The 115,343-nt window shown below is 54.8% G+C and carries 107 protein-coding genes, 3 tRNA genes and 2 rRNA genes (1 of these 112 running past the window's edge); 56 read left to right on the top strand and 56 right to left on the bottom strand.

Annotation, left to right across the window (positions count from 1 at the left end; translation table 11 throughout):
- From rrf (LLF79_RS11145) to rrf (LLF79_RS11155), 3 genes are all read left to right on the top strand, one after another.
- Positions 1–116, top strand: a 5S ribosomal RNA gene (rrf, locus tag LLF79_RS11145).
- A 14-nt stretch (positions 117–130) separates the two neighbouring features.
- Positions 131–206 (top strand) — tRNA-Thr (locus LLF79_RS11150).
- A 43-nt stretch (positions 207–249) separates the two neighbouring features.
- Positions 250–365, top strand: a 5S ribosomal RNA gene (gene rrf / locus LLF79_RS11155).
- Positions 366–471: 106 nt separating this feature from the next.
- Here rrf (LLF79_RS11155) and LLF79_RS11160 read toward each other — a convergent pair.
- From LLF79_RS11160 to LLF79_RS11190, 7 genes are all read right to left on the bottom strand, one after another.
- Entirely contained in the window at positions 472–1,230 is a 759-nt protein-coding gene (locus LLF79_RS11160) for an amino acid ABC transporter ATP-binding protein (protein WP_014171880.1), read from the bottom strand.
- Positions 1,231–1,237: 7 nt separating this feature from the next.
- Positions 1,238–2,341, bottom strand: a complete 1,104-nt coding sequence (locus LLF79_RS11165; RefSeq protein ID WP_023326203.1) for an amino acid ABC transporter permease — start codon at positions 2,339–2,341, stop codon at positions 1,238–1,240.
- A gap of 9 nt (positions 2,342–2,350) precedes the next feature.
- Positions 2,351–3,532: an amino acid ABC transporter permease gene (locus LLF79_RS11170; RefSeq protein WP_008502869.1), complete on the bottom strand. Its 1,182-nt coding sequence runs from the start codon at positions 3,530–3,532 to the stop codon at positions 2,351–2,353.
- 67 nt (positions 3,533–3,599) lie between these two features.
- Positions 3,600–4,625, bottom strand: coding sequence for an amino acid ABC transporter substrate-binding protein (locus LLF79_RS11175; RefSeq protein WP_008502868.1), 1,026 nt, complete (start codon positions 4,623–4,625; stop codon positions 3,600–3,602).
- 474 nt (positions 4,626–5,099) lie between these two features.
- On the bottom strand, positions 5,100–5,321 hold the full coding sequence (locus LLF79_RS11180; protein WP_008502867.1) for a lipoprotein: 222 nt from the start codon (positions 5,319–5,321) through the stop codon (positions 5,100–5,102).
- A 304-nt stretch (positions 5,322–5,625) separates the two neighbouring features.
- Complete coding sequence (locus LLF79_RS11185) at positions 5,626–8,739, bottom strand: efflux RND transporter permease subunit (RefSeq protein WP_021242294.1); 3,114 nt, start codon at positions 8,737–8,739, stop codon at positions 5,626–5,628.
- Between the two features lie 11 nt (positions 8,740–8,750).
- A complete protein-coding gene (locus LLF79_RS11190; RefSeq protein WP_227879544.1) occupies positions 8,751–9,893 on the bottom strand; it encodes an efflux RND transporter periplasmic adaptor subunit in 1,143 nt (380 codons plus the stop codon).
- Between the two features lie 388 nt (positions 9,894–10,281).
- Here LLF79_RS11190 and envR point away from each other — a divergent pair, with 388 nt between their 5' ends.
- Positions 10,282–11,001: an acrEF/envCD operon transcriptional regulator gene (gene envR / locus LLF79_RS11195; RefSeq protein WP_008502864.1), complete on the top strand. Its 720-nt coding sequence runs from the start codon at positions 10,282–10,284 to the stop codon at positions 10,999–11,001.
- Here envR and LLF79_RS11200 read toward each other — a convergent pair.
- The 14 genes from LLF79_RS11200 to LLF79_RS11265 all read right to left on the bottom strand — a co-directional run bounded on the left by LLF79_RS11200 (position 10,917) and on the right by LLF79_RS11265 (position 23,834).
- Positions 10,917–12,998 (bottom strand): bifunctional diguanylate cyclase/phosphodiesterase, encoded by a 2,082-nt coding sequence (locus LLF79_RS11200; protein WP_139963963.1) that lies wholly within the window; start codon positions 12,996–12,998, stop codon positions 10,917–10,919. The genes envR and LLF79_RS11200 overlap by 85 nt on opposite strands.
- Positions 12,999–13,136: 138 nt before the next feature.
- Entirely contained in the window at positions 13,137–13,301 is a 165-nt protein-coding gene (locus LLF79_RS11205; RefSeq protein WP_008502862.1) for a DUF2556 family protein, read from the bottom strand.
- Positions 13,302–13,478: 177 nt separating this feature from the next.
- Complete coding sequence (gene fis / locus LLF79_RS11210) at positions 13,479–13,775, bottom strand: DNA-binding transcriptional regulator Fis (RefSeq protein WP_000462905.1); 297 nt, start codon at positions 13,773–13,775, stop codon at positions 13,479–13,481.
- A gap of 23 nt (positions 13,776–13,798) precedes the next feature.
- The gene (gene dusB / locus LLF79_RS11215; protein WP_008502861.1) at positions 13,799–14,764 is read right to left on the bottom strand and encodes a tRNA dihydrouridine synthase DusB; all 966 of its coding nucleotides are present in this window, start codon (positions 14,762–14,764) and stop codon (positions 13,799–13,801) included.
- A gap of 330 nt (positions 14,765–15,094) precedes the next feature.
- Positions 15,095–15,835 carry a carbonic anhydrase gene (locus LLF79_RS11220; protein WP_227879597.1) on the bottom strand — a complete coding sequence of 247 codons (741 nt, stop codon included), beginning with the start codon at positions 15,833–15,835 and terminating at the stop codon, positions 15,095–15,097.
- Between the two features lie 127 nt (positions 15,836–15,962).
- Entirely contained in the window at positions 15,963–16,844 is an 882-nt protein-coding gene (prmA, locus tag LLF79_RS11225) for a 50S ribosomal protein L11 methyltransferase (RefSeq protein ID WP_227879545.1), read from the bottom strand.
- 11 nt (positions 16,845–16,855) lie between these two features.
- A complete protein-coding gene (gene panF / locus LLF79_RS11230) occupies positions 16,856–18,307 on the bottom strand; it encodes a sodium/pantothenate symporter (RefSeq protein WP_008502858.1) in 1,452 nt (483 codons plus the stop codon).
- The gene (locus LLF79_RS11235; protein WP_021242290.1) at positions 18,297–18,539 is read right to left on the bottom strand and encodes a YhdT family protein; all 243 of its coding nucleotides are present in this window, start codon (positions 18,537–18,539) and stop codon (positions 18,297–18,299) included. Before LLF79_RS11235 ends, panF begins: the two co-directional genes overlap by 11 nt.
- Before the next feature lie 108 nt (positions 18,540–18,647).
- Positions 18,648–19,997, bottom strand: coding sequence for an acetyl-CoA carboxylase biotin carboxylase subunit (accC, locus tag LLF79_RS11240; RefSeq protein WP_003860388.1), 1,350 nt, complete (start codon positions 19,995–19,997; stop codon positions 18,648–18,650).
- Positions 19,998–20,007: 10 nt separating this feature from the next.
- Complete coding sequence (gene accB, locus LLF79_RS11245; RefSeq protein WP_008502856.1) at positions 20,008–20,472, bottom strand: acetyl-CoA carboxylase biotin carboxyl carrier protein; 465 nt, start codon at positions 20,470–20,472, stop codon at positions 20,008–20,010.
- Positions 20,473–20,493: 21 nt separating this feature from the next.
- Positions 20,494–20,946, bottom strand: a complete 453-nt coding sequence (gene aroQ, locus LLF79_RS11250; protein WP_008502855.1) for a type II 3-dehydroquinate dehydratase — start codon at positions 20,944–20,946, stop codon at positions 20,494–20,496.
- 234 nt (positions 20,947–21,180) lie between these two features.
- Positions 21,181–21,780 (bottom strand): protein-methionine-sulfoxide reductase heme-binding subunit MsrQ, encoded by a 600-nt coding sequence (gene msrQ, locus LLF79_RS11255; protein ID WP_032675561.1) that lies wholly within the window; start codon positions 21,778–21,780, stop codon positions 21,181–21,183.
- Positions 21,781–22,782, bottom strand: a complete 1,002-nt coding sequence (gene msrP, locus LLF79_RS11260) for a protein-methionine-sulfoxide reductase catalytic subunit MsrP (protein WP_008502853.1) — start codon at positions 22,780–22,782, stop codon at positions 21,781–21,783.
- Between the two features lie 77 nt (positions 22,783–22,859).
- Positions 22,860–23,834 (bottom strand): MDR family oxidoreductase, encoded by a 975-nt coding sequence (locus LLF79_RS11265; protein WP_045354593.1) that lies wholly within the window; start codon positions 23,832–23,834, stop codon positions 22,860–22,862.
- A 182-nt stretch (positions 23,835–24,016) separates the two neighbouring features.
- Between LLF79_RS11265 and csrD the strand changes: the two genes are divergently transcribed.
- Positions 24,017–25,957 carry an RNase E specificity factor CsrD gene (gene csrD / locus LLF79_RS11270; protein WP_023326184.1) on the top strand — a complete coding sequence of 647 codons (1,941 nt, stop codon included), beginning with the start codon at positions 24,017–24,019 and terminating at the stop codon, positions 25,955–25,957.
- Between the two features lie 80 nt (positions 25,958–26,037).
- Here the strand turns inward: csrD and LLF79_RS11275 are convergent, their stop codons facing one another.
- Entirely contained in the window at positions 26,038–26,271 is a 234-nt protein-coding gene (locus tag LLF79_RS11275; protein ID WP_162230876.1) for a hypothetical protein, read from the bottom strand.
- Between LLF79_RS11275 and mreB the strand changes: the two genes are divergently transcribed.
- From mreB to tldD, 7 genes are all read left to right on the top strand, one after another.
- On the top strand, positions 26,240–27,283 hold the full coding sequence (mreB, locus tag LLF79_RS11280; protein ID WP_000913396.1) for a rod shape-determining protein MreB: 1,044 nt from the start codon (positions 26,240–26,242) through the stop codon (positions 27,281–27,283). The two genes, LLF79_RS11275 and mreB, sit on opposite strands and share 32 nt — an antisense overlap.
- A 62-nt stretch (positions 27,284–27,345) precedes the next feature.
- Positions 27,346–28,362, top strand: coding sequence for a rod shape-determining protein MreC (mreC, locus tag LLF79_RS11285; protein WP_008502850.1), 1,017 nt, complete (start codon positions 27,346–27,348; stop codon positions 28,360–28,362).
- Positions 28,362–28,850: a rod shape-determining protein MreD gene (mreD, locus tag LLF79_RS11290; protein ID WP_008502849.1), complete on the top strand. Its 489-nt coding sequence runs from the start codon at positions 28,362–28,364 to the stop codon at positions 28,848–28,850. Before mreC ends, mreD begins: the two co-directional genes overlap by 1 nt.
- Before the next feature lie 9 nt (positions 28,851–28,859).
- Positions 28,860–29,453 (top strand): nucleoside triphosphate pyrophosphatase, encoded by a 594-nt coding sequence (locus LLF79_RS11295; protein ID WP_021242285.1) that lies wholly within the window; start codon positions 28,860–28,862, stop codon positions 29,451–29,453.
- Positions 29,443–30,912, top strand: coding sequence for a ribonuclease G (rng, locus tag LLF79_RS11300; RefSeq protein WP_008502847.1), 1,470 nt, complete (start codon positions 29,443–29,445; stop codon positions 30,910–30,912). Before LLF79_RS11295 ends, rng begins: the two co-directional genes overlap by 11 nt.
- A gap of 41 nt (positions 30,913–30,953) precedes the next feature.
- Entirely contained in the window at positions 30,954–34,751 is a 3,798-nt protein-coding gene (yhdP, locus tag LLF79_RS11305; RefSeq protein ID WP_227879546.1) for an AsmA2 domain-containing protein YhdP, read from the top strand.
- A gap of 84 nt (positions 34,752–34,835) precedes the next feature.
- Positions 34,836–36,281 (top strand): metalloprotease TldD, encoded by a 1,446-nt coding sequence (tldD, locus tag LLF79_RS11310; protein WP_021242283.1) that lies wholly within the window; start codon positions 34,836–34,838, stop codon positions 36,279–36,281.
- Positions 36,282–36,327: 46 nt separating this feature from the next.
- Here tldD and LLF79_RS11315 read toward each other — a convergent pair whose 3' ends face one another.
- Both LLF79_RS11315 and aaeR read right to left on the bottom strand, forming a co-directional pair.
- The gene (locus LLF79_RS11315; protein WP_008502844.1) at positions 36,328–36,942 is read right to left on the bottom strand and encodes a YagU family protein; all 615 of its coding nucleotides are present in this window, start codon (positions 36,940–36,942) and stop codon (positions 36,328–36,330) included.
- Between the two features lie 219 nt (positions 36,943–37,161).
- Positions 37,162–38,088: an HTH-type transcriptional activator AaeR gene (aaeR, locus tag LLF79_RS11320; RefSeq protein ID WP_008502843.1), complete on the bottom strand. Its 927-nt coding sequence runs from the start codon at positions 38,086–38,088 to the stop codon at positions 37,162–37,164.
- Between the two features lie 179 nt (positions 38,089–38,267).
- Between aaeR and aaeX the strand changes: the two genes are divergently transcribed.
- The 5 genes from aaeX to LLF79_RS11345 all read left to right on the top strand — a co-directional run bounded on the left by aaeX (position 38,268) and on the right by LLF79_RS11345 (position 43,247).
- Entirely contained in the window at positions 38,268–38,471 is a 204-nt protein-coding gene (gene aaeX, locus LLF79_RS11325; protein WP_003860416.1) for a p-hydroxybenzoic acid efflux pump operon protein AaeX, read from the top strand.
- 7 nt (positions 38,472–38,478) lie between these two features.
- Positions 38,479–39,411: a p-hydroxybenzoic acid efflux pump subunit AaeA gene (gene aaeA, locus LLF79_RS11330; protein WP_021242282.1), complete on the top strand. Its 933-nt coding sequence runs from the start codon at positions 38,479–38,481 to the stop codon at positions 39,409–39,411.
- 5 nt (positions 39,412–39,416) lie between these two features.
- Positions 39,417–41,384 (top strand): p-hydroxybenzoic acid efflux pump subunit AaeB, encoded by a 1,968-nt coding sequence (gene aaeB / locus LLF79_RS11335; RefSeq protein WP_139963960.1) that lies wholly within the window; start codon positions 39,417–39,419, stop codon positions 41,382–41,384.
- Positions 41,385–41,474: 90 nt separating this feature from the next.
- Positions 41,475–42,929 (top strand): NAD-dependent succinate-semialdehyde dehydrogenase, encoded by a 1,455-nt coding sequence (locus LLF79_RS11340; RefSeq protein WP_008502840.1) that lies wholly within the window; start codon positions 41,475–41,477, stop codon positions 42,927–42,929.
- 45 nt (positions 42,930–42,974) lie between these two features.
- A complete protein-coding gene (locus tag LLF79_RS11345; protein ID WP_008502839.1) occupies positions 42,975–43,247 on the top strand; it encodes a barstar family protein in 273 nt (90 codons plus the stop codon).
- A gap of 61 nt (positions 43,248–43,308) precedes the next feature.
- Here the strand turns inward: LLF79_RS11345 and yhcN (LLF79_RS11350) are convergent, their stop codons facing one another.
- From yhcN (LLF79_RS11350) to argR, 3 genes are all read right to left on the bottom strand, one after another.
- On the bottom strand, positions 43,309–43,575 hold the full coding sequence (gene yhcN, locus LLF79_RS11350) for a peroxide/acid stress response protein YhcN (RefSeq protein WP_008502838.1): 267 nt from the start codon (positions 43,573–43,575) through the stop codon (positions 43,309–43,311).
- Positions 43,576–43,685: 110 nt separating this feature from the next.
- Positions 43,686–43,949 carry a peroxide/acid stress response protein YhcN gene (yhcN, locus tag LLF79_RS11355; RefSeq protein ID WP_008502837.1) on the bottom strand — a complete coding sequence of 88 codons (264 nt, stop codon included), beginning with the start codon at positions 43,947–43,949 and terminating at the stop codon, positions 43,686–43,688.
- Between the two features lie 375 nt (positions 43,950–44,324).
- Positions 44,325–44,795: a transcriptional regulator ArgR gene (argR, locus tag LLF79_RS11360; RefSeq protein ID WP_008502836.1), complete on the bottom strand. Its 471-nt coding sequence runs from the start codon at positions 44,793–44,795 to the stop codon at positions 44,325–44,327.
- A gap of 397 nt (positions 44,796–45,192) precedes the next feature.
- Between argR and mdh the strand changes: the two genes are divergently transcribed.
- Positions 45,193–46,131: a malate dehydrogenase gene (mdh, locus tag LLF79_RS11365; RefSeq protein WP_008502835.1), complete on the top strand. Its 939-nt coding sequence runs from the start codon at positions 45,193–45,195 to the stop codon at positions 46,129–46,131.
- Positions 46,132–46,188: 57 nt separating this feature from the next.
- Here the strand turns inward: mdh and degS are convergent, their stop codons facing one another.
- The 3 genes from degS to zapG form a co-directional block, all read right to left on the bottom strand.
- Complete coding sequence (gene degS, locus LLF79_RS11370) at positions 46,189–47,256, bottom strand: outer membrane-stress sensor serine endopeptidase DegS (protein WP_008502834.1); 1,068 nt, start codon at positions 47,254–47,256, stop codon at positions 46,189–46,191.
- Between the two features lie 91 nt (positions 47,257–47,347).
- Positions 47,348–48,715 (bottom strand): serine endoprotease DegQ, encoded by a 1,368-nt coding sequence (degQ, locus tag LLF79_RS11375; RefSeq protein WP_021242281.1) that lies wholly within the window; start codon positions 48,713–48,715, stop codon positions 47,348–47,350.
- 171 nt (positions 48,716–48,886) lie between these two features.
- The gene (zapG, locus tag LLF79_RS11380; RefSeq protein WP_008502832.1) at positions 48,887–49,285 is read right to left on the bottom strand and encodes a Z-ring associated protein ZapG; all 399 of its coding nucleotides are present in this window, start codon (positions 49,283–49,285) and stop codon (positions 48,887–48,889) included.
- A gap of 189 nt (positions 49,286–49,474) precedes the next feature.
- Here zapG and zapE point away from each other — a divergent pair, with 189 nt between their 5' ends.
- The 9 genes from zapE (at position 49,475) to LLF79_RS11425 (ending at position 58,125) form a co-directional block, all read left to right on the top strand.
- The gene (gene zapE / locus LLF79_RS11385) at positions 49,475–50,599 is read left to right on the top strand and encodes a cell division protein ZapE (protein ID WP_227879547.1); all 1,125 of its coding nucleotides are present in this window, start codon (positions 49,475–49,477) and stop codon (positions 50,597–50,599) included.
- Between the two features lie 299 nt (positions 50,600–50,898).
- Positions 50,899–51,327: a 50S ribosomal protein L13 gene (gene rplM / locus LLF79_RS11390; RefSeq protein ID WP_003860434.1), complete on the top strand. Its 429-nt coding sequence runs from the start codon at positions 50,899–50,901 to the stop codon at positions 51,325–51,327.
- A 15-nt stretch (positions 51,328–51,342) separates the two neighbouring features.
- Positions 51,343–51,735, top strand: a complete 393-nt coding sequence (gene rpsI, locus LLF79_RS11395) for a 30S ribosomal protein S9 (protein WP_003860436.1) — start codon at positions 51,343–51,345, stop codon at positions 51,733–51,735.
- A gap of 308 nt (positions 51,736–52,043) precedes the next feature.
- Complete coding sequence (gene sspA, locus LLF79_RS11400; protein ID WP_008502830.1) at positions 52,044–52,682, top strand: stringent starvation protein SspA; 639 nt, start codon at positions 52,044–52,046, stop codon at positions 52,680–52,682.
- A gap of 5 nt (positions 52,683–52,687) precedes the next feature.
- Complete coding sequence (gene sspB, locus LLF79_RS11405) at positions 52,688–53,185, top strand: ClpXP protease specificity-enhancing factor (RefSeq protein WP_025912562.1); 498 nt, start codon at positions 52,688–52,690, stop codon at positions 53,183–53,185.
- 450 nt (positions 53,186–53,635) lie between these two features.
- On the top strand, positions 53,636–54,313 hold the full coding sequence (locus LLF79_RS11410) for a DUF1120 domain-containing protein (RefSeq protein WP_227879548.1): 678 nt from the start codon (positions 53,636–53,638) through the stop codon (positions 54,311–54,313).
- Between the two features lie 120 nt (positions 54,314–54,433).
- Positions 54,434–55,138, top strand: coding sequence for a fimbria/pilus chaperone family protein (locus tag LLF79_RS11415; RefSeq protein ID WP_008502827.1), 705 nt, complete (start codon positions 54,434–54,436; stop codon positions 55,136–55,138).
- Positions 55,139–55,153: 15 nt separating this feature from the next.
- On the top strand, positions 55,154–57,568 hold the full coding sequence (locus LLF79_RS11420) for a fimbrial biogenesis usher protein (RefSeq protein ID WP_227879549.1): 2,415 nt from the start codon (positions 55,154–55,156) through the stop codon (positions 57,566–57,568).
- Entirely contained in the window at positions 57,565–58,125 is a 561-nt protein-coding gene (locus tag LLF79_RS11425; protein WP_023294675.1) for an outer membrane protein, read from the top strand. Before LLF79_RS11420 ends, LLF79_RS11425 begins: the two co-directional genes overlap by 4 nt.
- Positions 58,126–58,306: 181 nt before the next feature.
- Here LLF79_RS11425 and gltD read toward each other — a convergent pair whose 3' ends face one another.
- Together gltD and gltB are read right to left on the bottom strand one after the other, a co-directional pair.
- Entirely contained in the window at positions 58,307–59,725 is a 1,419-nt protein-coding gene (gene gltD, locus LLF79_RS11430; RefSeq protein WP_047746908.1) for a glutamate synthase subunit GltD, read from the bottom strand.
- Positions 59,726–59,734: 9 nt separating this feature from the next.
- Positions 59,735–64,195, bottom strand: coding sequence for a glutamate synthase large subunit (gene gltB / locus LLF79_RS11435; protein ID WP_021242273.1), 4,461 nt, complete (start codon positions 64,193–64,195; stop codon positions 59,735–59,737).
- Between the two features lie 687 nt (positions 64,196–64,882).
- Between gltB and LLF79_RS11440 the strand changes: the two genes are divergently transcribed.
- Positions 64,883–65,824, top strand: coding sequence for a TIGR01212 family radical SAM protein (locus LLF79_RS11440; RefSeq protein ID WP_139963887.1), 942 nt, complete (start codon positions 64,883–64,885; stop codon positions 65,822–65,824).
- Here the strand turns inward: LLF79_RS11440 and LLF79_RS11445 are convergent.
- Positions 65,804–67,306: a helicase HerA-like C-terminal domain-containing protein gene (locus LLF79_RS11445; RefSeq protein ID WP_008502820.1), complete on the bottom strand. Its 1,503-nt coding sequence runs from the start codon at positions 67,304–67,306 to the stop codon at positions 65,804–65,806. The two genes, LLF79_RS11440 and LLF79_RS11445, sit on opposite strands and share 21 nt — an antisense overlap.
- A 137-nt stretch (positions 67,307–67,443) precedes the next feature.
- On the opposite strand from LLF79_RS11445, the gene LLF79_RS11450 reads away from it, so the two are divergent.
- Positions 67,444–69,084, top strand: a complete 1,641-nt coding sequence (locus LLF79_RS11450; protein WP_206804925.1) for a dihydroxyacetone kinase subunit DhaK — start codon at positions 67,444–67,446, stop codon at positions 69,082–69,084.
- 43 nt (positions 69,085–69,127) lie between these two features.
- On the opposite strand, the gene LLF79_RS11455 is transcribed toward LLF79_RS11450, so the two are convergent.
- The 5 genes from LLF79_RS11455 to pepA form a co-directional block, all read right to left on the bottom strand.
- Positions 69,128–70,147, bottom strand: a complete 1,020-nt coding sequence (locus LLF79_RS11455; RefSeq protein ID WP_227879550.1) for an NAD(P)-dependent alcohol dehydrogenase — start codon at positions 70,145–70,147, stop codon at positions 69,128–69,130.
- An 83-nt stretch (positions 70,148–70,230) separates the two neighbouring features.
- The gene (locus tag LLF79_RS11460; protein ID WP_206804923.1) at positions 70,231–70,734 is read right to left on the bottom strand and encodes a GNAT family N-acetyltransferase; all 504 of its coding nucleotides are present in this window, start codon (positions 70,732–70,734) and stop codon (positions 70,231–70,233) included.
- Positions 70,735–70,857: 123 nt separating this feature from the next.
- The gene (locus LLF79_RS11465; protein ID WP_023294670.1) at positions 70,858–73,713 is read right to left on the bottom strand and encodes a valine--tRNA ligase; all 2,856 of its coding nucleotides are present in this window, start codon (positions 73,711–73,713) and stop codon (positions 70,858–70,860) included.
- Complete coding sequence (holC, locus tag LLF79_RS11470) at positions 73,713–74,156, bottom strand: DNA polymerase III subunit chi (protein WP_008502815.1); 444 nt, start codon at positions 74,154–74,156, stop codon at positions 73,713–73,715. The genes LLF79_RS11465 and holC overlap by 1 nt, the downstream gene beginning before the upstream one ends.
- 119 nt (positions 74,157–74,275) lie before the next feature.
- A complete protein-coding gene (pepA, locus tag LLF79_RS11475) occupies positions 74,276–75,787 on the bottom strand; it encodes a leucyl aminopeptidase (protein ID WP_008501434.1) in 1,512 nt (503 codons plus the stop codon).
- A gap of 266 nt (positions 75,788–76,053) precedes the next feature.
- Between pepA and lptF the strand changes: the two genes are divergently transcribed.
- The 5 genes from lptF (at position 76,054) to mtgA (ending at position 82,313) form a co-directional block, all read left to right on the top strand.
- Positions 76,054–77,154: an LPS export ABC transporter permease LptF gene (gene lptF, locus LLF79_RS11480; RefSeq protein WP_021242268.1), complete on the top strand. Its 1,101-nt coding sequence runs from the start codon at positions 76,054–76,056 to the stop codon at positions 77,152–77,154.
- Complete coding sequence (lptG, locus tag LLF79_RS11485) at positions 77,154–78,236, top strand: LPS export ABC transporter permease LptG (protein WP_008501437.1); 1,083 nt, start codon at positions 77,154–77,156, stop codon at positions 78,234–78,236. The genes lptF and lptG overlap by 1 nt, the downstream gene beginning before the upstream one ends.
- A gap of 135 nt (positions 78,237–78,371) precedes the next feature.
- Entirely contained in the window at positions 78,372–80,705 is a 2,334-nt protein-coding gene (gene arcB / locus LLF79_RS11490; protein WP_227879551.1) for an aerobic respiration two-component sensor histidine kinase ArcB, read from the top strand.
- A gap of 232 nt (positions 80,706–80,937) precedes the next feature.
- Entirely contained in the window at positions 80,938–81,591 is a 654-nt protein-coding gene (gene elbB / locus LLF79_RS11495) for an isoprenoid biosynthesis glyoxalase ElbB (RefSeq protein ID WP_032653621.1), read from the top strand.
- Positions 81,588–82,313 carry a monofunctional biosynthetic peptidoglycan transglycosylase gene (gene mtgA, locus LLF79_RS11500; RefSeq protein WP_206804919.1) on the top strand — a complete coding sequence of 242 codons (726 nt, stop codon included), beginning with the start codon at positions 81,588–81,590 and terminating at the stop codon, positions 82,311–82,313. The genes elbB and mtgA overlap by 4 nt, the downstream gene beginning before the upstream one ends.
- A 41-nt stretch (positions 82,314–82,354) precedes the next feature.
- On the opposite strand, the gene npr is transcribed toward mtgA, so the two are convergent.
- The 11 genes from npr to LLF79_RS11555 all read right to left on the bottom strand — a co-directional run bounded on the left by npr (position 82,355) and on the right by LLF79_RS11555 (position 90,274).
- Entirely contained in the window at positions 82,355–82,627 is a 273-nt protein-coding gene (npr, locus tag LLF79_RS11505; RefSeq protein WP_003861872.1) for a PTS phosphocarrier protein NPr, read from the bottom strand.
- On the bottom strand, positions 82,624–83,478 hold the full coding sequence (rapZ, locus tag LLF79_RS11510) for an RNase adapter RapZ (RefSeq protein WP_008501442.1): 855 nt from the start codon (positions 83,476–83,478) through the stop codon (positions 82,624–82,626). Before rapZ ends, npr begins: the two co-directional genes overlap by 4 nt.
- A gap of 45 nt (positions 83,479–83,523) precedes the next feature.
- Complete coding sequence (ptsN, locus tag LLF79_RS11515; RefSeq protein ID WP_008501443.1) at positions 83,524–84,015, bottom strand: PTS IIA-like nitrogen regulatory protein PtsN; 492 nt, start codon at positions 84,013–84,015, stop codon at positions 83,524–83,526.
- An 82-nt stretch (positions 84,016–84,097) separates the two neighbouring features.
- Positions 84,098–84,385: a ribosome hibernation promoting factor gene (gene hpf, locus LLF79_RS11520; RefSeq protein WP_008501444.1), complete on the bottom strand. Its 288-nt coding sequence runs from the start codon at positions 84,383–84,385 to the stop codon at positions 84,098–84,100.
- A 22-nt stretch (positions 84,386–84,407) separates the two neighbouring features.
- Positions 84,408–85,841, bottom strand: coding sequence for an RNA polymerase factor sigma-54 (gene rpoN / locus LLF79_RS11525; protein WP_008501445.1), 1,434 nt, complete (start codon positions 85,839–85,841; stop codon positions 84,408–84,410).
- A 47-nt stretch (positions 85,842–85,888) separates the two neighbouring features.
- Positions 85,889–86,614 (bottom strand): LPS export ABC transporter ATP-binding protein, encoded by a 726-nt coding sequence (lptB, locus tag LLF79_RS11530; protein ID WP_008501446.1) that lies wholly within the window; start codon positions 86,612–86,614, stop codon positions 85,889–85,891.
- 6 nt (positions 86,615–86,620) lie between these two features.
- Entirely contained in the window at positions 86,621–87,175 is a 555-nt protein-coding gene (gene lptA / locus LLF79_RS11535) for a lipopolysaccharide ABC transporter substrate-binding protein LptA (protein WP_008501447.1), read from the bottom strand.
- Entirely contained in the window at positions 87,144–87,719 is a 576-nt protein-coding gene (gene lptC, locus LLF79_RS11540) for an LPS export ABC transporter periplasmic protein LptC (RefSeq protein WP_021242266.1), read from the bottom strand. The genes lptA and lptC overlap by 32 nt, the downstream gene beginning before the upstream one ends.
- A complete protein-coding gene (kdsC, locus tag LLF79_RS11545; RefSeq protein ID WP_008501449.1) occupies positions 87,716–88,282 on the bottom strand; it encodes a 3-deoxy-manno-octulosonate-8-phosphatase KdsC in 567 nt (188 codons plus the stop codon). The genes lptC and kdsC overlap by 4 nt, the downstream gene beginning before the upstream one ends.
- Before the next feature lie 14 nt (positions 88,283–88,296).
- Positions 88,297–89,283, bottom strand: coding sequence for an arabinose-5-phosphate isomerase KdsD (gene kdsD, locus LLF79_RS11550; protein ID WP_008501450.1), 987 nt, complete (start codon positions 89,281–89,283; stop codon positions 88,297–88,299).
- Positions 89,284–89,296: 13 nt separating this feature from the next.
- Positions 89,297–90,274 (bottom strand): calcium/sodium antiporter, encoded by a 978-nt coding sequence (locus LLF79_RS11555; RefSeq protein ID WP_008501451.1) that lies wholly within the window; start codon positions 90,272–90,274, stop codon positions 89,297–89,299.
- A 227-nt stretch (positions 90,275–90,501) separates the two neighbouring features.
- Between LLF79_RS11555 and mlaF the strand changes: the two genes are divergently transcribed.
- From mlaF to murA, 7 genes are all read left to right on the top strand, one after another.
- Positions 90,502–91,314: a phospholipid ABC transporter ATP-binding protein MlaF gene (gene mlaF, locus LLF79_RS11560; RefSeq protein WP_008501452.1), complete on the top strand. Its 813-nt coding sequence runs from the start codon at positions 90,502–90,504 to the stop codon at positions 91,312–91,314.
- Between the two features lie 7 nt (positions 91,315–91,321).
- Positions 91,322–92,104: a lipid asymmetry maintenance ABC transporter permease subunit MlaE gene (gene mlaE, locus LLF79_RS11565; protein ID WP_008501454.1), complete on the top strand. Its 783-nt coding sequence runs from the start codon at positions 91,322–91,324 to the stop codon at positions 92,102–92,104.
- Positions 92,105–92,108: 4 nt separating this feature from the next.
- Entirely contained in the window at positions 92,109–92,657 is a 549-nt protein-coding gene (mlaD, locus tag LLF79_RS11570) for an outer membrane lipid asymmetry maintenance protein MlaD (protein ID WP_008501455.1), read from the top strand.
- 18 nt (positions 92,658–92,675) lie between these two features.
- The gene (gene mlaC, locus LLF79_RS11575) at positions 92,676–93,311 is read left to right on the top strand and encodes a phospholipid-binding protein MlaC (protein ID WP_008501456.1); all 636 of its coding nucleotides are present in this window, start codon (positions 92,676–92,678) and stop codon (positions 93,309–93,311) included.
- A complete protein-coding gene (gene mlaB, locus LLF79_RS11580) occupies positions 93,311–93,604 on the top strand; it encodes a lipid asymmetry maintenance protein MlaB (RefSeq protein WP_008501457.1) in 294 nt (97 codons plus the stop codon). Before mlaC ends, mlaB begins: the two co-directional genes overlap by 1 nt.
- Before the next feature lie 126 nt (positions 93,605–93,730).
- Entirely contained in the window at positions 93,731–93,985 is a 255-nt protein-coding gene (gene ibaG, locus LLF79_RS11585; RefSeq protein ID WP_008501458.1) for a BolA family iron metabolism protein IbaG, read from the top strand.
- A gap of 50 nt (positions 93,986–94,035) precedes the next feature.
- Positions 94,036–95,295, top strand: a complete 1,260-nt coding sequence (gene murA / locus LLF79_RS11590; RefSeq protein WP_008501459.1) for a UDP-N-acetylglucosamine 1-carboxyvinyltransferase — start codon at positions 94,036–94,038, stop codon at positions 95,293–95,295.
- A 60-nt stretch (positions 95,296–95,355) separates the two neighbouring features.
- Here the strand turns inward: murA and sfsB are convergent, their stop codons facing one another.
- Positions 95,356–95,643, bottom strand: a complete 288-nt coding sequence (gene sfsB, locus LLF79_RS11595; RefSeq protein WP_008501460.1) for a DNA-binding transcriptional regulator SfsB — start codon at positions 95,641–95,643, stop codon at positions 95,356–95,358.
- 229 nt (positions 95,644–95,872) lie between these two features.
- A complete protein-coding gene (gene ispB, locus LLF79_RS11600; RefSeq protein WP_008501461.1) occupies positions 95,873–96,844 on the bottom strand; it encodes an octaprenyl diphosphate synthase in 972 nt (323 codons plus the stop codon).
- A 257-nt stretch (positions 96,845–97,101) separates the two neighbouring features.
- Between ispB and rplU the strand changes: the two genes are divergently transcribed.
- From rplU to cgtA, 4 genes are all read left to right on the top strand, one after another.
- Complete coding sequence (gene rplU, locus LLF79_RS11605) at positions 97,102–97,413, top strand: 50S ribosomal protein L21 (RefSeq protein WP_003025032.1); 312 nt, start codon at positions 97,102–97,104, stop codon at positions 97,411–97,413.
- 19 nt (positions 97,414–97,432) lie between these two features.
- Positions 97,433–97,690 carry a 50S ribosomal protein L27 gene (rpmA, locus tag LLF79_RS11610; RefSeq protein WP_004385076.1) on the top strand — a complete coding sequence of 86 codons (258 nt, stop codon included), beginning with the start codon at positions 97,433–97,435 and terminating at the stop codon, positions 97,688–97,690.
- Between the two features lie 96 nt (positions 97,691–97,786).
- Positions 97,787–98,752, top strand: a complete 966-nt coding sequence (locus LLF79_RS11615; RefSeq protein ID WP_008501462.1) for a DMT family transporter — start codon at positions 97,787–97,789, stop codon at positions 98,750–98,752.
- Positions 98,753–98,767: 15 nt separating this feature from the next.
- Positions 98,768–99,943: an Obg family GTPase CgtA gene (cgtA, locus tag LLF79_RS11620; protein ID WP_021242261.1), complete on the top strand. Its 1,176-nt coding sequence runs from the start codon at positions 98,768–98,770 to the stop codon at positions 99,941–99,943.
- A 34-nt stretch (positions 99,944–99,977) separates the two neighbouring features.
- Here the strand turns inward: cgtA and pmrB are convergent, their stop codons facing one another.
- Genes pmrB through dacB form a run of 3 tightly spaced genes read right to left on the bottom strand, consistent with a single transcriptional unit; the run spans position 99,978 to position 103,116 of the window.
- Positions 99,978–101,021 carry a two-component system sensor histidine kinase PmrB gene (gene pmrB / locus LLF79_RS11625; protein ID WP_045407062.1) on the bottom strand — a complete coding sequence of 348 codons (1,044 nt, stop codon included), beginning with the start codon at positions 101,019–101,021 and terminating at the stop codon, positions 99,978–99,980.
- Positions 101,018–101,680, bottom strand: coding sequence for a two-component system response regulator PmrA (pmrA, locus tag LLF79_RS11630; protein WP_008501465.1), 663 nt, complete (start codon positions 101,678–101,680; stop codon positions 101,018–101,020). The genes pmrB and pmrA overlap by 4 nt, the downstream gene beginning before the upstream one ends.
- Positions 101,681–101,682: 2 nt before the next feature.
- Positions 101,683–103,116: a serine-type D-Ala-D-Ala carboxypeptidase gene (gene dacB, locus LLF79_RS11635; RefSeq protein WP_021242259.1), complete on the bottom strand. Its 1,434-nt coding sequence runs from the start codon at positions 103,114–103,116 to the stop codon at positions 101,683–101,685.
- A gap of 228 nt (positions 103,117–103,344) precedes the next feature.
- Here dacB and greA point away from each other — a divergent pair, with 228 nt between their 5' ends.
- On the top strand, positions 103,345–103,821 hold the full coding sequence (gene greA, locus LLF79_RS11640; RefSeq protein ID WP_003861815.1) for a transcription elongation factor GreA: 477 nt from the start codon (positions 103,345–103,347) through the stop codon (positions 103,819–103,821).
- Between the two features lie 151 nt (positions 103,822–103,972).
- On the opposite strand, the gene yhbY is transcribed toward greA, so the two are convergent.
- Positions 103,973–104,266: a ribosome assembly RNA-binding protein YhbY gene (yhbY, locus tag LLF79_RS11645; RefSeq protein ID WP_003861814.1), complete on the bottom strand. Its 294-nt coding sequence runs from the start codon at positions 104,264–104,266 to the stop codon at positions 103,973–103,975.
- A gap of 127 nt (positions 104,267–104,393) precedes the next feature.
- Between yhbY and rlmE the strand changes: the two genes are divergently transcribed.
- The 6 genes from rlmE (at position 104,394) to LLF79_RS11675 (ending at position 109,986) form a co-directional block, all read left to right on the top strand.
- Complete coding sequence (gene rlmE, locus LLF79_RS11650; RefSeq protein ID WP_003861812.1) at positions 104,394–105,020, top strand: 23S rRNA (uridine(2552)-2'-O)-methyltransferase RlmE; 627 nt, start codon at positions 104,394–104,396, stop codon at positions 105,018–105,020.
- Positions 105,021–105,122: 102 nt separating this feature from the next.
- On the top strand, positions 105,123–107,057 hold the full coding sequence (ftsH, locus tag LLF79_RS11655; protein ID WP_013098921.1) for an ATP-dependent zinc metalloprotease FtsH: 1,935 nt from the start codon (positions 105,123–105,125) through the stop codon (positions 107,055–107,057).
- A gap of 98 nt (positions 107,058–107,155) precedes the next feature.
- Positions 107,156–108,004 carry a dihydropteroate synthase gene (folP, locus tag LLF79_RS11660; protein WP_008501468.1) on the top strand — a complete coding sequence of 283 codons (849 nt, stop codon included), beginning with the start codon at positions 107,156–107,158 and terminating at the stop codon, positions 108,002–108,004.
- Positions 107,997–109,334 carry a phosphoglucosamine mutase gene (gene glmM / locus LLF79_RS11665; protein ID WP_021242257.1) on the top strand — a complete coding sequence of 446 codons (1,338 nt, stop codon included), beginning with the start codon at positions 107,997–107,999 and terminating at the stop codon, positions 109,332–109,334. Before folP ends, glmM begins: the two co-directional genes overlap by 8 nt.
- Positions 109,335–109,557: 223 nt before the next feature.
- Positions 109,558–109,890, top strand: coding sequence for a preprotein translocase subunit SecG (secG, locus tag LLF79_RS11670; protein WP_021242256.1), 333 nt, complete (start codon positions 109,558–109,560; stop codon positions 109,888–109,890).
- Positions 109,891–109,899: 9 nt separating this feature from the next.
- Positions 109,900–109,986, top strand: a tRNA-Leu gene (locus LLF79_RS11675).
- 179 nt (positions 109,987–110,165) lie between these two features.
- Here LLF79_RS11675 and argG read toward each other — a convergent pair.
- Positions 110,166–111,512, bottom strand: coding sequence for an argininosuccinate synthase (gene argG / locus LLF79_RS11680; protein ID WP_150147932.1), 1,347 nt, complete (start codon positions 111,510–111,512; stop codon positions 110,166–110,168).
- Between the two features lie 287 nt (positions 111,513–111,799).
- On the opposite strand from argG, the gene LLF79_RS11685 reads away from it, so the two are divergent.
- The 4 genes from LLF79_RS11685 to infB all read left to right on the top strand — a co-directional run.
- A tRNA-Met gene (locus LLF79_RS11685) sits at positions 111,800–111,876 on the top strand.
- A 207-nt stretch (positions 111,877–112,083) separates the two neighbouring features.
- Positions 112,084–112,536 carry a ribosome maturation factor RimP gene (gene rimP, locus LLF79_RS11690; protein WP_014833432.1) on the top strand — a complete coding sequence of 151 codons (453 nt, stop codon included), beginning with the start codon at positions 112,084–112,086 and terminating at the stop codon, positions 112,534–112,536.
- Between the two features lie 28 nt (positions 112,537–112,564).
- Positions 112,565–114,067: a transcription termination factor NusA gene (nusA, locus tag LLF79_RS11695; RefSeq protein ID WP_003861798.1), complete on the top strand. Its 1,503-nt coding sequence runs from the start codon at positions 112,565–112,567 to the stop codon at positions 114,065–114,067.
- Positions 114,068–114,091: 24 nt separating this feature from the next.
- A protein-coding gene (gene infB / locus LLF79_RS11700; RefSeq protein ID WP_063435747.1) for a translation initiation factor IF-2 crosses the window boundary here: on the top strand, positions 114,092–115,343 show its start. Its footprint extends 1,436 nt past the window's final position; 1,252 of the gene's 2,688 nt are visible here — the first part of the coding sequence; the start codon lies at positions 114,092–114,094; the stop codon falls past the right edge of the window.

Genomic DNA, 115,343 nt, shown 5'->3' on the forward strand with positions numbered 1-115,343 from the left:
CCTGGCGGCTTTAGCGCGGTGGTCCCACCTGACCCCATGCCGAACTCAGAAGTGAAACGCCGTAGCGCCGATGGTAGTGTGGGGTCTCCCCATGTGAGAGTAGGGAACTGCCAGGCATCAAATTTAGCGTGCTGATATGGCTCAGTTGGTAGAGCGCACCCTTGGTAAGGGTGAGGTCCCCAGTTCGACTCTGGGTATCAGCACCACTTTATACTTAGGTTAAAGTTCGGCAAGAAGTAAAAGAATTTGTCTGGCGGCTTTAGCGCGGTGGTCCCACCTGACCCCATGCCGAACTCAGAAGTGAAACGCCGTAGCGCCGATGGTAGTGTGGGGTCTCCCCATGTGAGAGTAGGGAACTGCCAGACATCAAATAAGTGAGAAGGCCATCCGAAAGGATGGCCTTTTTGCGTTATGATTCTCGTGAAAACGGTAGGCCCGGTAAGCGCAGCGCCACCGGGCAAAAAGATCTGATTAATGAATCACCTGCGACAGGAATGCTCGCGTACGTTCTGACTTCGGATGCGCAAAGAACTCATCTGGCGGCGCCTGCTCAACAATCTCCCCACGATCCATAAAGATCACCCGGTCAGCCACGGTTCGCGCGAACCCCATCTCATGCGTGACACACAGCATGGTCATGCCGGATTGTGCCAGTCCAATCATGGTATCCAGAACCTCCTTCACCATTTCCGGATCGAGGGCTGATGTCGGTTCATCAAACAGCATAATTTTCGGTTTCATACACAGTGAACGGGCGATAGCCACACGCTGCTGCTGTCCACCCGATATCTGACCGGGAAACTTATTGGCATGCTCTGCGATACGTACACGCTCCAGATAGTGCATTGCCAACGCCTCGGCTTCCTTTTTCGGCATCTTTCGTACCCAAATCGGCGCAAGCGTACAGTTCTGCAGAACGGTCAGGTGCGGAAACAGATTAAAGTGCTGAAATACCATTCCCACTTCCTGACGCACGCGTTCGATATTGCGGATATCTTCATTCAGCTCGATACCATCAACCACGATGCGTCCTTGCTGATGCTCTTCAAGGTGGTTAATACAGCGAATGGTTGTGGATTTCCCGGAGCCGGACGGGCCGCACAGGACAATGCGTTCGCCCTGTTTGACCTTAAGATTAATGTCCTTCAGGACATGAAACTGTCCGTACCATTTGTTCACGTTTTCCAGCGTAATCATCGCGTCGGCGGGTGTCATAGTTATTTGGCTCATATTTTCCTCAGTGCGGTGTACGCCCGGTGTTAAAGCGCTTTTCCAGATGCTGGCTGTAGCGCGACATGCTAAAACAAAAGATCCAGTAGATTAGGGCAGCAAAGACATATCCTTCGGTGGACATGCCCAGCCAGACAGGGTCAACGGTAGCCTGTTGCACGCTGCTAAAGAGATCGAACAATCCGATGATGATCACCAGGCTGGTATCCTTGAAGAGGGCAATGATCGTGTTGACCAGGCCCGGAATGACCAGCTTGAGTGCCTGGGGAAGAATGACCAGCCCCTGGGTTTTCCAGTAGCCGAGCGCCAGTGATTCCGCCGCTTCGTACTGGCCTTTAGGCAACGCCTGCAGACCACCGCGCACAACTTCAGCGACATAGGCGGACTGGAAGAGAATTACCCCGACCAGGGCACGAATCAGTTTGTCGATCGTTGTCCCTTCTGCCATAAACAGCGGCAGCATGACTGACGACATAAAGAGAACGGTAATAAGCGGCACGCCGCGCCAGAACTCAATGAAGATAACGGAGAGCACGCGAACGATCGGCATTTTTGAACGCCGTCCGAGGGCAAGTAAAATCCCCCACGGCAGGGCACCGGCTATCCCCACTGACGCGATAATCAGTGTCAGCGTCAGTCCGCCCCACTGGCGTGTTTCAACGCGTTCCAGCCCCAGAAAACCGCCATAGAGCAGCACCCAGACAATAATCGGATAAACCACCGCCCAGACGGCAATATAGCGTCCACGGTGAGGCAGCTTTTTCCAGAACATGACTGCGACAGAGAGCAGACCGATAACCAGCGCGAGGTTAATCCGCCAGCGCTGTTCATGCGGATACAATCCATACATGAACTGACCGAAACGTTCATGAATAAACACCCAGCAGGCACCGGCTTTTGTACAGTCAGCTCGGGTTGAACCGACCCAGTTGGCCTGTAAAAACGCCCAGTTCAGCAGGGGAGGAATCAATTCCCACATGAGCCACAGGCAGACAATCGTCAGCAGGCTGTTACTCCAGCTGGAGAACAGATTCTTTCGCGCCCAGAGAATGAAACGTCCACCTGTCGAGTTGGCAGGGCGCGAGGCGTGCGACAGTATCGCTTTTGTCATCATAGATCCTTAGCGCTCGACCAGTGCTATACGACGGTTATAGAGGTTCATCAGCAGTGAAATTACCAGGCTGATGATGAGATAGACAGACATGGTGATGGCGATGGTTTCAATGGCTTGTCCGGTCTGGTTAAGCACGGTTCCGGCGAAGAGTGACACCATATCCGGGTAACCAATAGCGGCGGCCAGCGACGAGTTTTTGACGATGTTAAGATACTGGCTGGTCAGAGGCGGAATGATGACCCGCAACGCCTGCGGAATAATGACCTGGCGAAGCGTCACCGTATGCGGTAATCCTAATGAGCGTGCCGCTTCGTGTTGCCCGTGCGGGACGGCCTGGATCCCGGCACGAATAATCTCAGCGATAAAGGCTGAGGTATAAATCGATAGCGCCAATGTCAGGGCCGCCAGTTCAGGAATTAACACCATTCCACCCTGGAAGTTAAAGCCTCGCAGATGGGGAACATCCCAGTGCAACGCGGCGCCAAACAGCCAGTGCGCCACTAGCGGCAGGCTAACGATCAGGATGACTGCGGTGGGCCAGGTTCTACGAAGCTGACCGGTTTTGATCTGATGCTTGCGGTTAAAACGGAATACCCCAGCGGAGAGGGCAAGCGCTATCACAATCGCGCCGATGAAAGCGTACAGTCCTTCGCCCGGCTGAGGAGAAGGAATGGACAACCCACGGTTACTCAGGAAAAACAGCTCAAACGCGTCGACGGCCTGACGGGGACCTGGAAGGTTACGCAGTACGGCGAAATACCAGAAGAAGATCTGCAGCAGCGGGGGGATATTGCGGAACGTCTCGATATAAACAGTCGACAGTTTCCGCAGGAGCCAGTTTTCTGAAAGACGTGCCAGGCCAATAAAGAAGCCCAGTATCGACGCGAAGACGATACAAAGCGCCGATACCAACAGCGTATTCAGTAAACCGACCACGAATACGCGTCCGTACGTGTCACCTTCCTGGTAATCAATAAGATGCTGAACAATGCCAAAGCCCGCGCTGCGATCCAAAAACGCAAAACCGGAGGTAATGCCGCGATTGTTCAGGTTGGTGATGGTGTTATGGATGAGATACACGGCGATGAGAACAACCGCAACAATAGCAATAATCTGGAATAGCCAGGCGCGGACCGCGGGATGAGAAAAGGATAGCGATCCTTTTACGGCTGAGCGGCGATGGGACATAAAGAAACCTCAGTGACCATGACTCTGGAGTGGGCACTGCATGAGCAGTGCCCGTTACAGCTATGACTTAACGTACTGGTGGCGCGTACTGAATACCGCCGTTGTTCCAGAGATTGTTCTGACCGCGTTTGATCTTCAGCGGGCTTTCCGATCCCACGTTGCGTTCAAAGATCTCCGAGTAGTTGCCCACCTGTTTGATGATGTTGTAAGCCCATTTATTATCCAGCTTCAGATCTTTGCCGAAATCACCTTCTTTACCGAGCAAGTGCGCCATATCCGGGTTAGATGGATTAGCCGCTTTCTCATCCACGTTTTTCGAGTTGATGCCCATCTCTTCTGCGTTCAGCATGGCAAACAGCGTCCAGCGAACAATGGAGAACCAGTCTTCATCGCCACGACGAACGACGGGTCCGAGAGGTTCTTTGGAGATCACTTCAGGCAGGACAATCCACTCTGCCGGATTGCTCAGCTTAATGCGTAAGGCGTACAGCTGTGACTGGTCAGAGGCCAGCGTGTCGCAACGGCCGGATTCCAGCGCTTTAGCCGACTCATCCGAGCGGTCGAATGTCACTGGCGTGTATTTCATGTTATTTGCTTTGAAATAATCGGCGACGTTCAGCTCGGTATCGGTACCCGCCTGAATACAAACGGTCGCACCATCCAGCTCTTTGGCGCTTTTCAGGCCTGCTTTATTGTGGGTCAGGAAGCCGATCCCGTCATAATAGGTCACGCCCGTAAATGACATCCCCATACCCGCGTCGCGGGAGGAGGTCCAGGTGGTATTACGGGAGAGCATGTCAACCTCGCCGGACTGCAGTGCCGTAAAGCGTTCTTTTGCCGTCAGCGGGGTATATTTTACCTTGCTGTCATCGCCAAAAACGGCGGCGGCAACACCACGGCAGACATCTACATCAATACCGGTAAATTTGCCGTTCGCATCGGCATAAGAGAAGCCAGGCAAACCGTCACTGATACCACATTGAACAAAACCTTTCTTTTTAACGGCATCCAGTGTCGTTCCCGCATGGGCTTGACCGGCTACGGCAAACATCAAGCCTGCAGCGGCCAGGCTGGCTATCATCGTCTTTTTCATAATGCTTTCTGTGTGGCGAAATTTATCGTTATAGAGGCGTTTTTTAAACGCTTTACCTGTCTGTGGCTTTGGCCAACGTTTATAAAGCAAACGTAATGCCAGTTTTGCGTTCGGCAAAATAAGAGATGAGTGAACGCTTAATGCTGAGTGTAGACAGGCTTAAATAAAACGAGCGCCCTGAAACGGTGCGAAATTACAACCTGTGCCACAAATTGGAGCAAAAGTTTTGAGGCGTGCCAGAAAAAAGAAGAGATAGTTTCCAGAGTGAATATTGGCAGGATATTCAATAATATTAATGTGTGAAAATCATCACAATAGAACAGGTAATTTAAAAAAGTGTACGAAAAAGATGTGACTGGCTTCAGGCTGAAGTGAAAGGTACGAATAAATACGGGGCTATTTTTTTACTTCTTTGAAAATAGTGCACTGATTAAAAGCAAAAGCGCGGCCAGAGCCGCGCTTTCTTAACTGATGTTACTTCGTCAGGGCAACAATACCCAGCGTCAAGCCCGCCACTGCGGCAGCGCCGCCAGCGATCGCACCTGCTGTTTCCCAGTTGTCCTGGGTGGTGCCTTTCATACAGGTATTGGTATGAACCAGTCGGCCCTGGTCGTCGTAAACCGGTACACATGGAGAGTCGTGCGCGCAACCAGCAAGCAGCGCAGCGAGTAGTGCAACGGAAATGAATCTTTTCATGATGTTACCTCAGTATTATTTCTCGTCCGCTATAAAGCCAGGAGGGCAATTAACGAACTGGAGGTTATTTTACCACCGGGGTAAGTCCGCGTTACACGAGGAATAATCTCAAATTATGTAGTTTGTAAAAATCGTGGAGAAAAATCGATTTCCGGATGAATTAATGGAGACATTATGAAGGGGTAAGAGAGTGTTTTTACTTAATGCAAATCACTGTATTTTTAACATGGCTTTTGCTTAATGCCTAATTCATTGTTTATGTTAAAAATAAAAAAGGCACCAGAGGTGCCTTTTTAGGGAAATGTTAATCTTTATGGCGGGTAAAGCGTCGACGAACAACCACAAAGAAGACGGGCACGAAGAAAATCGCCAGAAGCGTTGCGGAAAGCATTCCCCCCATCACACCCGTACCGACGGCGTTTTGCGCACCGCTCCCGGCTCCGGTACTGATCACCAGCGGCATGACGCCAAGGATAAAGGCCAGGGAGGTCATCAGGATCGGTCGAAGGCGCATCCTTGACGCTTCAAGCGTAGCTTCAATGATGCCTTTACCTTCTTTCTCCATCAGGTCTTTAGCAAATTCGACGATCAGGATGGCGTTTTTCGCCGACAGACCAATTGTGGTCAGCAGGCCGACCTGGAAATAGACGTCATTGTTTAACCCGCGCAGCGAGGCTGCGAGAAGGGCCCCGATGACCCCCAACGGCACAACCAGCATAACGGAGAACGGAATGGACCAGCTTTCATACAGCGCTGCCAGACACAGGAACACCACGATCAGTGAAATGGCGTACAGTGCAGGCGCCTGGTTACCCGAAAGTCGCTCCTGGTAAGACATTCCCGTCCAGTCATAACCAATGCCGGAAGGCAATTTTGCCGCGAGGCTTTCCATCATAGCCATGGCCTCACCGGTACTTTTACCCGGGGCTGATTCGCCGAGGATCTCCATCGAAGGCATTCCGTTGTAGCGCTCCAGACGAGGTGAACCATAAACCCAGTGAGCGTTGCTAAAGGCTGAGAACGGCACCATTTCCCCGTTCGCGCTGCGCACATAAAGGTTGTTAATATCCCCTGGCAACATACGGAATTTCGCGTCGGCCTGTACATAGACTTTTTTCACGCGGCCATGATCGATAAAGTCATTCACATAGGTGCCCCCTAAGGCCGTCGAAATCGTCTGGTTGACGTCAGAAAGACTGACGCCCAGCGCCTGTGCTTTCTCCTGATCGACATCCAGTTTGAACTGAGGCGTATCTTCAAGACCGTTTGGACGTACGCGCACCAGCAGGTCAGGATGCTCTTTCACCATGCCGAGCAGCTGGTTACGCGCCTGCGTCAGCTGGGTATGCCCCAGGTTTGCCTGATCGATAAGTTCAAAGTCGAAGCCCGTTGCGGTTCCTAACTCAATAATAGCGGGCAGGTTAAACGGGAATACAAGGCCGTCTTTAATCTGACTGAAAGCTTTTGTCGCGCGACCCACAATGGCTTCAACGCCATTTTCCGCCCCAGGACGCTCTTCCCAGGGCTTCAGGCTGATGAAGGCAATACCGGAGTTCTGACCCTGGCCGCTAAAGCTAAAGCCGTTTACGGTAAAGACGGATTCAACATTTGCTTTCTCTTTGTTCAGGTAGTAGTCCTGAACCTGGTCGAGAACCTGCTGAGTACGCGTCTGGGTTGCCCCCGCCGGGAGTTGAACCATTGTCATAAACACCCCCTGATCCTCTTCGGGGAGGAAGGAGGTCGGTAAGCGCAGGAAGAGCACCGCCATTCCACCGACAATAATGACGTACACCAACAGATAGCGTCCGGTCTTGCGCAAGATACCGCTCACGCTGTTACTGTAGTGCTCAACGCTCTTATCAAAGAGCGCATTAAACCAGCCGAAGAAGCCACCTTTTTTCTCATGATGATCGGCTGAAACAGGCTTAAGCAACGTTGCACAGAGCGCTGGCGTCAGGATTAGCGCAACCAGTACTGACAATGCCATAGCGGAAACGATAGTTAGCGAGAACTGGCGATAGATCGCCCCCGTCGAGCCGCCAAAAAAGGCCATCGGGATAAAGACCGCCGAGAGCACCATGGCGATCCCCACCAGTGCCCCCTGGATCTGTCCCATCGATTTCTGCGTAGCCTCTTTCGGCGGCAGCTTGTCCTCGACCATGACGCGTTCAACGTTCTCAACGACCACGATGGCGTCATCAACCAGCAGACCTATCGCCAGCACCATGCCGAACATTGTCAGGGTATTGATGGAGAAACCGAACGCCGCCAGAACCGCGAAGGTACCCAGCAGAACGACCGGAACCGCGATAGTCGGGATGAGCGTTGCCCGCAGGTTTTGCAGGAACAGGTACATAACCAGGAAGACGAGAATAATCGCTTCAAACAGGGTCTTCACCACTTCGTGGATGGAGATTTTCACAAACGGTGTGGTGTCATAGGGGTAGACGACTTTTAGCCCCTGCGGGAAGAACGGCTGCAGTTGTGCCAGCTTGCTCTTGATGGCTGCCGCTGTATCCAGCGCATTTGCCCCTGTTGCCAGCTTAATCCCCAGGCCGGTTGCCGCCTGCCCGTTGATTTTTGTCACCATGTTGTAGTTTTCGCCACCTAGCTCAATGCGAGCCACATCCTTCAGATGCACCATCGAGCCGTCCTGGTTCACCTTGAGCGTCACGCGGCCAAACTCTTCCGGTGATTTCAGGCGGGTTTGCGCGATGATCGAGGCATTCAGCTGCTGTCCTGGAATGGATGGCGTCCCGCCCAACTGGCCTGCCGCTATCTGGTCGTTCTGCGTTTTCAGCTGGTTGATAATATCCAGCGGCGTCAGCTGGTATTTGTTCATCGCATTGCTGTCGAGCCAGATACGCATCGCATACTGGGCGCCGAACAGCTGCACGTCACCGACACCAGACGTTCGGCTGATGGCATCTTTGACGTTCGAGGCAACATAGTCGGAGATGTCATCCTGCGTGAGGTTTTTGTTGTCTGAAACAAAACCGGCGACCAGCAGGAAGCTACTGCTGGACTTCTCAACGCCAATCCCTTGCTGCTGCACCTCTTGCGGCAGCAGTGGCATGGCGAGCTGCAGCTTGTTCTGCACCTGCACCTGGGCGATGTCCGGATCGGTTCCGGACTCGAAGGTCAGGGTGATGGTGACGTTACCCGCTGAATCGCTGGTGGAGGACATATACATCAGGTTATCGATACCGTTCATGTTCTGCTCGATAACCTGGGTCACGGTATCCTGCACCGTTTGAGCATCTGCTCCCGGGTAGGTAGCGGATATCGCCACGGCGGGAGGCGCAATGGTCGGATACTGTGCGACGGGAAGTTTGAGAATGGCCAGCCCACCAGCAATCATCAAAATGATGGCAAGTACCCAGGCGAAAACCGGTCTCTGAATAAAGAAATTAGCCATGTCGTCGTCCCTTAACTGGCTGGAGCGGTGGTGGTATCAGGCGTAGCGACGACGGTTACGCCCGGTCTGACCTTTTGTAGCCCGCTGACAATCACGCGGTCACCGTTTTTCAGCCCTTCCGTCACCAGCCAGCGGTCGCCAATCGCCTGAGGCGCAACGACGGTGCGAGACTCAACCTGGTTTTTATCGTTCACCACCATCACGGTGGCATCGCCTCGCGGCGTACGAGTCACGCCTTGTTGGGGAACTAGAATCGCATCCGGCTGCGTACCTTCATCAATCCGGGCGCGAACGAACATACCCGGTAACAGCAGATGTTGAGGATTCGGGAAAATGGCGCGCAGGGTAATCGAGCCGGTACTTTGATCCACCGTGACGTCTGAGAACTGCAATGTGCCTTTCAGCGGATAGGGCTGCCCGTTCTCCATCAGTAGCTCAACGCTGCTGGTGGTATCGCCTTTTTGCAGGCTCGTCTGCTTCAGGCGCAAAAAATCATTACTGGACTGGGTGACATCGACATACATCGGATCAAGCTGCTGAACCGTTGCCAGCGCCGCTGCCTGCCCGTTGGTGACCAGCGCCCCTTCCGTTACGCTGGATTTGCCGATGCGACCATCAACGGGCGATGTCACTTTGGTATAGGCAAGGTTGATGCGCGCGCTTTCAACGCCCGCTTTGGCGGCGACGACGCTGGCGTCTGCCTGCTGGGCCGTGGCCACGGCCTGGTCATACTCCTGCTTGCTGACATACTGTGTACCGACCAGCGGGAGATAACGTTTCACCGTCAGGTGAGCAATATTGGCCGCCGCCTGGGCCTTCGCCAGCTCGCCTTTGGCGTTGTCGTAAGCCGCCTGATAGGTTGCAGGATCAATCTGGTAAAGCGAATCTCCAGCTTTTACATCGCTGCCCTCCGTGAAGTTGCGACGCAGGATAATACCGCTAACCTGCGGACGAACCTCTGCAACGCGGAACGCATCTGTTCTGCCCGGGAGTTCAGTGGTGACAGCCAGCGGTGCGCTTTTCACAATATGCACAGTGACCTGGGGAGCCTGCGGATGTTGTTGTTGTTGGTTTTCCTGGCCATCGCATCCTGAGAGCAGCACAGCGCAGACAATGAAACCGGCTAAGGGTAAGCGTCTGAAATGATTCGTCATTACTGTTCCTTTAAATACCCGGTAACCGATATTTAGCGTGAATCGGTAGCAGGGGCAGCGGGATAAAAAAATAAAATGTAGCTGCGTATAATAATGAGGGTATTTAATGTTTTTTAATTTATAAGTGCGAATGGCAAGGTCTGAGCAGAAAAATCAGAATCAGACTCGGTTTATTTCTCTGTCTTCTTCCGGCAAGCTAATCAGTTAAATAGCGCTTAATGTGCCTCATTTATTCATGGCATGAATTTAAACTTAAATATGTATTTAGCTAAACTATAAATTAAGAGGATTGACTTTTTTTGTGCAAAACTAAAACGGGAATTGGTGAATACTTTCTTTCTCCTGACCTGTGTTACGAATAAACTTTGTGAGTAGCGAGTCGTTGTCTATGGCGCGGAAAAAGAAAGAAGAAGCTCAACAAACCCGGCAGCAGTTGATTGAGGCGGCTATCGGGCAGTTTGCGACGCGTGGCGTAGCCAACACCACGCTGACGGACATCGCGGATGCTGCAAATGTGACGCGCGGTGCAATCTATTGGCACTTCACCAGTAAAGCTGAAATATTTAATGCCATCTGGGAGCAGCAATTACCGCTTCGCGACATTATTCGCGACAGGCTTTCCCTTTCCGAAGGTGATGATCCATTGTTAATACTTCGTGAGCAATTTATTACTGCGTTGCAGTATATTGCGCGTGAGCCTCGACAATGCGCACTTTTACAAATTTTGTATCATAAATGTGAATTTAGCAGTGACATGATTTCAGAGAGAGACATCAGAAAACGGATTGGATTCAATTATGACACGCTGCGTGCCTCGCTGGAGGCCTGTATTTCACGTAACATCATTTCGCCAAAGGTAAATGTTGATCTGACCTTGATCGTATTCCACGGCTTTTTTAGCGGAATAATTAAAAACTGGTTAATGAATAACGAAAGTTTCAATCTTTATCAGCAGGCGCCCGCCCTGGTCGATAGCATTCTGGCGACACTCCCTGTCATTCGCGTATCGCCTCATGATGATGCTTACAGCCCTGCGCCAGGTAGCATCTCCCCTCGTGCACAAAGCGCCTCTATGGTTTGCGCGCTGACGGGTTTACCTAACAGATAACCCTGAAGGGTGTTGCAGCCCAACTCGGTCAAAAAGGCCTGCTGTGCTTCGGTTTCTACGCCTTCAGCCACGACTTTCAGATTGAGTGTTTTGGCGAGGGCCACAATCGCGGAGACAATGGTGGCATCCTCGCTTTCTCCGCTGAGCTCTTTCACGAACGCCCTGTCGATTTTCAATTCACAGGCGGGTAAGCGTTTGAGGTACAGCAGGCTTGAATAGCCGGTGCCAAAATCATCAATGGAGGCCTTTACGCCCGCTTTCGTCAGCTCTGTCAGCACCCGTACACTTTCATCCGGGTTGCTCATGGCCGTGGTTTCCGTCACCTCCAGGATCAACATTTCTGGTGGCACATGATGAAGTGCCAGGCAGTTGAGAACCGTGTTGACCAGCGAAGGCTGTTCAAACTGCAGCGTCGACAGGTTTACCGCCATTGACCAGCTTTGATGTCCCTGAAGATGCCATTCACGCAGCTGGCGACAGGCTTCATTAATTACCCAGTTGCCGATAGGGATAATCAGCCCCGTTTTCTCCGCCAGCGGCAGGAAAAGGTCCGGGGTCAGTAACCCCTGCTTAGGATGCTGCCAGCGCAATAACGCCTCAAATCCAAGGAGAGGGCCGGCGGGGGCGTGAAATTTTGGCTGATACAGCAGGCGGAGCTCATTGCGATCGATCGCCATCCACAGATCGTTCATTAACTGAAGGTGGGTCTGCGCCAGCGTATTCATCGAGGGCTGGAAAAAGTGGTAACCGTTCCGGCCCATATGCTTGGTATGGTACATCGCCGCATCGGCGTTAAACATGAGCTCACGTTCGGTTTTGCCGTCGTGAGGATACAGCGCGATCCCAATGCTGAGGGTGACCATCAGTTCATAGTGCTCGAGGTTGAACGGGCTATCGATCGCGCGCACCAGCGAATTCGCCAGCGATGCCGCATCGTCCGGGCCTTCCCCCTCAGCCAGCAGAACAAACTCATCACCGCCGATACGTGCCAGGGTGAACTGGCCCTTCAGGAGATGCAGCAGGCGCTCCGTTACGGCAATCAGCAGCTTGTCACCGACATCATGGCCGTAAGCGTCATTGATGGCTTTAAAGCCGTCGAGATCCATGAACATCAGGGCAAAATGGGTCCCCTCGCGATCGGCTTTGCTGATGGCCTGATCGAGTCGGTCTTCCAGCAGGATACGGTTGGGCAGCCGCGTCAGGGTATCGTGCAGGGCCAGCTGTGCGAGTTCCCGGTTAGCTTCCGCAAGGGACGAGGCCAGAAGGGCGGTACGCGCCTGAAGGCGGGCGTCCAGCATTGATACCAACAGGGTAATCCCAAGAATAGAGAGCGCGACAACGCTCACCAGCACCGCCAGCCAGCTCCCGTTAATACCCTCATGGTGAACCATTGTGGACATCGGAAACTGTGCGGCTTTCATCCCGGCGTAGTGCATCCCGGCAATGGCTATGCCCATGGTGATGGCGGCACCCGTGCGCATCAGCACGACCTGCGCGGCGTCGTGACGCAGGCGGAAGGTCAGCCATAATGCCGTGAGTGAAGCGGCAAGCGCAATGGCGACCGAAATGGCCACCCAGACCTTGTCCCAGATTATCCCGGGCATCACTTCCAGCGCGGCCATGCCGGTGTAATGCATGGCAACAATACCGCTTCCCATCACCAGCGCACCGGGCAGCAGACGGCGCAAGCGTAATTGATCGCAGCTCACGAGCCAGAGCGCGAACAGTGACGACCCGACGGCGATGACCATGGATAACACCGTCAGGCTGGCGTTGTAGCTCATGCTCATGGAGAGATCCATCGCCAGCATGCCGATAAAATGCATGGCCCACACGCCGATGCCCATTGCAATACCGCCGCCAGCCAGCCAGACGCGGGCAGCGACACCCTCACTCCCGGCGACACGTGCCGCCATATTCAGTGCGGTATACGCGGCAAGGATGGCAACAACAAAGGAGAGGACAACAAGGATATGGTTGTATTGGCTGACCAGCATGGACGGTTCTACTCGAGTGTGGGGTTACGCTAGAGCGGTTGAGAAGGGCGAGACATTATCACCGTCGGGTAATGGCTCAAAGGGATTTAAATCCCCGTTTTTAGTGGGTACTCACGGGGAGTTTGCGCAATCAGGCGGCTAGTCGAGCTCTGAACAGTTTACGAGTTTCAGGGGATTCACGGAGTTCATATTGCGACACTTATCGGTTTCGGTGCTCATCAGTTCAATCCACTGCATCAGAAGTGCATCGAAAATCAAAACGGAGATTGCAAAGACAACCAGCCACCAGTATTTACGAATCATTGTGTCATTCCGCGAGAAGAGCGCCAGTAAAGTGGGGGAAATATACACCAAAAGCGGCGGTTTTAAAGCGGGATAAGCGAAGGTTTACAAAGCGTTGACGGAGTGAAGCAGGGAATAAAAAAGGCGCTTCCCCATGCCGAAGAGCGCCTTTTTAAACAAGCATTTAACTGACTAGTATCAGTTCATGCCGTATTTTTTCAGTTTCTTACGCAGAGTACCACGGTTGATACCCATCATCAGCGCAGCGCGGGTTTGGTTACCGCGGGTGTATTGCATCACCATGTCCAACAGTGGCTGTTCAACTTCAGCCAGTACCAGCTCATACAGGTCATTAACATCCTGACCGTTCAGTTGAGCAAAATAGTTCTTCAGTGCCTGTTTAACCGAGTCACGCAGGGGCTTTTGAGTTACCTGATCCTGAGAGTTAACGGTAGAAACGGTCAGTACGTCAGAATTTACGCGTTGTTCGAACATAGTTCTGTCAGCTCTTTATTTCATTACGCAAGATTTTCGAAGTATGCCTCCAACGCCTCCAGCTGTTCGCTGGCATCCTCAATGGCGTTGAATGTGCGCCGAAACTGGTCATCTGGAGCGTGCTCCTGGAGATACCAGGAAACGTGTTTACGCGCAATTCGGTACCCTTTCGCCTGACCGTAGTGGTCATGCAGTTCCCGAACATGCGAACAAAGCAAGCGCTTAACCTCTGCCAGAGGCAGGGGAGCAAGCAGCTCTCCAGTGTCCAGATAATGCTGGATTTCCCGAAAGATCCAGGGTCTTCCCTGAGCGGCACGTCCTATCATCAGAGCATCAGCTCCCGTATAGTCGAGCACCGCTCTGGCTTTAAGCGGGTCAGTTATGTCGCCATTCGCGATAATCGGAATGGAAACTTTCTGCTTAACTGCCCGAATGCTGTCGTATTCAGCTTCACCGTTGAACAAACAGGCGCGCGTGCGTCCATGAATGGTCAGGGCCTGAATGCCACAGTCTTCGGCCAGTTGGGCAATCTCTACACAGTTACGGTGTTCCGGCGACCAACCCGTGCGAATCTTTAACGTAACAGGAACGTCCACTGCGCTGACAACCGCCGTCAGGATAGCTTTCACCTGGTCGGGGTATTGCAGAAGGGCTGAACCTGCAAGCTTGCGATTCACTTTTTTGGCCGGGCACCCCATATTGATATCAATAATCTGGGCACCACTTTCCACGTTGATACGCGCGGCATCTGCCATCTCTTCAGGCACGCTTCCGGCAATTTGCACGGTGCGAATACCGGGTTCATCAATGTGCACCATCCGAAGGCGGGATTTATCGCTTTCCCAAACCTGCGGGTTAGACGACATCATCTCGGATACGGTTAAACCGGCTCCCATCTCATAGCACAGCGTCCTGAACGGCCGGTCGGTAATACCTGCCATAGGGGCTGCGATCAGGCGATTTCTAAGCTGGTGGTGTCCGATGCGCATGAGTTAAGAAATGACCATACTGTGACTGCAAGGCGGCGTATATTACGCATTTTTTGCACGAGATGAAAGGCCAAACTTTGAACAATCCACTGTTGTAGATCAAGGAATCGCCGCTCAATCTTTCCGTTAAGAATTATTCACTATTTAAATCATTGTGTTAGACAGGAATGGCTATTTTATGAGCGCTTACAATTTCCCGTAACTTCTCATCATTTCTGAATAAATGGCCTACCTGAACGGGATAATCTGCTGTTTTTAGCAGCAGATTTTCCCTCTTCTTTGCGATCTGCGTCGCATTTTAGAACATGATATTAAGCCTCAGAATGGGCGTTATTCGACCACAACGCGCCCATGCAGAGACTGTACCGGGCGGTTATTATCGTGATGCATGGTATGGGTAAATTTCTCAAGCTGTTCTGCTGAGACGGTTAACGGCTGTTTGAGCACGATCCAGGTGACCCCTTCAGAACACGGTGGCGTGGTCAGAGATCCGCTAAAGCGCCAGTAGGTTTTCACCTTCGGCAGCAGCTTGTTCAGGTTGAGATCCTTCTCAATGGAGACGTTCTGTTCAGCCTGCTGCGGCATCACGCTCCACAGCTTATCCAGCTCCGGATTCGCAGCCCCTTTATCAAACATGACGGCTACCACGGTCAGCTCACCCGCGCTGTTTTTATGTACCAGATGCATCTCCATCGCGTACTTCTTGCCGTGCACGGTGTTTTCGCTTGGTGCATGGAAGTGGAACTGCTGGAGCGTCCAGGTTTGCTTGTCCAGAGTAATGGTGTCACGGGTGTCAGCCTGTTCGCTAGCCTGAATGGTATGGCCATTATTGGTCAGCGTTACAGGACCATCAATGTAGTGTGTTTGCAGCGGGGAGAGATGGGCGTTAGCGGTCGAATCAATATTTATCGGAGACTGGTTCATCCCTCTCTGGCAGGTCTTGTAGGCCTCGTCCAGTTCACCCCAGTGTTCCGGTGAACCTTCCCCTTCATAGCCCCAGTGTGATGCGAATGCTGAAGCCGAAACCATGCTCAGCGCAAACAGCGCTGCCTTGCCTGTAATGTGTTTCATCATATTCTTCCGGTGAATTTTTTAATACAAATCAACATGATTTGTGCGGTTATTTTACCGAAGAATGGCAGAGGGAGAGAGGATTATCAGTGGGAGAGAGGCGTGGTCAGAGGACCACGCCAAATGCTTATTTTTTACGACCGGTAATACGGCACCACTCTTCTTTCTCCACCACCGGGTCGAGAGCGAAAAGATCGGCGTAGGCTTCACACACGCTGTCTGCCTGGCTTGCCAGGATACCCGAAAGTCCCAGCAGACCGCCCTCAACGGGCAGCACGCTGATTAACGGAGCCAGCTCGCGCAGTGGGCCCGCCAGAATGTTTGCAACCACCACATCGGCTTTCATGGCTTTTGGCTGTGCATCCGGCAGATACAGCTCCAGTCGATCGGAAACGCCGTTGCGCTCGGCGTTGTCGCGACTGGCCTGAATGGCCTGCGGATCGATATCGATCCCGATAGCTTTTGCCGCGCCCAGTTTCAGGGCGGCAATCGCAAGGATCCCGGATCCACAGCCGAAGTCGATCACCGTCTTACCATCCAGATCGAGACCATCCAGCCACTGCAGGCACAGGGAGGTCGTTGGATGGGTGCCGGTACCAAACGCCAGACCCGGATCGAGCATGACGTTAACCGCGTTTTCATCAGGAACCTCGCGCCAGCTTGGGCAGATCCACAGACGCTTGCCGAACTGCATCGGATGGAAGTTATCCATCCATTCGCGTTCCCAGTCTTTGTCTTCCAGCTGTTCGATTTTGTGCGCAAAGCCCGCGCCCAGCAGAGGGTGGTTTTCCAGAATCGCGACGACCTCTTTCATGTCGGTTTCAGCATCGAACAGGCCAATCACGTCGGTATCGCCCCACAGGCGGGTTTCGCCCGGCAGCGGTTCAAAGACCGGCGTGTCATGCGTGTCCTGGAAGGTGATAGAGACCGAGCCGGCCTCCATCAGCGCATCGCTCAGCTCTTCGGCGTTCGCGCCGGTTGTATTCAGTTTTAGTTGGATCCACGGCATGGCAAAACTCTTTATTTATCAGTAGAAATCATAGCGGGCTGTGGGACGGGCTGACCGAAACGGTTCCCCACCACAAACGCCAGTAAACTTAGCAGTAACGAAGGCACAATCGGATGGAAGCCCAGGTACTGAATCTTAAACGTTGCGAGAACGGCGTACAGCACGCCGCCAACAATCATCGCGCTCAGCGCACCGGCAGCATTTGCGCGTTCCCAGTAGAGCCCTAACACCAGCGGCCACAGGAATACCGCCTCAAGCCCACCAAATGCCAGCAGGTTCAGCCAGATGATCATCTCCGGCGGGCGCCATGCGGCTAACAGCAGCAACGCGCCTAGCACCAGCGTAATCACCGCTGACATATGCTTCAGGCGACGTTCATTTTCAACCTGTTCAGGGCGCAGGTTCAGATAGAGATCTTTAATGATCGTAGCGGAACTTTGCAGTAACTGAGCGTTGATGGTCGACATAATGGCGGCCATTGGCGCAGCGAGGAAAATCCCGGCGGCAAAGGGGGGCAGTACTTTGACCATCAGCGTCGGGATCACCAGATCCGGCACGGTAAGATCGGGGATTACCGCGCGCCCTAATGCCCCCGCCAGATGCATACCAAACATCAGGACAGCGACCACAATCGTCCCGATGATGATGCCCTTGTGAACGGCTTTGCTGTCTTTATAGGAGATACAGCGCACGGCGGTATGCGGCAGACCAATTACTCCGAAGCAGACTAACACCCAGAATGAGGTCATAAAGGTCGGAGAGAGGATATCATCTGCGCCCTGCGGCGAGACCAGTTTCGGGTCAATCGCTTCCAGGGTTTCCACCGCGTGAGTGAGTCCACCCGCCGCATGGACAATCCCCACCAGCAGAACGATCGTACCGATGAGCATCACCATTCCCTGCAGCGTATCGTTCAGCACGCTGGCGCGGAATCCGCCAAACGCAGTATAGAGCGCGATGCTTACCCCGAAGATGATGAGGCCTGTCTCGTAAGGGATGCCGGCCGCCGTTTCCAGCAGACGCGCACCGCCGATAAACTGTACGGTCATCGCACCGATAAACGCCACCAGCAGGCTCAAGCTCGCCAGCCACACCAGCAAGCGGCTCTGGTAACGGGCAAAGAGCATATCGTTGAGCGTCACGGCATTGTAACGGCGCGCCAGAATGGCAAATTTTTTACCCAGTATGCCCAGCGAGAGCCAGACGGCAGGCAGTTGGATCATCGCCAGCAAAACCCAGCCTAACCCGTATTTGTAGGCCGCACCGGGGCCGCCAATAAACGAGCTGGCGCTGATATAGGTCGCGGTCAGCGTCATTGCCAGCACAACGCCGCCCATCGAACGGCTGCCGAGAAAATACTCGTTCAGAAAGGCACCGGTCGTTCTTTTGCGCATGGCGTAAATGGACAATCCAAATACGACCAGCAGGTAAGCGACAAGCGGCAGAATGACTTCAAGCTGCATCATCGTCCTCCAGCGGAATATCCCGGTAGATAAATTTCACCATTGCCCAGCACAGCAGGATAAACACCAGCGGAACCAGCAGGCAGGCCAATTCGAACCAGTGCGGCAGGCCGGTGATGCCAATAGCAGAGTCTGGTAAGTAAGCGGTTACTAACCATGCGGCAAGATAGAGAAGGGTCAGCCACAGCGCCCAGCGCGCTTCTTTATGGGCCTGAACAAAACGTTTGTCCATTTTTTGTCCCTTGTGGATGAAGAAAGCGGGGATTGTACATGATGAGGCTTTCCAGGCCCCAGAAATAAAAAAGGCCGGATAATCCGGCCTTTTCACAACACAGGTCTCTTACTTCTCGTTCAGACCGAGTTTTTTCTCCAGATAGTGGATGTTGGTTCCACCATTCTGGAAGTGCTCGTCGCTCATGATGCGCATCTGCAGATCAACGTTGGTTTTGATTCCGTCGATGATCAGTTCCTGCAGGGCGTTCTTCATGCGGGCAATCGCCACGTCACGGTTTTCGCCGTAGCAGATGAGCTTGCCGATCATTGAGTCATAGTACGGCGGTACGGTGTAACCGGCGTAGATATGAGACTCCCAGCGCACGCCAAAGCCACCCGGCGCGTGGAAACGCGTGATTTTACCCGGGCTTGGCAGGAAGGTGTTCGGGTCTTCGGCGTTGATACGGCATTCTACCGCATGGCCTTTCACCACCACTTCTTCCTGCTTGATGGACAGCGGCTGACCGGCTGCGATACGCAGCTGCTCTTTAATCAGGTCAACGCCGGTGATCATTTCGGTAACCGGGTGTTCAACCTGAATACGGGTGTTCATCTCAATGAAGTAGAACTCGCCGTTTTCGAACAGGAACTCAAAGGTACCCGCTCCACGATAGCCGATATCGACACACGCTTTAGCGCAACGTTCGCCGATGTAGCGACGCAGTTCCGGAGTAATGCCCGGCGCTGGTGCTTCTTCGACCACCTTCTGGTGACGACGCTGCATGGAGCAGTCACGTTCTGCCAGATAGATTGCGTTACCCTGACCGTCAGCCAGCACCTGAATTTCGATGTGGCGTGGGTTTTCCAGGTATTTTTCCATGTACACCATGTCATTGCTGAAAGCGGCTTTCGCTTCTGCTTTGGTCATGGAGATGGACTGTGCCAGTTCAGCATCGCTGCGCACAACGCGCATACCGCGACCGCCGCCGCCGCCGGACGCCTTGATGATAACCGGGTAGCCAATGCGTTTAGCATGAGCACGGTTAGCATCCATGTCGTCGGTCAGAGGGCCGTCAGAGCCTGGTACGGTTGGTACACCGGCTTTTTTCATCGCGGTGATCGCAGACACTTTGTCGCCCATCAGGCGGATGGTGTCGGCTTTCGGGCCGATGAAGATAAAGCCAGAGCGTTCAACCTGCTCAGCAAAGTTGGCGTTCTCAGAGAGGAAGCCGTAACCCGGATGAATTGCCACCGCGCCGGTGATTTCAGCGGCGCTGATGATAGCCGGGATGTTCAGATAGCTTTTTACGGACGGAGCCGGGCCAATACAGACCGTCTCATCCGCCAGCAATACGTGTTTTAAATCGCGATCCGCGCTTGAGTGCACAGCGACAGTCTTGATGCCCAGTTCTTTACAGGCACGAAGAATACGCAGTGCGATCTCGCCGCGGTTGGCGATAACAATTTTATCCAGCATGTACGCCTCGTTACTCGATGACGACCAGCGGCTCGTCAAATTCAACCGGCTGACCACTTTCGACCAGAATCGCTTTCACAGTACCTGATTTGTCTGCTTCGATCTGGTTCATCATTTTCATCGCTTCAACGATGCACAGGGTATCGCCTACGTTGACTTTCTGACCCACTTCGATGAACGCCTTCGCGTCCGGGCTCGGGGTGCGGTAGAAAGTACCAACCATTGGGGAACGTACGATGTGACCACTGATTTCTGCTGCAGCGGCAGGTGCGGCTTCAGCTGCTGCTGGTGCAACGGCTGCGGAGAGCGCAGGCTGCTGCACTGGCGCAGCGTAAGCTTGCTGCATTACCGGGAAGCTAGCGGCTGGGGCTGCACGGCTGATGCGTACAGACTCTTCGCCTTCAGAAATTTCCAGTTCGGAGATGCCTGATTCTTCAACCAGCTCGATCAGTTTTTTAATCTTACGAATATCCATGAGTGGGTTCCGTACTCTTGTTTAGTGTGATTGTGACAAGCGTTTTACCGCTGTCTGTAAAGCGTATGAATAGCCGTCTGCGCCCAGTCCACAGATAACGCCAGCAGCGATATCCGACAGATACGAATGGTGGCGGAACGGCTCTCGGGCGTGCACGTTACTCAGGTGGATCTCGATAAACGGGATACTCACCGCAAGCAGTGCGTCGCGGATAGCAACACTGGTGTGCGTAAACGCGGCCGGATTGATCAGGATATAGTCCACATTGTCTTTAGCCTGATGAATACGGTCGATGATTGCGTACTCCGCGTTTGACTGAAAATGATCCAAATCCACATTCAGCGACGCTGCTTCCGTGCTCAAACGGTTAACAATTTCGCTTAATGTCAGCGTGCCGTACTTCTCCGGCTCACGGGTGCCGAGCATGTTCAGGTTCGGTCCGTTCAAAACTAAGATCTGGAACTTATCAGTCATTATGCCGCTATCTCCTGCGATTTTCGGGTAAAAAACAAAATATACCGTCGAAGCGCAAATGTCACCTTTTCAGAGGCCAAAAACCACTGCCAGGCGAACCAAGGTCGCACATTATAACGATTTCGTAGCATTTGGCAGCTAAATACTGGTCTTATCAGGGAAGATTATCAACCGCAATCCAAAAAAGATTTGCGGTTGAGAGGCAATCTGCGGGAAAACGCACAGTTTCGCGAACTATCGCAACCACTGGCGGAACTTCTTGTAACGCCATGCTAAAAGCGCCACGGCCGCCAGCGCGTAAAGGATCGGCTGCGGAGAGAGGATCTTCACCGACCACAGATAATGAATGGGTGCGAGGATCGCGACAAGATAGACGAAGTTATGCAGCAACTGCCAGCGACGGCCCAGCTTTCGCTGCGCATATTGCGTGGATGTCAGCGCTAACGCCAGTAAAATCACCCAGCTCACAATACCCAGCGTCAGATAAGGGCGCGTCACCAGTTCGCGGCCAAGCAGTGTCAGATTGTTAATTCCCAGTTCCAGCAGGGCATAGCTGGTCAGATGCAGCGTGGCCCAGGCAAAACACCATAGCCCCAAAAGCCGACGGGTGCGTATCAATAGTGGCTGTTTAGCGTAGCGCGCCAGCGGCGAGACGAGCAAGGTGGCCAGTAAAAATTTCAGAGCCATCCGACCGGTAAAATGCTGGATATCCTTGGCCGGATCGGCGCTAAAAAGCCCCTGGCTGGCGGCCCAGAACAGCCAGAGAAAGGGGAGTATCCCGGCTAAATGCAGCAGCACTTTCAGCCAGGTAATCTGTTTTGCCGTTAAACGCACTCAGAAGTTCTCCCGTAAATTGAGGCCACGGTACAGCGAGGCCACTTCATCCGCATAACCGTTAAACAGCAGCGTTGGCTGGCGCTTCACGTCCAGCGCGCCGCCGGAACCGATAAAACGCTCGGTCGCCTGCGACCAGCGCGGATGATCCACGTGCGGATTCACGTTGGCGAAGAAACCGTATTCGTCCGGAGCCGCCAGATTCCAGGTGGTTGGCGGACGCTCGCGGGTGAGCTTAATGCTGACGATAGACTTAATTCCTTTGAAACCGTATTTCCACGGCACGGTCAAACGGATGGGCGCGCCGTTCTGCGGCGGAAGCGCCTTGCCGTAAACGCCGACGGTCAGCAGCGTAAGAGGGTGCATGGCTTCGTCAAGGCGTAACCCTTCAACGTAGGGATACTCCAGCCCGCCGCCAATGAACCGGTCTTTCTGGCCCGGCATCTCGTCCGGCGCATACCGCGTCTGGAAAGCGACATATTTTGCGTTGCTGGTGGGCTCCACCATCGCCAGCAATTTATGCAGCGGGAAGCCGATCCAGGGCACCACCATCGACCAGGCTTCCACGCAGCGCATGCGGTAGATACGCTCTTCGAGCGGGAAACGGGTGGTCAGATCGTGGTGGTCCAGCGTCAGGGGTTTTGCCACTTCGCCGTCGATTTTCAGCGTCCACGGATCGGTTTTGAGACTACCGGCGTTGGCCGCAGGATCGGCCTTGTCGAGGCCAAATTCGTAGAAGTTGTTATAGCCCGTCACTTTATCTTCTGGCGTAAGCGTCAGTTTGTTCTGCCATTGGGCGGGTTTCGTAAAGGTGAGCGGGGCGCCGGAAGGGGCCTTCGGCCGATCGTTGCCTTTAAACCAGTCGAGCAGGTCAGCGTGAGCCGAAGGCGAGAGCGAGAGCGCGGTGGCGCTGATGCCAAGCATTTTCAGGATCTGGCGGCGCTGTAACATAAAGACAGACTCGGACGTTACGTCGGCTTCCGTCAGTTTTCGGTTTTTCATGGCATCCTCCGTCATGCGTTTTCCTAAGCATGACGGAGGAGAGTGATTCGCGCGAATATGTCACGAAAATTTGAAGATTAGGCGATTTTCACCAGCGCGCGACCGTGGAACTGGTTATCCATGATCTTACTGGCATAGTCCGGTGCCTGGCTGAGCGTAATCTCCGTGGCGCTTTGGGTGTAGAAAGATTCCGGCAAATCGCGCACCAGACGTTCCCATGCCTCAGTACGACGAGCCGCAGGTGTCATCACGGAATCCACGCCCTGCAGGCGGACGTTACGCAGAATGAATGGCATCACGGTGGTTGGCAGGGCAAATCCGCCCGCCAGTCCGCAGGCGGCCACGCAGCCGCCGTAGTTCATCTGCGCCAGGACTTTTGCCAGCACTTTATCACCGACGGTATCCACAGCGCCCGCCCAGACCTGTTTTTCCAGTGGACGGGTTTCGGCGAATTCGTCACGGCCGAGAATGCGGTTTGCACCGAGCTGGCGCAGGTAATCGTGGGTACTTTCCCGACCGGAAACCGCCGCAACCTGATAGCCCAGCTTGTGCAGTAGCGTCACTGCCGTGCTGCCCACGCCCCCGCTGGCACCGGTGACGACAACTTCCCCCGATTCAGGGCGGATGCCTGCGTCTTCCAGCGCCATCACGCACAGCATCGCGGTAAAGCCTGCCGTGCCGACGATCATCGCCTTGCGGCCATCCATGCCTTTCGGCATCGGCACCAGCCAGTCGCCCTTCACGCGCGCCTGCGTGGCCAGCCCGCCCCAGTGATTTTCACCTACGCCCCAGCCGGTGAGCAGGACCTGCTGGCCCGGATGGAAGCGCGGATCCTCGCTGGTATGTACCCGGCCAGCGAAATCAATACCCGGCACCATAGGGAAATTTCGGATGATTTTACCCTTCCCGGTAATCGCCAGCGCATCTTTATAATTTAAACTGGACCAGTCGATGTCGACGGTTACTTCGCCTTCCGGCAGGCGACTCTCTTCTACCGCCTGCACTGAGGCAAGCGTTTTGCCGTCCTGCTGTTCTAAGATCAAAGCCTGCATACGGGGTCCTCTCGACTCATTTGATTGGAAAATAATTTCTGAAGACTATACTCGCTCAGGGAAACGCAGTGCCGATTTAACGCAATAAATTGCCAGATACACCCGATTTGGTAGTATGCCGCATTTGACATGCAAGTTAGCGCTTACTCGCTACCCCATCAACCCACGGAGTAATCTCAAGGATGCGATTAACGACGAAGTTCTCAGCTTTTATCACCTTGCTGACGGGGCTTACCATTTTTGTCACCCTTCTGGGCTGCTCTCTGAGCTTTTACAACGCCATTCAGGACAAGCTGGTTAACCGGGTACAGTCTGTCGCGTCGGTAATTGATACGCGTCTGCTGACGACGCCGCTACCGGCACTCTCCAGGGAGCTCGATGAGTTGATGGTACCTGTTGATATTGTTCAGATCGACATTCAGCAGGGAAAGCATCGTGTGTTAAGCCACGAACGCCCGGGAAGCTATCGGCCTGCGGGCGTGGTGAGCCAGTATCGGGAAGTGACCGTACATTCCCTTAAAAATCCGGGGATGACCATACACATGGTCTATCTCGATCCGATGGCCAGCTATTTCCGTTCCATGATGACCACCGCGCCTCTCACCGTCGCGGTGGCGTTTATCGTCCTGCTGATCTTTCTCGCGGTCCGCTGGCTGCGCCGCCAGCTCTCCGGCCAGGAGCTGCTGGAGATGCGCTCCGTGCGGATCCTTAATGGTGAACGCGGCCCGCAGGTGCGAGGTTCAGTCCACGAGTGGCCTTCACGCGCCAGCAGCGCCCTGGATACGCTGCTTTCGGAAATCCAGTTTGCCAGCGACCAGCGCAGCCGTATGGATACGCTGATCCGCTCCTATGCCGCGCAGGATAATAAAACCGGCCTCAACAACCGCCTTTTCTTTGATAATCAGCTCGCCACGCTGCTCGACGATTCGGAAAAAGTGGGGACGCACGGGGTGGTGATGATGATTCGCCTGCCTGATTTCGATCTCCTGCGCGACACCTGGGGACAGCGGGCCGCGGAAGAAAATCTCTTTACGCTGATCAACCTGCTCTCCACCTTTATTATGCGCTACCCGGGCGCGCTGCTGGCCCGCTACCACCGCAGCGACTTTGCCGTGTTGCTGCCGCATCGGACGCTGAAGGAGTCGGAAAGCATCGCCAGCCAGCTGCTGAAGGCGGTTGATGCGCTGCCGCAGAGCAAAATGCTCGACAGGGACGATATGGTCCACATGGGGATCTGCGCCTGGCGTGGCGGACAATCGACAGAACAGGTGATGGAGCATGCGGAAGCGGCCACCCGCAACGCCGTGCTGCAGGGCGCGAACGGATGGGCGGTCTATGATGATTCGCTGCCGGAAAAAGGGCGCGGTAACGTGCGCTGGCGTACGTTGATTGAGCAAATGCTAAGTCGCGGCGGACCGCGTATTTATCAAAAACCCGCGGTCATGAAAAACGGCAACGTTCATCACCGTGAACTGATGTGTCGTATTTTTGACGGTACGGAAGAGGTTATTTCTGCGGAATATCTGCCAATGGTGCTGCAATTTGGGCTGTCCGAAGAGTATGACCGTCAGCAAATTAGCCGCTTGATTCCGTTTTTATCATTCTGGCCTGAAGAGAGCCTGGCGTTACAGGTCACCGTGGAGTCATTAATACGCCCGCGTTTTCAGCGCTGGCTGCGTGATACATTAATGCAATGCGAAAAATCGCAACGCAAACGCATTATTTTTGAACTTGCTGAGGCGGATGTAGGTCAACACATCAGCCGGTTACGTCCGGTGGTTCGTTTGATCAACGCGCTCGGCGCGCGCGTCGCGGTGACGCAGGCAGGTTTGACGCTGGTCAGCACCAACTGGATCAAGGAGCTGGATGTGGAGCTATTAAAGCTACATCCGGGGCTGGTAAGGAATATTGAAAAGCGCACGGAAAACCAGCTGCTGGTACAGAGCCTGGTTGAGGCGTGCAAAGGAACGCGAACACAGGTATTTGCCGCGGGCGTGCGCGCCAGAGGCGAATGGCAAATGTTAACAGAGCGCGGTGTAATGGGTGGTCAGGGGGATTTTTTTGCTGCCTCTCAGCCGCTTGACACCAATGTGAAAAAATATTTGCAAAGATACTCGGTTTGACCTGCCGTTTACGCTGTTTTCACGTAGAATATCGCGCCTGTAGCTTTGAGTATGTCGAGCAAAAAGCCAGTGAACGACCTTTAACGGGTTACAAAGGTCAGTAAGGAATGCTGCTGTTTACTCAGCCCTGAGGGAGTCAGGGGATGATTTTGTAACATCAGGAAACGTACTGCACAAATTTTCACCGTTGCAGATGATTTTTGCGCCTTGTCGCTGCTGCGTGTGGTTGGTAAAGTAAGCGGATTTTGTTTTCCGCCCCAGCTTTCAGGATTATCCCTTAGTATGTTGAAAAAATTTCGTGGCATGTTTTCCAATGACCTGTCCATTGACCTGGGTACTGCGAATACCCTTATTTATGTAAAAGGACAAGGCATCGTATTGAATGAGCCTTCCGTTGTGGCCATTCGTCAGGATCGTGCAGGCTCGCCGAAAAGCGTAGCCGCTGTGGGTCATGACGCGAAGCAGATGCTGGGTCGTACCCCTGGCAACATCGCCGCTATTCGCCCAATGAAAGACGGCGTTATCGCTGACTTCTTCGTGACTGAAAAAATGCTTCAGCACTTCATCAAGCAGGTTCACAGCAACAGCTTCATGCGTCCAAGCCCGCGTGTTCTGGTGTGTGTGCCGGTTGGCGCAACCCAGGTCGAGCGTCGCGCAATCCGTGAATCTGCTCAGGGCGCAGGTGCGCGTGAAGTGTTCCTGATTGAAGAGCCAATGGCGGCGGCAATCGGTGCAGGTCTGCCTGTGTCTGAAGCGACCGGTTCCATGGTGGTGGATATCGGTGGTGGTACCACTGAAGTGGCCGTTATCTCTCTGAACGGCGTGGTGTACTCCTCTTCCGTACGTATCGGTGGTGACCGCTTCGACGAAGCCATCATTAATTATGTGCGCCGTAACTACGGCTCTCTGATCGGTGAAGCCACCGCAGAGCGTATCAAACACGAAATCGGCTCTGCATATCCGGGCGATGAAGTGCGCGAGATCGAAGTACGTGGCCGCAACCTGGCTGAAGGTGTTCCACGCGGTTTCACCCTGAACTCCAACGAAATTCTGGAAGCACTGCAGGAGCCACTGACGGGTATCGTGAGTGCGGTAATGGTCGCGCTGGAACAGTGCCCACCAGAGCTGGCGTCCGATATCTCCGAGCGCGGTATGGTTCTGACCGGTGGTGGTGCGCTGCTGCGTAACCTCGACCGCCTGTTAATGGAAGAGACAGGTATTCCTGTCGTAGTTGCAGAAGATCCACTGACTTGCGTCGCCCGTGGTGGTGGCAAGGCGCTGGAAATGATCGACATGCACGGCGGCGATTTGTTCAGCGAAGAGTAGTCGAGTTTGAGAGGGTAGCAATTTGCTACCCTTTCTCTCTGACGCGAGAATACGCATAGCCTATGAAGCCAATTTTTAGCCGTGGCCCATCGCTACAGTTTCGCCTCATTCTGGCGGTTCTGGTTGCGCTTGGGGTCATTATTGCCGATAGCCGCCTCGGTACGTTCAGCCAGATCCGAACGTACATGGATACCGCCGTCAGTCCTTTCTACTTTATATCAAATGGTCCCCGTGAACTGCTCGACTCCGTTTCTCAAACGCTGTCTTCACGAGACCAGCTCGAACTTGAAAACCGGGCATTACGCCAGGAACTGCTGCTGAAAAACAGCGAACTTCTGATGCTGGGGCAATACAAGCAGGAAAACGCGCGTCTGCGTGAGCTGCTCGGCTCGCCGCTGCGTCAGGATGAGCAGAAGATGGTTACCCAGGTGATCTCCACCGTGAACGACCCTTACAGCGATCAGGTTGTGATCGACAAAGGGAGCGTCAACGGGGTGTATGAAGGCCAGCCCGTCATCAGTGATAAAGGCGTAGTAGGCCAGGTTGTTGCCGTCGCCAAACTGACCAGCCGCGTGCTGCTGATTTGCGACGCCACGCATGCGCTGCCGATCCAGGTGCTGCGCAACGACATCCGCGTGATTGCGGCCGGGAACGGCTGTACGGACGATCTGCAGCTGGAACACCTGCCGGCCAACACGGATATCCGCGTGGGCGACGTGCTGGTGACCTCCGGTCTGGGTGGCCGCTTCCCTGAAGGCTATCCGGTTGCGGTGGTCTCTTCGGTGAAGCTGGATACGCAGCGTGCCTATACCGTGATTCAGGCGCGTCCAACCGCCGGTTTACAGCGTCTGCGCTACCTGCTGCTGCTGTGGGGCGCCGATCGTAACGGTACTAACCCGATGACGCCTGAAGAGGTCCATCGTGTGGCAAATGAACGCCTGATGCAGATGATGCCGCAGGTTCTGCCGCCAGCGGACTCTATGGGGCCGCCTGCGCCAGTCCCGGCACCGGCAACGGGGTTAACGCAGCCGCTGCCGGATGCGCCGCCACCGCCTAAACTCTCTTCGGGAGGGCAGTAGTGGCAAGCTATCGTAGCCAGGGACGCTGGGTCATCTGGCTCTCGTTCCTCATTGCACTGTTGCTGCAGATTATGCCCTGGCCGGATAACATTCTCGTTTTCCGGCCAAACTGGGTCTTGCTCATTTTGCTCTACTGGATCCTTGCCCTGCCGCATCGCGTAAATGTCGGCACGGGTTTTGTGATGGGTGCCATACTGGATCTCATTAGTGGCTCTACGCTGGGCGTACGCGCCTTGTCCATGAGCATTATTGCGTACCTCGTCGCACTGAAATTCCAGCTCTTCCGTAACCTCGCGCTCTGGCAACAGGCCCTGGTCGTGATGCTGTTGTCGCTTGCTGCGGATATCGTTGTTTTCTGGGCAGAGTTTTTAGTGATCAACGTCTCTTTCCGACCGGAAGTGTTCTGGAGTAGTGTAGTAAACGGTGTGCTCTGGCCGTGGCTATTCCTGCTGATGCGTAAGGTTCGCCAGCAGTTTGCTGTGCAATAAAAGGTTTCTATGACGTCTTTGTATCTCGCTTCCGGCTCCCCGCGCCGTCAGGAACTCCTGACGCAGCTTGGGGTCTCTTTTGAACGCATCGTGACCGGCATTGAAGAAAAACGTGCTGAGGGCGAAAGTGCTCAACAGTACGTGTCACGTCTGGCGCGCGAGAAAGCGCAGGCGGGCGTGGCCTGCGTGCCGCGCGATCTGCCCGTGCTGGGAGCTGATACCATCGTTATCCTTAACGGTGAAGTGCTGGAGAAACCGCATGACGCCGAACACGCGGCGCGCATGCTGCGCAAAATGTCCGGGCAAACGCATCAGGTGATGACGGCCGTCGCGCTGGCGGACCGCCAGCACGTGCTGGATTGCCTGGTGGTGACGGATGTCACGTTCAGAGTACTTACCGACGACGAGATCGCCGCTTATATTGCCAGCGGTGAACCGATGGATAAAGCAGGTGCATACGGTATTCAGGGGCTGGGTGGCTGTTTTGTCAGGAAGATTCATGGCAGCTATCACGCCGTAGTCGGCTTACCGCTGGTGGAAACGTATGAGTTGCTGAGCAATTTTAACTCACTGCGTGAGGGAAGGGATAATTATGACGGCTGAATTGCTGGTAAACGTAACGCCATCGGAAACCCGTGTGGCCTATATTGACGGTGGCATTCTTCAGGAAATTCATATTGAGCGTGAAGCGCGGCGCGGAATAGTAGGCAATATCTACAAAGGTCGTGTCAGTCGTGTACTGCCGGGTATGCAGGCGGCTTTTGTAGATATTGGACTGGATAAGGCGGCATTTTTACATGCCTCCGACATCATGCCGCACACCGAGTGCGTCGCGGGCGAAGAGCAAAAACAGTTTGCCGTGCGCGACATTTCTGAACTGGTGCGTCAGGGGCAGGACTTAATGGTGCAGGTGGTGAAAGATCCTCTTGGTACCAAAGGCGCCCGTCTGACCACCGATATCACCTTACCTTCCCGCTATCTGGTCTTTATGCCCGGCGCGTCGCACGTGGGCGTTTCGCAGCGTATTGAGAGCGAAAGCGAGCGCGAGCGCCTGAAGAAAGTCGTCAGCGCCTACTGCGATGAACAGGGCGGATTTATCATCCGCACCGCCGCGGAAGGGATCAGCGAGGAAGACCTGGCGTCAGATGCGGCTTACCTGAAGCGCGTCTGGACAAAAGTGATGGAGCGTAAAAAACGCAACCAGACCCGCTATCAGCTCTATGGTGAGCTGGCGCTGGCACAGCGGGTGCTGCGTGACTTTGCCGACGCGCAGCTCGACCGCATTCGCGTGGATTCCCGCCTGACGTATGAAGCGCTGCTGGAGTTTACCGCTGAATATATCCCGGAGATGCCAGGCCTGCTGGAGCACTACACCGGGCGTCAGCCGATCTTCGATCTCTATGATGTCGAAAACGAGATCCAGCGTGCCCTGGAGCGTAAGGTTGAACTGAAGTCCGGCGGCTATCTGATCATCGATCAGACCGAAGCGATGACCACCGTCGATATCAACACCGGCGCGTTCGTCGGCCATCGCAACCTGGATGACACCATCTTCAACACCAACATCGAGGCCACGCAGGCCATTGCGCGCCAGCTTCGTCTGCGCAATCTGGGCGGCATTATCATCATCGACTTCATCGATATGAGTAATGAAGACCATCGCCGCCGCGTGCTGCACTCGCTTGAGCAGGCCCTGAGTAAAGATCGCGTGAAAACCAGCATCAACGGCTTCTCACAGCTGGGGCTGGTGGAAATGACGCGTAAGCGTACCCGCGAGAGCGTGGAGCATGTGCTGTGTAATGAATGCCCGACCTGCCATGGACGCGGAACGGTAAAGACGGTTGAGACCGTCTGCTACGAGATCATGCGTGAAATTGTGCGTGTGCATCATGCCTACGACTCCGATCGTTTTCTGGTCTATGCTTCCCCTGCGGTGGCTGAAGCGCTGAAAGGCGAAGAGTCACACGCGCTGGCGGAAGTGGAAATCTTTGTCGGCAAACAGGTAAAAGTACAAATTGAACCGCTCTATAACCAGGAGCAGTTTGACGTCGTGATGATGTAAGCGCAGTACGCTGCGTGACGAATGCTGACAAGGAGAGATGCGTGAGGCGATTGCCGGGGATTTTATTGCTTACAGGGGCAACGCTGGTCGTGATTGTCGCGTTGCTCGTGAGCGGGCTACGCCTCGTTTTACCGCATCTGGACAGCTGGCGTCCGCAGCTGCTGGCAAAAATCGAATCCACCACCGGCGTTCCGGTGAACGTCAGCCAGGTAAGCGCCAACTGGCAGAATTTTGGCCCGACGCTCGATGTGCGGGATATCAACGCCAGCCTGAAAGATGGCGGCCACCTCAAAATCAAACGCGTGACCCTGGCGCTGGACGTCTGGCAAAGCCTGCTGCATCTGCGCTGGCAGTTTCGCGATCTCACCTTTTATCAGCTTCAGTTTCTGACCAATACGCCCATCTCCGGCGGCGACAGCAGCCAGGGGCTTGAGGCCAACCGTTTCAGCGATCTTTTCCTGCGCCAGTTCGATCATTTCGATCTGCGCGACAGCGAAGTGAGCTTTATTACCCTTTCCGGCCAGCGTGCGGAACTGGCGATCCCCCAGCTGACCTGGCTCAACGGCAGGAACCGGCACCGCGCTGAGGGGCAGGTGAGTCTCTCCAGCCTGAACGGTCAGCACGGCGTGATGCAGGTGCGCATGGATCTGCGTGACGATGACGGCCTGCTAAATAACGGCAAAGTCTGGCTGCAGGCCGACGATGTGGACGTCAAACCGTGGCTGGGCGACTGGCTCCAGCAGAATATGCAGCTGGAAACGGCCCGATTCAGCCTTGAAGGCTGGTTGACCCTGACGAAAGGCGAATTTGCCAGCGGCGATATCTGGCTCAAGCAGGGGGGCGCGAGCTGGAAAGGCGAAAAACAACAGCATCAGCTTTCCGTCGATAACCTCACCGCCCACGTGACGCAGGAGAAAGAAGGCTGGCAGTTTGCCATTCCCGATACGCGGATCGCGATGGACGGCAAGCCGTGGCCGCGCGGTGCGCTGACGCTGGCCTGGATGCCGGAGCAGGACGTTGGCGGCACGGCCAGTAAACGCAGCGACGAGCTGCGCATCCGCGCCAGCAACCTGGATTTGGCCGCCATTGAAGGGCTGCGCTCAATGGCGGCAAAGCTCTCTCCAGACCTGGGCGAGATCTGGCTGGCTACGCAGCCGAGCGGAAAGATCGATTCTCTGGCGCTGGATATCCCGCTTCAGGCGACGGAAAAAACCCGTTTCCAGGCAACATGGAAAGATCTTGCCTGGAAGCAGTGGAAGCTGCTGCCGGGTGCGGAGCACTTTAGCGGCAAGCTGGAAGGCAGCGTGGAGAACGGCAGGCTGACGGTTGATATGCACGACGCCAGAATGCCGTACGAGACGGTCTTCCGCGCGCCGCTGGAAATCGAACAGGGCAACGCAGTGCTTAACTGGCTCCGTAACGATAAGGGCTTCCAGCTCGATGGTCGCCATATCGATGTCAAAGCTAAAGCGGTACACGCGCGGGGTGACTTCCGCTATCTGCAACCGCAGGGGGACGAGCCGTGGCTGGGTATTCTGGCCGGAATCAGTACCGATGATGGCTCGCAGGCCTGGCGCTATTTCCCGGAAAACCTGATGGGTAAAGCGCTGGTCGACTATCTGAGCGGCGCGATTCAGGGGGGTCAGGCGGAAAACGCCACGCTGGTCTACGGCGGTAACCCCCATCTGTTCCCGTACAAACATAATGAAGGTCAGTTCCAGGTGCTGGTGCCGCTGCATGACGCCACCTTCGCGTTCCAGCCGGGCTGGCCCGCGCTGAAAAACCTGGATATCGAACTTAACTTCCTCAATGACGGCCTGTGGATGAAGTCCGACAGCGTGGCGCTGGGCGGCGTGACGGCCAGCAACCTGACGGCCAACATTCCGGACTACTCAAAAGAGAAGCTGCTGATTGATGCCGACATCAACGGTCCCGGCAAGGCGGTGGGACCGTACTTTGAGGAGACCCCCCTGAAAGAGTCGCTGGCGGCGACGCTTCAGCAGCTGCAGCTTGATGGCGATGTGAATGCTCGCTTACATCTTGATATCCCGCTGGACGGTGAGATGACCACCGCGAAAGGCGACGTCCGTCTGAAGAACAACAGTCTGTACATTAAACCCCTTGAGAGCACCCTGAAAAATCTCAGCGGGCAGTTCAGCTTTGAGAACGGTAACCTGAAGAGCGAGCCGCTGACCGCCAGCTGGTTTAATCAGCCCGTGAATATCGACTTCACGACCACAGAGGGTGAAAAGGCGTATCAGGTGGCCGTCAATCTGGACGGTAACTGGCAGCCAGCGCGAATGGATGTCCTGCCGAAGCCGATTGAGGCGTCGGTGGAGGGGGCGGTCGCCTGGCAGGGTAAAGTGGCAATCGACCTGCCTTATCACGCGGGTGCCCAGTACAAGGTCGACATCTCGGGGGATCTGAAGAATCTTCGAAGCCAGCTGCCTGCGCCGCTGGATAAACAGGCCGGACAGCCGCTGCCGGTGAAGCTGAACGTCGAGGGCAACCTGAACAGCTTCGCGCTGACTGGAAACGCGGGCGGGACGAACCACTTCAACAGCCGCTGGCTGCTTAACCGCAAGCTCACCCTCGACAGGGCCATCTGGACGACGGATAGCCGCTCCACGCCGCCGCTGCCAGAGCAGACGGGCGTTGAGCTGAATCTGCCGCCGATGGACGGTGCAGAGTGGCTGGCGTTGTTCCAGAAAGGCGTTGGGCAAAACGTTGATGAAACCGCGCAGTTCCCGCAAACCATTACCGTACGCACGCCGTCGCTGATGCTGGGTGGGCAGCAGTGGAACAACCTGAGTATTGTCTCGCAGCCCGCTGCTAACGGTACGAAAGTGGAGGCCCAGGGCCGGGAGATCAACGGCACGCTGACCATGCGCAATCACGCGCCGTGGCAGGCGGCGATCCGCTATCTCTACTACAACCCGGCCGCCGCGAGTAAAGATAAACCGGCGGATACCTCGCCGCTGAGTCAAACCTCCCGCGTCGACTTTAGCGGCTGGCCCGATCTCCAGCTGCGCTGCGCGGAGTGCTGGCTGTGGGGACAGAAATATGGCCGTATCGACGGTGATTTTGCCATTCAGGGAAATACGCTTACGCTCACCGGTGGATTGATCGACACCGGCTTTGGCCGCATGACGGCAGGCGGGGAATGGGTGAATAATCCGGGCGAGCAGCGAACGTCCCTCAAGGGAGACATTAAAGGCAACAAACTGGATGCGGCAGCCAATTTCTTTGGCATCAGCACGCCGCTGCGCGGTTCGTCATTTGACGTCGATTACGATCTTCACTGGCGCGACGCCCCGTGGAAGCCGGATGAGGCCTCGCTGAACGGCATTCTGAAAACCCGCTTCGGCAAAGGTGAAATCGCCGACGTGAGCACGGGGCGCGCCGGGCAGATCCTGCGCCTGCTGAGTTTTGATGCGCTGCTGCGCAAGCTGCGCTTCGATTTCAGCGATACCTTCAGCGAAGGGTTCTACTACGATTCCATCCGCAGTACGGCGTGGATCAAGGACGGCGTTCTGCATACGGACGATACGCTGGTGGATGGCCTGGAAGCGGATATCGCCATGAAAGGCTCGGTCAACCTCGTGCGCCGCGAGCTGGATATGGAAGCCGTGGTGGCGCCGGAAATTTCCGCGAGCGTGGGCGTTGCGGCGGCCTTCGTGGTGAACCCGATTGTCGGTGCGGCGGTGTTTGCCGCCAGCAAAGTGCTGGGGCCGCTGTGGAGCAAGGTCTCCATTCTGCGCTACCGCATTACCGGTCCGGTCGATAAACCGCAGATTAACGAGGTGCTGCGCCAGCCGCGCAAAGATGCACAGCAATGATTTGACGTGGGCAGGTAATTGCCTCACTCTCAATAAATACGATCTTTATACCGCCACGGGCGGCAACGAACGAGTAGCAATACGATGAGTCTGAACCTGGTAAGTGAACATTTGCTCGCAGCGAACGGCCTGAACCATCAGGACCTGTTCTCCATTCTTGGTCAACTGACCGAACGCCGTCTCGACTACGGCGACCTTTATTTCCAGTCGAGCTATCACGAATCCTGGGTTTTAGAAGACAGCATCATTAAAGATGGCTCTTATAACATCGACCAGGGCGTTGGCGTCCGCGCCGTCAGCGGGGAGAAAACCGGTTTTGCGTATGCCGATCAGATTAGCCTCGCCGCACTTGAGCAGAGCGCGCAGGCCGCGCGCACCATTGTGCGTGATACCGGCGATGGTCGCGTGAAAACCCTGGGAGAAGTGCAGCACTCTGCGCTCTATACCAGCATCGATCCGCTGCAGAGCATGAGCCGTGAAGAGAAGCTGGATATCCTGCGCCGCGTGGACAAAGTGGCGCGCGCGGCAGATAAACGCGTGCAGGAAGTTTCAGCCAGCCTGAGCGGTGTGTATGAACTGATTCTGGTGGCGGCAACGGACGGTACCCTGGCGGCAGATGTCCGTCCGCTGGTGCGTCTCTCTATCAGCGTGCAGGTTGATGAGGACGGCAAACGCGAGCGCGGTTCAAGCGGCGGCGGCGGTCGTTTTGGCTATGACTGGTTCCTGGGCGACGTTGACGGTGAAGCGCGCGCTGACGCGTGGGCAAAAGAAGCCGTGCGCATGGCGCTGGTGAATCTGAATGCCGTCGCGGCGCCGGCGGGTTCATTCCCGGTGGTGCTGGGTGCTGGCTGGCCGGGCGTGCTGCTGCATGAGGCGGTGGGCCATGGTCTGGAAGGCGACTTTAACCGTCGCGGAACGTCGGTATTCAGCGGTCAGATTGGTCAACTTGTCTCCTCTGAACTGTGTACCGTGGTGGATGATGGCACCATGCGCGATCGTCGCGGCTCGGTGGCTATCGACGATGAAGGTACGCCCGGCCAGTACAACGTGCTGATCGAAAACGGCGTGCTGAAAGGCTACATGCAGGACAAACTCAACGCGCGCCTGATGGGCGTTGCGCCAACGGGTAACGGCCGTCGTGAGTCCTACGCGCACCTGCCGATGCCGCGCATGACCAATACCTACATGCTGCCGGGCAAATCCACGCCGCAGGAGATTATCGAATCCGTTGATTACGGTATCTTTGCGCCTAACTTTGGCGGCGGCCAGGTGGATATCACCTCCGGTAAGTTTGTCTTCTCTACCTCAGAAGCGTATCTGATCGAAAAGGGCAAAGTGACCAAAGCGGTGAAAGGTGCAACGCTGATCGGCTCCGGTATTGAAGCCATGCAGCAGATCTCCATGGTCGGTAACGATCTCAAGCTGGATAACGGCGTGGGCGTCTGCGGTAAAGAGGGCCAGAGCCTGCCGGTGGGCGTGGGCCAGCCAACGCTGAAAGTAGACAACCTGACGGTGGGCGGCACAGCCTGACCTGAGCAAACATAAAAAAAGGCGCTACAGATGTAGCGCCTTTTTTTTAACGTAAGTTACCCAGCGGTATCTCCGGATCCGGCTCGTGTGTGATGCGGTTACGCAAGTCACGACGAATAATTTCGATCGACCAGAACCAGACCAGATGGCCTACGATCTCTGAAACGTGTTCATACCACGGCAGCTCAAACAGCGGCGGCGTAAGCCCCATCAGCGGGAAGGAGATCATATGCACAAAGAGCTGAGCTAACGCACCCGCCAGCAAACCCTGCCAGAGTTTAATTTTCGGGAAGACTTCAGCCACGACACAATAGCCAACAGCGAAGACGATGGAGAAAATAATATGCGTTACGCCGACCCAGTTAAATATATGTCCGGCAAATGTATAAACTGCTGCGTTAGGATCGACAACGCCAAGCCAGTCACGTAAAAATACATAGGGAGGATTTAAAAAATTGCGGGAGCAGTCAATCTGACCTGCTGCTCTTATTAATTGCTCAGGTCCGCATGCGCCGGTGAATAAGTCGGCGGGGCTGCGTGGCGGAAGCGGCACTTCGGCTCCCCATTTGACAAAAGCGGAGACGATCCCTGCAATTAAACCGATGAACGCGGCGAGTCCATAGCGCCTGCGTGAAGGCGGTGTTTGTTCAAATAGATTCATTTCTTTTCCTTGTTTAACGTCATCCTGCGAAATACATTTTATTATTCATATCAGCAACAAATTAATAACAGCCTGACGAGCAGACTGCATATAAAGTAATGGGCTGATGGCGGTAGTGTCAATTAGCTATTCCTGATAGTGGCGAAGGAATATTCCTGAATGAATACGGGATTCATCCTGGGAATATTCATCGGTCCTATACGTTCTGGAATAAATGGATTATTCCTTTCGTCTTCCCCGCATCCCCTGAAACAGCTCCGCCACGTCCACAAAATACTCGGTCAGATAGTTAATGCACACCTGGACTTTCAGCGGGAGCTTGTCTTTTTCGGTATACAGGGCGTACACCGGACGCGGATCGGATTGGTAGCGCGGGAAGAGGATCTCCAGCACGCCGCTGTTAATTTCGTTGATCACCCACATCAGCGGCACGTAGGCGATCCCGGCGCCAGCCACCAGCCAGCGCGAAATGGTCATGGGGTCGTTAGTGACAAACCGCCCCTCCGGCAGCAGTTTGGTGGAGATCCCTTCCGGGGCAATCAGCTCAAATTCATTGTCGGGCCGCACGCTGTACTCCAGCCACGAGTGGTTGGTGAGATCGGCGGGTTTCTCCGGCACACCGTACTGGGCCAGATAGCTCTTCGAAGCGCAGACGACCATCGGCATGCTGCCCAGCCGACGCGAGAACAGGCTGGAATCCTGCAGCGCGCCGACGCGGATCACCACGTCCAGGCCGTCGGCAATCAGATCCGGCGCCGGGATACCCGTCACCAGATTGACGGTAAGCCCGGGGTACTCTTTCAGCATATCCGCCGTCATGGCAGCGAGAACATTTTGTGCCATAGTTGAAGAACACCCGATGCGGAGCGTGCCGATGGGGGTGTTGTTGAAGGCGTAGAGCTGTTCGTGAACATCCCGCACTTCCAGAAGCATGCGACGACAGCCCTGATAGTAAATTTTACCCGCTTCCGTCAGACCAATGCTTCGGGTACTGCGGTTGAGCAGCTTGACCTGAAGCTCATCTTCCAGTTTGGACACCGTCTGGCTGATAGAGGAGACGCTCATCTGAAGCTGGCGTGCAGCGGCGGTAAAGGAGCCCAGCTCAACCACTTTGGCGAAGACTGACATGCGTTTTAAACGTTCCATTGTTCACTCTGGCTTAAAAGTGATTTAGATCACATATTATAGATAACAGCATAACAGTTACGTTAATATATTATTAATTACATAACGGCTGCGCCATTCTCGCCCGGCGTTTCTTGCTCTCCTGCGGTGGCGTGCGCTAAAAAATTCTGAAGCCTGCACTCTCTCTTATCAAGGTCAACATGAGTCTGTTTCCCGTTATCGTGGTGTTCGGTCTGTCGTTCCCACCGATATTTTTCGAGCTTCTTTTATCACTGGCGATCTTCTGGCTGGTGCGCAAGGTGCTGGTCCCTACCGGGATCTACGATTTCGTCTGGCACCCTGCATTGTTCAATACCGCGCTGTATTGCTGCCTGTTTTACCTGATATCGCGCATGTTTGTCTGAGGTTGATGTGAAAACGCTAACAAGAAAAATCTCCCGCACTGCCATCACCATGGCGCTGGTTATCCTCGCCTTCATTGCCATTTTCCGCGCCTGGGTCTATTACACCGAATCACCGTGGACGCGTGATGCTCGCTTCAGCGCCGATGTGGTGGCCATCGCCCCTGACGTGGCCGGTCTTATCACGGCGGTTAACGTTCACGATAACCAGCTGGTGAAAAAAGATCAGGTTCTGTTCACCATCGACCAGCCTCGTTACCAGAAAGCGCTGGAAGAGGCGGAAGCGGACGTGGCCTATTACCAGGCGCTGGCTGCGGAGAAACGCCGTGAGGCGGGCCGCCGTAATCAGCTTGGCGTTCAGGCAATGTCCCGTGAAGAGATTGACCAGTCCAACAACGTGCTGCAAACCGTGCTGCACCAGCTGGCGAAAGCAGAAGCAACGCGCGATCTGGCGAAGCTCGATCTGGAGCGTACCGTGATCCGCGCGCCGTCTGATGGCTGGGTGACCAACCTTAACGTCTATGCCGGGGAATTCATTACCCGTGGCTCAACCGCCGTGGCGCTGGTGAAACAGAACTCTTTCTATGTACTCGCCTATATGGAAGAGACCAAGCTGGAAGGCGTACGTCCCGGCTATCGGGCAGAAATCACGCCGCTGGGCAGCAACCGCGTCTTTAAAGGTACCGTCGACAGCGTCGCCGCAGGGGTCACCAACTCCAGCAGTTCGCGTGATGCAAAAGGGATGGCAACGGTGGATTCCAACCTCGAGTGGGTGCGTCTGGCCCAGCGCGTGCCGGTCCGTATCCACCTGGATGAACAGCAGGGCAATCTGTGGCCTGCGGGTACCACGGCGACGGTGGTGATTACCGGTGAGAAAGATCGGGATGCCAGCCAGGACTCGTTCTTCCGTAAAATCGCCCACCGTCTGCGCGAGTTTGGTTAATCGCTATGGGCATCTTTTCCATCGCCAGCCAGCACATTCGCTTCGCCGTGAAGCTGGCGTGTGCCATTGTGCTGGCGCTGTTTGTTGGCTTCCACTTCCAGCTTGAAACCCCGCGCTGGGCAGTGCTGACGGCCGCGATTGTCGCGGCGGGTCCCGCCTTTGCCGCGGGTGGGGAACCCTATTCAGGCGCGATCCGCTATCGCGGAATGCTGCGTATCATCGGGACGTTCATCGGCTGTATCGCGGCGCTCACCATTATTATCCTGATGATCCGCACGCCGCTGCTGATGCTGATGGTGTGCTGTATCTGGGCGGGCTTCTGCACCTGGATCTCGTCTCTGGTGAAAGTGGAGAACTCCTATGCCTGGGGTCTGGCGGGCTATACCGCGCTGATTATTATCATCACCATCCAGTCCGAGCCGCTGCTGGCTCCGCAGTTTGCGGTGGAGCGATGCAGTGAGATTGTCATTGGTATCGTGAGTGCAATTGTCGCGGACCTGCTGTTCTCCCCGCGCTCCATCAAGCAGGAAGTCGACCGTGAGCTTGATGCGCTGATTGTCGCCCAGTACCAGCTGATGCAGCTCTGCATTAAACACGGCGACAGCGAAGAGGTGGATAAAGCCTGGAGCGGGCTGGTTCGCCGCACGCAGGCGCTGGAAGGGATGCGCAGCAATCTCAATATGGAGTCGTCACGCTGGGCTCGCGCTAACCGTCGTCTGAAAGCCCTTAATACGGTCTCGTTAACGCTGATTACCCAGGCATGTGAAACCTACCTGATTCAGAACACGCGCCCGGAAGTGGTCACCGATACGTTCCGCGAACTGTTCGCTGAGCCAGTGGAAACGGTGCAGGACGTGCACAAGCAGCTTAAGCGTATGCGCAGGGTTATTGCCTGGACAGGGGAACGTGACACGCCGGTAACGATCTACACCTGGGTCGGCGCCGCGACGCGCTACCTGCTGCTGAAACGCGGCGTGATCGGGAATACCAAAATCAGCGCGGCGGAAGAAGAGGTACTGCAGGGCGAAGTGGTGATCAAGCCGGAATCCGCCGAGCGCCATCACGCGATGGTCAACTTCTGGCGTACGACGCTTGCCTGTATGCTCGGCACGCTGTTCTGGCTGTGGACGGGCTGGACGTCCGGCAGCGGCGCGATGGTGATGATTGCCGTCGTGACCGCACTGGCGATGCGTCTGCCTAACCCGCGTATGGTCGCCATCGATTTCCTGTACGGCACCCTTGCCGCCCTGCCGATCGGCGCGCTCTATTTTCTGGTCATCATCCCGTCGACGCAGCAGAGCATGCTGCTGCTCTGTATTAGCCTGGCGGTGATGGCGTTCTTTATCGGTATAGAAGTGCAAAAGCGGCGTCTGGGATCGCTGGGGGCGCTGGCGAGTACGATTAACATCATCGTGCTGGATAACCCGATGACGTTCCATTTCAGCCAGTTCCTCGACAGCGCGTTAGGTCAGCTGGTGGGCTGTTTCCTGGCGATGATGGTGATTCTGCTGGTCCGCGATAATTCGCAGGCAAGAACGGGCCGCGTGCTGTTGAACCAGTTTGTGTCGGCCGCCGTGTCGTCGATGACAACCAACACCGCGCGTCGAAAAGAGAACCACCTGCCCGCGCTCTACCAGCAGCTGTTTTTACTGCTGAACAAGTTCCCGGGCGACATTGCGAAGTTCCGCCTGGCGCTGACCATGATCATTGCACACCAGCGTCTGCGCAATGCGCCGGTGCCGATCAACAACGATCTGTCGGCCTGGCACCGCCAGCTGCGTCGTACCGCGGACCACGTGCTTTCCGCCAGCAGTGATGACAAACGACGTCGCTACTTTACGCAGCTGCTTGCAGAGCTTGATATCTACCAGGAGAAGCTTAAAACCTGGGAAGCGCCGCCTCAGGTGACCGAGCCGGTAGGACGGCTGGTGTTGATGCTGCATCGCTACCAGAATGCCCTCACGGATAGCTGACTGAAGTAAAAAAACCGACGCCAAAAGCGTCGGTTTTTTTGTGGCTATACTTATTCCAGCACGTTCTTACATTTCAGGAAGGGAGGACACATGACGACCCAGGCGCTTCAGGATCACATCCTTTTTCAGACTGGTTATCTGGTCAACGGGATCTGGAAAACGCTGGACACGACCTTCGATGTGCTTAACCCCGCTACCGGGGAAGTCATCGCGAAAGTCGCGAAAGCGGGTAAAGCACAAACCGAAGAGGCTATCGCAGCGGCCACCAAAGCCTTCCCGGCCTGGCGTGCCAAAACCGCGAAAGAGCGCTCGGCGATTCTTTATCGCTGGTACGAACTGATTATTGAGAATAAAAGCTGGCTCGGGCAGCTAATGACCACCGAGCAGGGCAAGCCGCTGAAAGAAGCGGAAGGTGAGGTGGAGTACGCTGCCAGCTTTATCCAGTGGTTTGCCGAAGAGGCCAAGCGCGCCAACGGTGAAATTATTCCGCCGATCAAACCCGGCTCGCGCATTCTGGCGACCCGCGAACCCATAGGCGTGGTGGCGGCGATAACGCCGTGGAACTTCCCAATGGCCATGCTCACCCGCAAATTAGGCCCGGCGCTGGCTGCGGGGTGCACCGGAGTGATCAAACCGGCCAATAACACGCCGCTCAGTGCCTTTGCGCTGCTCACCCTGGCAAAACAGGCCGGCGTACCCGACGGCGTGCTCAACGCCGTGGCCGGGAATACCCATGAAATCAGCGATGCGATTATGGCAAGCCGAGACGTGCGTAAAATCTCCTTTACCGGTTCGACCTCCGTCGGCAAAACGCTGGTGCGTAATGCTGCCGAAACCATGAAAAAAGTCTCGATGGAGCTGGGGGGAAATGCCCCGTATATCGTTTTTGAGGATGCAGACATCGACGCGGCGGTGAAGGGGGCGATTGCCAACAAGTTCCGCAATGCCGGGCAGGTCTGTGTCAGCGTGAACCGTTTTTATATTCAGGAAACCGTCTACGACAAGTTTGTGAATAAACTTGCCGATGCCGTGAAGGCGCTCAAGGTGGGGAATGGCCTTGACGAGGGCGTCGTTGTCGGACCGCTGATTGAATCTGCTGCGGTCGACAAGGTGCGTGAGCATGTCGACGATGCCGTCTCCCGGGGGGCAACCGTACTGGCAGGGGGGAAGCCCCATCCGCTTGGCGGGAATTTCTGGATGCCAACCGTGCTGGGCGACTGCCATGAAGGCATGAAGCTGGCAGAAGAAGAGACGTTTGGCCCGGTTGCGGCGTGTTTCCGTTTCACCTCGGAAGATGAAGTTATCCAGCGTGCCAACAATACGCCCTACGGGCTGGCGGCTTACTTCTATACCCAGAATCTCTCACGTGTTTTCCGCGTTTCCCAGGCGATCGAGAGTGGGATGATCGGCATTAACGAGTGTGCCGTCTCCACGGAACTGGGGCCCTTTGGTGGCGTGAAGGAGTCAGGCCTGGGTCGTGAGGGCTCCGTGCTGGGCCTGGAAGAGTATCTGGAAGTGAAAACCCTTCACATTGGGGGATTATAATAGACAGGGCGGCATCTGCCGCTCGCCTGGACTGGGTGGCTGGCAATGAAAACCTATACCTTTGATTTTGACGAGATCGACAGTCAGGAAGACTTCTACCGTGAATTTATCCGGGTGTTTGATCTTGAACGGGAAAGCGTGACAAATCTGGATACGCTGTGGGACGTGGTGACCGGTAGCCTGCTGCCGCTACCGCTGGAAATTGAGTTCATCCATTTGCCCGATAAGCTGCGCAGACGCTTTGGCGCACTGATATTACTGTTCGATGAAGCGGAAGAAGAGCTGGAAGGGCAGCTGCGTTTTAACGCGCGGCACTGAATGAAAAAAGCCCCTGACCATCAGGCCAGGGGCAAGTCGTATGATGAGATACGACGAGGGTTTATTTATACAGTTCTGCAGTTGCATGCCAGTGGTCACCCTGATTCAGTTCGGTGACGCGATAGCTGCTGGCACCTGCTTTTTCAGCTTTGGCAGCCAGTTCGTGACGGATATCCATCGGAGAGCCGGTAACAGACGTCACGGAGATGCTGCCCATAGGCTGCAGATTTTGTGCCTGGTCGGCATTCACCTGCTGTACGGCTGCGCTTGCGCCGAAAGAGAGAACAGATGCCAGACCGAGGGTTGCGATGATCAATTTGGTTTTCATAGTCTTTACTCCTGAATAGGGTTTTTGCTCAACGGCGAGAAGGGTTGAACCGCTATTTTTATGCCTGGTGCCGTTGAGTGGAGATTTACGTGTTCAGTTATTACTAAAACTTATTTGTACAGCTCAGCGGTGGCGTGCCAGTGTGCACCAGAGCGCGCTTCGATGATGCGATAGGATGACGCACCCTTTTCTTCCGCTTTTTTGTTCAGCATCTCATGCATGTCCATTGGCGATGTGCCGACCGCGCCGACAGAAACCGTACCGATGGCCTGGCGGGATTGCGCTTGGTCAGCATTGATAGCGTCAGCCGCGAAGGCACCGAATGACAGGACAGACAGGACGCTCAGCGCCGCTACAGTTGATTTGATTTTCATGATTCTTACCTCGTCGAATTTTTTAGTGGGGTCTTGTTTCGTGACCCTCATCACAAAATCAAGTATACACTAATAACGGAAAAAATTAATACCAGACTAATGGTTTCTATTGTTATTACGTGTTAACCAGTCTTTTTTTTATAACCAAATTGCATAATATTGGGTGTTTTTTGCACATTTTAGTTGGTTATATCTAATGAAATCATATGGATATCAGCTTTTGATTTTTTGTGCGATTTTTTGATTTAGCATTCACCAGGTGAATGTTAATGGGTGGTAAAAAGCACTATTTGTCAAAGGCAGAGGCAGTGAAAAAGAGGGGGAAACGGTGTGGAGGCAGAACGATCCCCGCAGCGGCGCTACGGGGAAAGGGGATTAGAGTTCCTGTTCGAACAGAACCAGAATCGCTTCGTGGAGATCTTTAACGGAGAAACCGCTGGCTGGCGTGGTAAAGATGGTGTCATCACCGGCGATAGTCCCGAGGATACCTTCCGTTTTACCCAATGAGTCCAGCATGCGGGCAATCAGCTGTGCGGCACCTGGGCTTGTGTGGATCACCACAACGGCATCGTTGTAGTCGATATCCAGAACCAGATTCTTGAGCGGGCTGGAGGTGGTCGGCACGCCAAGTTCAGCCGGCAGGCAATAGACCATCTCCATCTTGGCGTTACGGGTACGTACCGCGCCAAATTTCGTTAACATGCGGGAGACCTTCGACTGATTGATGTTGTCGAAGCCCTGTTCCTGCAGCGCCTGAACAATTTCTCCCTGAGAACTGAATTTCTCTTCTTTAAGTAGCGCTTTAAACGCCTTTACTAATTCTTCTTGCTTAGACGAGCTTCGCATAAGTCACCCGGAATATGACGATAGAAACAACATTATTATGCATGTGGATGAATTTTTATGCAAATTATCTACTCAGCGCCAGGCTGAAATAATGTTATGAAAGGGAATGATTTTATCAGAATTCGTTATCAGAAAACATGCCTGGGTCACGCCGCGCAAATAAGCTTAAAAGTAAATTAAATGTTATCAAAATGATGTTGTTTTGGTGGCGGGGCAGGGTGTATTGTAACCACCTCTTAATTCGTTGCCGTCTGTCGTCAGATAGCCTTCTGAAGAGAGATAAAGTCGCGCGACCTCAAATTCTTTAGCTACGAAAATTGTAATTAAACACTTGCTGAATTATGGTCGCCGCAACGGATTTACAGATACTTAAGTTAACCATAATAAGGAGTTTAGGATGAAAGTCGCAGTCCTCGGCGCTGCTGGTGGTATCGGCCAGGCGCTTGCCCTACTACTGAAAACCCAACTGCCTTCAGGCTCAGAACTCTCCCTGTACGATATTGCTCCGGTAACCCCAGGTGTGGCGGTTGACCTGAGCCACATCCCAACTGCTGTAAAAATCAAAGGCTTCTCCGGTGAAGATGCGCGTCCTGCTCTGCAGGGTGCCGACGTGGTGCTGATTTCTGCAGGCGTGGCGCGTAAGCCAGGCATGGATCGTTCAGACCTGTTCAACGTCAACGCGGGCATCGTGAAAAACCTGGTGCAGCAGATTGCTGAAGTGTGCCCGAAAGCGTGCATCGGTATCATCACTAACCCGGTGAACACCACCGTTGCTATCGCGGCAGAAGTGCTGAAGAAAGCAGGTGTTTACGACAAAAACAAACTGTTCGGCGTAACCACGCTGGATATCATTCGCTCCAACACCTTTGTTGCTGAGCTGAAGGGCAAACAGCCAACAGAAGTGGAAGTGCCGGTCATCGGCGGTCACTCTGGCGTTACCATCCTGCCTCTGCTGTCGCAGATCCCCGGCGTGAGCTTCACCGAGCAGGAAGTGGCTGACCTGACTAAACGCATCCAGAACGCGGGCACCGAAGTGGTGGAAGCGAAGGCGGGTGGCGGTTCTGCAACCCTGTCTATGGGCCAGGCGGCTGCACGTTTCGGTCTGTCACTGGTTCGCGCTCTGCAGGGCGAGAAAGGCGTTGTTGAATGCGCTTACGTTGAAGGCGATGGCGAACACGCTCGCTTCTTCTCTCAGCCGCTGCTGCTGGGCAAAAATGGTATCGAAGAGCGTAAATCCATTGGTACGCTGAGCGCGTTTGAACAACACGCGATGGAAGGCATGCTGGATACGCTGAAGAAAGATATCACCCTGGGTGAAGAGTTCGTTAACAAGTAATACGAACCGTCTCCCGGCAAAAAAAACGGAGCTTATCGCTCCGTTTTTTTATGCCTGTCAGTTCGTTGCCGGGTATTCCTGAATGGTGACCTGCAGCGTCAGTTTCTTATCGTTGCGCATGACTTCAACAGGGATGATAGAGCCCGGGCGAATTTCTGCCACCTGGTCCATCGTCTCCAGCGCAGAAACCGCCGGCGTGCCGTTAACCGACACAATGACGTCATTGACCTGAATCCCCGCGTTGGCCGCCGGCCCCCCTGGCGCCACCTCGTTCACCACGATGCCCTGGATCTGATCGATCCCGCCCCCCTGGGTATGCATCGGCGCAATTTCACGGCCACCGATACCGATATAGCCGCGGATCACGCGTCCGTCGCGGATCAGCTTATCCATAATTTTGGTCGCCAGCTGGAACGGAATGGCAAAGCCGATCCCTTCCGGCGTCTCGCCGTCGTTACTCTTATCGAACGAGAGGGTGTTGATGCCCATCAGTTCGCCCAGCGAGTTGACCAGCGCACCGCCGGAGTTACCGTGGTTGATGGAGGCATCGGTTTGCAGGAAGTTCTGCCGCCCGGATGGGTTGAGGCCAATACGCCCGGTCGCGCTGATAATCCCCTGGGTGATGGTCTGGCCCAGGTTGTAAGGGTTACCAATCGCCAGGACGACGTCACCAATATGCGGGGTACGTTTACGGTTGATCGGGATGACCGGCAAACCGCCCGTGGCGTTAATCTTCAGGACGGCGAGGTCAGTCAGGCTGTCAGAGCCAACGAGTAATGCCTCAAACACGCGGCCATCCTGTAGGGCGACGATGATCTGGTCGGCATCGTTTATCACATGCTTGTTGGTAATAATGTAGCCGCGCTCGTCCATGATTACCCCGGAGCCGAGAGTGCGGATCTCCAGCTGGTTATGGGCTGAGGTATTCAGGCCACGGTTATAGACGTTAACTACGGCAGGTGCGGCACGGCGAACGGCCTGGTTATAGGTGGCCGGCGTTTCATCCGTGCTATCGAACTGAGGGGCCGACAGTTTATTGAACTGACGTAAAGACGGCAGCGCCAGCAGCAGCAGGCCAGCGACAATCAAACCGATGACAATAGAACGTAAGAGCTTTAAAAGCATGATGCGCGTGTCGTTAAAAAAGGAACGATTTGCAGCATAACATGAGTTATCCGGACATCACACGCAGCGGTGATGTCCGGGTCGCAAATGCTTAGCGCAACAGAATATAGATAGACTCATTGCCGCGCATGACCTGCAGGGCAATAACCGCCGGTTTACTCTCCATCACCTTGCGCAGTTCGGCAATGGACTGCACGCGATTGCGGTTTACCCCAATGATCACATCTTCCTGATGCAATCCGGCCTGTGCGGCAGGGCTGCTCTTCTCAACGGTGTCGATGCGAATGCCTTTCGTACCATCTTTCAGCTGTCCATCGCTCAGCGTCGCACCCTGCAGCGCCGGGGCGATCAGCTCCGCACTGGCAGAGGAGGAGGTGCTCTTATCCAGCGTCACTTCAACGTCCAGCGGCTTACCGTCACGGATCAGACCCAGCTTCACTTTGGCGCCGGGTTCGGTGGTCGCTATCCGCGAGCGCAGCTCGGCAAAGCTGCTCAGCGGCTTGTCGTTGAGGCTGACGATCACATCGCCCGATTTGATACCTGCTTTTGCCGAGCCGGAGTTAGGCAGCACTTCACTGACAAACGCCCCGCGCTGTACGTTGATGTTGAACGCTTTGGCGATATCGGCGCTCATCTCCATACCTTTAATACCCAGCAGCCCGCGTTTGATTTCGCCGAATTGAATGAGCTGCTGCGCCAGGGTTTTGGCCATATTGCTGGGAATCGCAAAACCGATCCCGATGCTGCCGCCACCCGGGGCCAGAATGGCTGTGTTGATCCCAATCAGCTCACCGTTAAGGTTAAGTAACGCCCCGCCGGAGTTCCCGCGGTTGATTGAGGCATCGGTCTGGATAAAGTTTTCCAGCCCTTCCAGATTGAGGCCGCTGCGTCCCAGCGCGGAGACGATCCCGGAAGTGGCGGTTTGCCCTAAGCCAAAGGGGTTGCCCACGGCGACGGCAAAATCACCGACGCGCAGTTTGTCGGAGTCCGCGATGGCAATCTGGGTCAGGTTACTCGGGTTTTGTACCTGCAACAGCGCAATGTCGCTCTGGTCATCACCGCCAATCAGTTTGGCATCAAATTCGCGGCCATCGTTTAGCTGGACGCTGATTTTATCGGCCTGGCTGATGACATGATTGTTAGTCAGAATGTAGCCTTTTGCCGCATCAATAATGACGCCGGAACCCAGGCCTTCAAAAGGCTGGGCCTGCTGGTCGGGAGACTCATCGCCAAAATATTTTTTCAGTTCTTCAGGGACGCGTTGGCTTTGTACCGCCGTGCCCTCAACCTGAACGCTGACCACCGCAGGCAACACTTTTTCCAGCATGGGGGCAAGGCTTGGAATGGCCGCCTGGCCAGGCACCTGGGAGGGAAGGGCGGCAAATACAGGGACGGACGCCGAGAGAGATAACCCGACACTTAACGCGATAGCGCTCAACAGCTGGTTTTTTTTCTTCATCGATGTTGACTCTCGTAACCTGGAATAAAGGAAAAACGGCCCCAAAAACACGTTGATGTTATTGAATTTTAAACCGCTGAACAATGAGGTGTTTAACTAAATGATAGCTGGGGTCAGGAAGAAAGGACGGGCGCAATCACTGCGCCCGTAAAATAAATTCAGGTTGTGCGATTAATCGCGTTTTACACCGCCGCGCAGCAGGCCGGACGCGCCGTCTGAATAGTCGCGAGGCATCTGAACAGGCGCCTGGTCGTTACCGGCTTCAGAGTCTGCCAGACGGTTGCGGAACGGATTGGTTTCCGCCGTCATTTCCGGCAGCAGGCTGCTGGAGCTTTTTGCCATATGCTGATACAGCTGACGATAGTCGGTCGCCATGTTGTCCAGCAGCTCGGCGCTACGGGCAAAATGGCTGACCAGCTCTTCACGATACTCTTCCAGCTCGGCTTTGTTCTTTTCCAGTTCGTACTGCAGTGACTGCTGCTGACGCAATTTGCGATTACCGAAACGCATGGCCACAGCACCGATGACGATGCCGACGACTAAACCGATTAGCGCATATTCCCAGGTCATGAACTTCTCCCGTTGTCTTGTTGTTCCGTAGGGTGTTGGCTCGGCTCCTGCCTGTGCCTGATAATGCCACTATAACCGCTATTTCCGTAGAAGTGGAATCCTGACGTATCATCGCGTAGTGTAGAACGGCCTTTTTTTCATCAGTCACGTCTGCTGGTGAGCGTTAATTGAAGGAACAACAATAAGATTATGCAAAACCTGTCCCCTGCATCGCGATATCAACTGGCCCTAAACGAGGGCACTCATCAGCCGGATGACGTACAGCGTGAGGCGGTAAGTCGTCTGGAGATGATTTATCAGGAACTCACGGCCAAACCTGCTGAAACCGAACAGAATGGTGGGCTAAAGGCGGCATTTGGACGGTTGCTCGGAAAAAAAACGCCACAGGCCCACGCGCCGGTGCGCGGTCTTTATATGTGGGGCGGGGTCGGTCGCGGAAAAACCTGGCTGATGGACATGTTCTACCAGAGCCTGCCGGGGGCGCGTAAACAGCGTCTGCACTTCCACCGCTTTATGCTGCGTGTGCATGAAGAGCTGACTGCGCTGCAGGGTAAAAGCGATCCGCTGGAGATTGTGGCCGACAGGTTCAAGGCGGAAACGGACGTGCTCTGCTTCGATGAATTTTTTGTGTCTGACATCACCGATGCCATGCTGTTAGGCGGCCTGATGAAAGCGCTTTTTGCCCGCGGGATCACGCTGGTGGCCACGTCGAATATTCCGCCGGATGAGCTTTACCGCAACGGCCTGCAGCGGGCACGCTTCCTGCCTGCCATCGACGCCATTAAGCAGCATTGTGACATTATGAACGTTGATGCCGGTGTCGATTATCGCCTGCGCACCTTAACCCAGGCGCACCTGTGGCTCTCGCCGTTAAATGAAGAGACCACCCGCGAGATGGATAAACTCTGGCTGGCGCTGGCGGGGGCAAAACGCGAGCACGCCCCGGAACTCGAGATTAACCATCGCCCGCTGCCAACGCTCGGCGTTGAAAACCAAACGCTGGCGGTCTCCTTTACGACGCTGTGCGTTGATGCCCGCAGCCAGCACGACTACATTGCGCTTTCACGTCTGTTCCACACCGTGATGGTGCTGGATGTGCCGGTGATGACGCGGCTGATGGAGAGCGAGGCGCGGCGCTTCATCGCGATGGTGGACGAGTTTTACGAGCGCCACGTTAAGCTGGTGATTAGCGCCGAGGTTCCTTTATATGAGATCTACCAGGGGGAGCGGCTAAAGTTTGAGTTCCAGCGCTGCCTGTCTCGCCTGCAGGAGATGCAGAGCGAGGAATACCTGAAGCTGGAGCATATGCCATAAATGCCACCCTCTCCCTGTGACGGGGGACTTGTAGGCCGGGTGAGGCGCAGCCGCCACCCGGCATTTTCCACCGCCTCGAAAAACCCGATTTGAATCACATTTAAGGGTCGATCTTTGACCTCAACTTCTCTATAATCTTGCGACCCCACGTTACGAGAAGGTTTTTTTCCCGAAACTTTCTATGTGTCGGCATGTGCTATTCGAAGGGGTAGGTTTGCCGGACTTTGTCGTGTGAACCTCAACTGACTAAACGTTTGGGTGTTCACCAACGTGTAACTTATTATTTGGGTAAGCTTTTAATGAAAACTTTTACAGCTAAACCAGAAACCGTACAGCGCGACTGGTATGTTGTTGACGCGACCGGTAAAACTCTGGGCCGTCTGGCTACTGAACTGGCTCGTCGCCTGCGCGGTAAGCACAAAGCGGAATACACTCCGCACGTTGATACCGGTGATTACATCATCGTTCTGAACGCTGACAAAGTTGCTGTTACCGGCAACAAGCGTACTGACAAAATGTACTACCACCACACCGGCCACATCGGTGGTATCAAAGAAGCGACCTTTGAAGAGATGATTGCTCGCCGTCCTGAGCGTGTGATTGAAATCGCGGTTAAAGGCATGCTGCCAAAAGGCCCGCTGGGTCGTGCTATGTTCCGTAAACTGAAAGTTTACGCAGGCAACGAGCACAACCACGCGGCACAGCAACCGCAAGTTCTTGACATCTAATCGGGATTATAGGCAATGGCTGAAAATCAATACTACGGCACTGGTCGCCGCAAAAGTTCCGCAGCTCGCGTTTTCATCAAACCGGGCAGTGGTAAAATCGTAATCAACCAGCGTTCTCTGGAACAGTACTTCGGTCGCGAAACTGCCCGCATGGTAGTTCGCCAGCCGCTGGAACTGGTTGATATGGTAGAAAAACTGGATCTGTACATCACCGTTAAAGGTGGTGGTATCTCCGGTCAGGCAGGTGCGATCCGTCACGGTATCACCCGCGCTCTGATGGAGTACGACGAATCCCTGCGTTCTGAACTGCGTAAAGCTGGCTTCGTTACTCGTGACGCGCGTCAGGTTGAACGTAAGAAAGTGGGTCTGCGTAAAGCACGTCGTCGTCCACAGTTCTCCAAACGTTAATCCATTCTGCTTACGCAGAACGATTGGCGAAAAACCCGCTTCGGCGGGTTTTTTTATGGATAATGCGCAGGTTATCCACAATATCCATGCATATATCTTCTCTTTTTCCACATTTCCAGAATCCCCTCACCACAAAGCCATCAAAATCTGGTAAACTATCATCCAATTTTCTGCCCAAATATCGGTGAATACTCGATTTTTGTTCGATTCTTGAACAATGTGTCTTCTCTGGGATGGGCGATACAACATCTGGCTGGCCCCTGTTGGGCTGGTAGCAGTAAAAATTCTGAATATACCTGGAGGTTTTCATGGCTGTCGCTGCCAACAAACGTTCGGTAATGACGCTGTTTTCTGGTCCTACTGACATTTATAGCCATCAGGTTCGTATCGTGCTGGCCGAGAAGGGTGTCAGTTTTGAGATCGAGCATGTGGAAAAGGATAACCCGCCTCAGGATCTGATCGATCTCAACCCGAGCCAAAGCGTACCGACGCTGGTGGATCGCGAGCTGACCCTGTGGGAATCCCGTATCATTATGGAATACCTGGATGAGCGTTTCCCGCATCCGCCGCTGATGCCTGTTTACCCTGTTGCGCGTGGTGAAAGCCGCCTGTACATGCAGCGTATCGAGAAAGACTGGTATTCGCTGATGAACGTGATTACCAGCGGATCCGCTGCCGAAGCCGACGCTGCGCGTAAGCAACTGCGTGAAGAGCTGCTGGCAATCGCCCCGGTGTTTGGTCAGAAACCGTTCTTCCTGAGCGATGAGTTCAGCTTGGTAGACTGCTACCTGGCACCGCTGCTGTGGCGTCTGCCAATCCTGGGCGTAGAGTTCAGCGGTCCTGGCGCGAAAGAGCTGAAGGGCTACATGACTCGCGTATTCGAACGCGACTCTTTCCTGGCATCTTTAACTGAACCGGAACGTGAAATGCGTCTCGGCCGAGGCTAATGACTGTGGAAATGTCACAACTTACCCCACGCCGTCCGTATCTGCTGCGCGCCTTCTATGAATGGCTGCTGGATAACCAGCTCACGCCGCACCTGGTTGTGGATGTGACGTTGCCGGGCGTGCTGGTTCCAATGGAATACGCACGTGACGGACAGATTGTACTGAACATCGCCCCGCGCGCGGTGGGTAACCTGGAGCTGGCAAACGATGAAGTGCGCTTCAACGCGCGTTTCGGCGGCGTACCGCGCCAGGTTTCCGTACCGCTGGCTGCTGTGCTGGCTATCTACGCGCGTGAAAACGGTGCGGGTACCATGTTCGAGCCGGAAGCGGCATATGATGAAGACGTTGCCAGCCTGAATGATGACAATGCATCTGATGAGCGTGAAAGCGACACGGTGATGTCAATTATCGATGGCGACAAACCCGATCATCAAGATGACAATGACCCTGATGACGATCCGCCTCCGCGCGGTGGTCGCCCAGCGCTACGCGTTGTGAAATAAATCCGCTTGCGCCGTTTGTAAAAAGCCAGTGATATCACTGGCTTTTTTTATTTCTGTATCAATCTACCGTTGTAATATTTTTAAATAAGCATTGTTTATATCTCTTGTTTCTTCATTGCTTGATTAATAATTAAATAGATTTATAAACCCCATGAATAAATGAGGTGTGAACTAATATCAAAACGATGAGAAAAGTAAAGAGGAATTCTGAGTAATATTATTTTTTTGATGTTGATCTCTTTTTTGATTGGGTGATTTCTTAATAAAATAAGGAAAAAATCATTTTGTGGTTATCCTTAATAGAATAGTTAATTTTGCTAAATTGCATGTATTTATAAAAACAATACTATGTGCACATGCTGACAAGCATGACGACAATCAGTAACTGGTAAAGGTATTTATCATTACTGGGTTAAATATTGCAATTACTCATATGTTAAGGATTAACAAGTGAAAAAAGTTTTACTCGCTACTGCGCTTTCTCTGTGTGTGACTTCAGCATTTGCTGCAGACCCTTCAGCTGTACTGAAGGTTAAAGGTACGCTGACGAATGCAGCATGTACGCCAGTATTAAGCAACGGCGGTACTGTTGACTACGGTACAATTAATTTGGGCACTCTGAACGCTTCTGCTGTCAACCAGTTGGGACAGAAGAATATCGATCTGACCATTAACTGCACCGCAGCAACAAAAGTGTCCTGGAATATGGTTGACGATCGCGCTGATACTAACGCGGGTCTGACCGTAGAAAACGGTATGTTTGGTGGTGGTATTATTAAAGGCGCTAGCCAAACTTACGGTGTGGGCAAAACCGCGGGTGGCGTTAACATTGGCTCTTACGCTCTGCTAGTTAAAGTAGACAGCGTAACGGCTGATGGTGCTGCGGTAGATCCAATCTATCAGCAGAACGCGACGGGTACCTGGACCAAATCCACCAACGGTTCTTCTCAGGGCAGCCATATTCGTGACTTCACCGTTGCGTCTGCAGGTTCTCTGGATCCGCTGGCCTTCCAGACCGCGACCTTCCCGCTGGCAACTTCACTGGCTCTTCAGGACACCACAACTCTGGCGATTACGGACGATACTCAGCTTGACGGTCAGTTGACCATCAGCCTGCGTTATCTGTAAGACTTTATTGAGTAAAAGTAATTTTAAAATAATCCAGAGAGTGAATGTTCTGCATTTACTCTCTTTTTAACAGCACGATAAACATGGAATGTTCTGTTGGGCTATCAAGGAGATAATATTATGCAATGCATAAGGTCGAATATATTTAAAACACTTTTTACTGTCGCTTTATTTTCCGCCAATTTTGCGGTGCATGCAGAAGGTATGGTGCCAGAAACCAGCCTGCTAATTATTGATGAAGCCACACACAGCGGTACCATTAACGTAAAAAATACGGATTCACACCCATCCTTATTATATACGAACGTTGTAGACCTGCCGGACGACCAGGGGCTTAAGTTGATCGTCACGCAGCCTGTGGTTCGCCTTGAGCCGGGCCAAACGCAGCAGCTTCGTTTTATTTTGCAAAGCAAGCAGCCGCTGGATGTTGAGCATTTAAAACGCGTCACATTTGACGGTATTCCACCAAAAAATGACGATAAAAAAATTAAAATTGGCATTAATATTCGCCAGGATATTCCAGTGCTAATACGCCCGGCTACGCTGGGGGTCGTGACGGATGCGTGGAAATACCTCAAATGGTCTACGGTCGGATCTTCTGTAAAAGTAACCAACCCAAGTAAGTACGTTGTTCGTCTGGCACAAAAAGTCGTATTACAACCTTCAGGCGCAAACGCCACGCTTTCCAAAACTTACCTTCTGCCAGGGGAGACGATGACGGCTGCGTTGAACAAAACGAGCAGCGGTGATAGCCACGTTAAATTTTTCCCGGCCAGCCGTTATGGCATTGAAGTGCCGAGTTTTACCTCAGAATTAAATAAATAATATAGGGATCAAACGGTGAATAAAAAAAGCCGTATTGCACTTTGTGTCCGCGCAGTTCTCTGCGGCACCTTGCCTCTGATGATGTTTGACTCCGCCTCCGTACTCGCAAGGGAAGTGACGTTTGATACGGGGGTAATGAAAACGCTGGGGTTATCGAGCGACTTGAACCATTATTTCGCTGAAGCACCGCGTTTTCTGCCCGGAACCCATTCCGTGAACGTTAAAGTGAATGGTGAAGATCGCGGAATGGCCGCCGTCCGTTTCAATAAGGACGGCGTGCTGTGTTTTGATAACGATCTGCTTGATTTCGCAGGCCTCATGCCAGTCCCCCTGAAGGCAGGCGAGGCGTGCCACAACATCCGCGACGACTACCCGAAAGCGGTAATCAACGCGTTGCCAAACCAGGAAGCCGTTGAGTTGTATCTGCCGCCTGAAGCGGTAAACAGCCTGTCGTCGGATATCCGAAACTTCCAGCACGGCGGTGCCGCCGGGATGCTCAACTATTCGCTGTTCAGCACCCGTAACGAATATGGCGGTAGCGACAAAACCCGCTATTCGCAGGCCAATCTGGAAGCGGGTTTTAACGCATTTGACTGGTCGCTTCGCAGTAATTACATCCTGACGGATGACAATGGCAAGAAAAATGCCGACAGCATTTACACCTACGCAGAGCATGTTTTTGTCCCGCAGAAGTTAACCATGCAGGTCGGTGAAATTAATGCCATGTCTAATGTGCTGAGCGGCATACCCATTACCGGTATCCAGCTTTTGCCGACTTGCGGGCTGACAAAAGACGGCAGCGGCGTCAGCGTGTCAGGCATTGCCCGTTCCTCCCAGGCTCGCGTGGAGATTCGCCAGAACAATCAGCTGATCTTCAGTACGCTCGTGCCCGCGGGACCATTTACGCTGGATGACGTGCCGGTTGCGCGTAACAACGTCGATTTAGACGTTTCCGTCGTAGAGTCGGAAGGCTCCACGAATCACTTTATTGTTCCTGCTGCCGCTGTGAAGCAGCGAAATCTTTCTCGCCCGCAGGGGCTTACCGTGTCTGCCGGTCAGGTGCGCAGTATCGATAGCGACTACAGCGATCCGCTGGTGATGAACGTTTCCGACGGCTGGCGCATTTTCCCGTGGATGAACCTTCTGGCCTCCGGTACTGCCGCTCAAGATTACCAGGCAGCTGGCGGTCGTACCGATTTTCTTATCAGCGATCTTTGGTCTGTTTCCACGACGGTTGCGGCAAGCAAAGAGTCGTTTGGTGACAGCAACAGTGGACTTAAAACCGAGCTAGGAAGCGATCTTACGCTTTCCTCCCATGTATCGCTTTCCACCAGCGCGACGCACTACAGCGGCGGCTACCGTGAGATGGCAGAAGCGATGGACGATGACTATCAGGGGTACGATAACGCCTACTCCGGCAGCATACGTTTCTCATCCGGTCTGGCAGGCGTTTTCTCAGCAGGCTTCAACTATAACCAGAGCAGCGGGAACTCTGAGGATTCCCGCTATCTGCTTCTGTCGTGGGGTAAGACATTTAAATATGCCAGCGTTACCGCCAACTGGCAAAGCGCTGTGGGCAACGTCGATGACGACCAGGATGATGAAATGCTGTACATCAACGTCAGCATTCCGCTGAGTCCGGGGCAGTCTGTCAGCACTTACATGCGCAAGCAGGGCGACAATACCACTTACGGTGTGGCCAACAGCGGTTCGCTGGGCGAAAACACACACTACTATATCGCCGCCGATCGTGACCAGTCGTCCAGCGATAATAGCTTCAACGGTAACCTTAACACCAACCTGCATTATACCCAGCTGAGCGTGGGTGGTGGCAGCAACGGTGATCACCAGCGTAACTATAACGCCACCCTGGCGGGCGGCATCGCTATGCACAAAAATGGCGTGACGTTCTCGCCGTATGCGATTCGCGATACCTTTGCGATTGCCAGACTGAGCGAGAAGAAAAGCGGGGTAGAAATCGCTACGCCACAGGGTACGGTCTGGACCGATGCCTGGGGACAGGCGGTTGTACCTTCGCTAAACGAGTGGCGCAATTCGCGTATAGAAGTGGATGCCAACAAGCTGCCGCAGAATATGACGCTGGCAAACGGCACCCGATATATCGCCGCAGGTCACGCTTCAGTCAGCGAGCTTGACTTCAAGGTGCTGAACAGCCGACGTGTGATGCTGCGTATGAAGCAAACCGATGGTCAGCCGCTGAGAAAAGGGCTGGCAATCGTGGATGAGAAGGGCAACTACATTGTGACGGTCGTTGATGATGGTCATGTCTTTATCAACGATGCGGATCAGTTACCGGCGCTGTACGCCATGGACGCCAACAACAATCGTTTGTGCAAACTCGATTTCGCTCTTCCTGAGAAACGCAATGAAGACGCCTTCTATGAAGAAGTAAACGGAGTATGCCGATGAATTATCAACAAACAGTAGGATTAACAGCGCTGGGGATACTTTTCTTCGTGGCGACTGCAAATGCGGAAGATTGCCAAATATCGCTTTCGCAGCCGGTGGTGGATTACCATGAAATGCGTCGAGATAATATCGATAAAACCCAGCAGAACTGGCACAAAATGGCGGACCGTACCCTCAACGTTAATGTTTACTGCCCGCAGCCGCAGCAAATGGCGGTGTTGTTACAGGGGACGGCAGGCGATAAAGGGCGCTTCACATTCGGCCAGTCTGGCGGGATGGCGGTTAAAATCGATGATATGACCATCGACGGTAAAAATTACACCGTCGGCAAAACGGTCGATCAGCTCGGTTTTACTCCGCAAAGCGGCACGCCTTCGCCGTTTTATGTGCGTAATAATGAAGCGGTTATTGCGGTTGATAATAATCAGGTGCCTTCAGGCCAGCAGATGAATTTCCGGGTCACGCTATCACCTGTGCTGGATGACAATGCGTTTAGCCGCATCACCGATCAAACCGTACTGGAAAGTGACTTAACCTGGACTCTGCTGACGAGGTAGCATTTCGGGGAGTAAAAAATAGCTCTTCATTATTTCTATCGCCAATGAAATGCCTGTTTTTTTCTTGCAGCTGACTCAAGCATTGATAGGCTGGCAACCTTCATGCTGAAATATCTGAAATTTTTTTGATTACGCTGTAGGTAACAAAGGGAATAAACCGGAAGGTTTATTCCCTTTTTTCTTACACTTCCAGGTAGTTCAGTATCCCGTCAGCCGCTTTGCGCCCTTCGGCAATCGCCGTCACCACCAGGTCGGAACCGCGAACGATATCGCCACCGGCGAAGATTTTCGGGTTGCTGGTCTGGAAGGCATTATCGCTGCCTTCTGGCGCAATAATACGGCCCTGCGAGTCCAGCTCAACGCTGTGCTTCGCCAGCCATTCCATGCTGTGAGGGCGGAAACCGAACGCCATCACCACGGCGTCGGCCGGGATCACGTGTTCAGAACCGGCCACGATCTCGGCGCGACGACGGCCTTTTGCATCCGGTGCGCCCATCTCAGTGCGCGCCATCTTCACGCCGCTCACTTTACCGTTGGCATTCACTTCAATACCCAGAGGCTGGATGTTGAACTGGAATTCCACGCCCTCTTCACGCGCGTTTTTCACTTCACGCTTAGAGCCCGGCATGTTCTCTTCGTCACGACGGTAAGCACAGATAACGTGCGCCGCATTCTGACGAATGGAGGTTCGCACGCAGTCCATCGCGGTATCACCGCCGCCCAGCACCACCACGCGTTTGCCTTCCATGCTGACGAACGGCTCATCAGCGGTTTCGCCGTAACCCATAATCTGCTTGGTGTTGGCAATCAGGAACGGCAGCGCGTCATAAACGCCCGGCGCGTCTTCGTTTTCCAGACCACCGCGCATGGACTGATAGGTACCCACGCCCAGGAACACGGCGTCGTAATCCTTCAACAGATCGTCGAGCTGTACGTCGCGGCCCACTTCTGTGTTCAGTTTAAACTCAATGCCCATGCCGGTGAAGATTTCGCGGCGACGGGTCATGACCTCTTTTTCCAGCTTGAAGGCCGGGATACCGAAGGTCAGCAGGCCGCCGATCTCCGGATGACGGTCAAAGACCACCGCCTTCACGCCGTTGCGGGTCAGCACGTCCGCACAGGCCAGGCCCGCCGGGCCCGCGCCGATGATCGCCACGCGCTTTTCGGTTTGCTTCACGCCGGTCATGTCCGGACGCCAGCCCATCTCAAACGCTTTATCATTGATATAGCGCTCGATGTTGCCGATGGTCACCGCGCCAAACTCGTCGTTTAGCGTACAGGAACCTTCGCACAGACGATCCTGAGGGCACACTCGGCCGCACACTTCCGGCAGGGTGTTGGTCTGGTGAGACAGCTCGGCGGCTTCAAAAATACGTCCTTCGTTGGCCAGCTTCAGCCAGTTAGGGATGTAGTTGTGTACCGGACATTTCCATTCGCAGTAAGGGTTACCGCAGGACAGGCAGCGGTCTGCCTGTGCTTTGGCCTGGCCTTCTGAAAACGGCTCGTAGATTTCAACAAATTCAATTTTACGGATCTTCAGCGGTTTCTTTGGCGGATCAACACGCTGCAGGTCGATAAACTGGTATACGTTCTGGCTCATCTGAATTCCTTACTGCGCCTGCACGCGCAGCTCTGCTGCGCTACGACTACGGTGACCCAACAGGGCTTTAACATCGCTGGACTTCGGCTTAACCAGCGCGAATTTCGCAGAGAACGCCGGCCAGTTCGCCAGGATCTCTTCGCCGCGCGAAGAACCGGTATGCTGCACATGTTCGGTAATCAAACCGCGCAGGTGTTCTTCGTGAATGGCCAGCGTGTCAACGTCCAGCACTTCTACCAGTTCAGGGTTCACGCGTTTACGGAACTCACCGTCTTCATCCAGGACGTAGGCAAAACCGCCCGTCATGCCTGCGCCGAAGTTCACGCCGGTTTTACCCAGAACGCAAACAATCCCGCCCGTCATGTATTCACAACCGTTATCGCCAATGCCTTCCACCACGGTGATAGCACCGGAGTTACGCACCGCAAAACGCTCGCCCGCACGGCCCGCGGCAAAAAGACGACCGCCGGTCGCGCCGTACAGGCAGGTGTTACCGATAATGCTGGCTTCATGGCTGCGGAAGGCTGAGCCGACCGGAGGACGTACCGCCAGAAGACCGCCCGCCATGCCTTTGCCGACGTAGTCGTTGGCATCGCCGGTCAGGTACAGCTCAACGCCGCCTGCGTTCCACACGCCGAAGCTCTGACCCGCAGTACCGCTGAAGTGCGCGGTAATCGGATCGGCTGCCAGCCCCTGGTCACCGTGCGTCTGCGCGATGTAGCCGGAGAGGGAGGCTCCCACGGAACGGTCGGTGTTGCGGATATCAAACCAGAACGTTTTGCTCTGCTTGTCGTCCACATACGGCTTCGCCTGTTGCAGCAGCTGTGCGTTCAGCACGCCGTTATCGAACGGCGGGTTGTTCTCGGTACAGTAGACCGCTTTGCCAGGATGCGGCTGCGCGGTTTCCAGCAGCTTAGACAGCTCCAGCTTCTGCTGCTTGGCGGTGAAGCCTTCCAGCTCTTTCAGCAGGTCGGTACGGCCAATCAGGTCTACCAGGCGCTTCACGCCCAGCTGCGCCATCAGCTCGCGGGTTTCACGGGCGATGAAGTCAAAGTAGTTGGTCACTTTGAACGGCAGACCGTGATAGTGATTCTTACGCAGCTTCTCGTCCTGGGTCGCAACACCGGTTGCGCAGTTGTTCAGGTGGCAAATACGCAGGTATTTACAGCCGAGCGCAACCATTGGGCCGGTACCGAAGCCGAAGCTTTCCGCACCCAGAATCGCCGCCTTGATGATGTCGAGGCCGGTTTTCAGGCCACCGTCCACCTGCAGACGGATCTTGTGACGCAGACCGTTAGCCACCAGCGCCTGCTGGGTTTCCACCAGGCCAAGTTCCCACGGGCAGCCCGCATATTTCACGGAGGAGAGCGGGCTTGCGCCGGTACCACCGTCATAACCGGCGATGGTGATAAGGTCCGCATAGGCCTTCGCCACGCCGGTGGCAATGGTGCCGACGCCCGGTTCGGAAACCAGCTTCACGGAGATCATCGCTTTCGGGTTGACCTGCTTCAGGTCGAAAATCAGCTGCGCCAGGTCCTCGATAGAGTAGATATCGTGGTGCGGCGGCGGAGAGATCAGCGTCACGCCCGGTACCGAGTAGCGCAGTTTGGCGATGTACGGGGTAACTTTATCACCCGGCAGCTGACCGCCTTCGCCCGGTTTCGCACCCTGAGCGACTTTAATCTGAATCACGTCGGCGTTGACCAGGTACGCTGGCGTCACGCCAAAGCGGCCGGATGCCACCTGCTTGATACGGGACACCTTGTTGGTGCCGTAACGGGCAGGATCTTCACCGCCTTCGCCGGAGTTAGAGTTGCCACCGATGCTGTTCATGGCTTCCGCCAGCGCCTCGTGGGCTTCCGGGCTCAGCGCGCCGATGGACATCGCCGCGGTATCGAAGCGTTTGAACAGTTCGGATGCCGGTTCGACTTCGTCAATGCTGACCGCTTCATCACCCGGATTCAGGGCTATGAGGTCGCGCAGCGTCGCCGCCGGACGGTTGTTCACCAGTTCAGCGTACTGCTGATAATCACGGTATTCGCCGCTCTGAACCGCCTGCTGCAGCGTGCGCACCACGTCAGGGTTGTAGGCATGATACTCGCCGCCGTGAACGTATTTCAGCAGACCGCCCTGATCCAGCGGCTTACGTGCCAGCCAGGCGCGCTTGGACAGGTTCACCAGATCCTGCTGGAAGTCAGCAAAACCGGCGCCGCCGATGCGGCTGACCACGCCCTGGAAGCAAAGGTTGGCGACCTCATCGTGCAGGCCGACCGCTTCAAACAGCTTCGAGCAGCGGTAGGAGGCAATGGTCGAGATGCCCATTTTGGACATGATCTTGTACAGACCTTTGTTGATGCCGTTACGGTAGTTCAGCATCACCGCGCGGTAATCTTTGTCGATCGCGCGAGTATCCACCAGACGGGCCAGCGTTTCATAGGCCAGGTACGGGTAGATCGCCGTCGCACCAAAGCCTAACAGCACGGCAAAGTGGTGCGGGTCGCGCGCGCTGGCGGTTTCAACAATGATGTTGGCGTCGCAGCGCAGGCTCTTATCCACCAGACGCGTCTGGATAGCGCCCACCGCCATTGGTGCAGGCACCGGCAGACGGTTTTTCGCGATGTTGCGGTCGGACAATACCAGCAGCACGGTACCGTTACGCACCATCTGTTCGGCTTTGTCGCACAGCGCATTCACCGTCTCTTCGAGGCTCGCGTCGTTCACGTCGAAGGTAATATCGAGCGTGTCGGCGCGATAGTGCTCCTCTTTCATGGTGGTGAGCTGTTTGAAATCGGAGTACAGCAGGATCGGCGATTTAAAGGTCAGACGGTGCGCCTGGCCTTCGGCCTCGCAGAAGACGTTCATCTCGCGACCGATGCTGGTGGCCAGCGACATCACGTGGGCTTCACGCAGCGGATCGATTGGCGGGTTGGTGACCTGCGCAAACTGCTGGCGGAAGTAGTCGTAAATGATGCGCGGCTGGCTGGAGAGCACGGCAAACGGGGTATCGTCACCCATCGAGCCGACCGCTTCCTGGCCGTTCTCACCGAGCACGCGGATGACGGAGTCCAGCTCTTCCGCGCTGTAGTTAAACTGCTTCTGGTAGCTGGCGAGGGTGTCATCGTCCAGCTCGCGGCTGCCCACTTCTTCATCCGATAGATCTTCAAACGGCACCAGACGACGCACGTTTTTCTCCATCCACTCTTTGTACGGATGGCGGCTCTTCAGATCGTTGTCGGTTTCGGCGGAGTGCAGGATGCGTCCACTGCGGGTGTCGATCACCATCAGCTCGCCCGGACCGACGCGGCCTTTCTCGACCACTTCGTCAGGCTGGTAATCCCAGATGCCGACTTCAGAGGCGCAGGTGATGAGCTTATCTTTGGTGATGACGTAGCGCGCCGGACGCAGGCCGTTACGGTCCAGGTTACAGGCAGCGAAACGACCGTCGGACATGACGATGCCCGCCGGGCCGTCCCACGGCTCCATGTGCATGGAGTTAAAGTCGAAGAACGCGCGAAGCTCAGGGTCCATATCCGGGTTGTTCTGCCAGGCCGGCGGCACGAGCAGACGCATGGCGCGCACGATATCCATCCCGCCCGCCAGCAGCAGTTCCAGCATGTTATCCATCGAGCTGGAGTCCGAGCCGGTTTCGTTCACGAACGGCGCGGCATCGTGCAGGTCAGGGATCAATGGCGTCTGGAACTTGTAGGTACGGGCGCGGGCCCACTGGCGGTTACCGGTAATAGTGTTGATCTCACCGTTGTGTGCCAGGTAGCGGAACGGCTGCGCCAGCGGCCAGCGTGGAACGGTGTTGGTGGAGAAGCGCTGGTGGAACAGGCAAATGGCCGATTCCAGACGCAGGTCCGCCAGGTCCAGGTAGAAGCGCGGCAGGTCAGCCGGCATACACAGACCTTTATAGATGTTCACCAGGTTAGAGAGGCTACAGACGTAGAACTCTTTATCGTCCTGGAGACGTTTTTCAATGCGGCGGCGGGCGATAAACAGACGGCGTTCCATATCACGCGGACGCCAGCCCGCAGGCGCGTTGACGAAAATCTGTTCAATACGAGGCAGCGAGGAGAGGGCGATTTCACCGAGCACCCCTTCGTTGGTTGGCACATCGCGCCAGCCGACAATCGACAGGGTTTCACGCTGAAGTTCTTCTTCGACGATGCGGCGTGAGGCGGCAGCTTTTTCAGGATCCTGGTTCAGGAACAGCATGCCGACAGCGTAGTTTTTGGCTAAACGCCAGCCGCGCTCTTCCGCCACGATGCGGAAGAAACGATCCGGTTTTTGCAGCAGCAGGCCGCAACCGTCGCCAGTTTTACCATCGGCAAGAATGGCGCCACGGTGCTGCATACGGGCCAGTGCGTGAATAGCGGTACGCACCACCTTGTGGCTAGGTTCGCCTTCTATGTGGGCGATCAGGCCGAAACCACAGTTATCCTTCTCAAGGGATTTATCGTACAACATATCAGTGAACCTCCCCAGGCTCGTCGGGCTTCCCACTGAACTTTACCGTGGCGCACAGGCACAGAAAGAGCATGGCGACGGGGTTTGCGTTTCATACGCGGACCTCGCATTCGCCCTCTTTTTCATCCTTTCGCGCAGGTAAACAAGTTTGAGGACTTGCTTCAGAGGGAATCTCAATTACTGCATAAATATGATGAGCAGGCCGCTCATCCAGAAAGCTTCCAGCGGATTTCCAACTTATCGGGAATTGGTACACAGGTCAAATGGCAATCTTATTTATACAAAAATGTGCTAAAGAGAGTTTATCTGTTTGTATTTTAAGGTTATTTAACTAATTTTACATTGAATGAATGCCCTGAAAGAGCGCAGCGGAGTGTGATCTGACTCACTATATGAAAGCGGTATTATCCATGTAGCGTGCTGAATAGCGGTTTTATAGCAGAACAATAATCTGGCATTGGCCGCAAACCCGCATAAACACACTGTTTTTCAGTGATGGCGCTATAAATGAAAAAAACAATCAGAACATAAGGAAAAGTAATCACATGCGGCGTGAATGAAATTGCAGTAATCCTGATTATTTATTCATATAGATAAAGGCCGTCCAGGGCGATTGATCCAGGTCATCGCCGACAGAGGCTAAAAATGGCAGGCTTGTCCCCTTTCTCCGGGACGGTCTATCAGATTATGCAGTTACAGAAATTAGTCAATATGTTTGGTGGGGATCTTTTGCAGCGCTACGGGCAAAAGGTTCATAAGCTGACGCTGCACGGCGGGTTTAGCTGCCCGAATCGCGACGGCACCATCGGGCGCGGAGGCTGCACCTTCTGTAACGTCGCGTCGTTTGCCGATGAAGCACAGCAACATAACTCTATCGCTGAACAGCTTGCTCATCAGGCCAGCCTGGTGAACCGTGCGAAGCAGTATCTGGCCTATTTTCAGGCTTACACCAGCACGTGGGCGGAGGTGCAGGTATTGCGATCGATGTATCAGCAGGCCGTCAGCCAGGCCAACATCGTTGGGCTGTGCGTGGGAACCCGCCCGGACTGCGTACCGGACGCGGTGCTGGACCTGCTCAGCGAGTACAAAGAACAAGGCTACGAGATCTGGCTGGAGCTGGGCTTGCAAACCGCACATGACAAAACGCTGCACCGTATCAACCGTGGCCATGATTTCGCCTGCTACCAGCGCACCACGCGCCTGGCACGCGAGCGCGGGCTGAAGGTCTGTTCACATCTGATTGTCGGTCTGCCCGGCGAAGGTCAACAGCATGCCCTTGAAACGCTGGAAAAAGTCGTTGAAACCGGCGTGGACGGCATCAAGCTTCATCCGCTGCATATCGTGAAGGGCAGCATTATGGCGAAAGCCTGGGAGGCCGGGCGGTTAAGCGGTATCGAGCTTGAGGACTATACGGTGACGGCGGGGGAGATGATTCGCCACACGCCAGCGGAGATTGTCTACCACCGCATCTCGGCCAGCGCCCGCCGTCCAACGCTTCTGGCACCGCTGTGGTGTGAGAACCGCTGGACGGGGATGGTGGAAATTGACCGCTACCTGCAGGAGAACGGCGTACAGGGTTCGGCGCTGGGCCGCCCGTGGGTTCCGCGTCTAGCGGCGACGGCCGCCTAACAAACTCCCCAGCATGCCGCGCACGATCTGATTGGTGACCTGTCGCGCGGCGCTTTTCGCCATGGTCTGCACTACGCCGTCGCGTTTGCCGCCGCGCGGCCCGGTGCTGCCGAACAGGATGTCTTTGAGTCCACCAAGAATGCCGTCATCCACGGCGACAGACTGCCCTTTAGCGGCAGGCGCATCCTGCGATTCCGTTGTCGCCTGGACTCCTTTTTGCAGCATCTCGAACGCAGATTCGCGATCCACCTCGTCTTCGTACTTCCCGTAAACCGGTGAGTGGTTAATCAGGCCGTTGCGTTCATCGTCGGTCACCGGCCCCATGCGCGAGCAAGGGGCAATGACCATGGCGCGTTCCACTACGGACGGGCTGCCCTTCGCATCGAGGAACGAGATCAGCGCTTCACCGGTGCCTAACGCCTGAATCGCCGCTTCGGTATCAAAGGCCGGATTGGCGCGCATGGTTTGCGCGGCGGCTTTTACCGCTTTTTGATCTTTCGGCGTGAAGGCGCGCAGGGCGTGCTGTACGCGGTTACCGAGTTGTCCCAGTACGTTATCGGGGATATCCGACGGGTTTTGCGAGACAAACCAAACGCCGACGCCTTTGGAACGGATCAGGCGGATAACCTGCTCGATCTTGTCCAGCAGCACCTGCGGTGCATCGTTAAACAGCAGGTGCGCTTCATCAAAGAAGAACACCAGCTTCGGCTTCTCAAGGTCGCCCGCCTCTGGCAGCTGTTCGTAAAGTTCAGAGAGCATCCACAGCAGGCTGGCGGCGTAGAGTTTCGGCATCTGGTAGAGCTTTTCGGAGCTCAGGATATTGATAATGCCTTTGCCACTGCTGTCGGTGCGCATCCAGTCTTTGATATCCAGCATCGGCTCGCCGAAGAAGTGCTCGGCACCCTGTTGCTCCAGCGTCAGTAGGCCACGCTGAATTGCGCCCACCGAGGCGCTGCTGATGTTGCCGTACTGGTTCTGGAAGGATTTGGCGTTATCGCCGATGTACTGCGTAATGGCGCGCAGATCTTTGAAATCAAGCAGCAGCAACCCCTGGTCATCGGCAATACGGAAGATGATATTCAATACGCCGGACTGCACGTCGTTGAGGTTAAGCAAACGGGCCAGCAGCAAGGGACCGAGATCGGAGACGGTAGCGCGCACCGGGTGGCCTTTTTCACCGAAGATGTCCCATACCACCACCGGGTTACCGTGCGGCGTCCAGTCCGTGATGCCAATATTTTTCAGCCGTTCGAGCAGTTTTTCAGAGGCGGTACCCTCCTGAGCCACACCGGTTAAATCGCCTTTTACGTCAGCCATAAAGACCGGTACGCCAATCTCTGAAAGCGACTCCGCCAGCTTTTGCAGGGTGACCGTTTTCCCCGTCCCGGTCGCACCGGTGATCAGACCGTGGCGGTTCGCCATCGCGGGCAGTAAATAGAGCTCTTTTTCCAGCGTCCGGGCAATTAACAATGGTGTACTCATGATGCGCTTCCTCTCGTAGTCCTGGGTGGAGTATAGGCAACCTGACGGTAAAACGGCTGAGTAAATTGCTGACTTTGCGGCGCATTATCCAGCGCGGACTATGCTTTTGCATACGGTTCACAAAATAGTGGGAAACTATGTCCAGATTCTTCTTTAACGATCGCAAACAGCTGGTCAACGATGCCATTGAAGGCATACTGCTCTCTGCGCCACATGCCAATCTCGTCAAGCTTGATATCGATCCGGCCATCAGGATCGTCGCGCGCGGCGACTGGGATAAAAGCCGCGTGGCGGTAATTTCCGGCGGCGGCTCAGGCCATGAACCCGCACACGCCGGGTTTGTTGGGAAAGGGATGCTGACGGCGGCTGTGTGCGGCGAGCTGTTTGCCTCGCCGAGCGTGGATGCGGTACTGAATGCCATCGTCGCGGTCACGGGCGATCGCGGCTGTCTGCTGATCGTCAAAAACTACACCGGCGACCGCCTGAACTTCGGCCTGGCCGCTGAAAAGGCCAAACGCTACGGCCTGAAGGTGGAGATGGTGATTGTGGCGGACGATATCGCGCTGCCGGATAACAAGCAGCCGCGCGGTATTGCCGGCACGGCACTGGTGCACAAGATTGCGGGCTATGCGGCGGAACAGGGGAAATCCCTGAGCGAGGTGCGGGATATTGCGCAACAGGCCTGCGATAACCTCTGGAGCCTGGGCGTAGCGATGCAAACGTGCAACCTGCCGGGCAGCGACGATGAAGAGGGGCGCATTAAGCAAGGCCATGTCGAGTTGGGCCTGGGCATTCACGGCGAGCCCGGGGCTTCCGTGGTGGATACGCAAAACAGCAAAGCCATTATCGACACCCTGGTGACGCCGTTACGCGCGCAGGCGGGCGAGGGGCGTTTTGCGGTATTGATTAACAATCTTGGCGGCGTATCGGCGCTGGAGATGGCGCTGCTGACCAAAGAGCTGGCGCACTCGGCGCTGAAAGAGAACATCGCGTACCTGATTGGCCCAGCGCCGCTGGTCAGCGCGCTGGATATGAAAGGCTTTTCGCTGACGCTGCTGAAGCTCACTGATTTCTTCGAAAAGGCGATTCACGCTGATGTCGAGACGCTGGGCTGGCAGAAGCCCGTGGCGTTTGCGCCACTGCGTACCGTGGCGCATAGCGCCATTCATGACCGTGTGGAGTATACCCCCTCTGACAATCCACAGGTGCGTGCGTTTGTCTCCTCCGTGTCGACAACGCTGCTCCAGCTCGAAAACCGCCTGAACGCGCTGGATGCTAAAGTGGGGGATGGCGATACCGGCTCTACCTTTGCGCAAGGGGCGCGGGATATTGCGCAGCGCCTGGAGGAGAACGCGCTCCCGCTTAATGACGTGCCTAAGCTGCTGTTACTGGTTGGCGAGCGGCTGGCTACGGTAATGGGCGGGTCGAGCGGCGTGCTGATGTCGATCTTCTTCACCGCGGCCGGGCAAAAGCTTCACGATGGTCAGACGCTCCCGGAGGCCTTGCTCAGTGGACTTGCGCAGATGAAGCAGTACGGCGGAGCGGATCTTGGCGATCGCACGCTGATCGATGCGCTGCAACCGGCGCTGGAGGCGTTACAGAAAGGCAATATTCAGGCGGCAGCGCAGGCCGCGCAGCAGGGCGCAGAAGCAACGTCGAAAATGGCGAAAGCCGGCGCGGGACGCGCGTCGTATGTCAATAAAGAGAACCTGGATGGGGTGATGGATCCGGGAGCGGTCGCGGTAGCGGAAGTATTTAACGTATTGGCGCAGCAGTGAAAGTAGGCCGGGTAAGGCGAAGCCGCCACCCGGCAAACTCACATCAGAAATCTGCTTTCAGCACCACGCGGTAGCGGGCTTTGCCGTCGCGCACGTGCTGGATCGCTTCGTTGATTTTTGACATCGGATACAGTTCGGTGGTCGGCGCCACTTTGGTGCGTCCGGCGAATTTCATCAGTTTGCGCAGCTCGTAAGGCGTACCGGTTGCAGAACCTGAGATGCTGCGATCCCCGCCGATCAGGGTAAATGCCGGAACCGGCAGCGGCTTCATTACCGCACCCACGGTGTGGAAGTTACCGCCGTAGGCCAGCGCTTCAAAGTACGGCTGCCAGTCGAGATCCACGTTAACGGTGTTGATGATCAGGTCAAACTGGCCCGCCAGCGCGTTCAGCGCCTGCGGATCGCGGCTGTTCACCACTTTATCCGCCCCCATTGCCAGCACTTCTTTCTCTTTCGCCGGGTTCGAGCTGAACGCCGTGACTTCACAGCCCATCGCGTGCAGCAGCTTAATGGCAATATGCCCCAGTCCGCCGATACCGATGACGCCGACGCGGCTGGTGGCGGTGATATGGTGCATCAGCAGCGGCTTGAAGACGGTGATGCCGCCACACAGCAGCGGACCGGCGGATTCGATATCAATGCTGTCCGGCAGCGGGATGACCCATTGCCAGTCGGCGCGCAGTTTATCGGCAAAACCGCCTTTGTTGAGAATGGTGGGAACAGCGCCTTCGAGGCAGTTGATTTGATTGCCGCTGATACAGGCATCGCAGTGACCACAGCTGCGTGCCGTCCAGCCAATGCCCACGCGCTGGCCCACTTTGAGCCCTTTGTCCTGCGCGGCGCTACCGAGCGCCACGACGCGGCCAGTAACTTCGTGCCCGGCAACCAGCGGATAGCTGGAGAAGCCCCATTCGTTGTCGATCATCGAGAGATCCGAGTGGCAGATCCCGCAGTAATCAACCTGTACTTCGACGTCTTCTGCTTTTAGTTCGCCCGCATCGTACTCGTACAGCTCAAGTTCTGCACCCGCCTGCGGTGCGGCGTAGCTTTTTATCTTCGACATCGTGTTTCCCCCGTTGTGGTGTGAACTGAGAGTGTAGAGCATTCAGTTTACAGCCGCTTAACAGAAGAGGGCAGGAACGAAAGTTACAGACTTTTCAGCATTCTGACTTCGCAATCAACGTGGCCGGTACAGCCCAGCGGCGCATCGATATGCTCAAAGCCCAGATGTTCATACAGGCCGATGGCCTCTTTGAGGAAGGCGGTCGTTTCAAGGTAGCAGCGGGTAAAACCCTGCTTGCGCGCGTGGTCCAGCGCCATCAGCGCCAGCTTTTTTGCCAGTCCTTGTCCGCGTGCCGTTGGCAGGAAATACATTTTCTGCAGTTCGCAGATATGCGGCTCGCTGCAGCTGAGGGGTGCCACGCCGCCGCCGCCCACGACCTGACCGTTCTGCTCGATGACCCAGTAGGCATGACCAGGCTGGCTGTAGAGCTGGAAAAGCGCGTCCAGATTCGGGTCGGCAACCGTGTAGCCTTTGTCAGCCGTCAGGCCATATTCGGCAGAAACGGTGCGAATAACGGCGGCGATAGCCGGGTTATCCTGCTCAGCGATCCGGCGCATCGTCGTCGCGACGGGGGTAATCACGCTCATAGCATTACTCATTACAAAAATTGACACATAACTGCTGTTAATAGCACCGCAGAAAGGGGAGTGCAAGCGAGGAGTTTTCAGGAAGGTTACCCCTTACGCCCTGAAGCGTAAGGGGTAAAAGCATTACAGGGCAGCGATAACCGCCTGCTGCTCAATCAGCTTGGTCTTCGCATCGGCGAAGGCAACCAGACGCTCACGCTCTTTCGCGATGACCGCTTCCGGCGCGCGGGCAACAAAGCCTTCGTTCGCCAGCTTGCTTTCGATTTTGCCAATTTCCACGTCGACTTTCGCCACTTCTTTCGCCAGACGAGCCAGCTCAGCGTCTTTGTCGATCAGACCCGCCATCGGGATCAGCAGCTCGGCGCCGTCGATGATTTTGGTCACGGAAACCGGACCTTTGTCATCAGCAGGCAGCACGGTGATGCTTTCCAGACGCGCCATGGTTTTCAGGAAGGTGTTGTTCTCGGTGACGCGACGAACGGCCGCTTCGCTACAGCCGCGCAGCAGCAGCTCCAGCGGTTTGCCCGGCGCGATGTTCATTTCAGCACGAATGTTACGTACCGCCACGATCGCCTGCTTCAGCCACTCGGTATCCGCAGACGCCGCTTCATCAACCTTAGCCGCATCGAATGCCGGGAACGGCTGCAGCATGATGGTGTCGGCGTTGATCCCTGCAATCACCTTCACGCGCTGCCAGATGGTCTCGGTGATGAATGGAATAACCGGATGCGCCAGGCGCAGCAGGCCTTCCAGAACGGTAATCAGCGTGTTGCGCGTGCCGCGCAGTTCCGCCTCAGTGCCGCCGTTCATCACCGGCTTCGCCAGCTCCAGATACCAGTCACAGAACTGGTTCCAGGTGAATTCATACAGAATGCCCGCCGCGATATCGAAGCGGTAGCTGTCCAGCGCCTCGCGGAACGCTTTCACGGTCTGGTTGAATTCCGCCAGGATCCAGCGGTCGGCCAGGGAGAGGGTCATCTCGCCGCCGTTGAAGCCGCAATCCTGATCTTCGGTGTTCATCAGCACGAAGCGGCTGGCGTTCCACAGCTTGTTACAGAAGTTACGGTAACCTTCCAGACGCTTCATGTCCCAGTTGATGTCACGGCCGGTCGAGGCCAGCGCTGCCAGGGTGAAGCGCAGGGCGTCGGTACCGTGAGCCTCAATCCCGTTCGGGAACTGTTTCTCGGTGCGCTTGCGGATTTTCTCCGCCAGCTGAGGCTGCATCATGTTGCCGGTGCGTTTTTCCAGCAGCTCTTCCAGAGAAATACCGTCAACCATATCCAGCGGGTCAATGACGTTACCCTTGGATTTGGACATCTTCTGGCCTTCGTCGTCGCGGATCAGACCGGTCATGTAGACGGTATGGAACGGAACCTGCGGCTTGCCGTCTTCGTCTTTGATGAAGTGCATGGTCATCATGATCATGCGGGCAATCCAGAAGAAGATAATGTCGAAGCCGGACACCATCACGCTGGTTGGGTGGAACTGACGCAGCGCGTCGGTGTTTTCTGGCCAGCCGAGGGTGGAGAAGGTCCACAGCGCGGAGGAGAACCAGGTATCCAGCACGTCTTCGTCCTGACGCAGGGCAACGTCAGCGCTCAGGTTGTTTTCCTGGCGCACTTCATCTTCGCTGCGGCCAACGTACACGTTGCCTTCGTTGTCGTACCATGCCGGGATACGGTGACCCCACCACAGCTGACGGGAGATACACCAGTCCTGAATATCGCGCATCCAGGAGAAGTACATGTTTTCGTACTGCTTCGGCACGAACTGAATGCTGCCGTTCTCAACCGCTTCAACAGCCGGTTTCGCCAGCACGTCGGCACGCACGTACCACTGGTCGGTCAGCATTGGCTCGATAACCACGCCGCCACGGTCGCCGTACGGCACGGTCAGATCGTGAGGCTTGATCTCTTCCAGCAGGCCGAGTGCGTCAACAGCAGCCACGATGGCTTTACGCGCGGCAAAGCGTTCCAGCTTCTGGAACTCGGCCGGGATGTCGCTGGAATAGACGTCGGATTCGTTGCCTTTGGTGTCGTACACTTCTGCGCTTTCGCGGATATCGCCGTCGAAGGTCAGAATGTTGATCATCGGCAGGGCGTGACGACGACCCACTTCATAGTCGTTGAAGTCGTGCGCCGGGGTGATTTTCACGCAGCCGGTGCCTTTTTCCATGTCGGCGTGTTCGTCGCCCACAATCGGAATACGGCGGTTTACCAGCGGCAGCACCACGAATTTGCCAATCAGATCTTTATAACGCGGATCTTCCGGGTTAACGGCCACGCCGGTATCGCCCAGCAGGGTTTCCGGACGGGTGGTCGCGACCACCAGGTAATCTTTACCGTCAGCGGTTTTTGCGCCGTCGGCCAGCGGATAGCGGATGTGCCACATGGAGCCTTTAGACTCGCGGTTTTCCACTTCCAGATCGGAAATCGCGGTGCGCAGTTTTGGATCCCAGTTAACCAGGCGCTTGCCGCGGTAAATCAGGTCTTCTTTATACAGGCGGACGAAGACTTCTTTCACGGCGTTGGAAAGGCCTTCATCCATGGTGAAGCGCTCGCGCTCCCAGTCCACGGAGTTGCCGAGACGGCGCATCTGACGGGTAATGGTGCCGCCAGATTCCGCTTTCCACTGCCAGATTTTGTCGATGAACGCGTCGCGACCGTAGTCGTGGCGGGTTTTCCCTTCTTCAGCGGCAATTTTACGCTCAACCACCATCTGGGTCGCGATACCCGCGTGGTCAGTCCCCGCCTGCCACAGGGTGTTTTTGCCCTGCATGCGCTGGTAGCGGATCATGGTGTCCATGATGGTCTGCTGGAAAGCATGACCCATATGCAAACTGCCGGTGACGTTCGGCGGCGGGATCATGATGCAGAAGGACTCTTTGCTTTCGTCGCCGTTAGGCTTGAAATAGCCCTGCTGTTCCCAGTGCTCGTAAAGCGGCTGTTCGATATCGCGTGGGTTATATGTCTTTTCCATTATTTCCAGGTTGCCGTATTCAGGTTAAAACCAGCCAGGCGGTACGCTTTATAGCGTTCGCGCGCCAGTTGTTTCAAGGATTCTTCGTAAGGGACAAAGTCTACCACTTCTGTGAAAGCGGTGGCAAAATCTGCAAAATCTATCCGCAGGCTAATCAGAATGTCGCGCGCGCTGCTGTTGCGCTTTTGCGGCCAGGCAATTTCCACCGGCGCCCCGCCGCGTGGCCCTTCGCCTGACAGGTTATGCGGAACAAAGCTCTCCGGCGGGCGGGCCCACAGCGCTTCATCGAGACGAATCGCCTGCTGCTCATCTTCACAGGCTATCAACACGCGTTTGCCTGCGCGCCAACGTTCTGCGGCAATTTCACACACCAGCTGTTCGACGGCGCTGAGTCCATCCTGATGGGTGTCGTTGTCCAGAAGGTAGAACGTTGCATTCTTCATATATGGGGCTTCTTAGTTTTGGATTCAAATGCAAAGCCGGGTGGCGCTACGCTTACCCGGCCTACGGTTGAATGACGTTGTAGGCCGGGTAAGGCGAAGCCGCCACCCGGCACTTTATATCACTCGTCGCCGTTAAAACCCGCACGGTTGAGCAGGAACTGCGACAGCAACGCTACCGGACGACCGGTTGCGCCTTTGGCCTTACCGGAGCGCCATGCGGTACCTGCGATATCCAGGTGCGCCCAGTTGTACTTGCGGGTGAAGCGCGCCAGGAAGCAGCCCGCGGTGATCGCCCCGCCAGGACGTCCGCCGATGTTCGCCATATCCGCGAAGTTAGACTCCAGCTGCTCCTGATATTCGTCACCCAGCGGCAGACGCCATGCGCGGTCACCGGCCTGCTCCGAGGCGCTAATCAGCTCGTGCGCCAGCGGATTATGGTTCGACATCAGGCCGGTAATGTGGTGGCCCAGCGCAATCACACAGGCGCCGGTGAGCGTGGCGACGTCAATGACCGCTTCTGGCTCGAAGCGCTCAACGTAGGTCAGCACGTCACAAAGTACCAGACGGCCTTCGGCGTCGGTGTTCAGCACTTCTACCGTCTGGCCGGACATGGTGGTCAGGACGTCACCCGGGCGATACGCGCGACCGCCGGGCATGTTTTCGCAGCCCGCCAGGACGCCGATCACGTTGATGGGCAATTGAAGCTCCGCGACCATGCGCATGACGCCGTAAACCGCCGCCGCGCCGCACATGTCGTATTTCATCTCGTCCATGCCTTCCGCAGGCTTGATGGAGATACCGCCGGAATCGAAGGTCAGGCCTTTACCGACCAGCACGACAGGGCGCGCGTCTTCGGCCGGGTTGCCCTTGTACTCGATGACCGACATCAGGGATTCGTTCTGCGAGCCGTTACCGACCGCCAGGTAAGAGTGCATTCCCAGCTCTTTCATCTGCTGTTCGCCGATGACGCGGGTAATCACGTTTTTGCTGTAGGCGTCGGCCAGCTGGCGCGCCTGAGAGGCGAGGTAAGCGGCGTTACAGATGTTCGGCGGCATGTTGCCGAGATCTTTTGCCGCTTTAATACCGGCGGCAATCGCCAGACCGTGCTGAATGGCGCGCTCGCCGCTGGTCAGCTCGCGACGGGTTGGCACGTTAAAGACCATTTTACGCAGCGGACGACGCGGCTCGCTTTTATTGGTCTTCAGCTGATCGAAGCTGTACAGACTCTCTTTTGCCGTTTCGACTGCCTGACGCACTTTCCAGTAGGTGTTACGCCCTTTAACGTGCAGCTCGGTCAGGAAGCAGACGGCTTCCATTGAACCGGTATCATTCAGCGTATTGATGGTTTTCTGAATCACCTGCTTGTACTGACGTTCATCCAGCTCGCGTTCTTTGCCGCAGCCAATCAGCAGAATGCGCTCTGACAGTACGTTCGGAACATGGTGCAGTAACAGCGTCTGCCCAGGTTTGCCTTCCAGTTCGCCACGGCGCAGCAGGGCGCTAATATAGCCGTCACTGATTTTATCGAGTTGTTCGGCGATCGGGGAGAGTCGGCGTGGTTCAAAGACGCCCACAACGATGCAGGCACTCCGCTGTTTCTCCGGGCTACCGCTTTTTACACTGAACTCCATGCACTACGCTCCTGAATCTTAAAGACAACGGCGGCGGCTACGGATAGAATTGAAACCTTTCGTAACTCATGTCCGCTGTTGTGGTGACTTCGTGTTAATCTTACGTTACTACGGTTTCGACACGTCAGAAAAAGTCCTGAAGCGTGAATCCGCCGGATGTTTTAATCTTAGCGATGATTTCGACGACTCAAGAGAATAAATGACGTTTAAGCCATGAAACAAGCGATTTTCCAGCAAAGAGACGGGTTTTTACGGGCGTATTTAAAGTGATAATCATAAGATATCTGGTGCGGGAGACGCTCAAAAGCCAACTGGCGATCCTCTTCATCCTGCTGCTGATTTTTTTCTGTCAGAAGCTGGTTAAGATCCTCGGTGCGGCCGTTGACGGCGAAATTCCAACAAATCTGGTGCTTTCCCTGCTTGGTTTAGGGATCCCGGAAATGGCGCAGCTTATCCTGCCGCTAAGTCTTTTCCTTGGCCTGCTCATGACGCTTGGGAAACTCTACACCGAGAGTGAAATCACGGTGATGCATGCCTGTGGCCTGAGCAAAGCGGTGCTGGTCAAAGCCGCCATGATACTGGCGCTGTTCACGGGGATCGTTGCGGCGGTGAATGTGATGTGGGCGGGTCCTCTGTCTTCTCGCCATCAGGACGAAGTGCTGGCCGAAGCGAAAGCCAACCCCGGCATGGCGGCGTTAGCCCAGGGGCAGTTCCAGCAGGCAACCGACGGGAACTCCGTGCTGTTTATTGAGAGCGTTGACGGCAGCAAATTCAACGATGTCTTCCTGGCGCAGCTGCGTCCTAAAGGTAACGCGCGTCCTTCTGTGGTGGTTGCCGACTCCGGTCAGCTTGCTCAGCGCAAAGATGGTTCTCAGGTCGTGACGCTGAACAAAGGCACCCGTTTCGAAGGCACCGCGATGCTGCGTGACTTCCGCATTACGGATTTCCAGAACTATCAGGCCATTATCGGTCATCAGACCGTGGCGCTCGACCCAACGGATACCGAGCAAATGGACATGCGTACCCTCTGGAATACCGATACCAACCGAGCGCGTGCTGAGTTCCACTGGCGTATTACGCTTGTCTTCACCGTGTTTATGATGGCGCTGATTGTCGTTCCGCTGAGCGTGGTGAACCCGCGTCAGGGACGCGTGCTCTCTATGCTGCCAGCGATGCTGCTTTACCTGATCTATTTCCTGCTGCAAACCTCGATTCGTTCCAACGGCGCGAAGGGTAAGCTGGACCCAATGGTCTGGACATGGTTCGTTAACAGCCTGTACATCTTACTGGCGCTGGGGTTAAACCTGTGGGATACGGTGCCTGTGCGCCGCATACGTGCCCGATTCTCGCGTAAAGGAGCCATCTAATGCAGGCGTTTGGCGTTCTTGATCGCTATATCGGTAAAACCATTTTTACCACCATCATGATGACGTTGTTCATGCTGGTGTCCCTCTCCGGCATTATCAAATTTGTCGATCAGCTGAAAAAAGCCGGGCAGGGGAGCTATGACGCGCTGGGCGCGGGGATGTATACCCTGCTCAGCGTGCCGAAAGATGTGCAGATCTTCTTCCCGATGGCGGCCCTGCTGGGGGCGCTGCTGGGGCTGGGGATGCTGGCGCAGCGCAGTGAGCTGGTCGTTATGCAGGCTTCGGGTTTTACCCGTATGCAGGTCGCGCTGTCGGTAATGAAAACCGCCATCCCACTGGTGCTGTTGACCATGGCGATTGGCGAGTGGGTCGCGCCGCAGGGCGAACAGATGGCGCGTAACTACCGTGCTCAGGCGATGTACGGCGGCTCACTGCTCTCGACTCAGCAAGGTTTATGGGCGAAAGACGGTAAAAACTTCGTCTACATCGAACGGGTGAAGGGGAATGATGAACTGGGCGGAGTGAGCATCTACGCTTTCGATGACCAGCGCCGTCTGCAGTCCGTTCGCCACGCCTCTTCGGCGAAGTTTGACGCCGAACATAAGCAGTGGCGGTTGTCCCAGGTTGATGAATCTGACCTGACCGATCCGAAACAGATTACGGGTTCTCAGACGGTAACCGGTACGTGGAAAACCAACCTGACGCCCGATAAGCTCGGCGTCGTGGCGCTGGATCCTGACGCGCTCTCCATCAGCGGTTTGCACAACTATGTGAAATACCTGAAGTCGAGCGGACAGGATGCGGGACGCTATCAGCTCAACATGTGGAGCAAAATCTTCCAGCCGATGTCCGTGGCGGTAATGATGCTGATGGCGCTGTCGTTTATCTTCGGCCCGTTGCGCAGCGTGCCGATGGGGGTCCGCGTCGTGACCGGCATCAGCTTCGGCTTTGTGTTCTACGTGCTCGATCAGATCTTCGGTCCGCTGACGCTGGTTTATGGCATTCCGCCGATTATCGGTGCGCTGCTGCCAAGCGCCAGCTTCCTCCTGATCAGTCTCTGGCTGCTGTTGAAACGCTCCTGATTGATCTCGCCTCGCTTCCGGTTACCCGGGAGCGAGGCTAATCTCCTGTTTCACCCCGCACTTTTTCTCACAACCTTCAACGTCCCGCCGCGAATTTGAGTATTATTGAGCGATAACGTCGTGAAGGGATCCTCTATGAAGCAAATTCGAATGCTTGCCCAGTATTACGTCGACCTGATGATGAAGCTTGGGCTGGTGCGTTTTTCCATGCTGCTTGCGCTGGCGCTGGTCGTTCTGGCCATTGTCGTGCAAATGGCGGTTACCATGGTTCTGCATGGTCAGGTCGAGAGTATCGACGTCATCCGCTCCATCTTCTTTGGCTTGCTTATTACTCCCTGGGCGGTCTATTTCCTTTCCGTGGTGGTTGAACAGCTGGAAGAGTCCCGTCAGCGTTTGTCTAAGCTGGTGGATAAGCTGGAAGAGATGCGCGAGCGCGACCTGAAGCTCAACGTCCAGCTCAAAGACAACATTGCGCAGCTGAATCAGGAGATTTCAGATCGTGAGAAAGCGGAGGCCGAGCGTCAGGCCACCCTGGAACAGCTGAAAATCGAAATGAAAGAGCGCGAGGTCACGCAGATCCAGCTTGAGCAGCAATCTTCTTTCCTGCGATCGTTCCTGGATGCGTCGCCGGATCTGGTGTTCTACCGTAATGAAGATAAAGAGTTTTCCGGCTGTAACCGGGCGATGGAGTTGCTCACCGGAAAAAGCGAGAAGCAGCTGATACACCTGAAGCCGCAGGACGTTTACTCTGAAGAGGCGGCGGCCAAGGTCATGGAGACCGACGAAAAAGTCTTCCGTCATAACGTCTCGCTGACCTATGAACAGTGGCTGGATTACCCGGACGGGCGCAAAGCCTGCTTTGAGATCCGTAAGGTGCCCTACTATGACCGCGTGGGGAAACGCCACGGCCTGATGGGCTTTGGCCGCGATATTACCGAGCGTAAGCGCTATCAGGATGCCCTGGAGCGCGCCAGCCGCGACAAGACCACCTTTATCTCCACCATCAGCCACGAGCTGCGTACGCCGCTTAACGGCATCGTCGGGTTGAGCCGTATTCTGCTGGATACCGACCTGACCGCAGAGCAGGAAAAATATCTCAAGACTATCCATGTTTCAGCGGTCACGCTGGGTAATATCTTCAACGATATTATTGATATGGATAAGATGGAGCGCCGCAAAGTTCAGCTTGATAACCAGCCTGTGGATTTCACCAGCTTCCTTGCCGATCTGGAAAACCTGTCTGGCCTGCAGGCGCAGCAGAAGGGACTGAGCTTTGTCATGGAGCCAACCCTGCCGCTGCCGCATAAAGTGGTGACGGACGGCACGCGACTGCGCCAGATCCTGTGGAACCTGATCAGCAACGCGGTGAAATTTACCCAGAAAGGAAAGGTGGCGGTGCGTATCCGCTATGACGAAGGTGACATGCTGCACTTCGAGGTGGAAGACTCCGGGATGGGTATTCCGCTGGAGGAGCAGGACAAAATCTTCGCCATGTACTATCAGGTGAAGGACAGCAACGGTGGGAAACCGGCCACCGGTACGGGCATTGGCCTGGCGGTCTCTAAACGTCTGGCGAAGAGTATGGGCGGCGATATCACCGTTGCCAGCCAGCCGGGCAAAGGGTCAACCTTCACGCTGACGGTCCATGCCCCTGCGGTGGCGGAAGAGGTAGAGGATACCTTTGAAAATGACGATATGCCGCTGCCTGCCCTGCACGTCCTGCTGGTGGAAGATATTGAGCTGAACGTAATTGTGGCGCGCTCTGTACTGGAAAAACTGGGCAACAGCGTGGATGTCGCGATGACCGGCAAAGCCGCGCTGAAGATGTTTAAACCAGGCGAATACGATCTTGTTCTGCTGGATATTCAATTACCGGATATGACCGGGCTGGATATCTCGCGCGAGTTGACGCGTCAGTACGCGGCCGACGAACTGCCGCCGCTGGTTGCCCTGACGGCGAACGTGCTGAAAGATAAAAAAGAGTATCTCGATGCCGGTATGGACGATGTACTCAGCAAGCCGCTGGCGGTGCCTGCTCTGACCGCTATGATCAAAAAATTCTGGGATACCCATGATGAAGAGGAGAGCACCATGACGTCTGTTGATAGCGCAAAAGCCCAAACGATACTCGATACCGCGATGCTGGAGCAGTACATCGATCTGGTGGGGCCGAAACTGATTACCGACGGTCTGGCGGTGTTCGAAAAAATGATGCCGGGCTATCTGAGCGTGCTGGAATCCAACCTGACGGCCCGTGACCAGAAGGGGATCGTGGAAGAAGGACATAAAATCAAAGGTGCCGCCGGCTCGGTTGGCTTACGCCATCTGCAGCAGCTGGGGCAACAGATTCAGTCGCCTGATTTACCTGCATGGGAAGATAACGTGGGTGATTGGGTTGAAGAGATGAAACAGGAATGGCAAAACGATGTGGCGGTGCTAAAAGCCTGGGTTGACGCCAGAAAAAAATGACCCCGGATTAACCGGGGTGCGCGAATACTGCGCCAACACCAGGGAAATCGTGGCTGCGCCTGTTTTTAAACGTTATTTTTGAAAGGGCGCTGCCTGAAAAATTTAGGCCGCACGCAGATAAGATAGCAAATCTTAAATGGTTTGTTACATGAATCAGTGAAATGTGTGAAGCATAGCGTTTTAATCAAAATTATTAATGTGCTTCAGCAAGTTGCAGAAAAGGATTGTCATGATGAAAAAGATTGGTGTCGTGCTAAGCGGATGCGGTGTTTACGATGGCTCTGAGATACACGAAGCCGTCATCACGCTGCTGGCCCTGGCTAAGCAGGGAGCCGAGGTGATTTGTTTTGCACCGGACAAAAATCAGGCGGATGTGATTAACCATCTGACCGGTGAGCCGATGGCGGAAACCCGTAACGTGCTGATTGAAGCCGCGCGCATTGCGCGAGGTGACATCCATCCTCTTATTCAGGCAGACCCTGCAGAGCTTGATGCGCTCATTGTGCCGGGTGGGTTTGGCGCAGCCAAAAATCTCAGTACCTTTGCCGCGCAGGGCGCGGAGTGTCAGATCGATCCTCATCTCAAAGCGCTGTCGCAGGCCATGCATGCGGCAGGAAAACCGCTGGGCTTTATCTGTATCGCACCGGCGATGTTGCCTAAAATTTTTGATTTCCCGCTGCGCCTGACCATCGGGACGGATATTGATACCGCAGAGATCGTCGAGGAAATGGGGGGCGAACACGTTCCGTGCCCGGTGGATGACATTGTGGTTGATGAAGATAACAAGATTGTCACCACGCCTGCGTATATGCTGGCGAAGAATATCGCGGAAGCCGCTGTGGGCATTGAAAAACTGGTCGCCCGCGTGCTGGTGCTGACGGAATGAGGCGTCCGTTTTCCGCAGGCGCATGGGTGAAACGCCTTCTTCTACGCATCGTTCTCATCATGGCGGTGTTCTGGGGAGGCGGGCTGGCCGTGTTCAGCATTATGCCGGTCCCGTTCTCTGCCGTGATGGTTGAGCGTCAGCTCGGCGCGTGGCTCAGCGGCGATTTCGGCTATGTTGCCCATTCTGATTGGGTAAGCATGGACGAGATCTCTCCGTTCATGGGGCTGGCGGTCATCGCAGCGGAGGATCAGAAATTTCCGGAGCACTGGGGATTCGACGTTGCGGCCATTGAGAAGGCGCTGGCGCATAACGAACGCCATGAAAACCGCGTGCGCGGCGCGTCAACGTTGTCGCAGCAGACGGCCAAAAATCTGTTTCTGTGGGACGGCCGCAGCTGGGTGCGAAAGGGGCTGGAAGCGGGGCTCACCCTGGGCATGGAAACGGTCTGGAGCAAAAAGCGCATTCTGACCGTGTATCTCAACGTTGCCGAGTTTGGCGACGGGGTATTTGGTGTCGAAGCTGCATCACAACGCTATTTTAATAAACCCGCCAGCAAGCTGAGCATGTCTGAGGCGGCGCTGCTCGCGGCTGTTCTGCCTAATCCCCTCCGCTTTAAAGCCAGTGCCCCGTCAGGTTACGTGCGAAGCCGTCAGGCGTGGATTATGCGCCAGATGCGTCAGTTGGGAGGAGAAGGGTTTATGGAGAGCAACAAACTTATGTAGGGCGGGTAAGCGCAGCGCCACCCGCCTGAAGGGCAGAGACCTTAATCTTCGTCGAACCCCGCGTTAAACAGCGCAATCACCGCCGCCAGCGCTTCCTCTTCCTGGGGGCCGGTGGCTTCGACTTCAATCTGACGCCCTTTGGCGGAATCCAGCATCAGCAGCGCAATGACGCTGTTCGCCTCCGCTTCGGTACCTTCGTCATTCCGCAGCAGAACTTCTGCATCGAAACCCTGCATCAGCTCAAACAGCTTCATCGCCGGGCGCGCATGCATGCCCAGCTTATTGGTGATCTCAACGGTCTGTTTTACGGTCATGTTTTACGTTTTTCCAGCGTGCGATGACGGGACTGAACGTTCTTCCCGCGCGAGCGGAAATAGTCGGCCAGCTGTTCGGCGATATAAACCGAACGATGTTTACCGCCGGTACAGCCAATCGCTACCGTCAGGTAGCTACGATTGTTTGTCTCCAGCATAGGTAACCATAGCTCAAGGTAGCTTCGCGTCTGGTAGATAAAATTGTGAACTTCTGTGTGCCTGTCGAGGAAGGCCGCGACGGGTTTATCCAGACCGGTCATAGGACGCAGTTTCGGATCCCAGTGCGGGTTCGGCAGGAAGCGCACGTCGAAAACATAATCCGCATCAATCGGGATACCGTGCTTGAAGCCAAAGGATTCGAACACCATCGTCAGTTCGCGCTCGCGTTTACCCAACAACCGGGTACGCAGCATTTCCGCCAGCTCGTGAACGGACATCTCAGAGGTGTCGACAATCAGGTCGGCGCGAGAACGCAGCGGCTCCAGCAGATCGCTCTCTTCATCGATTGCGCTCTCCAGGGAGAGGTTCTTACTGGAAAGCGGGTGCAAACGACGGGTGTCGCTGTAGCGGCGAATCAGGGTATTACGGTCTGCATCGAGGAACAGCAGCTGAGGCGAGAACGTGTCAGGCAGGTTACTCATTGCCTGTTCGAAGATCTCTGGCGATTCCGGCATGTTACGAACGTCGATACTGACGGCGGCCGAGGTCTGTCTCTCCGCAAGCGTACGGGCCAGGTCGGGCAGCAACACGACCGGAAGGTTATCGACGCAGTAAAAACCCATGTCTTCCAGCGCGCGCAGAGCAACGGATTTCCCCGACCCTGAACGACCGCTGACAATCATCAGCACCATGTTCCGTTTCTCCTCAGGACAACAGATGTGAAGGCCATCTCCTGGTTATGCATCATCCTGATTGCCTTCTGCTTCGGTGATAATTTGATAAAGCTCTTCATCACTTTGAGCCGAGCGCAGTCGACGGCAAATGGTTTTATCAGCCAGACGTTTGGCGACCAGCGACAGCGTATGCAGATGGGTTTTCGTCTGGTCAGCAGGCACCAGCAGCGCGAAGAGGAGATCGACGGGCTGGTTATCAATGGCATCAAAGGCGATCGGTGTTTCAAGCTGCACAAACACACCGACGGCACGCAGGGTATCCTCTTCCAGCTTGCCGTGCGGGATTGCGATGCCGTTGCCGATACCGGTACTGCCCATCTTTTCGCGGGTCAGAATCGCTTCGAACACCACCTGCGGCGGCAGGCCCAGCTGTTTTGCGGCCAGTTCACTGATGATTTCCAGCGCACGTTTTTTGCTCTGGCAGTGAACCGCACTGCGGGTACATTCCTGGTTAAGGACATTGCTCAGTTGAAGAGCGGAATCGTTGTTCATCATAATTTCACCTAAGCGCTAACTGTACAAATGGCCTGTTGTGTTTCACAACAGGCCGTCCTGCACCCGTTAACTGCCCGGACAATTAGTGTTGTTTCAGTTTATCTTTATGTTTATTGAGCTGTCGCGCAAGCTTATCAATCAAGCCGTCGATAGCAGCGTACATGTCTTGCCCTTCCGCACTGGCATGCAGTTCCCCCCCGTTAACATGCAGGGTGGCATCCGAGATATGAGTCACTTTCTCCACTTTCAACACAATGTAGACCTGATTGATCCTTTCGAAATACTGCTCGAGTTTTGCAAACTTCGCGTTCACAAAGTCGCGTAAAGCCTCAGTAATTTCGACGTTTTGTCCAGTGATGTTGAGCTGCATAGTGTCTTCCTTATCGGTTGTGTCAGACCAGCTGTTTACGCTGGTTGGACGGCGGAATGGATAAAGACTCTCGATACTTCGCAACAGTACGACGTGCCACCATAATACCCTGATCGGACAGCATGGTGGTTAACTTACTGTCGCTTAGTGGCTTCGCGGGATTCTCCGCGGCGATCAACTTCTTCACCAGAGCACGAATGGCCGTTGACGACGCTTCGCCGCCGCCCTCGGTATTCACATGGCTGGAGAAGAAATACTTAAGCTCAAAAATACCGCGTGGACTGTGCAGATACTTCTGCGTGGTGACACGGGAAATGGTTGATTCATGCATCTCGACGGCCTGGGCGATATCCGCCAGCACCATCGGTTTCATATACTCTTCGCCCTGCTCAAAGAAAGCCTGCTGCTGTTCGACAATACAGCGGCTGACGCGTAGCAGCGTATCATTTCGGCTCTCCAGACTTTTGATCAGCCATCGCGCTTCCTGCAAATTGCTACGAATATATTGGTTGTCGGCGTCGTTACGCACGCTGGTGCACATGGAGGCATACTGCTGGTTGATTTGCAGGCGAGGGATGCTGTCTGAATTCAGTTCAACGACCCAGCGGCCGTTGTGTTTTCTGACCAGCACATCCGGGATCACGTACTCGGGCTCGCTGGTCTGGATCGACTGACCGGGGCGCGGATCGAGCGACTGGATCAGATTCACCGCTTCTTTCAGCACCTCTTCCTTCAGGCGCGTGACTCGCATCAGGGTGCGGAAATCGTGGTTCGCCAGCAGATCCAGATGATCGCTGATGATCGCGCGCGCCTCCTCGAGCCATGGCGTCTCTTTACTGAACTGAGAAAGCTGAATCAGCAGGCAGTCGCGCAGATCTTTTGCGGCTACGCCTACCGGATCGAAACGCTGGATGCGCTTCAGAACGGCTTCGACTTCCTCAAGCTCAATCTCGTCGTCGCCCATGCTTTCCAGTATATCGTCGAGGGTGACGGTCAAATAGCCGGTGTCGTCAACGGCATCGACAATGGACGTGGCAATCGCGCGGTCGGTATCGGAGAAGGGGGTGAGTTCCACCTGCCACATCAGGTAATCCTGCAGCGACTGGGTGGTTTCGCCCTGATAGACCGGTAGCTCATCGTCCTGGTAGTCTGCACGCGTACCGGAAGGGGTTCCGGCGGTGTAGATTTCATCCCAGCTGGCATCAAGCGGAAGCTCGTCGGGCATCTCTTTTTGTTCGAGTGCATCCGCGGTATCGAGCGCTTCAGTATCCTGCGATTGCTGGGTATCTACCTCGTCATGAAGATCGGTTTGTTCCAGCAGGGGGTTACTGTCCAGCGCCTGCTGGAGCTCCTGCTGAAGTTCTAACGTGGACAGTTGCAACAGGCGAATTGCCTGCTGTAGCTGCGGCGTCATCGCCAGTTGTTGGCTGAGCCTTAATTGCAAACCTTGCTTCATGTTCAGAGCATTTTTCTCCGGTTCGGCGTTACGTTACCTCTACCCTATCAGAGTCTGAAGTCTTCCCCAAGATAGACGCGCTTAACATGATCGTCTTCGAGGATCTGCTGCGGCGTACCGTGGGCGATCAGATTGCCCTGGCTGACAATATAGGCGCGTTCACACACGGCCAGCGTTTCACGCACGTTGTGGTCGGTGATCAGTACGCCAAGCCCGCTGTCGCGCAGGTGCTCAATGATACGTTTAATGTCGATAACGGAGATGGGGTCAACGCCCGCAAACGGTTCATCCAGAAGGATAAATTTCGGGTTTGCGGCCAGCGCACGCGCAATCTCAACGCGACGGCGTTCGCCCCCGGAGAGTGCCTGACCGAGGCTGTCGCGCAGATGCTCAATGTGGAACTCTTCCATCAGCTCGTTAGCACGATCCTGACGCTGTTCGTTGGTCAAGTCGTTACGAATTTGCAGGACCGCCATCAGGTTGTCGTAAACGCTGAGACGACGGAAAATGGAGGCTTCCTGCGGCAGATAGCCGATCCCGCGACGCGCGCGCGCGTGCAGCGGCAGAAGACTGATGTCTTCATCGTCAATGATAATGTTGCCGGCATCGCGCGGCACAATACCCACCACCATGTAGAAGGTGGTCGTTTTACCCGCACCGTTCGGGCCAAGCAGCCCCACGATTTCGCCGGAGTTGACGGTCAGACTGACATCTTCTACGACACGGCGGCCCTTATAGGCCTTCGCGAGGTTTTTTGCAGTTAATGTTGCCATAACGAATTAGTTACTCTTCTTCTGTGCCGGGGCCTGGCCCTTGCCTTTGTCCTGCAGCTGCGACGGAACCAGTACGGTGGTCACGCGTTTGCCTTTCTCGCTGGAGGCCTGCATTTTTTGCTCTTTAACCAGATAGGTAATCTGGTCGCCGGTAATGTTGCTGTCCAGCTGTTCCAGATACGCATTCCCGGTCAGGATGACCAGATCCTTCGCCAGCTCATAGTGCATGTGCGTAGCGCGGCCTTTCACCGGCTTGCCGTTGTCCTGCATTTGATAGAAGGTTGCCGGGTTGCCGTAACCATCAATAATCTCTTTGCCCTGCTCGCCACCCGGACGGGTTACGACCACTTTGTCGGCGTTGATTTTGATGGTGCCCTGGGTCATGACGACGTTACCCGTGAAGGTGACGACGTTACCCTGCATATCGAGAGACTGGGTGTCGGACTCAATATGGATCGGCTGGTCGGTATCGCCCGTTACAGCAAGCGCGGGGAGACTGGCCGCCAGCATCGCGCTGGCGATAATAACTTTAAGGCTGAGTTTGTTTGTTTTGAATTTCATAGGAGGTTCTAACCTTTTCAATCAGCTCGGCGTTCTTGCTGCGTAAGTTCCCGCGCATTCTTAAACCGCTGGAATTAAATGTTGTGCCATACAGTGTGACCAGATCCTGCGACGTCACGTCCTGGGTTACCAGGTTGATCTGGGCATTATCCGTCGTAATTTTTCGCAGTTGCGAGTCAGCGGTCAGGGCGTTGACTTCAACGTGGCCATACAGATAAAGCATACGGTCATTTGTCAGTTTGGCCCGATCTGACTTAATTGACCACGTCGGCACTTTGTCTTTATCAAATGTGGTCATCACAGGTTGGGTAAACCATGAAACGCCATCATCGGAAAAATATTCAACATGCTGGGCAATCAGGCGATAGTTCAGCGCGCCTTCCGGGCTGTAGACCACGGTGTCGCTGTGATCGCTTTTATAGGTTGGATCGGTATTGTTGATCACTTCCGTTTGCGTATCGTCGCGATCGGCAAGGTTCACGCCAATCAATACCAGTGCGACAAGCGAAAGCAAAATGATAATCCAACGTCTGGTTTTACTCATATCGATTGCCCTTTGGCCTCATCAAGCTTGCCCTGCGCCAGCAGAAGCAGATCGCAGACTTCACGGACAGCGCCGCGGCCACCGTTGATGTGGGTAACGTAGTCGGCGCGCGGGATCAGCAGCGGATGTGCATCGGCAACGGCGATGCTCAGCCCAACTTCAGCCATCACCGGCCAGTCAATCAGGTCGTCCCCGACGTAGGCCACGTTTTCCGGTGCGATAGCCAGTTTACCCAGTAAATCATTGAACGCAGCCATCTTATCGGATTGACCCTGATACAGATGGGTAATACCTAAAGTTTCACAGCGGTCTTCTACCAGTTTAGCGTTTCGTCCGGTGATGATCGCCACCTCAATCCCCGAGGTGAGCGCACAGCGGATACCGTAGCCGTCGCGAACGTTAAACGCCTTCAGCTCTTCACCATTATTGCCCATGTAAATCAGGCCGTCGGAGAGAACCCCATCCACATCGAGGATGAGCAGACGAATGTTTTCCGCCTTTGCCATCATCTGCGTACTGACCGGACCATAACAGGTTGCAAGGGATGCACCCGCATTACTCATTGTCTTATCCTTCATTACACTACGCCTGCGCGCAGCAGATCATGCATATGTACCACACCCAGCAACTGGTCGCCATCGGCAACCATAACGGAGGTGATGTGGCGGGACTGCATCAGGTTCAGCACATCCACGGCCAGCGTACCTGGACGCACGCGGATACCGCCCGGCGTCATCACGTCGGCAATGCCGAGCGTGCGGACATCGACACCCATATCGAACACGCGACGCAGGTCGCCATCGGTGAAGATCCCCTGAATTTTCATCAGATCGTCGCACACGACCGTCATCCCCAGATTCTTACGGGTGATTTCCAGCAGCGCATCACGCAGGGAGGCTTCTTTACTGACGTGAGGGATCTCATCCCCGGTGTGCATAATATCGTTTACCCGCAGCAGGAGCTTGCGCCCCAGCGCGCCGCCCGGGTGGGAAAGCGCGAAATCTTCCGGCGTAAAGCCACGGGCTTCAAGCAGCGCCACGGCAAGCGCATCGCCCATGACCAGTGCAGCGGTGGTGCTGGAGGTCGGCGCCAGACCGAGCGGACAGGCCTCCTTAGGAACCTTCACGCACAGGTGAATATCGGCTGCACGCGCCATGCTGCTTTCTGGACGGCTGGTCATGCAAATCAGCGGCACCTGCAGTCGCTTCAGTACCGGGATGAGCGCCAGGATTTCATTGGACTCACCGGAGTTGGAGAGCGCGATGACGATATCCTGCGGCGTGACCATACCCAGGTCCCCGTGCGCGGCTTCCCCCGGGTGGACAAAGAAGGAAGAGGTGCCGGTACTGGCAAAGGTTGCCGCCATTTTGCGTCCAATGTGACCGGACTTGCCCATCCCCATCACCACGACTTTGCCGGCGCAGTAGAATATCTTCTCACATGCCAGACTAAAATCCTGATTAATGTACTGATCTAACTGCGCCAGACCTTCACGTTCAATCTCCAGAACGTCTTTGCCTGCTTTCTGAAAGTCAAAACCCGGCTGCAATTCTATTTGCGACATAATGCGTTTCCGTTTACCCAGAGAGAAGAGGCGAGAGCCAGTACAGCATCGCCATCCATACGATAAATCCACCCGTCAGCAGCGCGCCTGCGCCTTTGCCGATCTGTCGTTGCCGCCGCCAGCAGAGCAGGGCAAAAATCACGCTGACCAGCAACATCACGCCGTAATCACGTGAGAACGCCAGAGGATTAAAGGGCCCTGGCGAAATCAGGGCCGGCAGGCCCATCACAATGGCGATATTAAAAATGTTAGAACCGATGATATTACCAATGGCAATGTCATCCTCACCTTTACGTGCCCCCGCAATGGCGGTGGCCAGCTCCGGCAGGCTGGTGCCGATGGCAATCACCGTCAGGCCTATAGTCAGCTCGCTGATGGCAAAATAGTTCGCCAGCACCGTCGCGTTATCCACGACCATGCGCGTTGCCATCGGCATGATGATCAGTGCGACGCCCAGCCAGAGCAGGGCAACAGGCAGCGTGCCTTCTCGCGGAAGCTCGGCGACCTGCTCGCGCGTGAGGCTATCCTGACCCTGCTTTTCAGCCAGACGGGCGATCTTAACACTATACAGCAGCCAAATAACGGCCAGCGCCAGCAGGAAAATGCCGTCGCTGTAGCTCAGTACGCCATCGTAAAATACGCACCCTGCCAGCAGGCTTACGAGTAACATTAGCGGCAATTCACGGCGCAGAACATCAGAATGCACGCGAAAAGGATGGAGCAGCGCGGCCAGGCCTAAAATCAATAAAATATTGACGATGTTAGAGCCAATGGCGGTGCCGACTGCCAGGTCTACCTGACCATGCAGCGAGGCGGAGACAGAGACGATGATTTCAGGAAGCGACGTTCCTACGCTGACCACAGTCATCCCGATGACAACAGGTGGTACGCCACTCAGGCGACACAGGATAGATGCAGCAAACACTAAACGGTCAGCACTGTAGACCACCAACAGTAAACCAATTATTAACAGTGCTGTTGCTAAAAGCATCAAAAGTCCTTTCTTCAGGTATACTCGTCGGTCCATTGCTCGGGAATGGCTGGACTGCATACAGTCTGAGGCGTAACGAATTCCTAATTTTGACTTTATGCGCCGGAAAAGTAAAACAAATGCCAGCTTTCGCTAACCTCTACGGTTATTATTCTGTAAAAATGCGGAGTTTAGGGCTGATTCAGGCTACATGCCTTAACGTGAGCAGGATAAGAAAGGAACCATAAATGAGCCAAACCATGGCGAATTTAGTCGATGTCCGCGGGGTGAGTTTTTCTCGCGCCAACAGATTGATATTTGATGATATTTCGTTGACCGTGCCGCGTGGCAAAATTACTGCCATCATGGGGCCGTCCGGGATCGGTAAAACGACCCTGCTCCGCCTTATCGGTGGGCAGATCCCACCGGATAGCGGTGAAATCCTCTTTGATGGCGAAAACATCCCGGAGATGTCGCGCTCGCGCCTGTATACTGTTCGCAAACGCATGAGCATGCTCTTTCAGTCGGGGGCTTTGTTCACCGACATGAACGTCTTTGATAACGTTGCCTATCCGCTGCGCGAGCATACCAGCCTGCCGCCTGCGCTGCTGAAAAGCACGGTGATGATGAAGCTAGAAGCCGTCGGGCTGCGGGGCGCCGCGAAGCTGATGCCTTCGGAGCTGTCCGGCGGGATGGCGCGTCGTGCCGCGCTGGCGCGAGCCATCGCATTAGAACCTGATTTAATCATGTTCGACGAACCGTTTGTCGGGCAGGATCCCATCACGATGGGCGTGCTGGTGAAGCTCATCTCTGAGCTGAACAGCGCGCTTGGCGTCACCTGCATTGTGGTGTCTCACGATGTACCTGAAGTGTTGAGCATTGCCGATTACGCCTACATCGTAGCGGACAAAAAGATCGTCGCACACGGTAGCGCCCAGGCGCTGCAGGAAAATTGCGATCCGCGCGTGCGGCAGTTCCTCGACGGTATTGCCGATGGCCCTGTGCCGTTCCGCTACCCGGCGGGCGACTATCGTGACGATTTACTGGGAATAGGGAGTTAAGCCACTCATGCTGTTAAATGCGTTGGCCGCTCTCGGACACCGTGGCATAAAAACCATCAGGACGTTCGGGCGTGCCGGATTGATGTTATTCAACGCGCTGGTCGGCAAGCCGGAATTCCGTAAGCACGCGCCGCTATTGGTGCGTCAGCTTTATAACGTCGGCGTGCTGTCGATGCTCATCATCATTGTCTCCGGTCTGTTTATCGGTATGGTGCTGGGTCTGCAGGGCTACCTGGTGCTGACAACCTACAGTGCGGAAACCAGCCTCGGGATGCTGGTGGCGCTCTCGCTGCTGCGTGAACTGGGGCCCGTTGTGGCGGCGCTGCTTTTCGCCGGGCGCGCGGGGTCGGCCTTAACGGCTGAAATTGGCCTGATGCGCGCGACCGAGCAGCTCTCCAGCATGGAGATGATGGCGGTCGATCCGCTGCGTCGCGTGATCTCGCCGCGTTTCTGGGCCGGGGTCATCTCTTTACCGCTGCTGACGATTCTGTTTGTCGCCGTGGGGATCTGGGGCGGTTCGCTGGTTGGCGTGCACTGGAAAGGCATTGATGCCGGTTTCTTCTGGTCTGCCATGCAGGATGCCATTGATCTGCGAATGGATCTGATTAACTGCCTGATTAAGAGCGTGGTATTTGCCATTACGGTCACCTGGATTGCATTGTTCAATGGTTACGATGCCATCCCGACGTCGGCGGGCATTAGCCGCGCAACTACACGTACAGTCGTTCATTCGTCGCTGGCCGTACTGGGTCTGGATTTTGTGCTCACCGCACTGATGTTTGGGAATTGAGTTCATGCAAACGAGAAAAAATGAAATTTGGGTCGGTGTATTCCTGCTGCTGGCGCTGCTGGCCGCGCTGTTTATCTGCCTGAGAGCGGCGGATATCACGTCTGTGCGCACCGAGCCGACGTATCGCATCTATGCCACCTTCGATAACATCGGCGGGCTGAAGGCGCGTTCACCGGTCCGTATTGGCGGCGTGGTGATCGGACGCGTATCTGACATTACGCTGGATGAGAAGACCTATCTGCCACGTGTCGCGATGGATATCGAAGAGCGTTACAACCACATTCCGGACACCAGTTCCCTTTCTATCCGGACTTCCGGTCTGCTGGGCGAACAATATCTGGCGCTTAACGTCGGTTTTGAAGACCCCGAGCTGGGAACGACTATCCTTAAGGACGGGAGCGTGATCCAGGACACCAAGTCCGCCATGGTGCTGGAAGATATGATTGGTCAGTTCCTTTACAACAGTAAAGGGGATGATAAAAAGTCTGACAATGCCCCTGCGCAGAGTGAAGACCATACCAATGCTGCGCCGACCCCAGGTGCTGCGAATTAATATCAGGAGAAGTCATTCATGTTTAAACGACTGTTAATGGTTGCCATGCTGGTTATTGCCCCTCTCACCGCGGTGCACGCGGCGGATCAGAGTAACCCGTACAAACTGATGGACGAAGCCGCGAAGAAAACCTTCGATCGTCTTAAAAACGAGCAGCCTAAGATTCGTGCTAATCCTGATTACCTGCGTGACGTGGTTGACCAGGAGCTGCTGCCGTACGTGCAGATCAAATATGCGGGAGCCCTGGTGCTGGGCCGCTATTACAAAGACGCAACCCCGGCGCAGCGTGATGCCTATTTTGCCGCTTTCCGTGAATACCTGAAGCAGGCGTATGGTCAGGCGCTGGCGATGTATCACGGTCAGACCTATCAGATCGCCCCGGAGCAGCCGCTGGGTGATGCGACCATCGTCCCTATTCGCGTAACGATCAACGATCCTAACGGTCGTCCGCCGGTGCGTCTGGATTTCCAGTGGCGTAAAAACAGCCAGACCGGCCACTGGCAGGCGTATGACATGATCGCCGAAGGTGTAAGCATGATCACCACCAAACAGAACGAGTGGAGCGACCTGCTGCGCACCAAGGGGATTGATGGCCTGACCGCGCAGCTGCAGTCCATCGCTCGTCAGAAAATTAGTCTGGACGAGAAGAAGTAATGTCACAGCAACTCAGCTGGTCGCGTGAAGGCGAGACATTAAAGCTGTCCGGTGAGCTGGATCAGGATCTGCTGAACCCCTTATGGGATAAGCGCCATGAGGCCATGCAGGGCGTGACGGTTATTGACTTAACCAACGTCACGCGGGTAGATACGGCAGGCGTTGCACTGCTTGCCCATCTGGTTGCGGTGGGGAAAAAGCAGGGGGCGAGCGTCACGCTTCGCGGCGCGAGCGACAATGTCGTGACCCTGGCGCAGCTCTACAATCTCCCTCAGGACGTACTGCCTCGTTAATATTTTCAGTGCGTTACTTCCGAAAGCCCTGACAGTTTCATCGTCGGGGCTTTTTGCTTGTTTAAGACGACGCCACTTTGCTCTAAGATGTTGGGCTTGTTTTCACTATCAGATGATTAAGAGCCCATGGAAAATCATGAAATCCAGACAGTGCTGATGAATGCACTCTCCCTTCAGGAAGCCCACGTCACAGGCGATGGCAGTCACTTCCAGGTTATTGCTGTGGGTGAGATGTTCGACGGTATGAGCCGTGTGAAGAAACAGCAGGCTGTGTACGCGCCGCTGATGGAATATATTGCGGATAACCGCATCCACGCCCTGTCGATTAAAGCGTTCACCCCGCAAGAGTGGGCACGCGATCGCAAACTAAACGGTTTTTGAGCTGAGGGCGACAGGCCCGCAGCACGGTTGAATTTATAAGAGAGCACACCATGGATAAATTTCGTGTACAGGGGCCAACGCGTCTCCAGGGCGAAGTCACAATTTCTGGCGCGAAAAACGCCGCGCTGCCCATCCTCTTTGCTGCACTGCTCGCGGAAGAGCCGGTAGAGATTCAGAACGTACCGAAGCTGAAAGATATCGACACCACCATGAAGCTGCTCACCCAGTTGGGCACGAAAGTCGAGCGTAACGGTTCCGTCTGGATCGACGCCAGCAAGGTGAATAACTTCTCTGCCCCTTACGATCTGGTGAAAACCATGCGTGCTTCCATCTGGGCGCTTGGCCCGCTGGTGGCGCGTTTCGGTCAGGGTCAGGTTTCGCTGCCGGGCGGTTGCGCTATCGGTGCGCGTCCGGTTGACCTGCACATCTTTGGCCTGGAAAAACTGGGCGCAGAGATCAAGCTGGAAGAAGGCTACGTTAAAGCGTCCGTCAATGGTCGTCTGAAAGGCGCGCACATTGTTATGGACAAAGTGAGCGTGGGTGCAACGGTGACCATTATGTCTGCGGCAACGCTGGCAGAAGGGACCACGATCATCGAAAACGCCGCGCGTGAACCGGAGATTGTGGATACTGCCAACTTCCTCGTGGCGCTGGGTGCGAAGATCTCTGGTCAGGGTACCGACCGCATCACCATCGAAGGCGTTGAGCGTCTGGGCGGGGGTGTCTATCGCGTACTGCCGGACCGTATCGAAACCGGTACCTTCCTGATCGCTGCTGCGATCTCTGGCGGGAAAATTGTTTGTCGCAACGCGCAGCCAGATACCCTGGATGCGGTGCTGGCGAAACTACGCGATGCGGGCGCGGATATCGAAATCGGTGAAGACTGGATCAGCCTTGATATGCATGGACAGCGTCCAAAAGCGGTCAATGTGCGTACGGCACCGCATCCGGCCTTCCCAACTGACATGCAGGCACAGTTCACCTTGTTGAACCTGGTCGCCGAAGGGACCGGCTTTATCACGGAAACCATTTTCGAGAACCGCTTTATGCACGTACCGGAGCTGATCCGTATGGGGGCACGTGCCGAGATCGAAAGTAATACCGTGATTTGCCACGGCGTTGAGAAACTCTCCGGTGCTCAGGTGATGGCAACCGATCTGCGTGCGTCTGCCAGCCTGGTATTGGCGGGTTGTATCGCGGAAGGCACAACGATCGTGGATCGTATTTATCACATCGATCGTGGCTATGAGCGTATCGAAGATAAACTGCGCGCGCTGGGTGCCAATATCGAGCGTGTGAAGGGCGAGTAATCGTTCCGGCAGCCCCCTGCCAGAAATGACCGGGGGGTTGCTGTTCCTGTCAAAAAAACCTTATTCCTGCGATTCTTTTTTTACTTTTCTCTGGCGAATCATGCGCGATCTGTCGATAAATTCATGGGTGACAGGATCGTGGTAGCGCGAAGGCCAAATCACCCACGGATGCGTGTCCAGCGCCGTTGCGATAATTAATTCTCCTTTTGGCCAGGGGCGGGTGAGGGCGTTTGCCAGAGTTGAAGAACTCAGTCCATGGCGGCGGGACTCTGCAGCCAGTGAAGTGCCTTTTTTGCGCAGTGCGGCAATAATATCAGCCGTGTGCCAGTCGATAAATTTCGTATCCATAACGCCGTCCTTAAGTTCGGATTCACCTAGGCCGTTTCTTCTGAAACGACGGGTTTACTATACCCATTTCGAACTCTTGTTCTAAAAAGTTCGCGTTACTTGAAGGAATATTCAGAATAAGACATGGCTTTATTCATGCGGTCTCTAAACCGATGAATTTACATGAACGCGGAATCTACTGGTGTGTACTGGAATCTCCCCGCCAGGTTCGCGGGGAGAAAAAGGGAGATTAACGGTCGCGCTGAACGGCGATGTGGGCAAGGCCAATCAGTGCTTCGCGCCATGGGCTGTCTGGAATGACCTGAAGGGCCTCGATGGCCTTGTCGGCTTCTTCTTCTGCACGCTGACGCGTCCATTCCAGCGATCCGCAGATTGCCATGGTTTCCAGTACAGGTTCCAGAAGATGGCGGCCATTTCCCTGCTCAATCGCTTCACGGATCATCTTCGCCTGGTCGGCCGTTCCGTTACGCATGGCGTGGAGCAGCGGCAGGGTCGGTTTGCCTTCGTTCAGGTCATCGCCAACGTTTTTGCCGAGCGTCTCGCCGTCCGCACTGTAGTCCAGCAGATCGTCAATCAGCTGGAAGGCTGTGCCCAGATAGCGGCCATAGTCCTGCAGGCCTTTTTCCTGCGCTTCGGTACAGCCCGCCAAAATGCCGGAACACTGGGCCGCCGCTTCAAACAGGCGCGCGGTTTTGCTGTAGATGACGCGCATGTAGTTTTCTTCAGTGATGTCCGGGTCGTTGACGTTCATCAGCTGCAGCACTTCGCCTTCAGCGATGACGTTAACGGCTTCGGACATCACTTCCAGCACTTTCAGGGAACCCAGGCTGGTCATCATCTGGAAGGCGCGGGTATAGATAAAATCCCCCACCAGGACGCTGGCTGCGTTCCCGAACGCGGCGTTAGCCGTGGCTTTGCCACGACGCATATCCGATTCATCCACCACATCGTCGTGCAGAAGCGTCGCCGTGTGGATAAATTCGATGAGCGCGGCGATAGTGATGTGGGCATTTCCCTGATAGCCAACGGCTCTGGCAGCCAGAATAGCAATCATCGGGCGAATGCGTTTACCGCCGCCGCTGACAATGTAATAGCCCAACTGATTGATCAGCTGAACGTCAGAGTTGAGTTGCTCCAGGATTGCTGCATTCACACCCGCCATATCTTGCGCGGTTAACTCGTTGATTTTTTCTAAATTCATCGCAAAAGCCGGGCTTTTTATCCTGTTGATCCCATCTTCAATGGGGTAACGAAGGGTTTCGGTTTATCAATAGTAGTGCTGATTGTACTGAAAAAACGGCTCAGATAAACGTTACCGTACGTGTTGTGTTTTTTTTCTTCATGTATTGACGGTAGCACTTGTCAAAGGCTCGCGTTTTGCGTAATATTCGCGCCCTATTGTGAATATTTATAGCGCACTCTGATTCATACGAGGACGTGCGCGGAAGCGGAGTTTATATGTACGCGGTTTTCCAAAGTGGTGGTAAACAACACCGAGTAAGCGAAGGTCAGACCGTTCGCCTGGAAAAGCTGGACATCGCAACTGGCGAATCTGTTGAGTTCGCAGAAGTTCTGATGATCGCAAACGGTGAAGAAGTCAAAATCGGCGTTCCTTTCGTTGATGGCGGCGTTATCAAAGCTGAAGTTGTTGCACACGGTCGTGGCGAGAAAGTTAAAATCGTTAAGTTTCGTCGTCGTAAGCACTACCGTAAGCAGCAGGGCCACCGTCAGTGGTTCACTGATGTGAAAATTACTGGCATCAGCGCCTAAGACCTGAGGAGAGATTTAAATGGCACATAAAAAGGCTGGCGGCTCCACACGTAACGGTCGCGATTCAGAAGCTAAACGCCTGGGCGTTAAGCGTTTCGGTGGCGAATCCGTTCTGGCGGGTAGCATCATCGTTCGTCAACGTGGTACCAAATTCCACGCTGGCAACAACGTAGGTTGCGGTCGTGACCACACTCTGTTTGCTAAAGCAGACGGTAAAGTGAAATTTGAAGTTAAAGGCCCGAACAACCGTAAATACATCAGCATCGTTGCTGAGTAAGGTTTTCTCGGTCCGGTAACGGATTAAAGCCCCGCACCCTGTTGCGGGGCTTTTTACATTGGAAACCCGGTAATTTTTTCTGTAGGGAAAACGGGCATGAAGCAGCAGGCCGGCATAGGAATTCTTTTGGCGCTCACAACCGCAATGTGCTGGGGTGCGCTGCCAATTGCAATGAAGCAGGTACTGGAAGTGATGGAGCCGCCTACGGTGGTCTTTTATCGCTTTCTGATGGCAAGCATCGGCCTCGGGGCGATTCTGGCCATCAAAGGTAAGCTTCCACCCTTGCGGCTCTTCCGTAAACCGCGCTGGCTGGTGTTGCTGGCTATCGCGACGGGCGGTCTGTTCGGTAACTTCATCCTGTTCAGCTCTTCCCTGCAATATCTCAGCCCCACGGCGTCGCAGGTGATTGGTCAGCTTTCGCCGGTGGGCATGATGGTCGCCAGCGTCTTTATCCTCAAGGAGAAGATGCGCGGTACGCAGATTATCGGGGCGAGCATGCTGTTGTGCGGTCTGGTGATGTTCTTCAACACCAGTCTAATCGAGATTTTTACCCGCCTGACGGATTACACCTGGGGTGTCATTTTCGGCGTGGGGGCAGCAACGGTCTGGGTGAGCTATGGCGTCGCGCAAAAGGTGTTATTGCGTCGGCTTGCCTCACAGCAGATCCTCTTTTTGCTGTACACTTTGTGTACAATAGCATTGCTGCCATTAGCGAAGCCGGGCGTGATTACCCAGCTTAGCGACTGGCAACTGGCGTGCCTCATTTTTTGTGGACTGAACACGCTGGTCGGTTATGGCGCGCTGGCCGAAGCGATGGCGCGCTGGCAGGCAGCACAGGTAAGCGCGTTGATCACGCTTACCCCGCTGTTTACGCTGTTATTTTCAGATTTGTTATCAATGGCCTGGCCCGATGTCTTCGTCAGACCGATGCTCAACCTGTTGGGTTATCTCGGTGCGTTTGTCGTGGTTGCGGGCGCGATGTATTCCGCCATTGGTCATCGTCTTTGGGGACGTTGGCGCAAAAATGAAGCGGTTGTAGTAGTCCCCCGCTCAGGCGAATGAGTTACGGAGAGTAAAATGAAGTTTGTTGATGAAGCGACGATCCTGGTCGTGGCTGGTGATGGCGGCAACGGTTGCGTGAGCTTCCGCCGTGAAAAGTATATCCCTCGTGGCGGTCCTGATGGCGGCGACGGTGGGGATGGTGGTGACGTGTGGCTGGAGGCGGATGAGAACCTCAACACGCTGATCGACTACCGTTTCGAAAAATCCTTCCGCGCTGAACGTGGCCAGAACGGCCAGAGCCGTGACTGTACCGGGAAACGCGGTAAAGACGTCACCATTAAAGTTCCGGTCGGTACGCGTGTGATTGACCAGGGGACGGGTGAAACCATGGGCGACATGACCAAACACGGTCAGCGCCTGATGGTGGCGAAAGGCGGCTGGCACGGTCTGGGTAACAGCCGTTTCAAATCTTCCGTTAACCGTACGCCGCGTCAGAAAACGATGGGTACGCCGGGCGATAAGCGCGACCTGCAGCTGGAACTGATGCTTCTGGCTGACGTGGGCATGCTGGGTATGCCAAACGCAGGTAAATCGACGTTTATTCGCGCGGTTTCTGCGGCGAAGCCAAAAGTGGCTGACTATCCGTTTACCACGCTGGTACCAAGCCTGGGCGTTGTCCGTATGGATAACGAGAAGAGCTTCGTGGTCGCCGATATTCCGGGCCTGATTGAAGGCGCCGCGGAAGGGGCGGGTCTGGGCATTCGCTTCCTGAAACACCTTGAGCGCTGCCGCGTGCTGCTGCACCTCATTGATATCGATCCTATCGACGGTTCCGATCCGGTTGAAAACGCCCGCATCATCGTTGGCGAGCTGGAGAAATACAGCGAGAAACTGGCGAACAAACCACGCTGGCTGGTCTTCAACAAGATCGACCTGATGGACAAAGCCGAAGCGGAAGCAAAAGCGAAAGCCATTGCTGAAGCGATGGGTTGGGAAGATAAATACTACCTGATCTCTGCGGCAAGCCAGGTTGGCGTGAAAGATCTGTGCTGGGATGTGATGACCTTCATCATTGAGAACCCAATTGTTCAGGCGGAAGAAGTCAAACAGCCTGAAAAAGTCGAATTCATGTGGGATGACTACCACCGCCAGCAGCTCGAAGAGCTGGAAGCGGAAGAAGACGATGAAGACTGGGATGATGACTGGGATGAAGACGACGAAGAAGGCGTCGAGTTCATCTACAAGCACTAATTGCTGTTCAAAGCCCCCGTTATGGGGGCTTTTTTTATTCCAGCGTTGCGGGCAGCCAGCAGCTGGCGATTAAGCCACCTTCAGCGCCATTCTCAAGCGTTAGCCTGCCGTGGTGGAGCTGGAGGATGCGCTGCACGATGCTCAGGCCCAGCCCACTGCCTCCGTAGCGCTGGTCAAGACGGCGGAATGGCTCGGTAATTGACTGTCGGTGCGCTTCATCAATTCCAGGACCCTGATCGATAACGCTAATCTGCGTCCCGCCGTCGACCTCGGTTAATGTCACTGTAATCGTTGTCCCTGCCGGGCTGTAGCGCCCGGCATTCTCCAGCAGGTTGCGCAGCATGAGGCGCAGGAGAACGGCGTCTCCCTGAACCGTGAGCGCGCTTTTAGCGGGCCAAATCACCGTATGCTCTTTGGCTTCATGCCCCAGGCCGAGAGGTTCAATGATATTTTCCGTCCAGTTCACGGTTTCGTAGTGTCCGCTCGCCATGGCCTGTCCGGCCCGGGCCAGCATCAGCAGCTGTTCGACGGTATGCATGAGCTGATCGATACGGCTAATCAGCGTGGCGGCCTGTGGTGCACCTGACTGCGACATCAGCTCCAGATGGAGCCGGATGCCAGCAAGAGGCGTTCTCAGCTCGTGAGCGGCGTCTGCGGTGAAGAGACGTTCCTGCTTAATGGTGCTATCCAGCCGGGCCAGCAGCTGGTTCAGGGAGGTCGTCACCGCGCCAATTTCTTCCATGTCGGAATACATGGGAAGCGGGGTTAAGTTATCGGCTGAACGATTAGCGAGGCTGGCGCGGAGTTTATTCAGCGGCCGGGTTATCCAGGTGACCGCCCAGAAAGAGAAGAGCAGGGTAAAGCCAACCATCACCAGGGAAGGGACCAGCAGCGAGGCAATCGCTTCGCGTATCTCTTTCTCAACGTGATTATTGCGCGCTTTCGCTGACAGCGTTTCGTTGACCAGAAAACCAATCTGTTCACGGCTTTCATGCCATAGCCAGATGACGCTTATCAGCTGGAAAAACAGGAGAATGACCGCCAGCAGTACCATCAGACGCCGACGCATGCTGTTCATTTCTGGCTCTCCAGACGATAGCCGACGCCGCGAACGGTTTTGATCCTGTCTTTGCCGAGCTTACGCCGCAGATTATGGATGTGGACCTCAAGGGTATTTGACCCGGGATCGTCCTGCCAGGAGTAGATATCCTGCTGGAGCGTTTCTCTGTGTACCGTTTGCCCGCTGCGCATGATCAGACGCGTAAGCAAGGCGAACTCTTTTGGCGTGACCTCTACGGCCTGATCCTGTTGCAGCACCTGCTGGGTTTGCAAATTCAGCGTAATGTCGCCGTCGGTCAGTAAGTTATCACTATGGCCCTGATAACGGCGAATCAACGCTCGCACCCGTGCCTGCAGCTCCGCGAGCGCGAAAGGCTTCACCAGATAATCATCTGCGCCTGCATCGAGGCCGGTGATACGATCTTCAATGGCATCACGTGCCGTCAGGATCAGGACGGGATTGTTGATGCCGCGACGTCGCCACTGGCTGAGCAGCGTGGCGCCGTCTTTATCCGGCAAGCCCAAATCGAGGATCACCAGGCTGTATTCGCCGCTCTGGATCAGGGCATCCGCCTCTGCTGCGGTGCCTGCACAGTCGAGAGCATACCCTTCATTGGCCAGCCCCAGCGCCAGCCCTTCCTGCAATAACAGATCGTCTTCAACTATAAGTAGTTTCATCGCTAGTTATTCTGGTAGATGTCCTTATAAAGCCTGCTTTCGAAGCGAACCAGCGGAATACGACGATTGCGCTGATCGGTCGGTTCGACGGCATAGCCGGAAAGATACTGCACGAATGCCATGCGCTGTCCGCTGGCGGTAGTGATGAAGCCTGCAAGGTTGTAAACCCCCTGCAGTGAGCCTGTTTTCGCGGAGACTTTGCCATCCACGCCGGCAGCGTGAAGCCCTGCGCGGTACTGCAGTGAACCGTCATGTCCGGCCAGCGGCAGCATTGAAATAAAGTTTAGCTCAGTGTCATGCTGTGCAATGTACTGAAGCACCTGCATCATCGTGGCCGGAGAGATCAAATTATGGCGCGACAGGCCGGAGCCATCGACGGCGATGGTATTACCCAGGTCGATCCCCGCCTGCTGGCGCAGAATCTGACGCACCGCGTCTGAGCCCGCGCGCCAGGTTCCCGGCACGCCGAAACGGGCGTGGCCAATCATGCGGAACACCGTATCGGCAATCATATTGTCCGACTTTTTCAGCATAATTCGCAGTAAATCGTGCAGCGGCGCAGACTGTTTGCTGGCGATGACCGTGCCGGGCTGGTTGACCTGCGTCTGACGAAGCAGGGTGCCGGAATAGGTTATTCCCGCTTGTTTCAGCTCATCTTTCAGAATGGCGCCTGCATAGCTTGCGCCATCCTGTATTGCAAAGGCCAGCGGCAGCGGATCGGCGCGCTGCGTCAGGCAGCCGGTGAGCGTGAAGCGGTTAAGGTCGCCTGGCACCACATCCAGTTCGCAATACTGGGCATCGGGGGAACCCTTGGCCAGCGTGCGAACCTGGCTAAACATGGTGACCGGGTAGTAGGACGCGATGCGGATAAACGCTAAATCATCCGGCTTCGGCGCACTGTAAAGCGAAACCGAGAAGCAGTTGCGGTCAACAATCGCGGCGGCGGGCGGGGCGCTAAAGCACTGCGTCATGTCGTTCCACGGCCAGCCCGGGGCTTTGTCGTGGCTGGCAAAGATGGACGTGTCGATCAGCACATTGCCATCAATTTTCTGCACGCCGGTTTTTTTTAGCACCGCAACCATATTGCGGATATCCTGGCGTTTAAAGGTCGGATCGCCGCCAAAACGGGCGATAAGATCGCCTTTCAGTTCGCCACCCTCAACGTTACCTTTGGTTTCAAGGGTGGTCGTAAAACGGAAGTCAGGCCCGAGCTGGAGCAGAGCGGCGAGGGCGGTGATCACCTTTTGGGTACTGGCAGGCAGCGCCATCTGTTGACTGTGATAGTCAATCTCGGGAGCCTGTGCGCCAACCTTCTGCACCATCAGGGCGAGGTTCGCGCCTGCGGGAAGCTGATTAATGTACTCATCAACATTCGCGGCCTGGGCGGTGAACGTTATACTGGTAGTCAATCCGATGATAAAACTGGAAAATCGCATAATCTCGCGCTAACAACCCGAAAACAAACCGTCATACTACGGTGCATGGCACTGCAAAGTAAACGATGACCCATAGTGAACTTCGCGGTAAAATGCGTATCAAATTGAAAAATTGCTGCTGACCTGGGGCGTTGCTCCCGGGTCGGTTTTCTTTTTGCTTCTGGCCTGTTCAGGTGGGCTGGAGCAGGGAACACTGCTCCCAACAGGAATGTTTAAGAGGTATAACAAATGCAAGCTATTCCGATGACCTTACGTGGTGCCGAAAAACTGCGCGAAGAGCTGGATTTTCTGAAATCCGTACGTCGCCCTGAAATCATCGCCGCTATCGCGGAAGCGCGTGAGCATGGCGACCTGAAAGAGAACGCTGAATACCACGCCGCGCGTGAGCAGCAGGGCTTCTGTGAAGGGCGTATTAAAGATATCGAAGCAAAACTGTCCAATGCACAGGTTATCGATATCACCAAAATGCCGAATAATGGCCGTGTGATTTTTGGTTCTACCGTTACCGTGCTGAACCTGGACAACGACGAAGAGCAGACCTATCGCATCGTGGGTGATGATGAAGCTGATTTCAAACAGAACCTGATTTCGGTGAACTCGCCGATTGCTCGCGGCCTGATTGGCAAAGAGCAGGACGATGTTGTCACCATCCGCACCCCTGGCGGTGAAGTGGAATACGAAATTATTAAGGTTGAATACCTGTAATTCGCTTCTCTACTAAGATGTTGATACATTGTAAAGAAAAGAAAAAGGCCGCGTAGCGGCCTTTTATCAACTCAAGGAGCATGGCATTTTGCTCGCCTGCTGACAGAAATCCCTCGTTTCACACAGAAAATGTGTTTAATTCAGGATATCCTTAACGTGGCAGCGAGATTTTACGTTCTTTAGATGGGCGGTAGAGCACCAGCGTTTTACCGATGACCTGTACATTACAGGCGCCGGTTTCGCGCACGATGGCTTCCACGATCAGGTTTTTAGTGTCTCTGTCTTCAGAGGCGATTTTCACCTTGATCAGCTCGTGGTGTTCCAGCGCTTGTTCAATCTCGGCAAGCACCCCTTCGGTCAAACCATTGTTGCCAAGCATCACTACAGGCTTGAGCGGATGTGCCAGACCTTTAAGGTGCTGTTTTTGTTTAGTACTCAGATTCATCGTATATTTTTGCTTACGTTGGGATTGAAAACGGTTCATTCTACCGCCATCTCCCTAATATCGCCAAATAGCTGCGTAGAAATTTACGTCACAGGCAAGTAACGATGAACCAGGACGGAAATGTTAAATGACAGGTAAAAAGCGTTCTGCCAGCTCCAGCCGCTGGCTTCAGGAACACTTTAGCGATAAATATGTTCAACAGGCACAGAAAAAGGGGTTGCGTTCCCGTGCCTGGTTTAAACTTGATGAAATACAGCAAAGTGACAAACTTTTTAAGCCGGGGATGACGGTTGTTGACCTCGGTGCGGCACCTGGCGGATGGTCCCAGTATGCGGTAACGCAGATCGGCGGAACGGGCCGAATCATCGCGTGCGATCTTTTACCTATGGATCCCATCGTCGGTGTCGACTTCCTTCAGGGCGACTTTCGTGATGAATTAGTGCTGAAAGCGTTACTTGATCGTGTAGGTGACAGTAAGGTCCAGGTTGTCATGTCAGATATGGCACCAAATATGTGCGGAACACCGGCGGTGGATATCCCCCGCGCCATGTATCTGGTGGAGCTAGCGTTAGAAATGTGTCGTGATGTACTAGCGCCTGGTGGTAGTTTTGTTGTGAAGGTGTTTCAGGGCGAAGGTTTCGAGGAGTATCTTAAGGAAATTCGCTCCCTGTTTGCGAAGGTCAAAGTTCGTAAGCCGGACTCTTCCCGGGCCCGTTCCCGTGAAGTGTATATTGTAGCGACCGGGCGAAAATGATAACCGGGAGATTTCAGACGAAAGTTTGAATGAAACTGGATATAGAGTATCCTGACGCTGTTTTTAACACAGTTGTAATATGAGGTTAATCCCTTGAGTGACATGGCGAAAAACCTAATACTCTGGCTGGTCATTGCCGTTGTGCTGATGTCAGTATTCCAGAGCTTTGGGCCCAGCGAGTCGAATGGCCGCAAGGTGGATTATTCTACCTTCCTGCAGGAGGTCAATCAGGACCAGGTTCGCGAAGCGCGTATCAACGGACGTGAGATCAACGTTACCAAGAAAGATAGTAACCGTTACACGACCTACATCCCGGTGAACGATCCTAAGCTGCTTGATAACCTTCTGACCAAAAACGTCAAAGTGGTAGGCGAGCCGCCAGAAGAACCAAGCCTGTTGGCTTCTATCTTCATTTCCTGGTTCCCGATGCTGCTGCTTATCGGCGTCTGGATCTTCTTTATGCGCCAGATGCAGGGCGGCGGTGGCAAAGGTGCCATGTCGTTCGGTAAGAGCAAGGCGCGTATGTTAACGGAAGATCAGATCAAAACCACGTTTGCAGACGTCGCCGGTTGTGACGAAGCGAAAGAAGAGGTGGGTGAACTGGTTGAATACCTGCGCGAGCCGAGCCGTTTCCAGAAGCTGGGCGGTAAGATCCCGAAAGGCGTGCTGATGGTTGGCCCTCCGGGTACCGGTAAAACCCTGCTGGCGAAAGCCATCGCGGGTGAAGCGAAGGTGCCGTTCTTTACTATTTCAGGTTCTGACTTCGTCGAAATGTTCGTGGGTGTTGGTGCATCTCGTGTGCGTGACATGTTCGAGCAGGCCAAGAAGGCAGCACCGTGCATTATCTTCATTGATGAAATCGACGCCGTAGGCCGCCAGCGTGGCGCAGGTCTGGGCGGTGGTCACGATGAACGTGAACAGACGCTGAACCAGATGCTGGTTGAGATGGACGGCTTCGAAGGTAACGAAGGTATCATCGTTATCGCGGCGACTAACCGTCCGGACGTTCTTGACCCGGCGCTGCTGCGTCCAGGCCGTTTCGACCGTCAGGTTGTTGTCGGTCTGCCGGATGTTCGCGGTCGTGAACAGATTCTGAAAGTTCACATGCGTCGCGTACCGCTGGCGCCAGATATCGACGCGGCAATCATTGCGCGCGGTACTCCGGGCTTCTCCGGTGCGGATCTCGCTAACCTGGTCAACGAAGCTGCACTGTTTGCCGCTCGCGGTAACAAGCGCGTCGTGTCGATGGTGGAGTTCGAGAAAGCGAAAGATAAGATCATGATGGGTGCGGAACGTCGCTCCATGGTGATGACGGAAGCGCAGAAAGAGTCCACGGCTTACCACGAAGCGGGTCACGCGATTATCGGTCGCCTGGTGCCGGAACACGATCCGGTGCATAAAGTGACGATTATTCCGCGCGGTCGTGCGCTGGGTGTGACCTTCTTCCTGCCTGAAGGCGACGCGATCAGCGCCAGCCGTCAGAAGCTGGAAAGCCAGATCTCAACCCTGTACGGCGGCCGTCTGGCGGAAGAGATTATCTACGGTCCGGAACATGTTTCTACCGGTGCGTCGAACGACATTAAAGTGGCGACAAACCTGGCACGTAACATGGTGACTCAGTGGGGCTTCTCCGACAAACTCGGTCCGCTGCTCTATGCAGAGGAAGAGGGCGAAGTGTTCCTGGGCCGCTCCGTGGCAAAAGCGAAACATATGTCCGATGAAACGGCTCGTATCATCGACCAGGAAGTGAAAGCGCTGATTGAACGTAACTACGGTCGCGCGCGTCAGATCCTGAATGACAACATGGACATTCTGCATTCCATGAAAGATGCGCTCATGAAATATGAGACCATCGATGCACCGCAGATTGACGACCTGATGGCGCGCCGCGAAGTGCGTCCGCCAGCAGGCTGGGAAGACCCAGGCGCTTCCAATAACTCTGACAACAATGGCACCCCGCGTGCACCGCGTCCGGTTGATGAACCGCGTACGCCAAACCCGGGCAACACCATGTCAGAACAGTTGGGCGATAAGTAAGTCACTGCTGTTGAAGCGTTTGTTTGTACCTCAAACCCTGGAGCTTGCTCCGGGGTTTTTCATTTCTGTTTAACCATTTAGATATCAGGGATTTCGCCATGAAATTATTCGCTCAGGACTCGCATCTCGATCTTTCACATCCCCATGTGATGGGGATCCTGAATGTTACCCCTGACTCCTTCTCTGACGGCGGCACGCATAACACGCTTATCGAGGCGGTTAAGCATGCGAATTTAATGATTAATGCAGGTGCCACCATCATTGACGTTGGCGGCGAATCGACGCGTCCCGGTGCGGCGGACGTGTCTGTGGAAGAAGAGCTGGCGCGCGTGGTGCCGGTCGTTGAAGCAATCGCACAGCGGTTTGAAGTGTGGATCTCAGTAGATACCTCCAAACCGGAAGTGATCCGAGAAGTGGCGAAAGTGGGCGCTCACATTATCAATGATATTCGTTCACTTACCGAGCCGGGAGCGATTGAGGCGGCTGCGGAAACCGGGCTGCCGGTTTGCCTGATGCATATGCAGGGGCAACCGAAAACCATGCAGGACGCGCCGAAGTATGACGATGTTTTTGCCGACGTAAATCGCTTCTTTATTGAGCATATCGAACGTTGTGAACGTGCCGGTATCCCAAAAGAGAAATTGCTGCTCGACCCGGGGTTCGGTTTCGGTAAAAATCTCTCACACAACTATGCGCTGCTTGCGCGCTTATCGGAATTTCATCACTTTGGCCTGCCGCTGCTGGTGGGGATGTCGAGAAAGTCGATGATTGGCCAGTTGCTGAATGTAGGCCCGAGCGAACGCCTGAGCGGCAGCCTGGCCTGCGCGGTGATTGCGGCGATGCAGGGTGCGCACATCATTCGTGTCCATGACGTCAAAGAAACAGTAGAAGCCATGCGTGTGGTGGAAGCCACACTGGCAGCGAAGGAAAACAAACGCTATGAGTAATCGTAAATATTTTGGTACCGACGGTATCCGTGGGCGCGTAGGCGATGCTCCCATCACCCCTGATTTTGTCCTGAAGCTCGGCTGGGCTGCCGGCAAGGTTCTGGCGCGTCATGGCTCACGTAAAATTATCATCGGTAAAGACACCCGTATTTCCGGCTATATGCTGGAATCCGCGCTGGAAGCGGGGCTGGCGGCGGCTGGACTGTCCGCCTCTTTTACAGGCCCAATGCCAACGCCTGCGGTCGCGTATCTGACGCGCACCTTCCGTGCGGAAGCGGGGATTGTCATCTCGGCCTCTCACAACCCGTTCTACGACAACGGCATTAAATTCTTCTCTATTGATGGCACCAAGCTGCCGGATGAGGTGGAAGAAGCCATTGAAGCTGAAATGGAAAAAGAGATCACCTGTGTTGATTCCGCAGAGCTGGGTAAAGCGAACCGTATCGTTGATGCGGCGGGTCGCTATATCGAATTCTGTAAAGGCACCTTCCCGAATGAGCTGAGCCTGGCGCACCTCAAAATTGTGGTGGACTGCGCAAATGGCGCGACCTACCACATTGCCCCGAATGTCTTCCGCGAGCTCGGTGCGAAAGTGATCGCCATCGGCTGTGAGCCGGATGGTCTGAACATCAACGAGCAGGTCGGTGCGACGGACGTTCGTGCCCTGCAGGCGCGCGTTCTGGCAGAAAAAGCCGATCTGGGCATTGCGCTGGACGGCGACGGTGACCGCGTGATCATGGTTGATCACGAAGGTAACAAGGTCGACGGCGACCAGATCCTCTACATTATTGCGCGTGAAGGTCTGCGTCAGGGTCAGCTGCGCGGCGGTGCGGTCGGGACGCTGATGAGTAACATGGGCCTGGAACTGGCGCTGAAACAGCTCGGTATTCCGTTCGTTCGCGCGAAAGTGGGTGACCGCTATGTGCTGGAAAAATTGCAGGAGAAGGGCTGGCGTATCGGCGCTGAGAATTCAGGTCACGTGATCCTGCTCGACAAAACCACCACCGGTGACGGTATTGTGGCCGCGTTGCAGGTGGTTGCCGCCATGGCGCGCAACCATATGAGCCTGCACGATCTGTGCAGCGGCATGAAAATGTTCCCACAGATCCTCGTAAACGTACGTTTCACTGCCGGCAAAGGCGATCCGCTGGAAAATGAGAACGTGAAAGCGGTGATGGCTGACGTTGAAGCGGCCCTGGGCAGCCGTGGACGCGTGCTGCTGCGTAAGTCTGGTACTGAACCGCTGATCCGCGTGATGGTGGAAGGCGAAGACGAAGCGCAGGTAACCGAATTTGCGCACCGTATTGCGGATGCTGTTAAAGCTGCATAATCTTGCACGCTAAATGTTTAAAAAGGCGGCGTTTGCCGCCTTTGTTTTAAGCAATTAATGGCTTTTTGCTGTTTTTTTCCGCAGTTGATACAATGCGTCGAAAATGCCCTTGCGAAGGTGATTCGCTTTGGTTAGTATTCACACCCGCTTCAGTGGGAAACAGAAATCCTGCTAATTGGTCGAAGCATTGGTATGCGGCAAATCCGCAAGGAACAGGTTGATTATGTACGAAGCTCTTTTAGTTGTTTTCCTTATTGTAGCCATCGCTCTCGTAGCGCTGATTATGCTGCAGCAAGGTAAAGGCGCTGATATGGGAGCCTCCTTCGGAGCAGGCGCTTCCGGTACGCTGTTCGGTTCAAGTGGTTCTGCGAACTTCATGACCCGCACGACGGCGATTCTGGCGACGCTGTTCTTCATCATCAGTCTGGTGCTTGGCAATATCAACAGCAACAAGACCAGCAAAGGAAGCGAGTGGGAAAACCTGAGCGCGCCAGCAAAAACTGAGCAGACTCAGCCAGCTGCACCGGCTAAGCCAACCAGCGATATCCCGCAGTAAGTATTCCGTACCGAGGTGGTGGAATTGGTAGACACGCTACCTTGAGGTGGTAGTGCCCTAACGGGCTTGTGGGTTCGAGTCCCATCCTCGGTACCAATATTCCAGAAGAAAGACGTCGAAAGACGTCTTTTTTTTCGTCTGTAGCTTTTGCCGTTCGTAGGCCCGGTAAGCGCAGCGCCACCGGGCAAAATGGCGGGTGGCGCTGCGCTTACCCGCCCTACAAAAGCCGAACAAAAAGGCGCCCATTGGGCGCCTTTTGCATGTTTCATTATCGATTATTTCTTATCGCTGTGTTCCAGGTTTTCAACCTGCGGCAGGCCGTTACCTGAATTCGCAGAGAGCAGGCCATTCTCAACATAGTTGAACAGCTTCTCACGGGTATCGGTGATGTCCAGGTTACGCATGGTCAGCTGGCCAATACGATCGTCCGGTGAGAACACTGAGTCACCTTTCTCCATGGTCAGACGCTCTGCTTTATAGGTCAGGTTATCAGACACGGTGTTCAGGATGGAGTAGTCGTTACCGCGACGCAGTTCCAGGGTCACTTCACCGGTGATTGCACTCGCCACCCAACGCTGCAGCGCATCACGCAGCATCAGCGCCTGCGGATCGAACCAGCGGCCCTGATACAGCAGTTTGCCCAGCTGACGGCCATGAGAGTGATACTGCTCAATAGTGTCTTCGTTGTGAATACCAGTCAGCAGACGCTCGTAAGCAATATGCAGCAGCGCCATTCCCGGGGCTTCATAGATGCCACGGCTTTTCGCTTCGATGATACGGTTTTCAATCTGATCGCTCATGCCCAGGCCGTGACGGCCACCAATACGGTTTGCTTCCAGCATCAGCTCAACGTCATCAGAGAAGGTTTTGCCGTTCAGCGCAACCGGATGACCACGTTCGAAACGCACGGTCACTTCTTCTGCCGGGATCTTCACGTTCTCATCCCAGAACTTCACGCCCATGATTGGGTTAACGATCTTCACGCTGGAGTTCAGGAATTCCAGGTCTTTTGCTTCGTGCGTCGCACCCAGCATGTTGGAGTCGGTGGAGTAGGCTTTCTCGACGGACATCTTATAGTCAAAGCCGCAGGCGATCATAAACTCGGACATCTCATGACGACCACCCAGCTCGTCGATGAAGTCGGTATCCAGCCACGGTTTGTAGATCTGCAATTCGGCGTTGGTCAGCAGGCCATAACGATAGAAACGTTCAATATCGTTGCCTTTATAGGTGCTGCCATCACCCCAGATGTTGACGCCGTCTTCTTTCATGGCGGCAACCAGCATGGTACCGGTGACCGCACGGCCCAGCGGAGTGGTGTTGAAATAGGTCAGGCCGCCGGTGGTGTTATGGAATGCACCACACTGAATCGCCGCGATACCTTCCGCGACCAGTTGCTTACGGCAGTCAATCAGGCGCGCGTTCTCTGCACCATACTCTTTCGCGCGACGAGGAATGGCATCATAGTCGTCCTCATCCGGCTGACCCAGGTTCGCAGTATAAGCATACGGAACCGCTCCCTTCTGGCGCATCCACAGCAGTGCAGCGCTGGTATCCAGGCCACCTGAGAAAGCGATGCCAATACGTTGTCCTACCGGAAGATGCTTGAGAATCGTCGTCATAGAATAAAACCCTGCTTGATTGACTGATTAGAGACCGCTTTCGCTCTCTTGTGCATTTTTATGCAAAATAAGTGAGTATTCATTTAATCATCTTTTGGCGAAGACCGGAAGAGACTCGTGCGCTTTTTGTAAAAATTTTGGTCTGATCGATCTGGCGGAAGTTGCCTTGACAGGTGGGGTCAACTATCAATATACTAAACGCCGATTTTACGTCCCGTCTTCGGTACCAAATCCCAGCATTATTTGCAAATTCTGTCCAAAACGCGTAGAATTTGCCACGTTTCAGGCGCGGGGTGGAGCAGCCTGGTAGCTCGTCGGGCTCATAACCCGAAGGTCGTCGGTTCAAATCCGGCCCCCGCAACCACTTTCCCATAAAGTTCTTTTTCAAATATACTGTGAAGACTTAGAGCCTTCGTAGCTGGATTTGAAAAAATTCTTTCGGAGAGTGCTCCAGGCCACAGTTGTGGCTATAGGGTTCAGTTATCTAAAGCCCCGATTTATCGGGGTTTTTTGTTATCTGACTACAGAATAACTGGGCTTTACGCCCTTTTTTTATGTCTTGGGGGTGGGCTTGTCCACATTAGAGCAAAAATTAACAGAGATGATTACTGCACCGGTCGAAGCACTGGGCTACGAACTGGTCGGCATCGAATTCGTTCGCGGCCGTACATCGACGCTGCGCATCTATATTGATAGTGAAGATGGCATCAATGTTGATGATTGTGCTGATGTCAGCCACCAGGTGAGTGCGGTTCTTGATGTTGAAGACCCAATTACCGTTGCGTACAACCTGGAAGTTTCCTCACCTGGCCTCGATCGCCCGATGTTCACGGCCGAGCACTATGTGCGCTTTACCGGTGAAGAAGTGGCTCTCGTTCTGCGTATGGCCGTACAGAACCGCCGTAAATGGCAGGGAATTATCAAAGCCGTTGATGGTGAAATGATCACGGTGACAGTCGAAGGCAAAGATGAAGTGTTCGCGCTGAGTAATATCCAGAAGGCGAACCTGGTTCCCCACTTTTAACAGTCTGGATTGAGGTGAAAAGCCCGCGATGAACAAAGAAATTTTGGCTGTTGTTGAAGCCGTCTCCAACGAGAAATCACTGCCGCGTGAGAAGATTTTTGAAGCGCTGGAAAGTGCACTGGCTACAGCAACCAAGAAAAAATACGAACAAGAGATCGATGTTCGCGTAGAAATCGATCGTAAAAGCGGTGACTTCGATACATTCCGTCGTTGGGTAATCGTTGAAGAAGTGACCCAGCCGACCAAAGAGATCACGCTGGAAGCCGCCCGTTTTGAAGACGAAAGTCTGAACGTGGGTGACTACGTTGAAGATCAGATTGAATCTGTGACCTTCGACCGCATCACTACCCAGACCGCTAAACAGGTTATCGTGCAGAAAGTGCGCGAAGCCGAGCGCGCGCTGGTTGTCGATCAGTTCCGCGATCAGGAAGGCGAAATCATCACCGGCGTGGTGAAGAAAGTGAACCGCGACAACATCTCTCTGGAGATCAAATCCGAAGGGTTGCCGGGTAACGCTGAAGCCGTGATCCTGCGTGAAGATATGCTGCCGCGTGAAAACTTCCGTCCGGGCGACCGTATTCGTGGTGTTCTGTACGCTGTGCGTCCAGAAGCTCGCGGTGCGCAACTGTTCGTGACCCGTTCTAAACCAGAAATGCTGGTAGAACTGTTCCGTATCGAAGTACCGGAAATCGGTGAAGAAGTTATCGAAATTAAAGCGGCGGCTCGCGATCCGGGCTCCCGTGCGAAAATTGCGGTGAAAACCAACGACAAGCGTATCGACCCGGTCGGTGCTTGCGTCGGTATGCGCGGTGCGCGTGTCCAGGCAGTTTCTACTGAGCTGGGCGGCGAACGTATTGATATCGTTCTGTGGGATGACAACCCGGCGCAGTTCGTGATCAACGCAATGGCTCCGGCTGATGTGGCGTCTATCGTTGTTGACGAAGACAAACACACCATGGATATCGCTGTTGAAGCGGGCAACCTGGCGCAGGCAATCGGCCGTAACGGTCAGAACGTACGCCTGGCGTCACAGCTGAGCGGCTGGGAACTCAACGTCATGACCGTTGATGACCTGCAGGCTAAGCATCAGGCTGAAGCCCATGCGGCGATCGATACCTTCACCAAATACCTGGATATTGACGAAGATTTCGCCACTGTTCTGGTTGAAGAAGGTTTCTCTACGCTGGAAGAACTGGCCTATGTGCCAATGAAAGAGCTGCTGGAAATTGACGGTCTGGATGAACCAACCGTTGAAGCCCTGCGTGAACGCGCTAAAAACGCACTGACCACCCTGGCACTGGCTCAGGAAGAAAGCCTTGGCGATAAGAAGCCGGCTGATGACCTGCTGAATCTGGAAGGTCTTGATCGTGCGATTGCGTTCAAGCTGGCTGCCCGTGGTGTTTGTACGCTGGAAGATCTCGCTGAACAAGGCGTTGATGACCTGGCTGATATCGAAGGTTTAACCGACGAGAAAGCCGGCGAGCTCATCATGGCCGCACGTAATATTTGCTGGTTCGGCGACGAAGCGTAATAAACTGTAGCAGGAAGGAACAGCATGACTGATGTAACTGTAAAATCGCTGGCTGCTGAGATTCAGACCTCCGTGGACCGCCTGGTACAGCAATTTGCTGATGCAGGGATCCCGAAGTCCGCTGATGACTCGGTGACCGCGCAAGAAAAACAAACCTTGTTAACGCACCTGAACCGTGAACACGGCTCTACGCCTGACAAGTTAACGCTGCAGCGCAAAACGCGTAGCACGTTAAACATCCCTGGTACCGGTGGCAAAAGCAAATCGGTACAAATTGAAGTCCGCAAGACGCGCACCTTTGTAAAACGTGATCCGCAAGAGGCAGAACGCCTTGCCGCGGAAGAGCAGGCACAGCGTGAAGCGGAAGAACAAGCTCAGCGTGAGGCGGAAGCAGCCGCCAAACGTGAAGCAGAATTAAAAGCTGAACGTGAGGCCGCAGAAAAAGCGAAACGCGACGCAAGTGATAAATTGAAGCGTGACGCTGCGGAAAAAGACAAAGTGAGCAATCAACAGACAGACGAAATGACCAAAACCGCCCAGGCTGAAAAAGCCCGCCGTGAAAATGAAGCTGCCGAACTGAAGCGTAAAGCGGAAGAAGAAGCCCGCCGTAAGCTGGAAGAAGAAGCTCGCCGCGTCGCCGAAGAAGCGCGTCGCATGGCAGAAGAAAATGAGAAGAACGGTGTTGATACCGCTGAGCAGTCTGAAGACACCAGCGACTATCACGTGACCACTTCTCAGCACGCACGTCAGGCTGAAGATGATAACGACCGTGAAGTAGAAGGCGGCCGTGGCCGTGGTCGTAATGCAAAAGCAGCGCGTCCGGCGAAAAAAGGTAACAAGCACGCGGAATCCAAAGCTGACCGTGAAGAAGCGCGTGCGGCTGTTCGCGGTGGTAAAGGCGGCAAGCGTAAAGGTTCCGCTCTGCAGCAGGGCTTCCAGAAGCCGGCTCAGGCCGTTAACCGTGACGTTGTGATCGGCGAAACCATTACCGTTGGCGAACTGGCGAACAAGATGGCGGTTAAAGGCTCTCAGGTCATCAAAGCAATGATGAAGCTGGGCGCGATGGCAACCATCAACCAGGTGATCGATCAGGAAACTGCACAGCTGGTTGCGGAAGAGATGGGCCACAAAGTTATCCTGCGTCGTGAAAACGAGCTGGAAGAAGCAGTAATGAGCGACCGTGACACAGGTGCTGCGGCAGAACCGCGCGCACCGGTAGTGACCATCATGGGTCACGTTGACCACGGTAAAACCTCGCTGCTTGACTATATTCGCT

Source organism: Enterobacter cloacae complex sp. 2021EL-01169, from assembly GCF_020733125.1.
GTDB classification, from domain to species: domain Bacteria; phylum Pseudomonadota; class Gammaproteobacteria; order Enterobacterales; family Enterobacteriaceae; genus Enterobacter; species Enterobacter roggenkampii.

Coding starts and splice junctions, on each gene's coding strand:
- LLF79_RS11160 (WP_014171880.1), bottom strand. CDS start 1,230: ATGAGCCAAATAACTATGACACCCGCCGACGCGATGATTACGCTGGAA.
- LLF79_RS11165 (WP_023326203.1), bottom strand. CDS start 2,341: ATGACAAAAGCGATACTGTCGCACGCCTCGCGCCCTGCCAACTCGACA.
- LLF79_RS11170 (WP_008502869.1), bottom strand. CDS start 3,532: ATGTCCCATCGCCGCTCAGCCGTAAAAGGATCGCTATCCTTTTCTCAT.
- LLF79_RS11175 (WP_008502868.1), bottom strand. CDS start 4,625: ATGAAAAAGACGATGATAGCCAGCCTGGCCGCTGCAGGCTTGATGTTT.
- LLF79_RS11180 (WP_008502867.1), bottom strand. CDS start 5,321: ATGAAAAGATTCATTTCCGTTGCACTACTCGCTGCGCTGCTTGCTGGT.
- LLF79_RS11185 (WP_021242294.1), bottom strand. CDS start 8,739: ATGGCTAATTTCTTTATTCAGAGACCGGTTTTCGCCTGGGTACTTGCC.
- LLF79_RS11190 (WP_227879544.1), bottom strand. CDS start 9,893: ATGACGAATCATTTCAGACGCTTACCCTTAGCCGGTTTCATTGTCTGC.
- envR (WP_008502864.1), top strand. CDS start 10,282: ATGGCGCGGAAAAAGAAAGAAGAAGCTCAACAAACCCGGCAGCAGTTG.
- LLF79_RS11200 (WP_139963963.1), bottom strand. CDS start 12,998: ATGCTGGTCAGCCAATACAACCATATCCTTGTTGTCCTCTCCTTTGTT.
- LLF79_RS11205 (WP_008502862.1), bottom strand. CDS start 13,301: ATGATTCGTAAATACTGGTGGCTGGTTGTCTTTGCAATCTCCGTTTTG.
- fis (WP_000462905.1), bottom strand. CDS start 13,775: ATGTTCGAACAACGCGTAAATTCTGACGTACTGACCGTTTCTACCGTT.
- dusB (WP_008502861.1), bottom strand. CDS start 14,764: ATGCGCATCGGACACCACCAGCTTAGAAATCGCCTGATCGCAGCCCCT.
- LLF79_RS11220 (WP_227879597.1), bottom strand. CDS start 15,835: ATGAAACACATTACAGGCAAGGCAGCGCTGTTTGCGCTGAGCATGGTT.
- prmA (WP_227879545.1), bottom strand. CDS start 16,844: ATGCCGTGGATCCAACTAAAACTGAATACAACCGGCGCGAACGCCGAA.
- panF (WP_008502858.1), bottom strand. CDS start 18,307: ATGCAGCTTGAAGTCATTCTGCCGCTTGTCGCTTACCTGCTGGTCGTA.
- LLF79_RS11235 (WP_021242290.1), bottom strand. CDS start 18,539: ATGGACAAACGTTTTGTTCAGGCCCATAAAGAAGCGCGCTGGGCGCTG.
- accC (WP_003860388.1), bottom strand. CDS start 19,997: ATGCTGGATAAAATTGTTATCGCCAACCGCGGCGAGATCGCACTGCGT.
- accB (WP_008502856.1), bottom strand. CDS start 20,472: ATGGATATTCGTAAGATTAAAAAACTGATCGAGCTGGTTGAAGAATCA.
- aroQ (WP_008502855.1), bottom strand. CDS start 20,946: ATGACTGATAAGTTCCAGATCTTAGTTTTGAACGGACCGAACCTGAAC.
- msrP (WP_008502853.1), bottom strand. CDS start 22,782: ATGAAAAACCGAAAACTGACGGAAGCCGACGTAACGTCCGAGTCTGTC.
- LLF79_RS11265 (WP_045354593.1), bottom strand. CDS start 23,834: ATGCAGGCTTTGATCTTAGAACAGCAGGACGGCAAAACGCTTGCCTCA.
- csrD (WP_023326184.1), top strand. CDS start 24,017: ATGCGATTAACGACGAAGTTCTCAGCTTTTATCACCTTGCTGACGGGG.
- mreB (WP_000913396.1), top strand. CDS start 26,240: ATGTTGAAAAAATTTCGTGGCATGTTTTCCAATGACCTGTCCATTGAC.
- mreC (WP_008502850.1), top strand. CDS start 27,346: ATGAAGCCAATTTTTAGCCGTGGCCCATCGCTACAGTTTCGCCTCATT.
- LLF79_RS11295 (WP_021242285.1), top strand. CDS start 28,860: ATGACGTCTTTGTATCTCGCTTCCGGCTCCCCGCGCCGTCAGGAACTC.
- rng (WP_008502847.1), top strand. CDS start 29,443: ATGACGGCTGAATTGCTGGTAAACGTAACGCCATCGGAAACCCGTGTG.
- tldD (WP_021242283.1), top strand. CDS start 34,836: ATGAGTCTGAACCTGGTAAGTGAACATTTGCTCGCAGCGAACGGCCTG.
- LLF79_RS11315 (WP_008502844.1), bottom strand. CDS start 36,942: ATGAATCTATTTGAACAAACACCGCCTTCACGCAGGCGCTATGGACTC.
- aaeR (WP_008502843.1), bottom strand. CDS start 38,088: ATGGAACGTTTAAAACGCATGTCAGTCTTCGCCAAAGTGGTTGAGCTG.
- aaeX (WP_003860416.1), top strand. CDS start 38,268: ATGAGTCTGTTTCCCGTTATCGTGGTGTTCGGTCTGTCGTTCCCACCG.
- aaeB (WP_139963960.1), top strand. CDS start 39,417: ATGGGCATCTTTTCCATCGCCAGCCAGCACATTCGCTTCGCCGTGAAG.
- LLF79_RS11340 (WP_008502840.1), top strand. CDS start 41,475: ATGACGACCCAGGCGCTTCAGGATCACATCCTTTTTCAGACTGGTTAT.
- LLF79_RS11345 (WP_008502839.1), top strand. CDS start 42,975: ATGAAAACCTATACCTTTGATTTTGACGAGATCGACAGTCAGGAAGAC.
- yhcN (WP_008502838.1), bottom strand. CDS start 43,575: ATGAAAACCAAATTGATCATCGCAACCCTCGGTCTGGCATCTGTTCTC.
- yhcN (WP_008502837.1), bottom strand. CDS start 43,949: ATGAAAATCAAATCAACTGTAGCGGCGCTGAGCGTCCTGTCTGTCCTG.
- argR (WP_008502836.1), bottom strand. CDS start 44,795: ATGCGAAGCTCGTCTAAGCAAGAAGAATTAGTAAAGGCGTTTAAAGCG.
- mdh (WP_008502835.1), top strand. CDS start 45,193: ATGAAAGTCGCAGTCCTCGGCGCTGCTGGTGGTATCGGCCAGGCGCTT.
- degS (WP_008502834.1), bottom strand. CDS start 47,256: ATGCTTTTAAAGCTCTTACGTTCTATTGTCATCGGTTTGATTGTCGCT.
- degQ (WP_021242281.1), bottom strand. CDS start 48,715: ATGAAGAAAAAAAACCAGCTGTTGAGCGCTATCGCGTTAAGTGTCGGG.
- zapG (WP_008502832.1), bottom strand. CDS start 49,285: ATGACCTGGGAATATGCGCTAATCGGTTTAGTCGTCGGCATCGTCATC.
- zapE (WP_227879547.1), top strand. CDS start 49,475: ATGCAAAACCTGTCCCCTGCATCGCGATATCAACTGGCCCTAAACGAG.
- rplM (WP_003860434.1), top strand. CDS start 50,899: ATGAAAACTTTTACAGCTAAACCAGAAACCGTACAGCGCGACTGGTAT.
- rpsI (WP_003860436.1), top strand. CDS start 51,343: ATGGCTGAAAATCAATACTACGGCACTGGTCGCCGCAAAAGTTCCGCA.
- sspA (WP_008502830.1), top strand. CDS start 52,044: ATGGCTGTCGCTGCCAACAAACGTTCGGTAATGACGCTGTTTTCTGGT.
- LLF79_RS11415 (WP_008502827.1), top strand. CDS start 54,434: ATGCAATGCATAAGGTCGAATATATTTAAAACACTTTTTACTGTCGCT.
- LLF79_RS11425 (WP_023294675.1), top strand. CDS start 57,565: ATGAATTATCAACAAACAGTAGGATTAACAGCGCTGGGGATACTTTTC.
- gltD (WP_047746908.1), bottom strand. CDS start 59,725: ATGAGCCAGAACGTATACCAGTTTATCGACCTGCAGCGTGTTGATCCG.
- gltB (WP_021242273.1), bottom strand. CDS start 64,195: ATGTTGTACGATAAATCCCTTGAGAAGGATAACTGTGGTTTCGGCCTG.
- LLF79_RS11440 (WP_139963887.1), top strand. CDS start 64,883: ATGCAGTTACAGAAATTAGTCAATATGTTTGGTGGGGATCTTTTGCAG.
- LLF79_RS11445 (WP_008502820.1), bottom strand. CDS start 67,306: ATGAGTACACCATTGTTAATTGCCCGGACGCTGGAAAAAGAGCTCTAT.
- LLF79_RS11450 (WP_206804925.1), top strand. CDS start 67,444: ATGTCCAGATTCTTCTTTAACGATCGCAAACAGCTGGTCAACGATGCC.
- LLF79_RS11455 (WP_227879550.1), bottom strand. CDS start 70,147: ATGTCGAAGATAAAAAGCTACGCCGCACCGCAGGCGGGTGCAGAACTT.
- LLF79_RS11460 (WP_206804923.1), bottom strand. CDS start 70,734: ATGAGCGTGATTACCCCCGTCGCGACGACGATGCGCCGGATCGCTGAG.
- LLF79_RS11465 (WP_023294670.1), bottom strand. CDS start 73,713: ATGGAAAAGACATATAACCCACGCGATATCGAACAGCCGCTTTACGAG.
- holC (WP_008502815.1), bottom strand. CDS start 74,156: ATGAAGAATGCAACGTTCTACCTTCTGGACAACGACACCCATCAGGAT.
- pepA (WP_008501434.1), bottom strand. CDS start 75,787: ATGGAGTTCAGTGTAAAAAGCGGTAGCCCGGAGAAACAGCGGAGTGCC.
- lptG (WP_008501437.1), top strand. CDS start 77,154: ATGCAGGCGTTTGGCGTTCTTGATCGCTATATCGGTAAAACCATTTTT.
- arcB (WP_227879551.1), top strand. CDS start 78,372: ATGAAGCAAATTCGAATGCTTGCCCAGTATTACGTCGACCTGATGATG.
- elbB (WP_032653621.1), top strand. CDS start 80,938: ATGAAAAAGATTGGTGTCGTGCTAAGCGGATGCGGTGTTTACGATGGC.
- mtgA (WP_206804919.1), top strand. CDS start 81,588: ATGAGGCGTCCGTTTTCCGCAGGCGCATGGGTGAAACGCCTTCTTCTA.
- npr (WP_003861872.1), bottom strand. CDS start 82,627: ATGACCGTAAAACAGACCGTTGAGATCACCAATAAGCTGGGCATGCAT.
- rapZ (WP_008501442.1), bottom strand. CDS start 83,478: ATGGTGCTGATGATTGTCAGCGGTCGTTCAGGGTCGGGGAAATCCGTT.
- ptsN (WP_008501443.1), bottom strand. CDS start 84,015: ATGATGAACAACGATTCCGCTCTTCAACTGAGCAATGTCCTTAACCAG.
- hpf (WP_008501444.1), bottom strand. CDS start 84,385: ATGCAGCTCAACATCACTGGACAAAACGTCGAAATTACTGAGGCTTTA.
- rpoN (WP_008501445.1), bottom strand. CDS start 85,841: ATGAAGCAAGGTTTGCAATTAAGGCTCAGCCAACAACTGGCGATGACG.
- lptB (WP_008501446.1), bottom strand. CDS start 86,614: ATGGCAACATTAACTGCAAAAAACCTCGCGAAGGCCTATAAGGGCCGC.
- lptA (WP_008501447.1), bottom strand. CDS start 87,175: ATGAAATTCAAAACAAACAAACTCAGCCTTAAAGTTATTATCGCCAGC.
- lptC (WP_021242266.1), bottom strand. CDS start 87,719: ATGAGTAAAACCAGACGTTGGATTATCATTTTGCTTTCGCTTGTCGCA.
- kdsC (WP_008501449.1), bottom strand. CDS start 88,282: ATGAGTAATGCGGGTGCATCCCTTGCAACCTGTTATGGTCCGGTCAGT.
- kdsD (WP_008501450.1), bottom strand. CDS start 89,283: ATGTCGCAAATAGAATTGCAGCCGGGTTTTGACTTTCAGAAAGCAGGC.
- LLF79_RS11555 (WP_008501451.1), bottom strand. CDS start 90,274: ATGCTTTTAGCAACAGCACTGTTAATAATTGGTTTACTGTTGGTGGTC.
- mlaF (WP_008501452.1), top strand. CDS start 90,502: ATGAGCCAAACCATGGCGAATTTAGTCGATGTCCGCGGGGTGAGTTTT.
- mlaE (WP_008501454.1), top strand. CDS start 91,322: ATGCTGTTAAATGCGTTGGCCGCTCTCGGACACCGTGGCATAAAAACC.
- mlaD (WP_008501455.1), top strand. CDS start 92,109: ATGCAAACGAGAAAAAATGAAATTTGGGTCGGTGTATTCCTGCTGCTG.
- mlaC (WP_008501456.1), top strand. CDS start 92,676: ATGTTTAAACGACTGTTAATGGTTGCCATGCTGGTTATTGCCCCTCTC.
- mlaB (WP_008501457.1), top strand. CDS start 93,311: ATGTCACAGCAACTCAGCTGGTCGCGTGAAGGCGAGACATTAAAGCTG.
- ibaG (WP_008501458.1), top strand. CDS start 93,731: ATGGAAAATCATGAAATCCAGACAGTGCTGATGAATGCACTCTCCCTT.
- murA (WP_008501459.1), top strand. CDS start 94,036: ATGGATAAATTTCGTGTACAGGGGCCAACGCGTCTCCAGGGCGAAGTC.
- sfsB (WP_008501460.1), bottom strand. CDS start 95,643: ATGGATACGAAATTTATCGACTGGCACACGGCTGATATTATTGCCGCA.
- ispB (WP_008501461.1), bottom strand. CDS start 96,844: ATGAATTTAGAAAAAATCAACGAGTTAACCGCGCAAGATATGGCGGGT.
- rplU (WP_003025032.1), top strand. CDS start 97,102: ATGTACGCGGTTTTCCAAAGTGGTGGTAAACAACACCGAGTAAGCGAA.
- rpmA (WP_004385076.1), top strand. CDS start 97,433: ATGGCACATAAAAAGGCTGGCGGCTCCACACGTAACGGTCGCGATTCA.
- LLF79_RS11615 (WP_008501462.1), top strand. CDS start 97,787: ATGAAGCAGCAGGCCGGCATAGGAATTCTTTTGGCGCTCACAACCGCA.
- cgtA (WP_021242261.1), top strand. CDS start 98,768: ATGAAGTTTGTTGATGAAGCGACGATCCTGGTCGTGGCTGGTGATGGC.
- pmrB (WP_045407062.1), bottom strand. CDS start 101,021: ATGAACAGCATGCGTCGGCGTCTGATGGTACTGCTGGCGGTCATTCTC.
- pmrA (WP_008501465.1), bottom strand. CDS start 101,680: ATGAAACTACTTATAGTTGAAGACGATCTGTTATTGCAGGAAGGGCTG.
- dacB (WP_021242259.1), bottom strand. CDS start 103,116: ATGCGATTTTCCAGTTTTATCATCGGATTGACTACCAGTATAACGTTC.
- greA (WP_003861815.1), top strand. CDS start 103,345: ATGCAAGCTATTCCGATGACCTTACGTGGTGCCGAAAAACTGCGCGAA.
- yhbY (WP_003861814.1), bottom strand. CDS start 104,266: ATGAATCTGAGTACTAAACAAAAACAGCACCTTAAAGGTCTGGCACAT.
- rlmE (WP_003861812.1), top strand. CDS start 104,394: ATGACAGGTAAAAAGCGTTCTGCCAGCTCCAGCCGCTGGCTTCAGGAA.
- ftsH (WP_013098921.1), top strand. CDS start 105,123: ATGGCGAAAAACCTAATACTCTGGCTGGTCATTGCCGTTGTGCTGATG.
- folP (WP_008501468.1), top strand. CDS start 107,156: ATGAAATTATTCGCTCAGGACTCGCATCTCGATCTTTCACATCCCCAT.
- glmM (WP_021242257.1), top strand. CDS start 107,997: ATGAGTAATCGTAAATATTTTGGTACCGACGGTATCCGTGGGCGCGTA.
- secG (WP_021242256.1), top strand. CDS start 109,558: ATGTACGAAGCTCTTTTAGTTGTTTTCCTTATTGTAGCCATCGCTCTC.
- argG (WP_150147932.1), bottom strand. CDS start 111,512: ATGACGACGATTCTCAAGCATCTTCCGGTAGGACAACGTATTGGCATC.
- nusA (WP_003861798.1), top strand. CDS start 112,565: ATGAACAAAGAAATTTTGGCTGTTGTTGAAGCCGTCTCCAACGAGAAA.